Genomic DNA, 110,446 nt, shown 5'->3' with positions numbered 1-110,446 from the left:
ACTCCAGCTCCGGCCGCCCCGGCGAGCCGTAGCGCGGGGCCCGCTCGGCGAGGCCCGAGTCGGCGAGGTGCTCGAGGTAGCGCCGCGCGGTGACCCGCGAGACGTCGAGCCGGGCGGCGAGCTCCCCGGCGGACAGGCCGACCGGGCCGAGCAGCGCGGTCACCGCGTCGAGCGTCTCCGCCGAGAGTCCCTTCGCCAGCCCGGGTGCGTTGGAGGTCCGCAGCGCGGCGAAGGCGCCGTCGACCTCGTGCTGGCTCGCGACGTCGGCGCCGTGCATCCGCTCGCGGTACTGGCGGTAGCTGGCGAGCTTCGCCGCGAAGACGCTGAAGACGAACGGCTTGATCAGGTACTGCACGATCCCGGCGGCGACGGAGGCGCGCACCACGGCCGCGTCGCGCACGGCGGTGATCGCGATCACGTCGACGTCCAGGCCCGCGGTGCGCACGGCGCGGCAGAGGTCGAGCCCGCCCATGTCGGGCAGGTTCATGTCGAGCAGGATCAGCGCGATCGCGGGATCGGCGCGCAGGGCCCGGATCGCCTCCGCGCCGCTGCCGGCGACCGCCGCGACCTCGAAGCCCTCGACGCGCCGGACGTAGTCGGCGTGCGCGCTCGCGGTCAGCGGCTCGTCCTCGACGACGAGGACGCGGATCGGCGCGGCGGTCACCGGGGCGCCCCGGCCGGGTCCCGCAGCGGCAGCTGCACCGTGAACACCGCGCCGACGTGCCGGGTCACCTCGATGCTCCCGCCGAGCCGCTGCACCACCTGCTGCACCAGCGCGAGGCCGATGCCGCGGCCGAACGCGTCGGACTCCTTCGTCGAGTAGCCGCGCGCGAAGACGTCGGCCGCCTCCGCGACGCCGGGTCCGCTGTCGGAGACCTGCAGCACCAGCTCGGCGCCCTCCGCACCGGACGCCTCGGCCAGGCCGAGGTAGACCTCGACCCACGGCTCGCGGTCGGCGGCGGAGGAGGCGGCCGCGTCGAGCGCGTTGTCGATCAGGTTGCCGAGCACGGTCACCAGGTCGCCGGGCTCGAAGCCCTGCGCGCCCGGCTCGAGGTGCGTCTCGAGGTGCAGCTCGACACCGCGCTCGCGGGCCTGAGCGGCCTTGCCGAGCAGCAGCGCGGCGATCACCGGCTCCTGCACCGAGCCGAGCACCCGGTCGGCGAGCCGCTGGCTGAGGTTCAGCTCGCCGGCCGCGAAGGCGAGCGCCTCCTCCGGCCGCCCGAGCTCGATCAGCGAGGCGATGGTGTGCAGGCGGTTGGAGAACTCGTGGGTCTGCGAGCGCAGCGCGTCCGAGAGGGTGCGCATCGACTCCAGCTCGCCGGACACCCGCTGCAGCTCGGTGCGGTCGCGGAGCGTCGTGACGGTGCCGAGCGGCCGGGCACCGGGGGAGGCGGCCGGCCGCTCGTTGACCACGAGGATCCGCTCGTGCGCCACGACCAGGCGGTCGGCGACCGGCTCGTCGGCGAGCAGCACCGTGCGCAGGGCGTCGGGGAGGTCGAGCTCGGCGACGGGCACGGGGATCGACACGCCCTCGAGGCCGAGCAGCTCGAGCGCGTGGTCGTTCGCGAGCACCAGCCGCCCGCGGTCGTCGACGAGGAGCAGCCCCTCGCGCACCGAGTGCAGCACCGACTCGTAGTAGGCGAAGACCTGGCTCATCTGCTCGGGCCCCCGGCCTCCCGTGACACGGCGGAGGTAGCGGGCGAGCAGCCAGGAGCCGATGCCGCCGAGCGCCACCGCGCCGAGGACGCCGCCGGCGACGACCTGCAGGCGGGGGAGGAAGGAGGCGTCGACGCGGCTGAGGGTCACGCCGGCCGAGACCAGCGCGACGACGGTGCCGTCGGCGCTCTCGATCGGCGCGACGGCGCGCACCGAGGGGCCGAGGGTGCCGGTGTAGGTCTCGGTGAAGGTGCGGCCCTCGAGTGCCGGGGCGATGGTGCCGATGAACGGCAGGCCGATCTGCGCGCGGTCGCGGTGGGTGTAGCGGGTGCGGTCGGGGTTCATGATCGTGAGGAAGTCGACGCCGGTGTCGGCCATGATCTCCTCCGCGTAGGGCTGGAGCGAGGCGGACGGGTCCGCGCCCTGCGCCGCGTCGAGGACGAACGGGTTGTCGGCGACCGTGCGCGCGACCACGAGGCTCCGCTGGGCGGCGTCGTCGCCGGCGCGCCCGCGGGCGTCGAACGCGAGGACCAGCACCGCGATCGCGCCGATCACGAGGATGCAGATCAGCTGCACGGCGAACAGCCGCGCGGCGATGCTGCCGCGGGGGCTCGTTCCGGGCATCCGACCTCCTCGTCCGCGACCTGGACCTCGACGTCCGTGAACAGCTCGATGTCCGTGAACAGTATGAACGCAACACCGGCCGGGCGACCCGCGGGGGCGAGCATCGTCTCACCCCCTCCCAGCTCGACGAAGAGACAGGACACGCGCATGGCGAAGACGCCCGGCGGCCCCGACCGGCTCAGCCCCTCCCTCACCCCCGTGAAGACCCGCCGGCGGATCGACCGCAACCACTGGCTCTACATCGCCGTGATCATCGCGGTCGTCGCCGGCGTGATCGTCGGCCTCGTCGCCCCCGCGTTCGCCGCGACGCTCGAGCCCGTCGGCAAGGCGTTCGTGGGACTCATCAAGATGATGATCGCGCCGATCATCTTCTGCACCATCGTGATCGGCATCGGCTCGATCGCCAAGGCCGCGACGGTCGGCAAGGTCGGCGGCCTCGCGCTCGGCTACTTCATCGTGATGTCGACCTTCGCACTGGCCATCGGCCTCGTCGTCGGCAACATCCTGCACCCGGGTGAGGGCCTCGACATCTCGAGCGCCACCTACGACACCAGCGACCTCAAGGCCGAGTCGACCAGCGACTTCATCCTCGGGATCATCCCGGTCTCGCTGTTCTCCTCGCTCGTGGACGGCAGCATCCTGCAGACGCTCTTCGTCGCCCTCCTGGTCGGCTTCGCGCTGCAGAAGATGGGCGCCAAGGGCCAGCCGATCCTCGGCGCGATCAAGCAGCTCCAGGTCCTCGTCTTCCGCATCCTCTCGATGGTGCTCTGGGTCGCCCCGATCGGCGCGTTCGGCGCGATCGCCGCGGTGGTCGGCAAGACCGGCTGGGGCGCGGTCGTCGCCCTCGCCACCCTGATGATCGGCTTCTACCTCACCTGCGCGATCTTCGTGGTCGTCATCCTCGGATTGCTGCTGCGCCTGGTCACCGGCGTCAGCATCTTCTCGCTGATGAAGTACCTGGCCCGCGAATACCTGCTCATCGTCGGCACCTCCTCCTCCGAGGCCGCTCTGCCCCGCCTGATCGCCAAGATGGAGCACCTGGGCGTCTCCAAGCCCGTCGTCGGCATCACCGTCCCGACCGGCTACTCCTTCAACCTCGACGGCACCGCGATCTACCTCACGATGGCCTCGCTCTTCATCGCCTCGGCGACCGGCGCTCCGATGTCGATCCCGGAGCAGATCGGGCTCCTGCTCTTCATGATGGTCGCCTCCAAGGGCGCCGCGGGCGTCACCGGCGCCGGCCTCGCCACGCTGGCCGGCGGTCTGCAGTCCTTCCGCCCCGACCTGGTCAACGGCGTCGGCGTCATCGTCGGCATCGACCGCTTCATGTCGGAGGCCCGCGCAGTCACCAACTTCACCGGCAACGCGGTCGCCACCCTCCTCGTCGGCACCTGGACCAAGCAGATCGACATGGTGCAGGTCCGCGAGGTGCTCGGCGGCCGCGCCCCCTTCGACGAGGCCACCCTCGGCGCGGACGAGCACGAGGCCCCCGCCTCGGGCACCTCGATCACCGAGGGCATCGCCTCCATCCAGGACTCGGACGAGGCCGAGCGCACCCGCGCGGAGCTGAGCGCGAAGCGCTAGCCGGCGCAGCCACATGCTGGTCGAGCAGCCGCGGAGCGGCCCCCTCATGCTGGTCGAGTAGCCCCGCAGGGGCGTATCGAGACCCACCGTCTGCACCACGGTGGATCTCGATACGCCCGCTGTGCGGGCTACTCGATCAGCATGAAGGCGCAGGCCGCGCGCTCAGGAAGCGCCGTCAGCTGCGGCGGACGCCCAGCAGCGGCAGGGTCACCGCGCAGAGGGGGCCGATCAGCAGGGCGAAGGCGAGGGTGCCGAGGCCGACGTCGCCGCCGAGGGCCCAGCCGATCAGGAGCACGGTGAGCTCGACGCCGCCGCGGGCCGCCCAGATCGGGACGCCGAGGCGGTTGTGCAGGCCGGTCATCAGGCCGTCGCGCGGGCCGGCGCCGAGGCGGGCGCCGATGTAGATCCCGCTCGCGACGGCCAGCAGCACCAGCCCGCCGGCGAACAGCAGCGCCTTCCCCCACCACTCGGCGGGGACGGCGAGCAGCTCGATCCCGACGCCGATCGTGGTGCCGACCACCAGCACGTTCAGCACCGTGCCGAGACCGGGTCGCTGCCGCAGCGGGATCCACAGCAGCAGGACGAGCAGTCCGATCACGTTGGTGAGCAGTCCGATCCCCAGTCCGGTCTGGCGGGCGACGCCGAGGGCGAAGACGGTCCACGGGTCCACGCCGATCGAGGCGCGGATCATCATCGCGTCCGCGAAGCCGTAGAGCACGAGCCCGACCAGCAGCCGCGGCACGGGTCGCAGCCGCCACTGGCTCACCGGGGGAGCGGGGACGGCGAGGGGCGCGGTGATCGTCATGCCGAGAATCCCATCGCAGGAGTGGCCTTCTCCGCGCGGTCCAATCCGGCTATCTTGGACGCATGGCTGATGTCCACTTCGGCGTTCGCGCCCTGCAGACCCTCCTCGGCGACTGGCGCGAGCAGCGCGGCACCCGCCCGGCGTACCTCGCCCTCGCCGACCGCATCCGCCTGCTCAGCATCGACGGCCGCATTCCGACGGACAGCCGGCTCCCCGCCGAGCGCGAGCTGTCGGCGCGGCTCGGCGTGAGCCGCACCACCGTGGCCGCCGCCTACCGCGAGCTGCGCGACAGCGGCTACCTCGTCAGCGTCCGCGGCTCCGGCAGCGCGACCCGCCTCCCCGGCGCCGCGGTGCACGCCGTGCCGACCCTCGCGCCCGACTTCGTCGACTTCACCAAGGCGGCGCTGCCCGCGGTGCCCGAGCTCGCCGAGGCCTACGCCCGTGCCGCGCGCCTCGCGCCGGAGTACTTCGAGGACGGCTCCTACGACACCGTCGGCCTGCCGCTGCTGCGCCGCGCGATCGCCGAGCGCTACACCCGCCGCGGGCTGCGCACCGAGCCCGGCCAGATCATGGTGACCATCGGCGCGCAGCACGCGATCGCGCTCGTCGCCCGCACCCTGCTCGCCCGCGGCGACCGCGCCCTGATCGAGGCGCCGACCTACCCGCACGCCTACGAGGCGCTCCGGCTCGCCGGCGCCCGCCTGGTGCCGGTCAACGTGGACGGCGCCGACGGCTGGGACGGCGAGGGCCTGATCGCGGCGATCCGCGGCACCAGCCCGACGCTCGCCTACCTGATGCCCGACTTCCACAACCCGACCGGCCGCTCGATGGCCGTGGATCTGCGCGAGCGCGCGATCGCGGCCGCCGCGCGCCAGGGCACGCTGATCATCGCCGACGAGACCACCGCCGAGCTCGACATCGACCGGCGGATGTCGCCGCTGCCGTTCGCCTCCTACGGTCCCGAGGGCACGGTGATCTCGATCGGCTCGGTCGGCAAGACGCTCTGGGGCGGCATCCGGATCGGCTGGATCCGCGCCGAGCGGAGCGTCATCCGGAAGCTCGTCGCCGCGCGATCGGCGGGCGACCTCGGCAGTCCGATCGTCGAGCAGCTCCTGGTCGCCGACATGCTCGGCCGGATGGACGGCGTGCTGGAGCTGCGCCGCGAGCAGCTGCGCGCCGGCCGCGACCACCTCGAGGCGGCGCTCGCCCGCGCGATCCCGGAGTGGAGCGTGCCGCGGGTCTCCGGCGGCCTCTCCACCTGGGTCGGCCTCGGCCGCCCGGCCAGCTCGCAGCTGGCGCTCGCTGCCCGCACCTCGGGACTGCTGATCACCGCCGGCCCGCGGTTCGGGATCGACGGCGCCTTCGAGCGCTTCCTGCGCATCCCGATCGGCTACTCGCCGGAGATCACCGACCGGGCCGTGGACGCGCTCGCCGTCGCGTGGAGTCAGGTGGCGCGCCACCCGGCGGCCGACACCGGCTACCTCGCCGACGTCGTCTGATCCTCCAGGTCCTCCCGGAGGGGGACGAATACTCAGCCAGCTGATGGAAGACTCACGGCGTGCATCTCCTCGCGGTCCTCAGCATGAAGAACCGGGCGCTCATCGCGCTCGTCACGGTCGTCATCGCCGTCTTCGGCGGCGTCGCCCTCACCGGGCTGAAGCAGGAGCTCGCGCCGTCGATCTCCTTCCCGCAGCTGGCGGTGATCTCGAGCTACCCGGGTGCCGCTCCGGAGGTGGTCAACGACGACGTCTCGACGCCGATCGAGACCGCCATCCAGGGGGTGCCCGGGCTCGAGACGACCAGCGCGACCTCGTCCACGAACTCGTCGCTGATCTCCGCCTCCTTCGCCTACGGCACCGACCTGGCGACCGCCGAGCAGAAGATCCTGCAGGCGATCAACCGGATCAAGAGCACGCTCCCGGACGGCGTCGACCCGCAGGTGGTGACCGGCTCGTTCGACGACCTGCCGGTGCTGCAGCTCGCCGTCTCCAGCGACGGCGACGCGAAGGCGCTCGCCGACCGGCTGCGCACGAGCGTCATCCCGGACCTGGAGAAGGTGGACGGCGTCCGCGAGGTCGCGCTGGTCGGCGAGAGCGCCCAGCGCGTCACGATCACCCCGGACGACACGGCGCTCGCCGCGGCGGGTCTCTCGACCGCCGACATCCGCACCGCGCTGCAGCAGAACGGCGTGCTGGTCGCCGGCGGCGAGATCACCCAGGACGGCAGCACCTTCTCGGTGCAGTCCGGCGTCAAGCTCGACTCGACCGACGCGATCGCGGCGCTGCCGCTGATCCCGTCCGCGAGCGCCGCGGCCCTCGCTCCCACGGCGCCCGCCACCGCCCCCACCCTCGGCTCCGTCGCCACCGTCGCCGTCACCGACGCCCCGATCACCTCGATCTCGCGGGTCAACGGCCAGCCGGCGCTGACCCTCTCGATCACCAAGCTCCCCGCGGCGAACACCGTCGAGGTCTCCACCGGCGTCACGGCGCTGCTGCCGGATCTCGAGGCGTCGCTCGGCGAGAACGCGACCTTCACCTCGGTCTTCGACCAGGCCCCCTACATCCAGGACTCGATCGAGTCGCTCGCGCAGGAGGGGGCGCTCGGCCTCGTCTTCGCAGTGCTCGTGATCCTGCTGTTCCTGCTCTCGGTGCGCTCGACGCTGGTCACGGCGATCTCGATCCCGACCTCGGTCCTGATCACCTTCATCGGCCTGCAGACCGCGGGCTACACGCTGAACATCCTCACCCTGGGCGCGCTGACGATCGCGATCGGCCGCGTGGTCGACGACTCCATCGTCGTGATCGAGAACATCAAGCGGCACCTCGACGCGGGGGAGGAGCGCGCGGCGACCATCGCGGTCGCGGTGCGCGAGGTCGCGGGCGCGATCACCGCCTCGACGATCACCACGGTCGCGGTGTTCCTGCCGATCTCGTTCGTCGGCGGCACGACCGGCGAGCTGTTCCGGCCGTTCGCGCTGACGGTGTCGATCGCGCTGCTGGCCTCGCTGCTCGTCGCGCTGACGATCGTGCCGGTGCTGGCGTACTGGTTCCTCCGGCCCTCGAAGCGCCCCGGCGTCCGCGAGGCGGCGCAGGCGGCCCTCGCCGAGGAGCGCGGCGCGGCGGGCGAGACCGTGGTCCCGGCTCCCGAGTCCGAGCCCGAGCACGCCCGCCACAGCGCCCGCGCGACTCCCCGCCGCGCGGCGGGCCTGCAGCGGGTCTACGGCCCCGTGATCGCCTGGACCCTCCAGCACTCGGTCGCGACCGTCCTGCTCGCGCTGCTGGTGCTCGTGGGCACCGGCGCGCTCTACCCGCTGATGAAGACGAACTTCCTCGGGGCGAGCGGTCAGAACACCTTCACCGTCACCCAGACCGTGCCCGACGGCCAGAGCCTGGACGCGCAGGACGCGACCGCGCAGCAGGCCAGTGCGGCGATCCTCGAGGTCGGCGGCGTGCAGACCGTGCAGCTCTCGATCGGCTCGGCGGGCGGCGGGCTGCAGAGCGCGTTCGGAGGCGGAGGCGGCGGCACCTCGATCCGCTACTCCGTCACCACCGACGAGTCGGCCGACCAGGAGACCGTGCAGGCCGACGTCCGCACGGCGCTCGGCTCGGTCGCCTCGGCCGACGACATCAGCGTCGCCGCGTCCTCCGGCTTCGGCGCCTCCTCGAACATCGAGGTCGACCTCTCCACCGCCTCGCAGAGCGATTTGCAGAGCGCGAACGACGCGCTGCTCACGGCGCTGCGCGGCACCGACGGGATCAGCCAGGCCGAGAGCAACCTCTCCTCCTCGCTGCCCTACATCGCGGTGCGGGTCGACCGCGCCGCGGCCGCCGACGCCGGGCTCACCGAGGTCGCCGTCGGCACGCTGGTCAGCCAGGCGCTGCAGCCGACGCAGACGGGCAGTGTCGTGATCGACGACCGCACCCTCTCCGTCTACCTCGCCGACGCGCAGCCGCCGGCCACCCTCGACGAGCTGTCGGCTCTCGAGATCCCGACGCGCACCGGCACGGTGCCGCTCTCCTCGCTCGCCGTCGTCGAGCGGACCGACGGGCCCGCGAGCATCACCACCGAGCGCGGACAGCGCACCGCCACCATCACGGTGACCCCGGAGGGCGACGATCTCGCCTCGGCGAACGTCGCGGTGCAGAGCGCGATCGACGACACCGAGCTGCCGGCCGGCGTCTCCGCCTCGCTCGGCGGCGTCACGGCCGACCAGAGCGACGCGTTCTCGCAGCTCGGGATCGCGCTGCTGGTGGCGATCCTGATCGTCTACGTCGTGATGGTCGCCACGTTCCGCTCGCTCCTGCAGCCGCTGCTGCTGCTGGTGTCGGTGCCGTTCGCGGCGACCGGCGCGATCCTGCTGCAGGTGCTCACCGGCGTGCCGCTCGGCGTGCCCTCGCTGATCGGCGTGCTGATGCTGATCGGCATCGTGGTCACCAACGCGATCGTGCTGATCGACCTGGTGAACCAGTACCGCGAGCGGGGGATGCCCGTGCGCGAGGCGCTGCTGCACGGCACCGAGCGGCGGCTCCGCCCCATCCTGATGACGGCGCTCGCGACGATCTTCGCGCTGCTGCCGATGGCGCTCGGCATCACCGGTCACGGCGGCTTCATCTCGCAGCCGCTCGCGATCGTCGTGATCGGCGGCCTGGTGTCCTCGACGGTGCTCACCCTGGTCGTGCTACCGGTCGTCTACAACCTGGTCGAGGGGTATCGTGAGCGGCGGCGTGCCGCCCGCGCCGGAGAGGCGTCGGCATGAGCGACACAGGATTCAGCACCCCGGCAGTGAAGACCACGGCAGCGGAGGTCGTCGCGGCGGCCCCCGAGACGATCGGCTCCCGCTGGACGAGCGGCCCGGACCGCGCCGCTCGCGCGATCGCCGAGGTCGGCCCCGAGCGCTTCGTCGCCGCGGACCACCGGCCCGGCACCATCCGGCACATCGTGCTGTTCCGCTTCCGGCCGACGGCGCTCGTCGCGGAGGTGGACGGCGTGATCGCAGCGTTCCTCGCCCTCGGCGAGGAGTGCCTGCGCGACGGCCGCCCGTACATCGTCTCGATCGAGAACGGCCCGCAGCTCAGCACCGAGGGCGCGGGCGAGGGCTTCGACCGCGCGTTCCTGCTGACGTTCGCGTCCGAGGGCGACCTCAACTACTACATCGGCCGCCCGGCGGTCGACGGGCCCGGCCTGTTCGATCCCGCGCACGACGCCTTCAAGGGCCTCGTCGGCCCACTGCTCGACACGGCCGGGGTGGTCGCGTTCGATTTCCGTCCCGAGCCGTTCGACGCCGGCGCGCTCGCGAGCTAGGCGCGGGAGCGCGCGCGATGGCGACCCCCGACTTCGTCCTCCGGCTCCGCGAGCAGGTGGGCACCGAGCTGCTCTGGCTGACCGGCGTCACCGCGGTGATCGTCCGCGAGGAGCCGGTCCGCCAGGTCCTCCTGGTCCGGCGCGCGGACACCGGCGCCTGGACCGCGGTCACCGGCATCATCGACCCCGGAGAGACGGTCGCCGGCACCGCGCGGCGCGAGGCGCTGGAGGAGGCGGGCGTCGAGATCGAGGTCGAGCGCGTCGTCTGGCTGCACACGCTGCCGCCGATGGAGTACTCCAACGGCGACCGCGCGCAGTACCTCGACCACGTGCTGCGCGCCCGCTACCTCTCGGGCGAGGCGCACGTCGCCGACGACGAGTCGACCGAGGTCGGCTGGTTCGCCCCCGACGCGCTGCCGCCGATGAGCGCGGAGCACCGCGAGCGGATCAGCCGCGCGCTGTCCGACGAGACGGCCTGCGCCTTCGACTGAGCGCGAGCGCCTTCTCAGACCTGCTCCGAGACGAGCACGGCGCTCGTCCCGGGCTCGAGGGCGTCGAAGACGTGCGGCTCGTCGCCCGGGTAGGACAGGCAGTCGCCGGGCGCGAGCTCGACCGGGGCGTCGGCCGGACCGACCAGGGCGCGTCCGGTGGCGAGGATCAGGTGCTCGACGGTGCCGCGGGCGTGCGGCTCCGAGTTCCGCGCGGCTCCGGGCTCGGCGGTGAGGCGGTACACGTCGCGGCGGGCTCCCGGCGGGCAGGCGCTGAGCAGGGTGGCGGCGTAATCGGAGGCCGCCGAGGCGATGCGCGGCCCGTCCCCGGCGCGGATCAGCTGCACGGAGCGGCGCGGCGGCTCGACCAGGTGCGAGAACGGCACCCCGAGCGCGCCACCGAGCGCCCAGAGCGTCTCGAGGCTCGGGTTGCCCTCGCCGGCCTCGAGCTGCGAGAGCGTCGACTTGGCTATCCCGGCGCGGCGGGCGATCTCGGAGATGCTCAGGCCGAGGCGCCCGCGCTCGCGGCGCAGGGCGGAGGCGACCAGGTCGCGGGGTGAGAGGGCGTCGGTCATCGCACCGATCGCGCGAAGCAGACGCCCGAGTCGTCGCCCACGTGCGCGCCGAAGCCGTCGATCTCGGTGAAGCCGAGCGAGCGGGCGGCGGCGAGGGCCGCCTGCGCCTGGACCGGCACGCGGAAGCGGAGCGTGCGGATGCGCTGCACGCTCGCGTAGGAGAGCGCGGCGGCGACGAGCCGGCGGGCGACTCCGCTCCGCCGCGACTCCGGGGCCACCTCGAGGGCGAGCAGCTCGGCGAAGTCGTCGGGACCGGGCGTCAGCGCCAGCACGCCGATCGGCTGCTGCGCGTCGCGGTCGCGGGCGACGAGGAGCCGGGCGTGCGGTGGAAGGTCGGCGGTGAGCAGCGAGGCGAGCGCCTCCGTCCCCGGCCGCTCCAGCCGGACGACGACCCCGGCGGTCATGACGACGGCGCCGCGGCCGGCTCGGTCTGCGCGGCGGGCTCGAGCGAGAGCGTCTGCTCGGCCGGCGCGTCGAGCTGCTCGTGCAGGAAGTCGACGACGGTGCGGCGGAGCGAGTCGTCGAGCATCGCGATCGAGTGCCGGGTGCCGGGCACGAGGACGAAGTCGACGCTCGCCCCGGCCGCGTCCAGCGCCTCGGCGAAGTCCTGCGACTGGCTGAGCGCCACGCGCTCGCCGGCCGAGTGGGCGATGAGGAAGGGCGGCTCGGAGCCGTCGACGTGCGTGATCGGCGAGGCCTCCTCGGCGACGGCGCAACCGTCGAGGTCGGCGCAGTCGAGGTAGCCGCGGACCGCCGCGCCGACCCCGACGATGGGGTCGTCGTCCGCCAGACCCGCCGCGGTGAGATCCGCGGGGCCGCTGAGGTCGACGACCGCGGCGAGGCGCGAGGTGCCGGCGTCGTCGGCCGTCAGTGCGTCGTCGGTGCCGAGCAGGGAGACGAGGTTGCCGCCGGCCGAGCCGCCGAACGCGGCGACCCTCGACGTATCGATCCCGAAGCGCTCGGTCTGCGCCGGCTCGAGGATCCAGTCGAGGGCGGCCGAGACGTCCTCGATCTGCGCAGGGAAGACGTCGGCCGGGGCGAGGCGGTAGTTCACCGAGACGGCGACGAAGCCCTCGGACGCGAGCCACTGGCAGAGCGGGCGCCAGTTCGGGTCGGCTTTGTCGCCGCGGGTCCAGCTGCCGCCGTGCACGACGAGCACCGCGGGGAGGGCGGCTCCGGCCGCCGCGTCGACGGGCGAGCAGACGTCGAGCGCCTGGCCGGTCGCCTCGTCGTAGACGAGGTCGGCAGTGACGGGGATGTCGTCGTAGGCGGTGACCGCGGCGACTCCGGCCGCCTGGGCGACCGGCTGCGAGACGGGAGCGCTCGAGCAGCCGGCGAGTGCTCCCGCGAGCAGTGCCAGGGTCGCCGCGAAGAGGGCGATCGGTCGCGTGGGTCGGCTGGGCTCGCGCATGGGTGAGGCGAGCATAAGGGAGAAGGCGGCGCCCGCCTAGAGCGACCCCGCGATCAGGGGGTGGACAGCGGTACCGGAGGCCGGTCGTCGCTCTCCTGCCGCTCCTCGGCCACCGGGCCGGGCGCCTCCGCCTGCAGCCGCACGAGCACCACGCCGACCAGGATCAGCGCCCCGCCGCCGAACTGGATCGGCGCCGGCAGCTCCCCGAGCAGGGCCCAGGCGGCGACGATCGAGAACAGCACCTCGGTCAGCCCGACGAACGAGGCGATCCGGGTGCCGAGCCGCGAGCCGCCTTCGATCCCGAGCAGATAGGCGAGCACCGTGGACATGCCGAGGATGACCGCGGCGGGCAGGAACCAGGGCACGTCGTTCCCGACGAAGACGACGTCGCCGAAGGTCGCCCGCAGCGGGACGAGCCCGGTGACGCCGAGGATCAGCAGGAGCCCGGCGCCGACCGTCATCGCCCCGGCGGTGAGCGCGATCGGCGGCAGCTCGGGGTCGATCCGGCCGGCGATCACGTAGTAGACGCAGAGCCCGAGCGAGGCGGTCAGCGCCCAGGCGACGCCGACGAGCTCGGGAGTGGACTCGCCCGAGAGGTCGAGCACGAGCACCAGGCCGGCCAGCGCCAGCGCCGAGCCGGCGACGGTGAAGCGGCCGGGGTGCCGACGGGTGCGCGCCCAGGCGAAGAGGACGAGGAACACCGGAGCGAGGTACTCGATCAGGAGCGCGACGCCGACCGACATGTGCTCGATCGCACTGTAGAAGCAGAGCTGCGCGGCGATCACGGCGAAGACGCCGTAGAGGCCGACCGTGCCGAGGTTGCGGCGCAGCACGTGCCAGCGGCCGCGCAGCGACAGCGCGGCCGGGATCGCGAGGACCAGCGCCGCACCGCCGGCCCGCCAGAGCACGGCGGCGGAGGGACTCCAGCCCGCCTCGAGCAGCGGCTTCACGAAGGGCCCGCCCAGGCCGAACGCGGCGGCGGCGGCGAGGGCCAGGAGCAGGCCGGAGCCGAGCTGCCGCGGTGGCGCAGTGGGAGTCACGTCAGCCTCTTTCAGGAGTCAAAGTCGTTATGCTCGTGACAGTACTGAGCGAACGTGTCAGGAGTCAACATGGTCTTCGCCTATGACGTGGAAGCGGCCCTCACCTCGACGGCCGTCCTGGTCAACACCCTCCCCGAGCTGTCGCAGTCCGGCGAGGACGAGATGGCGTCGATCGAGCAGCTCGACGAGTTCCTGCTGGAGAACCGCTACACCGGCAGCCGCGACGGCTCGACCGCCGAGCTGGAGGCGGTGCGCTCGGTGCGCGCGCCGCTCCGCTCGCTCTGGCGCAGCCGCGCCGAGGAGGACCTGGTCGCCGTCGTCAACGGGATGCTCGAGGACGGCCGCGCGCTGCCGCAGCTGGTGCGGCACGGCATCTTCGGCTGGCACCTGCACGCGACCCGCGACGAGAGCCCGCTGGCCACCCGCATCGTGGTGGAGGCGGCGATGGGCTTCGTCGACGTGATCCGCGGCGACGAGCGCGACCGGATCCGCATCTGCGCGGCGGACGACTGCGAGGCCGTGCTCGTCGACTTCTCCCGCAACCGCTCGAAGCGCTACTGCGACACCGGCAACTGCGGCAACCGCGCGAACGTCGCGGCGTACCGGGCGCGGCGGGCGTCGAGCTGAGCGGGCTGGGGCCAGGTGGTGCCCTAGCCAGCGCCCGGGGTCGCGTGTAAACTCTCTGGGTCGGCTCTTGACTCCGTGCGTCGCCGCGCGGATGGGTTTGTCAGTCAAGCGGGCCGGATCTCCGACAGTCGTCGCGAGATGAATCACATGTGTGAATCGGCCCCGGTCAGCGTCTCAGAGCAGCGACTCACCCGGGTTCCCGCAGCGCCCTGTCCGTTCGCACCCCACGAGGGTGATCGATCGGCGTGTGCCTGCTCGCGCAAGACCTGAACCCAGGAAGCAGCCATGCCCAAGAACAAGAAGCCCGCCGGCGGACGCCCCGCCAAGAACTTCGAGCCCAACCGCTTCGGCGCCTCGAGCGGCAAGTCGCAGCTCGGCGGTCGCCCGCGCTTCGCGGCGCCGAAGACCGGCTCGCGCAGCGAGGGCCACCGCGGCTACCGCCCCGTCGACGAGAACGCGCCCAAGAAGGCGCGCTGGAACGCCGAGGAGCGCGCCGCCAAGCTGACGGAGCGCGGCGAGACCCGCGGCGAGTCCCGCGGCAACGACCGCGGCGAGTCCCGCCCGGCCCGCAGCTACGACCGCGACGACCGTCCGGCTCGCTCGTACGACCGGACGGACCGTCCCGTGCGCTCGAACGACCGCGACGACCGTCCGGCGCGTTCTTACGACCGGAGCGACCGTCCCGCGCGCAGCTTCGACCGCGACGCGCGTCCGGCCCGCTCCTACGACCGGACCGACCGTCCGGCCCGCTCGAACGACCGCGACGACCGTCCGGCGCGTTCCTTCGACCGGAGCGACCGCCCCGCGCGCAGCTTCGACCGCACGGACCGCCCGGCGCGCTCGTTCGATCGCGATGCGCGTCCGGCCCGCTCGAACGACCGCGACGACCGTCCGGCCCGTTCCTACGACCGCTCCGACCGCCCCGCGCGCAGCTTCGACCGCACGGACCGCCCCGCGCGCTCCTTCGACCGCGACGCCCGCCCGGCCCGCTCGTTCGACCGCGACGCCCGCCCGGCCCGCTCGTTCGACCGCACCGAGCGCCCGGCGCGCGGCTTCGACCGCGGCACCGAGCGCCCCGCCCGCGGCGGCTACGACCGGAACGACCGCGGCCCGCGCCGCGACTCCGGCTCGGACTTCTACCCCAAGCGCGACGGCCGCGCCTCGCACCAGGCCGACGACGTCGTGCTCGAGCGCCTCGAGGCGACCGCCACGCTCGCCGTCGACGTCGAGGGCGTCAGCTTCGGCGACCTCGGTCTCGGCGCGAACATCGTCCGCCAGCTGACCCAGATGGGTGCGGCCTCGCCGTTCCCGATCCAGGCCGCGACGATCCCCGAGGTCCTCGCCGGCAAGGACGTCCTCGGCCGCGGCAAGACGGGCTCGGGCAAGACGATCGCGTTCGGCGCCCCCGTCGTCGAGCGCCTGATGGAGAACGACGGAGCCAAGGGCCGCAAGCCCGGCCGCGCCCCGCGCGCCCTCATCCTCGCGCCGACCCGCGAGCTGGCGATGCAGATCGACCGCACCATCCAGCCGATCGCCCGCTCCGTGGGCCTCTTCACCGCGACGATCTTCGGCGGCGTGCCGCAGTACAAGCAGGTCGGCGCCCTCCAGCGCGGCGTGGACATCATCATCGCCACGCCGGGCCGCCTCGAGGACCTGATCGAGCAGGGTCGCCTCGACCTCTCGACCATCACCGTGACCGTCCTCGACGAGGCCGACCACATGTGCGACCTCGGCTTCCTCGAGCCGGTGCAGCGCATCCTCCGCCAGACCAAGCGCGGCGGCCAGCGCCTGCTCTTCTCGGCCACCCTGGACAAGGGCGTCGCGACGCTCGTCGACGAGTTCCTCGTCGAGCCGAGCGTGCACGAGGTCGCGGGCGAGGACCAGGCGTCCTCGAGCATCGACCACCGCGTCCTGCTGATCGAGCACCGCGACAAGGGCGCGATCATCGAGGAGCTCGCGGCGCGCGCCGGCAAGACGCTGATCTTCGCCCGCACCCGCGCGTTCGCGGAGCAGCTCGCCGAGCAGCTCGAGCACGCCGACATCCCGGCGACCAGCCTGCACGGCGACCTCAACCAGTCCCGCCGCACGCGCAACCTCGCGTTGCTGACCAGCGGCCGGGTCGACGTCCTCGTCGCGACCGACGTCGCCGCGCGCGGCATCCACGTCGACGACATCGACCTGGTGATCCAGGCCGACGCCCCCGACGAGTACAAGACCTACCTGCACCGCTCCGGCCGCACCGGCCGCGCGGGCAAGAAGGGGACGGTCGTCACGCTGATCACGCGCAACCGCCGTCACCGCATGGAGGAGCTGCTCGAGCGCGCCGAGATCCGCGCCGACATGATCCAGGCGTACCCGGGCGACCGGGTGCTGGCGGAGATCAGCGCCGGCGAGTAGAGCTCTCGCGCGAGAGCGCGGAAACGCCGAAGGGCGGACACCCGGTAGGTGCCCGCCCTTCGGCGTTTCTTAGTGCGTGCGGTCTGACGACCGCGTCCGGCTTAGGAGGCCGGGGGAGTCAGAACGGTGTCGATGAGGTACACGGTCGCGTTGGCGGTCTGGACGCCGCCGCAGATGACCTTGGAGTCGTTGACCATGATGTCGTCGCCGGAACCGGTGACGGTGACGTCGCCGCCCTGGACGGTGGCGTGCGTGCCGTCGATGTCGTCAGGGGCGATCTGGCCGGGGACGACGTGGTAGGTCAGGATCGAGGAGAGCGTGGCCGCTCCCTCGGGGGTCTTCAGCGTCTCGAGCGTCGCGGCGTCGAGCTTGGCGAACGCGTCGTCGACGGGGGCGAAGACGGTGAACTCGGCGCTGTTCAGCGTGTCGACGAGGTTGACGTCGGGGTTGAGCTGACCCGAGACCGCAGCGGTCAGGGTGGTGAGCAGCGGGTTGTTCGACGCGGCGGTGGCCACCGGGTCGAGGGCCATTCCGCCGACCGAGCCGGCGCCGTCCGGGACCTGCTCGGCGTACGCGGCGCAGCCGGAGCCGACGAGGTTGGCGGCCGGGTCCATGGTCGCCATGGGGGTGGCGGACTCGGTCATCATCGGGGTCGACATCTCGGAAGCGGTGTCGCTGGCGGCGTCGGTGGTGCCGGCGCCGGACGAGCAGGCGGTGAGACCGAGGGCGGCGGTGCCGAGCAGGGCGAACGCGGCGAGGGTGGTGCGCTTGGTGGATCGCATGGGGATGCTCCTTCGTGATACGGCCCCCACGGGATGCGGAGGACCTGGCTGTGTGTGGACCGTTTCGCGGCCGTTGAACAGTCTTCGGAGCCCTCCCCGAGGGGGTTTGGAATCGATCGAAGCAATCGGGTCACGGGTTCATAACGGCGGAGGCAGGGCGATTACCCTGGATGTCGGTCCGCGCACGCGGTGCGTCACGAGAGACCAGCGACACGAGAGACCAGGAGTCGAGCAGGTGCAGACGCGCAGGGCACGGACGGCACGCGGAGTCGTCGCCGCCGTCGCCGCGACCGCGACCGCCGCCGCCTCGCACACCCTCGCCGGCGCCGAGGCCCCCGCTCCGGCGATCCTCGCGCTCGCCACCGCCTTCGCGGCCGTCGTCTGCGTCCTGCTCGCCGGTCGCACGCTCTCGCTCGCGCGCCTAGCGGTGGCGGTGCTGCTCAGCCAGCTGGCCTACCACTCCCTCTTCCTGGTGACCGGCGGTGGCGGTGACGTCAGCGTCGTGGGCGCCACCGCCGGCGGCCACTTCCACGGCGGCGGAACGGTCGAGCTGATCGCGGGGGCGTCGGGTCACGCCGCGCACACCCCGCTGATGCTCCTCTCGCACCTGGTGGCCGCCGTCGTCACCGTCGCGGCGCTCCGCCACGGCGAGCGCGTCTTCTGGACCCTCGGCACCGCCGTGCTGCGCGTCGTCGTGCGCCTGGTCGCGCGAGCGTCCGCCCTGCTGGCACCGCTCGGCGCCTCGGTGGCCGTCCTCGGCGCCGTCGAGCCGAGCGCGCCCCGCGCCCTCGACGCGGTCCTGCGGGTCCTGCGGCACCGCGGCCCGCCCGCGCGCGCCCTGCTCGCCGTCTGACGTCCCGCCCGCTCGAGTGGGCCATGTCCGCCGGTGAGCCCGCGCGCACCGCGATCCCGCGCTGCGCCCTCACCCTTCTCGGTGCCGCCCTCTCGCGGCTGCGCCGACTCCCGCTAGGACTCCTCACGATCATGACCACCACCCGCACCTCCTCCTCTGCCTCCGCCTTCTCCTCCCGCGTCCGCCTCGTCGGCGGCGGTGCGCTCGTCGCCGCGGGCTCCGTCGCCCTCGCGCTGGCCGCTCCGACGGCCGCGAGCGCGCACGTCACCGCCGCGGCCTCGAGCACGGCCGCCGGCTCGTACACGGTCGTCACCTTCTCGCTCGCCCACGGCTGCGAGGGCTCGCCGACGACCGGCCTCAGCATCACCATCCCCGAGGGGATCAACTCGGTCAGCCCGACCGTGAACCCCAACTGGGACGTCGTGAAGAACGAGGTCGAGATCGCCGACCCGGTGACCGACTCGCACGGGAACACCGCGACCCAGCGCGTCTCCGACGTCGTCTACACCGCGAAGACCGCGCTCGCGGACGGCTACCGCGACACCCTCTCGCTGCAGCTGCAGCTGCCGGTGGACGCGGCCGGCTCGACCCTCGAGTTCCCGGTGCTGCAGACCTGCGAGACCGGCTCGACCGCCTGGGACCAGCCCACCGTCGAGGGCGAGGACGAGCCGGAGCTGCCCGCGCCGACCGTCGCCGTGACCGCGGCGATGGAGGGCTCCGGCCACCACGACGACGACGGCGACGGTGACGACGCGGTCGCGACCACCGCCTCCGCCACCACCGCGGCCGGCCAGAGCGACGACGTGCTCGCGCGCGTCCTCGGCGTCGGCGGACTCGTCCTGGGTGCCGTCGGCGTCGCCTTCGGTCTCGCCTCGCGTCGCCGCAGCCCGAAGGCGTCCGCGTGACGGTCGCCCACCGGAAGGGCGGACGCCTCGTCCTCGCCGCCGCCGCCGCCGCGATCGGGCTGATCGGCTCGGTCGCGGTGGCGGCGCCCGCCAGCGCCCACAACTACCTCGTCTCGACGACGCCCGCCGTCGACTCGACGGTGACCGAGCAGCCCGGCACGCTCGCTCTGACGACCAATGACGACCTGCTGGTCCTCGGCAACGACGGCGCCGCGGCGGCCCTGCGCGTCGTCGGGCCGGACGGCCTCTACTACGGCGACGGCTGCGTCAGCGTCGTCGGACCGGAGGCGTCGATGCCGCTCGAGCTGGGCGCGGCCGGTGCCTACGAGGTGACCTGGCAGGTCGTCTCGACCGACGGGCACCCCGTCTCCGGACAGTACGGCTTCGACTGGCAGCCGGGAGCGGACGTCGCCCTCGCCGAGGGATCGGAGTCGGTCCCCGACTGCAACGGCACCGTCGCGGTGTCCGACGCCTCGGCGCCGTCCGCGGAGGAGGCGGAGGCGGCGACGGGGTCGGACCCGGCGCTGCTGGGCGACGTGCTCTGGATCGGCGGCGCGCTCGTGGCCGTCGTCGCGGCGATCGGGATCACGCTGCTCGTGCTGCGGAGGCGTCCGCAAAGCTGACCTCGGGGCGGGCGTCCTGCTCTCCTCCCGGGGTCAGCGCAGGAGGCTCGCCAGCGGTCCGCCCTCGAGGTCCGCGAGGATCGCCGCGGCGTCCTCGTAGACCGCGACGGCCCCGGCCTCGCGCAGCTCGTGCTCGCCGGTGCCGCCCGACTGCACCGCGACCGTCGCGAGGCCGGCCCGCTCGGCGGCGAGGATGTCCCAGGTCGCGTCGCCGATCATGATCGCGCGATCGATCGAGACGCCGGCGCGCTCGAGCGCGATGCTGATCACATCGGGCGACGGCTTCGCGGTCTCGACGTCCTCGCCGCTCGTCACCGCGTGCACCGCGTCGCCGAGGTCGAGGACGTCGAGCAGGATCTCCAGCTCGTTCTGCGGCGCGGAGGTCGCCAGCACGATGCGGACGCCCTGTCCGGCGAGCGCCCGGATCAGCTCGCGCGCTCCGGGCAGGAGTGCGATCCGAGCGGACGCCTCGGCGTAGTTCTTCGCGTGCAGGCCCTTCACCAGGGTGCGCGCGTCGTCGTCGACGTCGTCCTCGAGGAGCAGGTCGAGCAGCTCCGACGAGTCGGCGCCGATCGCCCGCTGGATCCGCCAGGTCGCGACGTCGAGGTCCGCCTGCCAAAAGGCGCGCGACCACGCCTCCACGTGCAGGAAGTTGGTGTCGGCGAGCGTGCCGTCGATGTCGAAGAGCACGGCGGTCGGTGTCGTGGGCATGTGGTTCGTCCTCTGCTGGTCGTGGAAGCCGAGTGCGGGAGCCGAGTGTCTCACCAGGCCGAAGTGGGAACCCTACGCCTGCGCGCGGGCATCAGCAGGACCCCTTGACTCGTGATCGGCGGGTCCTGACGGGCGACACCGCGGGCGACCTCGTCGGCGAGGACCTCGAGCCGGGCGACGCCCTCGAGATCGCCGGACAGGATCACGCGGTCGTCGCCGAGGTTCACGACGAGGTGCTCGGGCCCGAGTGCCCAGTGCAGTTCGCCGGCGCCCGCGGTGTGCGGGACGATGCTCGCCTTCCTGCCGCGGTCGGCGGACCGGATGCCGATCCGGCCGCGCCACGCGTCGTGGAGGCGGACGAGCAGCGCGTGCAGAGCGGCGACGACCTCCGGGTCCGGCGTCCGAGTGTCGGGGGTGGACTGCGGCGGCTCGCACGGCGGCGGGAGCTCGGCGTCCGCGTCGATCTCGAGGGCGACGCGGAGGGTCGCGCCGCCGGTGGAGCGGTCCCAGGACGCGAGTCGCCGCAGCCTCCGCTGGGAGGGGTCGGGGACGAGGACGCCGCCCTCGCCGATCGCCGGGATCGCGCCGAGCACGGTCTCGTCGACGATCCCGCGCACGACCCCGGTCACCGTGAGTGCGTTGGGCAGAGCCTGGTGGTGCTCCTCCGCGTAGCGAGCCGGACCCGTCGGTCGGGCCGGGTAGCTCAGAAGCGACCACGTGGCACGGTCACCTACCGCGAACGGCGCGCCGCAGCAGTCCATCTCCCAGCCCTCGCGGACGACCTCGATCAGGCGCGTCGAACAAGCGATCACCGATGACCCCCGATTCCGTTCTCTCGCTGAAGACGTCCCCCTTCCGATCCTCGCATCGACACCCTCCCGACCTCAGAACGGCGGTGACTCGTTCTTCACGGCGTCCGGTTCTCTGTCCGGTGCCGCGCGGCCTCTCGGCGGCCCGGTGCGCGCGGGGTGGGTGACGTGCCGCCTGCCGGTCGGGCTCGTCCAGTGCAGGACTCCGGCGGGCCGGTGCTCGACCTGCCAGGTGCTGGTGTGCCGGAGCCTGTGGTGGTGGCGGCAGAGGTGGGCGAGGTTGTCGGCGTCGGTGCGGCCGCCGTGCTGCCACTCGACGCCGTGGTCGACGTCACCCGCGGAGGCCGCGCGCGTGCAGCCGGGGAAGCGGCAGGTCTCGTCGCGGTGCAGCAGGTGGCGCCGCAGATCGGCGGGCACCCGGTACGAGGTGCGTCCCACGGAGAGCACAGCGCCGCTCTCCGGATGGGTGAGGATCCGCGTGAAGGAGGGCGCATCGGCCGCGAGCCGGCGCGCGGTCTCGGGGTTGATCGGCCCGTAGCCCTCGAGGGTGCCGGGCTCGTCGGAGCGGCCGAGGAGCGTGAGGACGGGCACGGTGACGGCGACCCGCGGCCGGATCCCGACGGGGACGGCGGTGCCGGTCGAGCGCCGCTCGGCGCCGTCGGTCTCGCCGTCGATGAGGAGCGCTGCCCCGACGTCCGCCCGCAGCTGCCCGATCGTCCGCTTCTCGCCGGGCAGCTCGCGCAGGGAGCGCGCCGCGCGGTCGATGCGGTCGAAGGCGCCGTGCGCCTCGGGGGCGGGGAGGTGCAGGAGCAGGGTGGCCATGCCGTCGCTCCCGTCGTCGAGCCAGACGTCTCGCCGCGCGGCGCAGCGGCGGTAGCGCTCGGTCGTCGACTCGGGATGCAGTCGCTCCCGCAGAGTCCGGAGGCGACGCTGCAGCTGCGGGGGAGTGCGGTCGGCCGCGACCACGGCGGCCTCCTCGTCGAGGCGCCCGCGCACCTCGGGCGGCAGCTCGGCGGCGGCGCGGAGGATCACCCGCGCGTGCTCGGGCGAGATCAGACCCTCGCGGAGCGCGGCGAGGGTCAGCGGGAGCTCGTTGACGAGCAGCCGGCTCTCCTCGATCAGCCCGGAGACGTGCGCCTCCGACATCCGCAGCGCGGTGGCGAGTTCGGCGACGAGCGCCCGCTGCGCCGCCTCCCGCCGTTCCGCGCGGCTGCGCACCAGCGGATCGACGAGCACCTCGTACGAGGCCGCCGCCGCGAGCCGGGCGCGCTCGACCAGCTCGGCACGCTGCGCCTCCGCTCGCGCCCGGAGCGGATCAGCCGCGCACACCGCATCGACCGCCGAGGCGAGCGCAGCATCCGCGCCCGCGCGCCCTTCGTGGGGTCGCTCCCCGTCCTCGTTCTGAACCATACGAGAACGGTTCCAGAGACCACCGACGCACGGTCGCCTCCTCCGATGGATCGTCGGAGAACTCGCCGAAGTCGTCCCTGTGGAGGAGTGCCCACCCGCTCCTCGCTCTGCCGAGGCGACCTAGGGAGTCACGGCCTCGGAGCGCGAACGTCCTGTCACACCCGCCGCGGCACCGTGAACACCGTCTCCACGCCCGGGGAGTACAGCACCGAGTCCGGTGTCCGCGTCGCCAGCCCCGGGAAGCCCGCGACCTCGAGCAGCCCGTCGTCGAGCGCGAGCAGCTCCGCCCGCTGCAGCGGCCACGGCCGATGCAGGTTGCGGCCGTACCAGGTCGAGCCGAGGTGTCGCTCGTGATAGGCCCAGCGCGAGGTCAGGAAGCCGCCGATCGGGTCCTCGGAGGCGTCGGTGCCGGGGGTCGGCCGCACCACGATCCGCGAGCGCGCGGCGGGATCGCCGATCCGCTCGGTCGTGTAGATGACCGCTCCGTGGCGGTGCTCGATCCCCATCCGCGCCCAGCGGTACGGCAGGCCGAAGACGGCCTGCGCGGTCAGCACCGGGAGCAGGTGCGAGGCCTCGAGCGAGACGAAGACGACCCCGCGTCGCCCGTGCCGGTCGATCGAGTAGAGCCGCACGTTCACCTCGGGGAAGGTCCCCAGCCACGGCACGCGCGGCCCGCCGAGGAACGCCGTCCGCGACAGCCGGAACGGGATGAGGCCCACCCAGGAGGCGCCGTCGTGCTCGTCCGGGCGCACTCCGGGCGGCAGGTGCGGCGCGACCAGCGCCGGGTCGACGCGCCAGTGCAGGAAGGCGGCCTCGGTCCAGCGCTGGCGGAGGATGCGCGGCCCGCCGAGCGCGGGCGCGGAGCGGGTCACGGATTCGACGGAGGTCACGCGGCCATCGTGCTCCCCGCTGCTGCGAACCGGCCTGTGCAGCGCAGTATCGGCGCGCCCCGCGGCATCCGCGGCGCGATTCACCGCCCGGAGCCGGCTCCCGCGAGCTCCACCAGCGCCGCGACCGCGACGCGCACCGGCGCGGACGACGCCACCGACCCGCGCACCACCGCGTGGATCGACCGCAGCGGGCGCGGCCGCACCAGCGGCACCGCCACGAGCCCGGCCGGCAGGGGCTGGGCGGCCAGCGCCGGCAGCACCGTGAGCCCCATCCCCGCCGCCACGAAGGCGACCGCCGTCACGTGATCGTTCGCCTGCACGTGGAAGCGCGGCGTGAACCCCGCCGCCGCGCAGGCGTCGACGAGGGTCCGGCGGCACCAGCCGGTCGGCAGGTCGTTGTCGACCCAGCGGTCGCCTGCGATCTCGGCCAGCTCGATCTCGGCGCGCCCGGCGAGCGGATGCGACCGGTCCAGCACGGCGAGGTACGGGTCGTCGATCAGATGGTGCGCCGTGAACCCGGGGGAGTCCGCCGACCCGCCCGGCTCGGCGACCAGCAGCTGCACGTCCGGCCGCTCCGCCGGGTCCTCCGCCACCTCCTCGCCCAGGCGCAGATCGAGTGCCAGCTGCGGGAAGCCGGCGATCAGCCGCCGCGCGACCTCGGGCATCCATGCGCTGCCGACGGAGGCGAAGTAGGTCATGGAGAGTCGCCCGGCCCGGCCCGCGCGCAGGTCGGCGACGACCGCCTCCGCCTCGCCGAGCCGCTCCAGCACCCGGTCGGCCTGCTCGGCGAGGGTGCGGCCCGCGGCGGTCGGCCGGACCCCGCGACCGACCCGCTCGAGCAGGGTCAGCCCGGTCTCGCGCTGCAGCGCGGCGAGGTGCTGACTGATCGCCGAGGGCGTGTAGCCGAGCGACGACGCGGCGCCGACGATCGAACCGGCCGCGACGACGGCGCGGAGGACGCGGAGGCGCTGGACGTCGAGCATGCGCCGACCCTAGCGACCATGAAGCCGCACTGCACGATCCGGTAGAACCGTGGACTGGTGCTGACGCCCGCCGCCCCGCCACGATGAGTCCATGACGAGCACCGCGCCCTCCCGCACCACCGCCGCCCCGAGCCGCCGCGACGCGGTCCTGCTCTGGTCGGCGATCGCGGTGACGGTGCTGCTCTGGGCCTCGGCCTTCGTCGGGATCCGCTTCGCCGCGGACGACTTCGGCCCAGGCACGCTCACCCTCGGCCGGATCGTCGTCGGCTCGATCGCGCTGACGGTGGTGCGTCTCGTGATCACGGCGCGCCGCCGCGGCGACCGGCCGGAGCGCAGCCGGGTGCCGCGCGGCCGGATCCTCCTGCTCGTGCTCGTCTGGGGCGTCGCCTGGTTCGGCGTCTACAACCTCGCGCTCAACGCGGCCGAGCGGCACGTCGACGCCGGCACCGCGGCGCTCCTGGTCAACATCGCGCCGATGATCACCGCGGTCCTCGCGGGCCTCCTCCTCGGCGAGGGCTTCCCCCGGCGGCTGCTCGGCGGCATGGCGGTGGCGCTCGCCGGAGTCGCGGTGATCGCGTTCTCGACCTCCTCCGGGCAGTTCGACGTGATCGGCGTCGTCCTCGGCCTCGCCGCAGCGGTCCTCTACGGCAGCGCCGCGACGCTGCAGAAGCGCCTGCTCGGGCACGTCGACGCGATGACGATGACCTGGATCGGCTGCCTGGCCGCGACCGTCGCCTGCCTGCCGTTCGCCCCGGAGCTGCTCGCCTCGCTGCAGGCCGCGCCCGCCTCCTCGATCGCCGCCGTCGTCTACCTCGGCGTCTTCCCGACGGCCGTCGCTTTCACCACCTGGGGCTACGTCCTCTCCCGCTCCAGCGCCGGCCGCACCGCCGCCACCACCTACGCGGTCCCGGCCGTCGTGGTGCTGCTGTCCTGGCTCCTGCTCGCCGAGACCCCGCCGGCCGCCGCGCTGATCGGCGGCGCGATCGCGCTGGCCGGAGTCGCGGTCGCCACGCTCCGGCGGCGGCCCGCGGGAGTCTGAGGGAGCGCTCACTCCCCGGCGATATGCTGGGGCCACGTTCGTCCAGTCGGCGCCGAGCGCCGGTCACGGTGCGCGCCCGTTACGGTGAGGATCCCCCGATGACCGAGGCCCTGCAGCCGCCCCAGAACGCCCTCTCGCTCACGCCGCCCGAGCCCGTCGCCGCCGTCGCGACCACCTCGGCGCCGTCGATCGCGCCGAAGGTGCCCGAGCAGGCGCTGCCCGGGCTCGAGGCGAAGGTCGACGGCTACCTCGCGTCGCTGATGTCCGCGGAGGCGCGCAGCCCCGAGTTCGCGGCGAAGGCCAACGACATCCGCACGATGGGCGACGCCGACATCCGCTCGGCCGCCGACTCCTCCAACCGCCTGCTGAAGACGCCCGTCCGGGCGCTGCAGGAGGGCGGGCTCTCCGAGGGCTCGACCATCGGCAAGACGCTGCTGGAGCTGCGCCGCACGGTCGAGGACCTCGACCCCTCCGAGGACAACATCCAGAAGAAGATCCTCGGCTTCATCCCCTTCGGCAACAAGATCACCGACTACTTCCGCCGCTACGAGAGCGCGCAGTCGCACCTCAACGCGATCATCCAGGCGCTCTACGACGGCCAGGACGAGCTCCGGAAGGACAACGCGGCGCTGAACCTGGAGAAGCAGAACCTCTGGGACACGATGACGCGCCTCAACGAGTACATCTACGTCGCCGAGCGCCTCGACGTGAAGCTGTCCGCGAAGATCGCCGAGCTCGACGCGACAGACCCGGACCGCGCCCGGGCGCTGCGCGAGGACGTCCTTTTCTACGCGCGTCAGAAGCACCAGGACCTGCTGACCCAGCTGGCCGTCTCGATCCAGGGCTACCTGGCGATCGACGTGGTGATCAAGAACAACGTCGAGCTGATCAAGGGCGTCGACCGCGCGACCACGACGACCGTGTCGGCGCTGCGCACGGCGGTCATCGTCGCGCAGGCGCTCGCCAACCAGCGGCTCGTGCTCGACCAGATCACGGCGCTCAACACGACGACCTCGAACATGATCGAGGCCACCTCGCGGATGCTCGCCGAGCAGTCCGCGAGCATCCAGTCGCAGGCGGCGTCGGCGACGGTCGGGCTCCCGCAGCTGCAGGCCGCGTTCGCGAACATCTACCAGACCATGGACTCGATCTCGGACTTCAAGATCAAGGCGCTCGACAGCATGGCGCAGACCGTCGGCGTGCTCCAGGTCGAGACCGCGAAGGCCGGCGAGTACGTCGAGCGGGCCCGCCGCAGCAACTCCGACATCGACGCGGCCTCCTCGCTCGATCTCGGCCGCTAGCCGATGGGCTGGCTCTCCCGCCTGTTCGGCGGCACCGAACCGGTGCCGGAGGAGACCGCGCCCGCACTCCCGCGCGTGCCGTCCAGCGACGACATCCTCGCCGCGCTCGACCGGGTCGCCGCGGAGACCGCGGGCAAGGTCCCGGCGATCGTCGCGGCCCGCATCCGCCGGGTCGACGAGACGGTGCGCGAGATGGTGCCGCGCCTGGACCGCCTCGGCGGGATGAGCCGGCAGGGCCACACCGTCGTCGCGACGGCCACCAGCTACCTGCCCGAGGCGGTCGAGGGCTATCTGCGCCTGCCGCGCGACTTCGCCGACCGCCGCGCCGTCTACAAGGGGAAGACCTCGCTGATGATCCTCTGCGACCAGCTCGACCTGCTCGGGGGCACCCTCGACCGGATCTCCGACGCCGTCTCGCGGCAGGACGCCTCGGCGCTGATCGCGCACGGGCAGTTCCTCGCCGAGAAGTTCACGGAGTCGTCGCTGTCGAGCGGGCTCGACGCGCCGCCCGCGTCCTCGAGCCCCACCGCTCCCGGCTCGCTGACCCCGCCGAGCGCCTCGTGAGCACGCTGCCGGCGTCGCTCGACGCGCTCGTCCTGGTCGGATCCGCGGCCGGGCTCGACGGCGCCGCCGTGCGCGCCGAGGGCGCCCGGCTCGCGGCGGCGGTCGCCGAGTCGATCACCGGGGCCGGGCAGGACTGGCTCGCCGAGACCGGGACGACCGGCGGCTTCGAGGCGTTCTTCACCGCGGCGTCGAGCGCGCGGCGCTGGCGCAGCTCGCCGACCGACCTGCTCGCAGGGCTGGTCGCGGCGCGGTCGGAGCAGGCCGGGGCGTACGCGCGGGCGCTGACCGAGGTCGTGTCCGCGGCGAGCGCGCTAGGGGAGCCGGGCATCGGCGGGATCGCGGCGGCGTCGGCGACGGCGGCGGCGCAGCTGGGGGCGGTGCAGGGAGCAGCGGCTTCGCCGGCCGGGTCCTCCGCACCCGACCTCCCACGCGACCTTCCCGCCGGAGTCCCCGGGGTCGACGAGATCCTCGCGCGGCTGCGGCGGACCGAGCACGACGGGCCGCAGGACGAGCCGGGGCCTGCCGCCGCCGCGCCGCCCGCCTCTCCCGAGCCGGAAGCCGAGCCCGAGCCGGTCGAGCCGCCGGAGGCGATCGAGGACCTGCTCGCCGAGCTCGACGCGCTGATCGGCCTCGACCGGGTGAAGAGCGAGATCAAGCGGCAGACCCAGCTGCTCCGGATCGACACCCTGCGCCAGGCCGCGGGGCTGACCACGCCGACGCTCACCCGGCACCTCGTCTTCACCGGCAACCCCGGCACCGGCAAGACCACCGTCGCGCGGCTCGTCTCGCGCATCTACCGCTCGCTCGGCATCCTCTCGAAGGGCGTGCTCGTCGAGGTCGACCGCTCGGAGCTGGTGGCCGGCTACCTCGGCCAGACCTCGATGAAGACCGCCGAGGTGATCGCCTCGGCCCGCGGCGGCGTGCTCTTCATCGACGAGGCCTACGCGCTCGCGCTCGACCAGTACGGCGCGGAGGCGGTGACCACCCTGGTCAAGGACATGGAGGACCACCGCGGCGACCTGGTCGTCATCGTCGCGGGCTACTCCGGGCCGATGCAGGGCTTCCTCGACACCAACCCCGGGCTCGCGAGCCGCTTCTCCACCACCATCGACTTCGCGGACTACAGCGACGAGGAGCTGTCCGCGATCTTCGCGCGCCTCGCCGCCGCCGCCGATTTCACCCCGACGGAGGAGGCGGTCGCCGCCTTCGCCGACGTCGCCGCGGCGCAGGAGCGCACCGAGGCGTTCGGCAACGGGCGCTGGGTGCGCAACGTGCTCGACGCGGCCATCGCGCGTCACGCCTGGCGCCTGCGCGACACCGAGGAGCCGACGCTCGACGAGCTGCGGACCCTGGAGGCGGAGGACGTCGTGGAGGCGGAGCTGCCGGACGCGGAGTCCCCCGCAGCGGAGTCCGAGACCGACGCATCGACCGAGGAGATCGCATGAGCATCGCCACTGCCGCGCCGCCGGCTCCGCCCGCACCCGCGCAGACTGCGCCGGCCGCTCGGCGGCCGAACCTCCTCGCCCGCGCGACCTCGACCACTCCGCGCACCCTCCGCCTGCTGCTGGTGCTCACCGCGCTCGCTGCCGTGCTGTTCGGTGTCTTCGCCCAGCAGGCCGCGTCGCTGCAGGCGCGCGCCGCGCAGGAGGCCCGCGAGCAGGCCGCCCAGCTGATCGGCGTGCAGGACGTGCGGAATCTGCTCGTCGACGCCAACGCGATCGCGGCGAACACCTTCCTGGTCGGCGGACTCGAGCCCGCGGAGCAGCGGCAGACCTACGTGGACAACCTCGCCGGCGCGTCCTCGCGGATCGCCCGGCTCGCCGCGACGCAGCCCGACGACGCCGAGACCCTCGCCAAGGTCGCCACCAAGCTGACCACCTACAGCGGGCTGATCGAGCAGGCCCGCGCCAACAACCGGCAGGGCTTCCCGGTCGGCTCCGCGTACCTCGACCAGGCCTCGGCGCAGCTGACCGATGCCGAGAAGGGGATCCTCACGGATCTCAACGGGCTGGTCACCCGCGGGGCGGACCGCGTCGCCGCCGCCTACGACACCGTGCGCTTCAGCGTGCTGCTGCTGATCGGCTCGCTCGCGATGCTGCTCCTGCTCATCGCGGCGCAGGTCTGGCTGGCGCGCAGGACGCACCGCTACCTCAACCGCCCGCTCGCCACCGCCACCGGGCTGCTGCTGCTGGTCGGGATCGGCGGCGCGCTCGTGCTCGGCTCGATCGCGGGGCGTGCGGCGGCGGTGCGCGCCGAGCCGTACCAGGCGACGCTCGTCGTCTCGCAGGCGCTCACCGCGGCGAGCGACGCGAAGTCGCTGGAGAGCTTCACGCTGATCAAGCGCGGCTCGGGAGCGGCCCTCGAGGCGGAGTTCCAGGCGGCGGCGAAGGACGCGGGGGACCGGCTGCAGGCCGGAGTCGACGACGGCATCGTCGACGGGGCGCTGCTGACGGAGCTGAACGCGTGGCTGGACCTGCATGCGGCGATCCGCGATCAGGACGACGGCGGGAACTGGGACGACGCGGTGGACCTCGCCACCGCCACCGGGGACGGCACCGCCAACGGCGCGTTCACCGCTTTCGCGAACGATGCGCGCACGGCGATCGTCGACGACACGACCACGACCCGGACCGAACTCGACGACGGGAGCGCGACCGCCTCGATCGCCTCCTGGATCCTGCTCGCCGCCGGCCTGGTGGGCGCCCTGCTCGCCTGGCGCGGCGTCGCGCAGCGACTGGAGGAGTACCGATGACCCGCCTCAGCACCCTGCGCACGGGCGCCGTCGCGCTCCTGCTCGGCACCGTGCTCGCCGTCTCCGGCTGCACCAGCGGCGCGAGCGACCTCGGCAGCATCACCGAGGCGGCCACGCCGACCCCCACGGCGTCCGCGCCGTCGACCGCCGCTCCGGCCACCGCGGAGTGCTCGCCGTCCGCGGTCACCTCCTACGCGCCGACCGGCGTCACCGACAGCACCCGGCTCGCCCAGATCCGTGACGCGGGCACCCTCCGCGTCGGCGTCTCGGCCGACACCCTGCTGATGAGCTCGCGGAACCCGCTCACCGGCACGATCGAGGGCTTCGACATCGACATCGCCCACGAGATCGCCCGCGCGATCCTCGGGAACCCCGACGCGATCGAGTTCGTCGTGATCACCTCGGCTCAGCGCCTGCCCGCCCTCAGCGGCGACGCGGCGACGCCGCAGGTCGACCTGGTTGCCCGCACCCTGACGATGACCTGCGATCGCTGGAGCAGCATCGCCTTCTCCTCCGAGTACTACGCCGCGGGGCTGAAGGTGCTCGTCTCGGAGAAGAACAAGGCCAAGAGCATCGACGAGCTGGCCGGCGCGAGGGTCTGCGCGCCGCGGAGCACAACCACGCTCAGCCGGCTGGAGAGCGATTACCCCGACCTGGAGGCGGTCGCCGCCGACACGCACACCCAGTGTCTCGCGCAGTTCCAGGAGGGCTCCGTCGACGCCATCGCGGGCGACGACACGATCCTCGCCGGCTTCGTCGCGCAGGACCCGTACGCCAAGGTCATCGGCGACCAGCTCAGCTCCGAGCCCTACGGCCTCGGGATGCCGGCCGGCGACACCGACTACGTGCGCTTCGTCAACGCGGCGCTCGAGAGCATCCGCGCGGACGGCCGCTGGCAGAGCATCTACCAGCGCTGGCTCGGCGATCTCGGCACGGCGACGCCGCCCGCCGCCGTGTACGGGCGCTGATGGCGGCCGGGACGAGCGCGCAGGGGGTCTCGGGAGCGGGAGTCTCGGAGGGGACGCCCGTCGCTCCGGGGCGCCTGGGCGAGGCGATCCCGCAGCGTGCGCTCTTCGACTACCTCGCTCAGCTCGGCCGCTGGCTGGAGCGGACGACCCGCGAGCTCTCGCGGCTCGACGCCGCCGCGCTCGCCTCGCCGCAGGCCGACAGCTACACCGCCGACGTCGTCCTCGCGCAGTCGCTGCGCGAGTCCGTCACCCGGCGGCTGGCCGAGCTCGAGGTCGTCTGGGACTCCGGCCGCGTCGACGCCGTCGCCCGCGAGCGGATGTCGCAGCTGATCTGGGGACGGCTGGACTCCTCCGGCTCGGGCGGGAGCGCCGCCGTCTCGCTGGTCGAGGCCGTCCGGCTCTGCGACGCCGTCATCGGCCAGCTGAAGTCGCGCCTCGAGCTCGACCCGAGCGGCACCGACGTCGCCGGCCGGATCGTCGGGGTGCGCGCCGAGATCGAGCGCTGCCGCGACCTCACCCGCGACGCGCGCGGCACCGTCGACCAGGCCGCCGCCCAGCGCGTCGCGGTGCTCCGCTCGCGGCTGGACGCCCTCGCCGAGAAGGCCGGCCGCGGCGCCGACGTCTCCGGCCCGCTCGGCCAGCTGGAGAGCGACTCCGCCCGGCTGGAGCGCGACTTGATCATCGCCGCCTCCGAGCGCCGCGGACTCGAGCACGACCGGGTCCGCGCCCGCGAGCTGGCCGCCGCCGCGGAGCTGCGCGAGGCACCGCTGCGCGAGCTCGTCGCCCGCTGCCGCCGCGAGATCGCGGATCCGCCCCGCCTCGCGGTGCCCGACGTCTCGCGCCTCGGCGAGCCGCCGACCGGCCGGGAGGCGCTCGACGCGCACCTCGCCCGCCTCACCGCCGTCGGCCGGGCGTTCGACGCCGTCGAGGCCGCCTACACCTCGCCGCTGCGCGAGCGGGCCGCCCTCGGCTTCCGGCTGCGGGCCCTGCGCGAGCGCGCCGCCGCCAACGGCCGGGCCGCGTCGCCCGTCGGAGTCGCGGCCGACGCCGAGGTCCGCGCCGCGCTCGACGCGGTGCCCTGCTCGGTGCCGCTCGCCCGCCACCTGGTGGAGCAGTACGACGTGGTCACCCGCGACCTGCCCACCGCCCCGTCTCCCTCGCACCACCGGAAGGCCAGCTCATGAACGGCGACCCCTGCACCTCGACCCCGGGCTGCACCGGCGTCATCGAGGACGGCTACTGCAACGTCTGCGGGCTGCCGGCGGAGGCGCCGGCCGTCGCGGTGTCCGCTCCCACCGCGCGCCGCCCCGCTCCCGCGTCCGGCCCCACTCCTACTCCCGCCACCGCCTCCGCCGCCTTCGGCACCGGCTTCGCCGAGGGCGCGCCGAACGCGCAGGCCCCCGTCGGATCGAGCACCGAGGAGGCGGCCACCGCCCGCAGCGGCCGCACCTCCTCCGCCCGCCTCGCGACCGCCGCGCTCGGCTCGGCCCGCACGGCGCAGACCGGCTCGAAGACCACCCGCCGCGTCGGCACCACCTCCACCCGCCTGCGCGGGCCGCGGCTCGGCGCCGGGCTGACGACCGTCCCCTCGCGCCCCGCCGCCGATCCGATGGCCGCGCTGATGAAGGAGGCGGTGCTCCCCGAGCGCAAGCGCTTCTGCTCCAACTGCGGCACCGCGGTCGGCCGCGGCCGCGACGGCAAGCCCGGCCGCACCGAGGGCTTCTGCCCGAACTGCCGCACCCCGTTCAGCTTCACGCCGCAGCTCGCGAAGGGCGACGTCGTCGGCGGCCAGTACGAGGTCGTCGGCTGCCTCGCCTACGGCGGTCTCGGCTGGATCTACCTCGCCCGCGACCGCAACGTCTCCGGCCGCTGGGTCGTGCTCAAGGGCCTGCTGAACTCCGGCGACCCGGACGCGTACGCCGCGGCGGTGACGGAGCGGCAGTACCTCGCCGAGGTCGAGCACCCGCTGATCGTCGAGATCTACAACTTCGTCCTGCACGAGGGCGCCGGCTACATCGTGATGGAGTACGTCGGCGGTCCGAGCCTCAAGCAGATCCTGCAGGAGCGCCGCGACGCGAACGGCGGCTCCGCGGATCCGCTGCCCGTCGACCAGGCGCTCGCCTTCGTCCTCGAGGTGATGCCCGCCTTCGCCTACCTGCACGACCACGGACTGCTCTACTGCGACTTCAAGCCGGACAACATGATCCAGGTCGGCGACCAGGTGAAGCTGATCGACCTGGGCGGCGTGCGCCGCGCCGACGACGAGGAGTCGGCGATCTACGGCACCGTCGGCTACCAGGCGCCCGAGGTGCCCGAGCTCGGGCCGTCGATCGCCTCCGACGTCTACACGATCGGGCGGACGATCGCCTCGCTCGTCCTCGACTTCCGCGGCAACCAGACCACCTACGTCGCGTCGCTGCCGCCGGTGTCCGAGACGCCGCTGTTCCAGAAGTACGACTCGTTCTACCGGCTGGTCGCGAAGGCCTGCGCGCCCGACCCTCAGGACCGGTTCGCCACCGTCGACGAGATGCGCGGGCAGCTGCTCGGCGTGCTGCGCGAGGTCGTCGCGACCGACCGCGGGCCGGGGCACCCCGCGCTGCACTCGACCGAGTCGGCGCTCTTCGAGGCGCCCGTCGCCGACGTGGTCGACCGCCCGCTGCCCTGGGACGCCCTGCCGGGGCTCAAGACCGACGAGTCCGACCCGGCCCGCGCCTGGCTCGCGGGCGTCAACGTCGCCGACCCGATCGTCCGGCTGCGCGCGCTCGCGCTCGCGCCGACCGTGACCGTCGAGGTGCGGCTCGCCCGGGCCCGCGCGGCGATCGAGGCCGAGCGCTGGGAGGACGTCGCCCGCGCGACCGGCGAGATCCTCACCGAGGACCCGTGGGAGTGGCGCGCGGTCTGGATGAGCGGGCTGGCCCAGCTCGCCCGCCATGACGACATCGGCGCCCGCGCCTCGTTCAACACCGTCTACGGTCAGGTGCCGGGCGAGCTCGCCCCCAAGCTCGCGCTCGCCGCGGCCTGCGAGTCGAGCGGCGAGCCCGAGGTGGCGGAGTCGCTCTACGTGATCTGCGCCCGCGCCGACGCCAACTACACCGCGCCCGCCGCCTTCGGCCTCGCCCGGGTCCGGCAGCACCGGGCCGACCTCGACGGCGCGCTCGACGCGCTCGACATCGTCACACCGACCCGCTCCTCCTACGTCGACGCCCGCCGCCGCCGCGCCGAGCTGCTGGCCGGCTCGGGGCGCGGACTGCCGGCGCTGTCCGCGGCGCTCGCCAGTGTCGACACCGTCGCGATCGACGCGCGCACCCGGCTCGAGCTGACGACGGGGGTGCTGGAGTCGGCGCTCGAGCTGGTCCAGCGCGACGGGCCCGCCGAGGGAGCGACCATCGGCGGGATCGACGCCACCGAGCCCGCCCTCCGCGACGGTCTCGAGACCTCCTACCGCTCGCTCGCGGCCGCCACCCGCGAGAAGCAGGAGCGCCTGCGCCTCGTCGACCGGGCGAACGCCGTGCGCCGCTGGACGCTGACGTGAGCGAGGCGAGCGACGTGAGCGGGGAGAGTTCCGTGAGTGCCGCGCTGTCCACGCCCTGCCCGAACTGCGGCGAGCCGGTCTCGACCGGCGACGCCTTCTGCGAGGCCTGCGGGACGACGCTGATCGTCCCGGCCGCCGCGGCCGCCCCGCCCGCCGCCGGATCCGAGGGCCCGACCGCCTGCCTGCACTGCGGGGGAGCGATCGCCGACGACGGCTACTGCGAGCAGTGCGGTCAGCGCGCCCCGACCGAGCGCGAGCACTGGGCGGAGGCGCCGCACCCGCTGGTCGGCGGCGTCTGCGACCGCGGGATCCGCCACGCGGCCAACGAGGACGCGATGGCGATCGGCGCGACCGCCGGCGAGGACGGCGGGCTGCGGACCGCGCTGCTGGTGGTCTGCGACGGCGTCTCCTCGACCCCCGACTCCGACGCCGCCTCGCTCGCCGCGGCCCGCGCCGCACTGAGTGCGCTGCGCAGCGAGGTCGGCGGCGAGGTGCACGGCGCCGAGCGCTGGGGCGCGCTGCTGCAGATGGCGGTCGCGCGCGCCTCCGGAGCGATCGACGCCGCGGTGCCGGAGAAGCGCGACAACCCGCCCTCCTGCACCTTCACCGCGGCGATCCTCGACGGCGCGCTGCTGGTCACCGGCAACGTCGGCGACAGCCGCAGCTACTGGATCCCCGACGCGGGCCCCGCCCGGCAGCTGACCGTCGACGACTCCTGGGCGCAGGAGCAGATCGCCTCGGGCGTGCCCCGCGCCGAGGCCGAGTCCGCGCCCGACGCGCACGCCATCACCAAGTGGCTGGGCGCCGACGCGCACGACGAGTCGCCGACCCTGGGCTCCACGGTGCTCGACGAGCCGGGCTGGGTGCTCGTCTGCTCCGACGGCCTGTGGAACTACGCCTCGCCCGCCGAGGAGCTCGCGGCCGTCCTGCACGACGCGGTCGCCCGCGTCGGCGACGACCCGGTCGCGCTGGCGGAGGCCCTCGTCGCCTGGGCGAACGAGCGCGGCGGCCAGGACAACATCACGGCGGCCCTGGCGCGCTTCGCGCCGGCGGCGGAGGCCGCGCCGCCGCCTTCCCTGCTGATCGAGTAGGCCGCGCAGCGGCCGTATCGAGATCCCCCCGCCGTGCCGCTCCGTCCATCCGAGGTGCCGGTGCCTGGACACATCCGCTCCCCGCGTCCGCGCCGTTCCCGCCTACCCTCGACCCCATGAGCATCGCCGAGTCGCCCGCCACCTCGCTGTCCACCGTCGGCCACTGGATCGACGGCGCAGCCTCACCCTCGTCGTCCGGCCGCACCGCGCCGGTCTACGACCCCGCGCTCGGTGTCGCGACCAAGGAGGTCGCGCTGGCCGACGCCGCCGAGATCGATGCGGCCGTCGCCTCCGCCAAGGCCGCGTTCCCCGCCTGGCGCGACACCTCGCTCGCCAAGCGCCAGCAGATCGTCTTCAGGTTCCGCGAGCTGCTCGAGGCCAAGAAGGGCGAGCTCGCCGAGATCATCACCTCCGAGCACGGCAAGGTCCTCTCCGACGCGATGGGCGAGATCACCCGCGGTCAGGAGGTCGTCGAGTTCGCGACCGGCCTCGCGCACCACCTCAAGGGCGAGTACTCCGAGCAGGTCTCGACCGGCGTCGACGTCTACTCCGTGAAGCAGCCGCTCGGCGTCGTCGGCATCATCAGCCCCTTCAACTTCCCCGCGATGGTGCCGATGTGGTTCTTCCCCATCGCGATCGCCGCCGGCAACACGGTGGTCGTGAAGCCGTCCGAGAAGGACCCGTCGTCGGCGATCTGGCTCGGCGCGCTCTGGAAGGAGGCCGGTCTCCCCGATGGCGTCTTCACCGTCCTGAACGGCGACAAGGTCGCGGTCGACGGGCTCCTCGAGCACCCGGACGTGAAGTCGATCTCCTTCGTCGGCTCCACCCCGATCGCCCAGTACGTCTACGAGACCGGCACCCGCAACGGCAAGCGCGTCCAGGCGCTCGGCGGGGCGAAGAACCACATGCTCGTGCTGCCCGACGCGGACCTCGACCTCGTCGCGGACTCCGCCATCAACGCGGGCTTCGGCTCGGCGGGGGAGCGCTGCATGGCGATCTCGGTCGTCGTCGCCGTCGAGCCGGTCGCGGACGAGCTGATCGCGAAGATCCAGGAGCGCGCCGCGACCCTGCGCATCGGCGACGGGCGTCGCGGCTGCGACATGGGACCCCTGGTCACCGAGGCGCACCGCGACAAGGTCGCCTCCTACATCGCGATCGCGGAGGAGGACGGCGCGAAGGTCGTCGTCGACGGCCGCGGCATCGAGGTCGACGGCGACGAGAACGGCTTCTGGCTCGGCCCGACCCTGCTCGACGACGTCCCGATCACCTCGAAGGCCTACACCGAGGAGATCTTCGGACCGGTCCTCTCCATCGTCCGGGTGCAGTCCTACGAGGAGGGCGTCGCCCTGATCAACAACGGCGCCTTCGGCAACGGGACCGCGATCTTCACCAACGACGGCGGGGCGGCCCGCCGATTCCAGAACGAGGTCGAGGTCGGGATGATCGGCATCAACGTGCCGATCCCGGTGCCGGTGGCGACGTTCTCGTTCGGCGGCTGGAAGTCGTCCCTGTTCGGCGACACGAAGGCCCACGGCGCGGAGGGTGTGCGGTTCTTCACGCAGCAGAAGGCCATCACCTCGCGCTGGCTCGACCCGTCGCACGGCGGCATCAACCTCGGCTTCCCGCAGAACTGAGCCGGGCCGCGAGATGCCACTTATGAGCGACTTCTACGGCGTGTCCTGCTCATAAGTGGCATCTCGCGGGGCCACCGCACACCGACCATCGCAAGGTCGAGCGCAACCGGCGAATCGCGTGTCAGCGATTCGTCGTGGGCGGACGTGCGTCGCTCTGCGGGGCGTCCCCCTCTCGCTCGGCCGACCGCGGCCGATCGACGACGGAGGAGGAGACCGGCGCCGAGAAGCACAGCGCCAGCCACAGCTCGGTGCGCGCATCCACATCGTCCAGGTCGACACCCAGCGCCCGCTCGACAGCCGTGACGCGGTTCCGCAGCGTGTGCCGGTGCACGCCGAGCTCGCGGGCGGCCGGCTCCCAGGCGCCGTTGCAGCGGAGCCAGACGCGGGCGCTCTCGAGCAGCACGCCGCCCTCGGGGCTGAGCAGCGGCGCGAGCAGCCGCCGCGCGAGCGGCTCGGCACCCGCCGCCGTGAGCAGGCCGCGCATCCCCTGCGCCGACACGTCCTCGAAGCGGAGCAGCGGATGCTCCGCCGTCGCCCGGTCGGCTGCGCGCCGCGCCTCCACCAGCCCCCGCTCCAGCTCGGCCCAGGCGATCGGCGCCGAGGACCCCGCCTGTGCAGTGTGCCGCTCCAGCACCCCCGCGATCAGCGCCAGATCCTCCGCACCCGTGATCACCACGAGGGCTCCGTCGCGCTCGGCGAAGAACAGCCGCGCCCCGTTCTCCTCCGCGAACACCTCCAGCTCGTCGAGCAGCGAGTCGCCGCGCACCGGCTCGCTCAGCACGCTCACGCGGACCGGCTCGGCGGGCAGCGTGCCCCAGAGCTGCCGCGCCGTGCGGGCCGCGACGTCGAAGGCCCCGGCGACGAGCAGCTCGAGCAGACCCGAGCGCAGCTGCCGCCGCGAGGTGTCGAGGGCGCGCCGCTGCTCGAGGGCGATGCTCGCGAGCCCGATGACGCTCGCCACCAGGTCGTTGCCGGCCGGATCCAGGGGAGTGCCGGTGCCGACCGCGAGCACCCCGCGCAGGTGGTCGCGCTGCCCGAGAGTCTGCAGGGTGACGCCGCCGCCGTCGTCGAGGCGGAGCCCCGCGCGGCTGCCCCGCGCGAGCGCCTGGCGCACGGCCGCGGCGACCGAGCGCTCCGCCGCCTCCGGCACGTCGAGCCGGGTCGGCAGGTGCACCCGCTGGCCGACCGCGTCGTAGAGCGCGACCCAGCAGTCCAGCTGGCGCTCCAGCTCCGAGAGGATCGCCGCGAGGCCGTCCGGGCGCAGCGCCGCCCGCGCGACCCGGCGCTGCGCCTCCAGCGACCACTCCAGTCGCTCACGCTGCTCGCGCGAGATGACGTCCGCGACGAAGCGGATGATCCCCATGAACGGCGTCAGATCGGCGACCTCGAGCAGCGGCAGCCCCTGCCGCGCGCAGGCCGCGACGAGGGGAGCGGGCACCTCGTCGTGCACGATGCCGGTCGCGAAGCCGAGGGCGCGGATGCCCCGGCCGCGCAGGCGCGCGACGTACGCCTCCGAGAAGTCGGCGCCCTGCGTCCCGGGAGCCTGCTCGAAGTGCACCCCGTCGGTGAGCAGCAGCTGCCCCGACTCGAGCCACGGCGTCGGATCGACGAGGTCGGAGGAGTGCGCCCAGACCAGTGGAGCGTCGAGGGCCGCCTCGTTGTGCACGCCCGCGAGGACGTGGAGGCGGAAGGCCGGCTCGGCGAGCAGATCGCGGACGGTCGCGGGCACGGGCGGCTCCCTCGGGATTCGACGTTCTGTCCATCGTAGGGCGGTGGCTTCGACAAAGCGGGCCGCCCGCGACGGGCCCCCGCGCGGCACGATGGAGGCATGACGCTCTCGGACACGACCTCCTCGGACACGACTCCCACCGGCAGCACCAACGCCTCCGTCACCGCCGCCGACCGCTCACGGGTCTTCCACTCCTGGTCCGCGCAGGGCGCGCTCAACCCGCTGCCGATCGCCGGCGGCCTCGGCGCCGAGGTCTGGGACGTCGACGGCACCCGCTACCTCGACTTCTCCAGCCAGCTCGTGAACGTCAACATCGGCTACCAGCACCCCAAGGTCGTCGCCGCGATCCAGGCGCAGGCGGCGGTGCTCACCACCGTCGGCCCGGCCTTCGCGAACGAGACCCGGGCCGAGGCGGCGCGCCTGATCACCGAGCGCGCGCCCGAGGGCTTCGAGAAGGTCTTCTTCACCAACGGCGGCGCGGACGCCAACGAGAACGCGATCCGGATGGCGCGCCTCTACACCGGTCGCGACAAGATCGTCTCCTTCTACCGCTCGTACCACGGCAACACCGGCGCCGCGATCGTCTCCACCGGAGACTGGCGCCGCATCCCCAACGAGTACGCCCGCGGGCACGTGCACGCCTTCGGCCCCTACCTCTACCGCTCCGAGTTCTGGGCCGAGACGCCCGAGCAGGAGTGCGAGCGCGCGCTGCACCACCTCGAGCGCGTCGTGCAGGCCGAGGGCCCGGAGTCGATCGCGGCGCTGCTGCTCGAGACCATCCCCGGCACGGCCGGCATCCTCACGCCGCCGCCCGGCTACCTCGTCGGCGTGCGGGCGCTCGCCGACCGCTACGGCATCCTGCTGATCCTCGACGAGGTGATGGCCGGCTTCGGCCGCACCGGCGAGTGGTTCGCGTTCGACGCGTTCGACGTCCGGCCCGACCTGATCACCTTCGCCAAGGGCGTCAACTCCGGCTACGTGCCGATCGGCGGCGTCCTCATCGACGACCCGATCGCACACCACTTCGACGAGCGCGTCTTCCCCGGCGGGCTGACCTACTCCGGCCACCCGCTCGCCGCGGCGAGCGTCGTCGCGACCCTCGAGGCCATGGCGGAGGAGGGCATCGTCGACAACGCGAAGACCATCGGCTCCGAGCACCTCGCCCCCGGCCTGGCCGCCCTCGAGGCGAAGCACGACCTGATCGGCGAGGTCCGCGGCTCCGGCGTCTTCTGGGCGCTCGAGCTGGTCACCGACCGCGCCACCCGCGAGCCGCTGCCCGCCGCCGCCGTCGGCCGCCTGAAGGCGGACCTGCTCTCCCGGGGCCTCCTGCCCTTCACCGCTGACAACCGCATCCATGTCGTCCCGCCCGCCGTGGTCACCCCCGCCGAGGTCGCCCGCGGCCTCGCGATCCTCGACGACGCCCTGACCGCCTTCAGCGGCTGACGCGCGGGTCTCGATACGCCGCTGCGCGGCTACTCGACCAGCATGCTGCGACCCGTCGCCGAACCAGCCGGCCACGCACGAGCCGTATCCGGGAATCCGCGTCCCAGCGGATTCCCGTCGGCGCACGCACCGGGGTGCGAAACCCACCCCGCGCAGTGCCGACCGCGAGACGCCGCTCCGCGGCGTCTCAGGAAGCGGAGTGCAGCGCGAACGCCGTCACGAATCCGAGGACGGCGTACAGCCCGGTCAGCACATCGTCCCGGTCGAACGCCTCCGGGATCATCGTGTTCGAGATCATCGCGAGGATCGCGCCGGCCGCGACCGTGGTGACGAACGCCACGACCGCTCCGGGCGCGCTCGCGAAGACGAGGAAGCCGACGAGCGCGGCGATCGCGGACAGCGCCGCGATGCCGCCCCAGACGGTGAAGACGTAGCGGGCGGAGCGCCCGTCGGTCTTCATCCCGACGGTGGAGGAGAGCCCCTCGGGCAGGTTCGAGATCGCCACGGCGGCCACGATCGGCACGCTGATCGCCGCTCCCGCACCGCCCTGCGCCACGGAGAGGCCGAGCACGATCGACTCGGGGATCCCGTCGATCAGCGCGCCCGCGGCGATGGCGGTGCCGCCGCCCGCGGAGCCGGAGCCCTTCGCGCTCTTGCGATTCCCGGCGCCGGCGCGGGTGAGCAGCGCGTCCGCCCCGACGAAGACCACGGCACCGGCGAGCGTGCCGAGGATCGTCGGCAGCAGTCCGCCGTCGTCGGCCGCCTCCTGCACGAGCTCGTAAGCGAGCGCCGAGATGAGCACGCCCGCGCCGAACGCCGAGATCGCGGCGGTCAGCTTGGGCGGGACGCGGACGAACCAGGCGAGCGCCGCTCCGACGAGGAGGGTCGCTCCGCCGATGGCGCCGCTGAGCAGCGCGAGGGACCAGGGAAGCACGGCGCCCAGCCTGCCAGGCGGACGCGGGCCGCGGACCGGGGTTGACGGAGCTCGGGCACGCGCGACTGAGCGCGCTCGTTCTGGTCGAGCGCGCGGCTGAGCGCGCTCATGCTGGTCGAGTAGCCCCGGAGGGGCGTATCGAGACCCACCGTCGCCAGCACGGTGGGTCCAGGGGCTCGTCCTCCGACATGGCCTTCTCAGCACCGCTCCGAGACGTACCCCTCGTCGCCGGGCGTCAGCAGGTCGCGGTCGCGCAGCAGCACGCCGATGCCGTCGCCGCGTGCGCACGCCCGCGCGAACACCGCGTCCGCGTCGTCGACGTCCGTGTACTCCACCTCGTAGACCCGCTCGCCGTAGACGTCCGTGTAGGCGTCGCACTCCGTGAACACCTCGCACTCCTCCGTGATCGCGAAGTCGAAGCCGAGCGCGCGCATCTCCTCCGCGCGCTCGGCCGCGTTCTTCTGCCCGATCGCGAGCCCGGCCCGGTGCGCCGCCTCGACGAGGTCCCGCGCGAAGGCGGCCGTGTCGTCGTCGGTCAGCAGCGCCTCCGAGCGGGTGGCGGAGTCGAGGTTGTCGGCCTCGACGGCGTCGAAGCCGCTCTCGGCGCAGCCCTCGAGCCACGGCCCGACCGCCTCGAGCAGCGCCTCCCGCTTCGCCGCCGTCGACACGTCGAGGAGCGTCTCGTCCGGCCAGTCCGGATCGGTGATCGGCTCGCCGTCCACGTCCCGCAGCAGCAGCTCGGGGCGCGCTGCCCACTCCTCCTCCTCGCCGGGCTGCGTCTGGAAGGCGTTGACGTAGCAGACCGAGTACACGCCGGGCGCGGGCTCGGCCTCGCGGTCGCGGACGACGAGCTCGACGCCGTCGGCCGGCGGGTAGCTGCCGCCGAGCTGATAGTCGAAGCCCGCGCCCGCCGGGGGAGGGGCCGGCTGTCCGACGGTTGCTGCGCATCCGGCGAGGAGAAGGGCGGTCGCGGCCAGGCAGCACAATAAACTGGCCGAATGGCGGAGTTCAGCGCGAGTGTCTTTCAGAACGAGTTCCTCTCGGACGGCGCGACGGATGTGCACGCGATCGTGACGGTGACCGCCTCCGGCACCGGCGCGGCCGGCAGCGACGGAGCGGCCGCCGAGATCATCATCGTCGACTGCTCGGGGTCGATGACCGGCGAGAACATGACCGCGGCCAAGCGCGCCGCCGCCGTGGCGGTCGACCAGATCCTCGACGGCACCTTCTTCGCCGTCGTCGCCGGCTCCGAGCGCGCCGACCGCGCCTTCCCGTACCCGAACGCCTCCGTCTCGATGGTGCGGATGGAGCCGGGCGCCCGGGCGGCCGCGAAGGAGGCCATCGGCTTCCTCCAGGCCGACGGCGGCACCGCGATGGGCACCTGGCTGACCCTCGCCCGCCAGCTCTTCTCCAGCGTCCCCGAGGCGAAGCAGCGGCACGCCATCCTGCTCACCGACGGCAAGAACGAGCACGAGTCGCGGATGCAGCTCGACGCGGCGATCCGCGCGGCCGGCGGCGTCTTCCAGTGCGACGTCCGCGGCGTCGGCTCCCGCTGGGTCGTCGAGGAGGCGCGCACCATCGCCAGCGCGCTGCTCGGCACCGTGGGCCTGATCGCGAACCCGGCCGACATGGCCGCCGACTTCGAGCAGCTGATCCAGGCGTCCATGGGCCGCGGAGTCGCCGACGGCGAGCTGCGCGTCTGGACCCCGCAGGGCTCGCAGCTGCTCTTCGTCCGCCAGGTCGCGCCGAACCTCGAGGACCTCAGCTCCCGTCGCACCTCGGTCAACCCGCTGACCGGCTCCTACCCGACCGGCGCCTGGGGCGACGAGTCGCGGGAGTACCACGTGGCCGTCCGCGTCGCCTCGAAGCCGGTCGGCGCCGAGCAGCTGGCCGCCCGCGTGCAGCTCAGCGTGCGCGACGAGGTCGTCGCCTCCGCGCTGGTCAAGGCCCGATGGACGGACGACTCCGCACTCACCGCCCGGATCGACCCGGCGGTCGCGCACTACACCGGCCAGACCGAGCTCGCCTCGGCGATCCAGGACGGCCTCGCCGCGAAGGCCGTCGGCGACGACGCCACCGCGACCGTGAAGCTCGGCCGTGCCGTGCAGCTCGCCGCCGCGACCGGCAACGACGAGGCGACCGCGAAGCTGCGCAAGGTCGTCGAGATCGACGACCCGAACGAGGGGACGGTGCGGCTGAAGCGCGGCGTCGCCCGCCTGGACGAGATGGCGCTCGACACCGCCTCGACGAAGACCACGCGGGTGCGCAAGTGAGCTACCGCTGCCCCGAGGGGCACACCTCCCAGTCCGGCGACTACTGCGACGTCTGCGGTGCGCCGATCGCGCCCGCAGCGCCGTCCGCCCCCGCGCCCCGCGCCGCCGACCCGACCACGGCGATCCCGACCGGTCCCGCCGTCTGCCCGAACTGCTCGTACCCCAACGAGGCCGGCGCGCTGTTCTGCGAGAACTGCGGCTACGACTTCACCACCGGCTCGCTGCCCGAGGCCGACCCGTTCACCGAGTCCGGCGCCGTCCGTGCACCCGGCGAGGTCGGCGGCTCCGCCACGCCGGCCGGTGATCCGGCCGCCCACCCGGGCGAGGCGCCCGCGCCGGCCGCTCCCGGTGCGCCGCCCGCGCTCGTCCCGGAGGAGGAGGCCGGCTTCGACGTGCCCGTCGCCACCGCGCCGCCGACCGCGCCCGCCACGGAGGTCCTCTCCGAGGTCACCGGGAGCACGCCGACGGCAGCACCCGCCGCCCCCGCGGCTGCGGAGGAGGACGACCCCTGGATCGCCGAGATCTGGGTCGACCCCGACTGGTACGCGGAGCAGCGCGCCGAGGACCCGATGCCCTCCGGCGGCCCGCCGACGATCGTCGTGCTCCGCGAGCGCTCCGTGCTCGTCGGCCGGCCCTCCGTCTCGCGCGGCATCTCGCCGCAGATCGACTGCGGCACCGACTCCGGCGTCTCCCGCCGCCACTGCCAGCTCAACACCGACGGCTACCGCTGGTGGGTCGAAGACCTGCAGTCCGCGAACGGCACCTACCTCGCCGCGGCCGGCGCCCCGCTGCCGCAGACCCCGATCCCCACCGGCCAGCGCCGCGAGATCGAGGAGGGCGACCGCGTCTACGTCGGCGCCTGGACCCGCATCGTCCTCCGCCAGGCCCTCCCGGGCGAGGCCTGACCGGCCGCTTGCATGCTGATCGAGTAGCCCGCGCAGCGGGCGTATCGAGATCCACCGTCACCGAGAGCTGAGCCGTCGGGCCTGCGTTCTGAAGTCGGTGGGTCTCGATACGCCGCTGCGCGGCTACTCGACCAGCATGCAAGGCGGCCGTTGCGCGGCTGCTCCACCAGCATGTGCGGTGGCGGCTGCTCGGCCGGCGGGGGATCCGCTCAGCGGCCGGCGAGCATCCCGAGCATCCAAGAGAGGGCGGCGACGGCGCCGACGCCGACGACGCTCGAGCCGATGATGACGGCGCGGCGGAGGCGGACGGCGCGGCCGTCGGGAGCGGACGCCGCATCCAGCCCGGAGGGGGACGACGCGGTCATGCCGGCGCGCAGCCGGTGCGCGACCTGGTCGGCCGTGGGCCGCTTCGCCGGGTCGCGCTCGGTCATCGAGGTGAGCAGCGCGCGCCAGGATGCGGGCAGCGTCGCCGGGACGACGGGGGAGCGGTTGAGGCGCGCGATGGCCGCCTCGAGGACGGTGCCGGAGTACTCGCGGTGCCCGGTGATCGCCTCGAGCAGCACGAGGCCGAGCGAGAAGACGTCGCTGGCGCCGCTGATCGGCTCGCCGGCGACCTGCTCGGGGCTGACGAAGCTGGCGGTGCCGATCACGATGCCGTCGCTGGTGAGGCGCGAGCCGTCCATGAAGTGGGCGACGCCGAAGTCGGTGAGCTTGGCGGTGCGGGCGTAGCCGCTGGAGGCCACCTCGCTGACCAGGATGTTCGCGGGCTTCACGTCGCGGTGCACGACGCCCCTCTCGTGCAGGTAGGCGAGCGCCTCGGCCAGCTGCGTGCCGATCGCGGCGACCTCGTCCGGCGCCATCGGGCCGGGCTCGAGCCGCGCCTCGAGGGTCGGGTCGGCGACGAGCTCCATCACGACGTAGCGGCGCACCTCGCCGCCGAAGTTGTGCAGGCCGGCGTCGAAGAGGTTGACGATCCCGGGGTGCGCGAAGGAGCTGAGCATCCGCACCTCGCGCTCCTGGCGGGCGACGTCCTCGGGATTGGAGGCCTCGGCGCGGAAGACCTTCACGGCCACTTCGCGCTGCACGGTCTCGTCGCGGGCCCGGTACACCGAGCCCATCCCGCCGGAGCCGATCCGCTCGATCAGGTAGTAGCGACCGGCCACCCGCTGCTGGGCGGCATTGGCGGCGATGGTGCTCACGACGACCCGCCTTCCGCTGGAGCGGAGTGCTCCGTGGCGCTCAGGACGAGCACCTGGGTAGACGGTACCGCGGTGCCGCGACAACGGGGAGCGCAATAGCCGGGATTGACATACGGCCGTGATAGAAGCAGTCGATCCGGCGCCGAGCGGGACCGCTCAGCGCAGCCCGCTGCGGGCGAAGCCCTGCACGAAGTAGCGCTGGAAGATCAGGAAGAGCACGACCATCGGCAGCACGTTCACCAGCGCGAAGGCCATCGTTCCGCCGTAATCGCTGCCGAACTGGCCCTGCAGATAGAGCAGCCCGATCGGGAGGGTGAAGAGGACGTTCTCCTTGAGGGCGATCAGCGGCCAGGCGAAGTCGTTCCAGGAGCCGAGGAGCGACATGAAGAACAGAACGGCGATCAGCGGCTTCGAGAGCGGGAGCACGATCCGGGTGAAGACGCGGAAGTGGCCGGCCCCGTCGATCCGGGCCGCCTCGATCAGGTCGCGAGGGATCGCGAGGATGAACTGCCGCGCGAGGAACAGCCCGAAGGCCGAGGCCGCCGTCGGCAGGATCACCGCCCAGTAGCTGCCGTAGAGGCCGAGATCGGTGACGAGCCGGAAGAGCGACACCATGATCACCTGCACGGGGAGCGTCAGCGTCGACAGGGCCAGCAGGAAGAGCACGCCGGAGCCGCGGAAGCGCAGCTGCGCGAAGGCGTAGCCGCCGAGCAGGTTGATCGCCACGGTGATCAGCGCGGTGGTGAGGCTGATCGCGACCGAGTTGCCGAACCAGGTCGCGACCGGGAACGAGTCGAAGACGCGCTCGAAGTTGGCGAGGGTGAACTCGCGCGGCCAGAGCCGCAGCGTGCCGCCGAGCAGCTCGGCGCGCGAGGAGAACGCGACGACGAGCATCCAGTAGAGCGGGAAGAGGATGACGAGGGAGACGAGGATCGCCAGGACGAGCCGGAGCGCGGTCGTCGAGCGGGAGACGCGGTTCATTCGACGAGGTCCCTCGAGCGGTTCGTGCGCCACTGCACGGCGGTGAAGATCATCGTCAGGATCAGCAGGACGATGCCGATCGCCGCCGCGTAGCCCTGGTCGCGGGTGACGAAGCCGGTGTCGTAGGCGTAGGTCACCAGCACCGAGGTGGAGTTCTGCGGCCCGCCGCCGGTGAGGACGAAGACGATGTCGAAGACCTGGAACGAGTAGATGACGTTGAGGATGAGCAGGAAGAACGTCGACGGGCCGACCAGCGGCACCGTCACGTGCCGGAACTGCTGCCAGCCGTTCGCGCCGTCCAGCCGCGCCGCCTCGTAGAGCGCGGGGTTCACGCCCTGCAGCCCGGCCAGGTAGATCAGCATGTTGAAGCCGACCCGCCACCACAGGGTGACGAGGATCACGGAGGCGAAGGCCGCGGCTCCGCCGGACTGCCAGGCGATGCGCGGCAGTCCGATCGCCTGCAGAAGTCCGTCGAGCACGCCGCTGTTCTCGTCGAAGATCAGCACGCCCATCAGCGCCGTCGCGACGCCCGAGACCGCCATCGGCAGGATCAGGATCGAGCGGAAGACGGGCCGGGCCGGCAGCACCGAGTTCAGCAGCACCGCGGCGCCCAGCCCGAGCGCCATCGAGAGCGGCGTGACGATCAGCGTGAACAGCGCGGTGTTGAGGGTCGAGCGCCAGAACAGCGGGTCGCTGAGCAGCCGCGCGTAGTTGTCCAGGCCGATGAAGACGCCGTCGCCGAAGCCGTTGGTGCGCTGGAAGCTGAGCAGGAACGCGCCGACCAGCGGCACGAAGACGAACAGCGCCAGCATCAGCAGGTTCGGCGCGAGGAACCCGTAGGCGGCGACGGTCTCGCGGGCGGCGGGCGCCCGGGAGGAGCGGCGCGGTCGCGCCGTCACCTCCTCGGGCGCGGGGAGGGTGCGGGTCACCGGATCCTGCCGCTCACTGCACGGCGGTGGCGATGCCGGAGCTGAGCTTCGCGATCGTGTCCTCGGTGCTCTGGCCGCCGACGAACGCCTGCTCCAGCTGGTCCTTCAGCACCGCGATGATCGCGGCCATGTCCGGCGAGGCCACCTGCGCCGCGTCGGACGCCTGCACGGTGCCCGCCTGGCCGAGGAAGACCTCGGCGAGCTCGGGGCGCACCTCGAACTCGATGCCCGACTCGGTCAGGTCGCGGCGGGTGGGCAGGAGCGAGGCGCCGGCGCAGAAGTCGCGCATCGACTCCTCCTCGGTCACGAAGGCGAGGAACGCCGCCGCGAGCTCGGGGTTCGCGGTCGCCTTGGTCGCGACGAGCGCGTTGCCGCCGAAGTCGCCGCCGCCGCGCACGTTCCGCGGCGAGTAGGTCGCGCCCCACTCGAAGTCGAGCGTCGACTCCGCGTCCGGGATGAGGAACGCCCCGCCGAAGGTCATCGCGGTCGTCTGCGAGTACCAGAGGTCGCTCGCGTAGGTCGTCGCCTGGATCGAGCTGCTCGGCGGCACGAGGCCGTCGGTGAAGAAGCTGCGGCTGAAGTCGATCGCCGCGCGACCCGCGTCGGAGTCGATGGCCGGGGCGGACAGGTCCTCGGTGAGGAAGCGGCCGTCGGCCTGGAAGAGCAGGCTCAGCCAGCGGGTGACGCCGTTGCCCTGCCAGTTGTAGGCGAAGGGGTAGCGCTCGGCGGGGAGCGAGGCGCGCAGCGTGCGGCCCACCTCGGTGAACTCCTCCCAGGTCCAGGCCTCCTCCGGCGAGGCCGGGAAGTCGGTGATGCCCGCGGTGGCGAGCGCCTCCGTGTTGTAGAGGATCAGCGAGGTGTCGGTGTGGTGCGGCACGCCGAACGGGCTGCCGTTGCTCTGCACCGCGGCCCAGGCCGGGTCGGTGAAGCGGTCGGCCACGTCCGCCTCGAGGTGCGGGGTGAGGTCGAGCAGCTGGTCTCGACCGGCGTAGCTGCCGAAGGTGTAGTACGGCACCCGGAAGACGTCCGGCGGGTTCCCCGCCTGCAGCTGCGCGTCGATGTTGGTGAACATCTGCTCGTACGGCACCGAGTTCAGCGCCACGGTCGAGCCGGGGTTCGCCTCCTGGAAGCGGTCGATCGCCCGCTGGAAGCCGGCCAGCTCGGCATCCGTGCCCCAGGTGGTGAAGGTCAGCGTGCCGCTGTCGGCGCTCGCCGCCGGGCGGGCCGGCGCGAAGCCGCAGCCCGCGAGCACCGGGACCGAGGCGGCGACGCCCAGGGCGCTGAGGAAGCGGCGGCGGTCCAGCGTCACCCGATCGAAGGCGCTCCTGCGGAGCGAAGTCGTGTCCAGAGCCATCATGGCCTCCCCTCGGGGGCCACCGTCGAGCCCTCCGAGGGGAGGCTAGCTGCGGGCAAAGGCGTGCGCCGCTACTGGACGGATCCGCGCTCCTGTGAGAGAAGCGGTGCTCAGCTCCGGCGGCCGAGCATCCCCTCGAACGAGCCGTCGAGCGCCCACGGGTCCGCCGGAGCGCGCGAGGTGCGCGCCGCCTCGGTCGCGAGCTCGCGGCCCGCCCGCTCGATCCGCGAGGGCAGCGCGCGGCCGTCCTCGTTGGCTCCGCCCCAGTCCTCGGTCGCGGCGAAGACCGTCGTCGACAGGGGAGCGGCGTGCAGGTAGCTGAAGAGCGGGCGCATCGCATAGTCGACCGCGAGCGAGTGGCGGGGCGAGCCACCGGTCGCCGCGAGCAGGACGGGCAGCCCGCGCAGCGCCTCGGTGTCGAGCACGTCGACGAACGACTTGAAGAGCCCGCTGTAGCTCGTCGTGAAGATCGGCGTCACGGCGATCAGGCCGTCCGCGCCGGCCACCGCGTCGAGCGCGGTCTGCAGCGCCGGGCTCGCGAAGCCGGTGAGCAGGTTGTTCGTGACGTCGTGCGCGAGGTCGCGCAGCTCGACGACGCTGCGCTCGACGGCGAAGCCCTGCTCGGTGAGCGAGGCCTCGGCCGCGTCGGCCAGGCGGTCGGCGAGCAGGCGGGTGGAGGACGGCGTGCTGAGGCCGGCCGAGAGGACGGTGATCCTGCGGGTGTCCATGGGCGGGGCCTCCTAGGCGCTGACGGGGACGGTGCTGACGGGGACGGGCTGCTCGGCGCGGGAGGCGACGAGCGAGGAGTGGGTGGGCGCGTCCGGCACGTGTGCCGGGCGGCCCTCGGCGAAGCCGGCGCGCAGAGCGGGCAGGATCTCGCCGAGCATGTCCATCTGCTCGAGGACGGTCTTCAGCGGCAGGCCCGCGTGGTCCATCAGGAACAGCTGGCGCTGGTAGTCGCCGACGTACTCGCGGAAGCCGAGGGTGCGGTCGATGATCTCCTGCGGCGAGCCCACCGTGAGCGGGGTCTGCTCGGTGAAGTCCTCGAGCGAGGGGCCGTGGCCGTAGACCGGGGCGTTGTCGAAGTAGGGGCGGAACTGCGAGACCGCGTCCTGCGAGTTCTTCGCCAGGAAGATCTGGCCGCCGAGTCCGACGATCGCCTGGTCGGCGCTGCCGTGGCCGTAGTGCTCGAAGCGCTGGCGGTAGAGCTGCACCATCTTGGCGGTGTGCGAGGCGGGCCAGAAGATGTGGTTCGCGAAGAAGCCGTCGCCGTAGTACGCGGCCTGCTCGGCGATCTGCGGGGAGCGGATCGAGCCGTGCCAGACGAAGGGGGCGACGCCGTCGAGCGGGCGCGGAGTCGACTGGAAGCCCTGGAGCGGCGTGCGGAACTGGCCCTCCCAGTCGACGAACTCCTCGGTCCACAGCCGGTGCAGCAGGTCGTAGTTCTCGATCGTCAGCTCGATGCCGCGGCGGATGTCCTTGCCGAACCACGGGTAGACCGGGCCGGTGTTGCCGCGGCCGAGCATCAGGTCGACGCGGCCGCCGGCGAGGTGCTGGAGCATCGCGTAGTCCTCGGCGAGCTTCACCGGGTCGTTCGTGGTGATCAGCGCCATCGCGGTGCTGAGCTGGAGCCGCTCGGTCTTGGCGGCGATGTAGGCGAGCGTCGTCGTGGGGGAGGAGGACCAGAACGGCGGGTTGTGGTGCTCGCCGAGCGCGAAGACGTCGAGGCCGATCTCCTCCGCCTTCTGGGCGATCGCGACGGTGGCCGCGATCTTCTCGGACTCGGTCGGGGTGCGGCCGGTCGTGGGGTCGGTCGTGATGTCGCTGACCGTGAAGATGCCGAACTGCATCGGGCGCTCCTTCTCTCCGTGGCCCCGTCCTGGCGAGACCTGATTCATGCGTTCGCATGTACATCCTCATCCAACCACGTGCGGCCGGGGATATTCCCGCAGATTCGGCCGGGGGAGCGGAGGAAGCGCGCTGAACGCTGAACCTGCCATCCAGCGCTAGTCTGCAACCTACAGAGTTCAGGAGTCTTCGCATGGTCGCACGACGATCGCCTCGCCGCTCCCTCCAGCTGGCCGAGATCGGCGCCAACATCCGGCGCTGGCGAGCCGTGAACGGGATGACCGCGTCCTCGCTCGCCGAGCGGGCGGGCGTCACCCGCGAGACGCTGCGCCGCCTCGAAGCCGGAGACGGCTCGGCCCGCCTCGACTCGGTCGTCGCGGTCCTCGGGGCGCTCGGCATCGCGGACTCCCTCGTCCAGGCGACCGACCCCTACCGCAGCGAGACGGCACGGGCCCGCATCGACGCGATCCTCGGCGCGGGCGGCTCCCTGTGACCGCCGGGCCCGTCGAGGTCCACCTCGACGACGAATCGCGGGGACTCGTGCGGGTCGGCACCCTCCACCCGTCGTTCGCGGGGCGCATCCTCGCCTCGTCGTCCTTCCAGTACGACTCCGACTACCTGTCCTCGCACGGCGCCTTCGCGATCTCGCCCGATCTGCCCCTCGTCAGCGGCAGGATCTGGACGCCCGAGTCGCACGCGCTCCCCGGTGCGTTCGAGGACGCCTCGCCGGACGAATGGGGTCGCCGTCTGATCGAGGCGAATCACGGCGCTCTCCGACGGCGGGATCCGGCTGCACCTGCCTTGCGGGGGGCCTGGGATCACCTGCTGGGCGTCTCCGACGCCGCCCGGATGGGCGCGCTCCGCTTCCGGCCACCCGGCGCGGAGGAGTGGTCCTCCTCGGACACCGGGGTGGCGAACGTCCACGAGATCGAGCGGATCCTGCGCGTGGCGGCGCGCTACGAGGCGGACGACGCCTCCGAGGAGGACGTCGCCTACCTCTCCGGGATCGCGACGTCGCCCGGCGGAGCTCGCCCCAAGGCGAACGTCCTCCGCGCCGACGGCCGCCTCGCTCTCGCGAAGCTCCCGCACTCGAAGGACGAGGGGCTCGACGTCGAGCGCTGGGAGGCGGTGGTGCTCGTCCTGGCCGAGCGGATCGGCCTGCGGACTCCCCCGTGGACGCTGCTGCGCGCCTCGGCGGAGAAGAGCGTGCTGCTGCTCGACCGGTTCGACCGCACGGCCGCGGGCGGTCGTCGCGCCTACCTCTCGGCCGCCTCCGCCCTGGAGATCGGCGCGAACGATCTCGGCCGCTACTCGTACGAGCAGTTCTCGGACGTGCTGGCGGACCTCAGCGCCGATCCGCGCACGGATCTGCGGGAGATGTTCACCCGGATCGCTCTGACGGTCCTCGTGAACAACGTCGACGACCACTGGCGCAACCACGGCTTCCTCCGGCAGGACGGAGGCTGGCGTCTCGCCCCGCTCTTCGACGTGAACGCGAGCACGAGCACCGGAGTCGTGCACTCGCGGCCGATCAGCGACCGCGACGACCCCCGCCACCGCGACCTCGGCGAGCTCCTGGCGACGGCCGACGCCTACCGGCTCACCCGCTCCGACGCCGCGCGGATCGTGCGCAAGACCGCCGAGCAGGTGCGGGAGTGGGAGGCCGTCGCGATCGAGCTCGGCCTCCCCGTCGGAGAGCGGCGGAGGATGGCCCGTGCCTTCGACGCCGACCGGATCTCGCGGGCGCTCACGATCGAGTGACGGGCGGTCTCCTCGCCCTCCGGCCGCCCGAAACATCCCCGCAATCTGCCCCGCACTAGAGTCGTGCCATGGGTGACCTCTTCGACGGATACGGGTCCCAGAAGGTCGAGCGGCCCCGCACGGGCGCCCCACCCTGGGACGAGATGTTCGCCGATGTCGCGGCGACGAGCGGCCCCGCCGGCGTCCGCGACTCGTACCGCGACATCTACTCCTCGCTCGCGCGGATGACGCAGGAGGAGCTGCGCGGTCGCACCGATGCGCTCGCCTCCTCCTACCTCGCACAGGGCGTGACCTTCGACTTCGCGGGCGAGGAGCGGCCCTTCCCGCTCGACGCCGTCCCGCGCGTGATCGAGAGCGCCGAATGGAACGAGGTGCAGAGCGGCATCAAGCAGCGCGTCCGCGCGCTCGAGGCCTTCCTCGCCGACGTCTACGGCCCGCAGAACGCGGTGAAGGACGGCGTGATCCCCGCCGCCCTGCTCTCCAGCTCCAGCCACTTCCACCGCCAGGCCGCCGGGATCGAGCCGGCCAACGGCGTGCGGATCCAGGTGTCCGGCATCGACCTGATCCGCGACGAGGTCGGCGACTGGCGGGTCCTCGAGGACAACGTCCGCGTGCCCTCCGGCGTCTCCTACGTCATCTCGAACCGCCGGGTGATGGCGCAGACGCTGCCCGAGCTGTTCGTCTCGATGCGGGTGCGCCCGGTCGGCGACTACCCCAACCGCCTGCTCCAGGCCCTGCGCGCCTCCGCGCCGGAGGGTGTCGACGACCCCACCGTCGTCGTGCTCACGCCGGGCGTCTACAACTCGGCCTACTTCGAGCACACCCTGCTCGCCCGCCTGATGGGCGTCGAGCTGGTCGAGGGCCGCGACCTCTTCTGCACCGGCGGCAAGGTGTTCATGCGCACGACCTCCGGGCCCACCCGCGTCGACGTGATCTACCGCCGCGTCGACGACGAGTTCCTCGATCCGCTGCAGTTCCGCGCCGACTCGATGCTCGGCTCGCCCGGACTGATGCTCGCCGCGCGTCTCGGCAACGTCACGATCGCGAACGCGGTCGGCAACGGCGTCGCCGACGACAAGCTCGTCTACACCTACCTGCCCGACCTGATCCGCTACTACCTCTCGGAGGAGCCGGTGATCAAGAACGTCGACACCTGGCGCCTGGAGGATCCGGGCGCGCTCGAGGAGGTGCTCGACCGCCTCGACGAGCTCGTCGTGAAGCCGGTCGACGGCTCCGGCGGCAAGGGCCTCGTCGTCGGACCGGCCGCCTCGGCGAAGGAGCTGGCCGAGCTGCGCTCCCGGCTGCAGGCCGACCCGCGCGGCTGGATCGCTCAGCCGGTGGTGCAGCTCTCGACGATCCCGACCCTGGTCGACGACGGGATGCGGCCCCGGCACGCGGACCTCCGTCCCTTCGCGGTCAACGACGGCAAGGACATCTGGGTGCTGCCCGGCGGTCTGACCCGGGTCGCGCTGCCCGAGGGCCAGCTCGTCGTCAACTCGTCGCAGGGCGGCGGCTCGAAGGACACCTGGGTCGTCGGCCTCGAGGGCGCGCCGCTCACCGAGGCGGACGCCCACGACATCTCCGGGCTCGTCGAGGACCAGGCGGCCGTGACCAGCTCGATCCCGATCGTCTACCCGCTGAACCACACACCCGACCAGTCGCCGCAGGACGCGGCCAACCACGACCAGGACCAGCAGCAGCAGCAGACGCTCGCCGCGGGGGAGGACGCCTGATGCTCTCCCGGATCGCCGAGTCGCTGTTCTGGATCGGCCGCTACATCGAGCGGTCCGACGGCACCGCCCGCATCCTCGACGTCCACCTGCAGCTCCTGCTCGAGGACCCGTGGATCGACGAGGACACCGCCTGCCGCTCGCTGCTGTCGGTGATGGGGTCCACCGCCCCGGACGACATGAAGGAGGTCACCCGCGCCGACGTGCTGACCATCCTCGCGATCGACCGCACCAACCCCGCCTCGATCGCCTACTCGCTCGGCGCCGCCCGCGAGAACGCCCGCCGCGCCCGCGAGATCGTCTCGACCGAGCTGTGGGAGTGCCTGAACACCACGCGCACCCGGATGCCCCGCCGGGTCACGGGGGAGCGGGTGTCGGAGTTCTTCGGGTGGGTGCGCGAGCGCTCGGCGCTCGCCGTCGGCATCATCGAGTCGGCCACCTCGCGCGACGAGGCCTGGCAGTTCTTCACCCTCGGCCGCTCGATCGAGCGCGCCGACATGACGGCCCGCCTGCTGGCCACGCGGTCGCTGACCGAGGCGAGCGGCCCGTCCTGGACGACGATCCTGCGCTCCTGCGGGGCGTACGAGGCGTACCTCCGCACCTACCGCGGTGTGCCGAGCGCGCGCAACGCAGCGGAGTTCCTGCTGCTCGACCGCCTCTTCCCGCGCTCGATCCTCTTCTCGGTCTCGCGAGCCGAGATGTGCATGCGCGACATCGAGCCGCGCACCGGTCGCGTCGGGCACACCGGCGACGCCCAGCGGGTGCTCGGCCAGATCCGCAGCGAGCTGGAGTACCGGCCGATCGCCGAGATCCTCGAGGACCTGCCCCGGCACATGGACAGCGTGCAGGAGGCGACCTCGTCGGCCTCCGAGGCGATCCGCCAGCGCTACTTCCCCACCAATGTCATGCCGAGCTGGATCGGGGAGGCGCTGTGAGCAGGCTGCGCATCACGCACACGACGGGGTTCACCTACCGGGGCGACGTCGTCGCCTCCTACAACGAGGCGAGGATGCTCCCCGCCTCCTCGGACGGGCAGCTCGTGCTCTCCTCGAACCTCGTCATCCGCCCGGTCACCTCCGCGCACACCTACACCGACTACTGGGGCACCCGGGTCTCGTCGTTCGACGTGCTCGACCCGCACCAGGAGCTCTCGCTCACGGCGACCTCGCTCGTCGAGATCCGGCCGAAGGCGCACCCCGACCACCCGGTCGGCTGGGAGCAGCTCGCGGACCAGGTCGAGACGCTCACCGAGTACGTGGAGCAGCTCAAGCAGACCAACCGCACCGCTCCGCCGGAGGACCTCGTCGAGCTGGCCCGCCGGCTGGCCGACGCCGCGGAGGGCCCGTGCGATGCGGCCCTGTCGATCGCCGAGACGATCGGCCGCGAGATGACCTACCGCCAGGGCGTCACCGGCGTGCACTCGACGGCGACCGAGTCGTGGACCGCCCGCGAGGGCGTCTGCCAGGACATCACCCACATCGTCCTGGGCGCGCTGCGCTCGACGGGCATCCCTGCGCGCTACGTGTCCGGCTACCTGCACCCCAAGCCGAACGCGGCGATCGGCGAGACGGTCGTCGGCGAGTCGCACGCCTGGGTCGAGTGGTTCTGCGGCGGCGCCTGGCGCGGCTACGACCCGACCAACCTGATCGACATCGGCGACCGCCACGTGATCGTCGGCCGCGGCCGCGACTACAACGACATCGCTCCGCTCCGCGGCGTCTACGCCGGCCCGCACTCCTCGAAGCTGTTCGTCCGGGTGGAGATCACGCGCGAGGCGTGAGGGCCGGGGTCGTCACCAGGGCGACCTCTTCCTGGGCGGCGGGCTCGCCGGCGCGGGCGCGGCGGCGGGTGCGCAGGTACCAGCCGAGGCCGACGCCGGCGGCGAGCGCTCCGGAGGCGGCGCCGACCAGCATCGCCCAGCGCGGGCCGTAGGCGTTCGCGACCCAGCCGATCAGCGGGGCGCCGATCGGGGTGCCGCCCATGAAGATCGCCATGTAGAGCGCCATCACCCGGCCGCGCATCTCCGGCGTGGTCGAGAGCTGCACGTAGCCGTTGGCCGAGGTCATCAGTGTCTGCGCGGCGATGCCGACGAAGGGCAGCAGGATCGCGAAGGCCCAGACGGTCGGCATCAGGCCGGCGAGGGCGAGCGCGACACCGAAGGCCGCGGCGGCGCCGACGATCAGGCGCAGTCGCGGGCGGTCGCGACGGGCCGAGAGCAGGGCGCCGACCACCGAGCCGACGGCGATGGCGGAGGAGAGCAGGCCGAACTCGCTCGCGCCCATGTCGAACTCGACCGTCGCCATCGTCGAGGCGAAGATCGGGAAGTTGAGGCCGAAGGTGCCGATCAGGAAGACGATCGAGAGCACGACCAGGATGTCCGGCCGCCGGGAGACGTAGCGGAAGCCCTCGAGCAGCGCGCCGGGGCCGCGGGTCGCGCGCGGGGCGGAGCGCAGCTGCTCCCGGTGCAGGAAGCGCAGCGAGACCAGCACCGCGATGAAGCTCGCCGCATTGAGGAGGAAGACCCAGCCGGAGCCGACGGCCGCGATCAGCACGCCCGCGAGGGCCGGGCCGATCATCCGCGCGGAGTTGAAGGAGGCCGAGTTCAGCGACACCGCGTTGGAGAGGTCGCGCTCCTCGACCAGCGCGGAGACGAAGGTCTGGCGCACCGGAGCATCGATCGCGGCGGCGAAGCCCAGGAGCAGCGCGAAGACGTAGACCATCCAGAGCTGGACGATCCCGGTCACGACGATCAGGCCGAGCGCGAGGCCGAGGACGGCCATCGCGGCCTGCGTCGCCATCAGGAGCTTCCGGCGGTCGAAGCGGTCGGCGATGAAGCCGGAGAAGGGGACCATCAGCAGCTGCGGGCCGAACTGCAGCGCCATCGTCACGCCGAGCGCGGTCGCGTCGTGGTCGGTCAGATCGTTGATGACGATCCAGTCCTGGGCCGTGCGCTGCATCCAGGTGCCGATGTTGGAGACCATCGCACCGGCGAACCAGATGCGGTAGTTCGGCACCGCGAGCGAGCGGAACATCGCGCTCATCGGTCCGCCACCTCGCGCAGGAGCGCGGCGGCGTCGTGCAGCAGCCGGCGCTGGTCGGGGTCGAGCTCGCTGAGGCGGGCGATGAGCCAGGCGTCGCGGCTGCGCCGGACGTCGAGGACCAGCTCGGAGCCGCGTGCGGTCGCGCGGATGCGGGTGACGCGGCCGTCGGCCGGATCGGCGAGGCGCTCGACGAGTCCGTCGTCGGCGAGGCAGCCGACGGTGCGGGTCATCGAGGGCGGACGGACGCGCTCCGCCTCGGCGAGCTCGCCGAGGGTCCGCGGTCCCTCCCGGTGCAGGAGGGCGAGGACGCCGAACTGCGCGTCGCTCAGCTCGTGCTCCGCCTTCTCCTGGCGCAGGCGGCGGCCGAGCCGGCCGACGGCGATGCGCGTCTCGCCGGCGAGGGCGGGGAGATCGATGTCGGCAGGAGTCACATAGTTAGCCTAACAAAAGAGTTGGCCCGCTGCATGCTGAACGAGCAGCCCGCGCAGCGGGCGGCCCCATGCTGATCGAGTAGCCGCGCAGCGGCGTATCGAGACCCCGGGTCCGCCGATCCCCCCCCCGTTGTGGCCACACCGTTCGCGACAGCTTGGCGGGACGGGCGGCGCTCAGTACGGTCGGAGGCAGACCAGGCCGGGGACACGACGCGTACGGTGACCTGGTCCGATCGGCCGCCCGACCCGAAAGGGCGGCTCCCGCGCCCCGGCCTGGCCTCCGCCTCCCGTCGTTCCGCGACGGCAGCGAGACGTGCGGCTCAGGTCCGACGGGCGGTGCGCACCGCGCCGACGCTCGCCGCCACGACGAGGGCGATGCCGACCGCCTCGATCGCAGTCAGCCGCTGGCCCAGCACCAGGAATCCCGAGAGCGCCGCAGCGCCGGGCGCCAGCGCCATCAGGATCGAGAAGGTCGACGAGCGCAGGCGCCGCAGCGCCAGCAGCTCCAGTGCGTAGGGCAGTGCCGACGACAGCACGGCGACCGCGAGTCCGAGCAGCAGCACCGGCGGCAGCACGAGCGCGGGCCCGGCCGTGGCGATGCCGAACGGCAGGGACACGATCGCGCCGGCGGTCAGCGCGAGCGCGAGGCCGTCGAGCCGCGGGAAGCGCCCGCCGGTGCGCCCGGCGAAGACGATGTAGGTGGCCCAGAGCGCCGCCGCGCCGAGCGCGAAGGCGACGCCGACGGGATCGAGCGAGGAGAAGCCGCCCTGCGAGAGCACGACCACGCCGCCGAGGGCGAGGGCCGCCCAGAGCAGGCTGACGAGGCTCCGCCCGGCGATCACCGACAGCACCAGCGGACCGAGCACCTCGAGCGTCACCGCCGCGCCCTGCGGGATCCGGGCGATCGCCTCGTAGTAGCAGGCGTTCATCCCGCCGAGGGCGAGGCCGTAGGCACCGACCGTGGCCCAGTCCGAGCGCGAGTAGCCGCGGATCCGCGGCCGGCAGACGACGAGCAGCACCAGCGCGGAGAAGACCAGGCGGAGGGTCACCGTGCCGATCGGCCCGGCGGCGGGGAAGAGCAGGACGGCGAAGGACGCGCCGAGCTGCACGCTCGCGATCGAGCCGAGCACGAGTCCGATCGACCCCGCGCTCGCCCGGGCGGGCGGGACGGCGTTCAGCTCGAGCGCCGCTGCTTCTGCACGGGAGGGACGTTGTAGCCGAGCAGGCCGACGCCGGTCTCGTCCCAGAGCAGGGTCGTCAGCGAGACGTTGTCGACCGACGGGAAGGTGTGCCGGTAGGTCTCGGGATTGATGCCGAGGTAGGCGCAGAGCAGCAGCCGGATGAGGGTGCCGTGCGCGACGACGAGCACGCGGCCGTCCGGGTGGTCGCGGTGGATGCGGGCGAGCGCCGTGTTGGCGCGGGCGACGGCGTCGAGGCCGGACTCGCCGCCGGGCATCGGCTGGATCGCGGGCGCGGCGACCCAGGCGCGGTACTCGTCGGGGAAGCGCTTCTCCATCTCGGCGTTCGTCAGCCCCTCGCCCTGGCCGAAGTCGACCTCGACGAGGGCCGGGTCGAGCTGGACCTCGAGGTGGGCGGCCCGGGCGGCGGGCACGGCGGTGCGCACGGCGCGGACGAGGGTGGAGGAGTACACCGCGTCGAGCTCGGCGTCGACGGCCCAGGAGGCGAGCGTCGCCGCCTGGTCCTGGCCGAGCGTGGTCAGCGCGATGTCGGAGGAGCCCGCGTAGCGGTTCTCGGCGTGCCAGACGGTCTCTCCGTGCCGGGCGAGGATCAGGGTCGTCACTCGACGAGCCTACCGAGGCGGCCCCTGGGAGCCCGACCGCAGCGGGGAACCCGGCCGCTCATGCGGCGCGCACGTCGTAGTGCGCGTCGACCAGCACCGGGAGGTGGTCGGAGACGCCCTGCGGCAGGGTCGAGACCCGCTCGATCCGCACCGAGTCGCTGATCGCGAAGTCGAAGTGCCCGCTGAAGTAGCGGTAGCGCGCGTAGGTCGGGGAATCACTGCGCGACACGAGGTAGCCGTTCCGCGTCATCTTGCGGTCGAGTCCGCGGAAGAACCAGGGGTAGTTGTAGTCGCCGACCATCAGCGACGGGGTGTCCGGGGCGTAGTCGCGGAGGCGGTCGAGCGCCTCGCCGATCTGCTTCCGGCGCAGCGCGTTGCCGGCCGAGAGCGGAGCTGCGTGGAAGGACGAGACGGCGATCGATCCGCCCTCGCGGTCCTCGAGCCGGACGGCGAGCAGACGCTCGTGAGCGGGGGACATCACCCGGTCGTGCATCGACTTGCTGAGCTCGAACGCGGCGCTGCCGAGGAGCTCGAAGCGGGCGTGCGAGTAGTAGACGGCGAGCCCGAGGCGGTTGCGCGCGGTCACCGAGGCGAGCCGCAGATCGCCGAGCTCCTGGGGGAGCTTCGTGGTGTCGCACTCCTGGAGGCAGAGGACGTCGACGTCGTGCCGGGCGGCGAGAGGGGCGATCTCGCCGTGCGCCCGGTGCTCCCGGAGGTTGTAGGAGATCACGCGGAGAGCGCGTTCGTTCGGCTGCATTGCGCCAGTGTAGGGCCGCCGGCGGGGGCCTCCGGCGACGTTCCGGCGAACACGGAGGGACGGCGCAGGGCCCCCGCGCTTCCCGGCCGGCGCGGTGCCGGAGGGGAGGTGCGAGGGCCCTGCGGAGGGGCGGTCAGTGCCCGGCGGTGCCCGACGCGTCGGTGCCTTCGGCGGTCTCCGCGTCGGTGCCGTGGACGCCGTCGGTGGGTCCCCAGTCGGGCAGGGGCGGGTTCTGCTCCTCGCCCGCGGCGTCGACGCCGTCGGGTCCATCGGGGGACGGGCTGCCAACCTCGTCGAGGCCGGCGGGGTTCCCGGTGCCGGCGCTGCCGGTGGTCTCCTCGGGGTCGACGGGGGTGGTCTCGATGTCGTTCTCGGAGCTGCTCATGGGGCAACGCTAGGACGCCTCCTCCGCGCCCGGAAGCCCCTTGCGTCTCGCCCGGAAGCGGCTGTCGACCGGACGCCGTCCCACTGACGGGGGACAGGCTCCGCGCGCTGGCGCCGTCCTGCGCTTCTCGCGAGCATCGAGCCGGACCACCCGTCACCGTCGCCGGTGTGGCGCCGCAGCCCGCGCACCTCGACCGGAAGGCCACACCGTGACCCACGACTCCTCGCCCCGCCCCGATTCCGACCGCCTGGTCACCCGCCGCTCCGTCACCGCCGCCGCCGCGTGGACCGTGCCGGTCGTCGCCGTCGCCGTCGCCACCCCGTCCGCTGCGGCGTCGATCGTCGATCTCGGCGCGTACGCGCTCCGCGGCACCTGCGGCACCCTCGGTCTGCTCGGCCCCGGCTTCCTGCTGCAGGCGGGCCCCACGGAGCCGCTGCCGACCGGCACGACGATCATCATCACCGGCTCCGGGGTCGCCAACATCGGCGTCTTCTCGGTCACGGGAGGCTCGGCCTCCGTGGCCGTGCTGAGCAACACGTCCCGTCAGATCACCCTGACCGCCCCGCTGGCAGCGGGAGCGACCATCGCCGTTCGCACGACGCTCTCGATCAGTGTCGCCTTCCAGCTGAACGCCGTCTCGACGCTGCCCTCCGGCTACAGCGGGACCGGCTCGAAGACGGCGGCGAACGTGTCGAGCACGCTCATCCTCTGCTCCGCGAACTGACGCGCGGAACGGCGAAGGCCCTCCTCCTCCTTCTCGGAGGGGAGGGCCTTCGTCGTTCCTGCGGTGCGGAGCGGCGGCTCAGCGCCCGTAGGCGCCCGCGGCGGGGCAGTCGAACGGGTCGCCGCCGGCCGAGAGGCCCACGCGGTTGAGGTAGCGGACGACGATGCCGTACGACTCGAGCAGCGAGGTCTCGGTGTAGGGGATCTGGTGCGTCGCGCAGTACTCCTTGGCGATGACCTGGGCCTCGCGCAGGGCGGGGCGGGGCATGTTCGGGAAGAGGTGGTGCTCGACCTGGTAGTTCAGGCCGCCCATGAAGTAGTCGTTGAACCAGTTGCCGCGGATGCTGCGCGAGGTGAGGACCTGGCGGCGCAGGAAGTCGACGCGCGCCTCCTTGGGCAGGATCGGCATGCCCTTGTGGTTCGGGGCGAACGAGGCGCCCATGTAGAGGCCGAAGACGGCCATCTGCACACCGACGAAGGCGAAGGCCATGCCGAGCGGCAGCGCCCAGAAGACGACGGCGAGGTACAGGCCGACGCGGGCGACGAGCATCGAGATCTCGACCCAGCGCTTGTCGACCTTGCCCTTGCCGAACACGGTCCGGAAGCCGTGCAGGTGCAGGTTGATGCCCTCGAGCAGCAGCAGCGGGAAGAAGGCGTAGCCCTGGCGGCGGGTGAGCCAGGCGTAGGCGCCGCGCGAGCGGGCCGCGTCCTCCGGAGTGAACGACACGACATCGCGGACGATGTCCGGGTCCTTGCCGAGCACGTTCGGGTTGGCGTGGTGGCGGCTGTGCTTGTTCATCCACCAGGAGTAGCTGATGCCGACGACGAGGTTCGCGAGCGTGCGGCCGGCGACGTCGTTGGCCTTGCCGGACTCGAACACCTGGCGGTGCGAGGCCTCGTGCGCGAGGAAGGCGAACTGGGTGAGGACGATGCCCAGCGCGGCGGCGAGCAGCAGCTGGAACCAGGAGTCGCCCAGCAGGACGAAGCCGGTGACGATGCCGCCGAGGGCGAGCGTCAGCACGGAGAAGAGGATGTAGTAGAAGCCGCGGCGGCGGCGGAGGAGCCCGGCGTCGCGCACGGTGCTCAGCAGACCGGAGTACTCGGTCGTCGGGTTCGTGTTGCCCTCGCCGCGGGGGCGGGTGCGGATCACGCGGGGGGAGGCCTGGACCCGGGGGGAGGTCTCGACCCGGGGGGCGGTGGGGACGTTTCCGTCGGACAGTGCGGTGGGGGTGCTCATCGGCGCCTCGCTCGTTCGGGGTGGCCGTCCTCGTCGACGGCCGCTCGGTGAGCGATCCCCGGGAGGTCCGGGTCCGCTCATGGTGTTCACCGCGTCGGTAGGGGCCGGACGAGGCTGCGGCCAACCGGGTTCCGGGGCGACCGAGGTCAACACTATGGGGTGCCGCGCGGCCCCGCATCAGGGCGATTGCCAGTCTTCGAGAGGCATGCCGGAGGGGGTATGCGATGAGGAGAACTCCGGGCCGACCAGGCGATCGTCGGCCCGGAGCTCCCCGCGCGGTCAGGAGCCGATCGAGTCCTGCGGACGGCCCGACTTGAGGGCGGCCAGGCGCGCCTCGACCTCGGTCATCTCGCCGAGGTCCTCGAGCGATTCGAACTGCGCGTCGAGGCTCGAGGAGGCGAGCTCCTCGGCGCCCCGGACGCGGGCCTCCTCGCGGCGGATCTTCTGCTCGAAGCGGCTGACCTCGCTGGTCGGGTCCATGATGTCGATGCTCTTGATCGCGTCCTGGACCTGCGACTGGGCCTCGACGGTCTTCGAGCGGGCGATCAGCTCGTCGCGCTTGGAGGAGAGCTGGTTCAGCTTCTCGCGCATCTGGTTGAGGCCCGACTTGAGCTTGTCGACGACCTCGGTCTGCGAGGCGATGGTCGGCTCGGCGTCCTTCGCCTCCTTCTCGGACTGGATCTGGCGGGTCAGGGCGACCTTGGCGAGCGCGTCGAACTTGTCGGCGTCGCCGGCGTTGCCGGAGGTGCGCAGCTCGTCGGCCTTGCGGCTCGCAGCGAGGGCCTTGCCGCCCCACTCGTCGGCGTTCTGGACGTCCTCGCGGTAGTCGTCCTCGAGCAGGCGGAGGTTTCCGATGGTCTGCGCGATGGCGGCCTCGGCGTCGCGGATGCTGTCGGTGTAGTCGCGGACCATCTGATCCAGCATCTTCTGCGGGTCCTCGGCCTGATCGAGGAGCGCGTTGATGTTGGCCTTCGCGAGCTGCGCGATGCGGCCGAAGATCGACTGTTTCTGGGCCATGCTGTCTCTCCTTGGGTGAGGTGCTTGCGGGCGGGGGGCCGAGCGGATGCGGGCCCGGGGTCTGTGAGTGGGGTCGTCGGATCGAGCGGGTGGTCCGGAGCGGATCAGAAGCGTCCGCCGCCGCCGCGACGGCCGCCGCCGCCACCGCCGCCACCGCCGCCGAAGCCGCCGCCGGAGGAGCGACGGGAGCCGCCGCCGCCGAAACCGCCGCCGCCCCCGAAGCCGCCGCCGCCGAAGCCGCCGGAGCGGTAGCCGGAGCGCCGGCCGCCGCCGCCGAGGAGCGATTCGACGAGGATGCCGCCGAGGAAGGCGCCGGTGGTGTTGCCGCCGTAGCCGCCGCCGAGGCCGGGGGCGGAGTAGGCGCTCGCGTCGGAGCGGGCGGCCTGGAGCGCCTGCTGCGCGAGGGCGGAGGCGCGCTGGGCGGAGGCGAGCGCCTCGGCCGGGTCGGTGGCCGCGATCTGCGCGGCGTACTCCGCCGAGCGCGCGGCCTCGGCGACGCGGGTGCGCGCCTGCGAGCCGACGGCCCCGCGCCGGGCGGCGATGAAGTCCTCCGCGGCGGACACACGGCTGCGGGCGGCGCCGATCTCGGCGGCGAGGGCGGCCCGCTGGCGCTCGCGCTGCGCCTGGGCGTCGCGGTAGCCGCCGACCGCGGCGTCGATGGTCGCGTCGGCCGCCGTCAGGCGCTCCAGCAGCGCGAGCGGGTCGCGAGGGCTCGCGGCGGCGTCGCGCTCCACGGCGTCGAGGGCGGCCTCCGTCGTGGCGACCGCGGACTGCACGTTCGCGACGAGGGGTGCGCTCGCGGCGTCGGCGGAGTCGCCCGCCGCCACGATCGTGCGGCCCTGGGCGACGTCGGCGCGGATCTCGGCGACCCGCCCCGCGAGGGTGCGCTCCGCCTCCTGCAGATCGGTGGCGCGGGTGGCGACGGCGTCGAGGAGGCCCGAGGCCTGCTCGGCCGCCTGCTGGCCGGCGCGCAGGAGCACGGCCGCGCGGCCCGAGTCGCCGGCGGTGAGCGCCGTCCGCGCCTCGGTCACCTGGTCGTCGGCGAAGCGGAGGCGGTCCTCGGCCTGGTCGGCGTCGTCCTCCACGTCGTCGATCGCGGTCGGGGCGTAGCGGGTGGAGAGGTCGGCGAGCAGGGCGCGGGTGGGGGAGAGGCGGGCCCGGACCTCCGCGGTGCGCGCGGTCAGGCGGGCGGCCACCTCCGGGGCGTTCTTCTCGAGGGCGCGGAGCTCCTCGAAGGCCTCCGCCTTCTCGTCCAGCACCTGCTCGGCGTCGGCGCAGAGCTGCAGGATCCGGCCGTAGCCGTCGCGGCGCTCCTGGTCGGTCTCCGGCTCCGCGTCGTCGAGCCGCTGCTGGAGGGCGAAGGCCTCGCCGAGGAGCCGCTTCGCGGTCGTGAGCGCCTCGCGGAAGGGGCCGGTCGCGTCCGAGCCGAACTGCGCCTCCGCGAAGCCGACCTCCTGCTCGCTGGTGCGGACGGCGTCGTCCGCGTGCACGAGGGCGGAGCCGGCGCGGGTGGCGAGCTCGTCGATCGACGCCTCGACCGCCTCGGCGGCCTTCCGGCGGCGCGTGCGGCGGACGAGGAGCCGGACGATCACGCCGACGACGACCAGCCCGGCGAGCACGGCGAGGACGACCAGCAGGCCGGAGCCGAGCGACTCGCCCGCGCTCGGGGCGTCGAGGCGGGTGCCGATGCCCTGGGCGGCGGCGACCGCGGCGCCCGCCCAGTCACCGTCGACGAGCTGCGGCTCGATGTCGTCGGTCTCCAGCGCCGAGACCTGGCCTGCGTTGAGGGCGAAGCCGTTGTCGACGGACACCTGGTACTGCCGGGACCCGACCGCGACGGCGAGGAGGACGTCGTTCGTGCCGAGTCCGTTGAGCTCGGCGGTCGCGTCCGACCAGCGCTCGTCGCCGGTCGTGCCGGTGAAGGTGTCGACGTAGGCGACGAAGAGCTGGACGCTGTGCTCCTGGTAGAGCTGGGCGGAGGCGGCCTCGATGTCGCCGATCTCCGCTGAGCTGAGGACTCCGGCCGAGTCGAGGACGACGGAGGAGCCGAGCGTCGCGGGCGGCTCGGCCGCGGCACCGGCGGCCGGCACGACCGCGAGCGCGACGGCGGCGAGCAGGGCGAGGAGCGCTGCGATCGGCGATCGGCGGGCGCCCCGGCGGGCCGCGGCCCTCGTCGGGGATGAATCGTTCGGCATCGCGCACTCCCTCGTCGTTCGCCTCCCGAGTGTAGACAGCCCGGGTGTCACCCGAGCGAGGGCTGTCCGAGAGGAGGGAGCGGGGGAGTGGGAGCCGGAGCGAGCAGCCCCCTGCTGATCGAGTAGCCCGCGCCGCGGGCGTATCGAGATCCACCGGCGTCACAGGGCGAGTCCGCAGACCGCTCTGTCGGTGACGGCGGGTCTCGATATGCCGCTCCGCGGCTACTCGACCAGCATGACTCGCGCGATCACGCGCTTCGAGCGGGGCCGTCCATGCCGGCGGCTCTGACCGCCGCCTCGACGAGCAGGTGACCCTACCGGCCGCGCAGGTCCGGGTCTGGCGAGACGGAGAACGTCCAGGGCAGGTCGCGGAACTCGTTGTTCTCGAGTACCGCGAGCAGAGCGAGACGCATTCTCTCGACGGTCTCGTCATCGGCCAGGATGCCGATCGTGAACTCGGTGAGGTCTGTGGTCATCAGCTCGACTCCTTCATCCGGCGCAGGGAACAGCAGCACTGTAGGCCGGGCGACGAGCGTCCGTCCCGGATGGCGTGAGGTGCTGTCGCGTCGTGCTCCTGACCATGCTGATCGAGTAGCCCGCGCAGCGGGCGTATCGAGATCCACCAGCGTCACAGGGCGAGTCTGCGAACCGCCCTGTCGGTGACGGCAGGTCTCGATACGCCGCTCCGCGGCTACTCGACCAGCATGTTCGCGCCCGTCCCGGCGCACCGTGGGTGGGAGAACGCCGGGAGGCGGAATGCGCGAGCGCTGGGCACCGTTGCCTCCGGGGTGCGTCCCGGGAACGGTGACGTGCCCTCCCCCCGCTCTCCGATCGAAAGGCGATCCGTGGATCCCTTCTCCCCCCTCACCGCCGGCGACCTCGAGCTGCCGAACCGCCTCGTGATGGCGCCGATGACGCGCCTGCGCGCCGACGAGCAGGGCGTCCCCGGCGACCTCATCGCCGAGCACTACGCCCAGCGCGCCTCCCTCGGCCTGATCATCAGCGAGGGCGTCTTCCCGAGCGCCGAGTCGAAGGCGTACCCGGGCCAGCCCGGCATCGTCACCGCCGAGCAGGCCGAGGGCTGGAAGGGCGTCGCCGACGCCGTGCACGCCGCCGGCGGCCGCATCGTGATGCAGGTCATGAACGGCGGGCGCGTCACGCACACCGACGTCACCGGCACCGACCGCATCGTCGCGCCGAGCGCCGTCGCGATCGGCGGCGAGGTCCGCGTCCCGAGCGGCGAGAAGAAGCCGTTCCCGGTGCCGCACGCGCTGACCACCGAGGAGCTCGCCACTGTCCGGGACGAGTTCGTCGCCGGTGCCCGCCGCGCCGTCGACGCCGGCTTCGACGGCGTCGAGGTGCACGGAGCCAACGGCTACCTGCTGCACGAGTTCCTCTCGCCGGTCTCCAACGTCCGCACCGACGCCTACGGCGGAAGCCCCGCCGCCCGCGCCGCGTTCGTGGTCGAGGTCACCCGCGCGGTCGCCGAGGAGATCGGTGCCGGCCGCGTCGGCATCCGCCTCTCGCCCGCGCACAACATCCAGGACGTCGTCGAGACCGACGAGGCCGACGTGCGCGCCACCTACGAGGCGGTCGTCGACGGCCTCGCGCCGCTGGGCCTCGCCTACCTCAGCGTCCTGCACGCCGAGCCGGCCGGCGAGCTGGTCCAGGACCTGCGCACCCGCTTCGGCGGCGTCTTCGTCGCGAACAGCGGCTTCGGCAGCCCGACCTCCCGCGAGGAGGCGACCGCGCTGATCAGCGACGGCCACGCCGACGCCGTCGCGGTGGGCCGTCCGGTCATGGCCAACCCCGACCTCGTCGAGCGCTGGCAGGGCGGCCACCCCGAGAACGAGCTCGTCCAGGAGACCGTCTACGGCGGCGGCGCCGAGGGCTACACCGACTACGAGCGCCTCTCGGCGTAGTCACCCGCCGCTCGCCCGGCACGATCGGAAGGCCCGCTCCCTCACCGGGGAGCGGGCCTTCCTGCGTTCTCGTCGCCGGCGCGCGTCGCGCCCAGCGCGGGGTTCGCCTGGACGGGCCGCGTTTCGCGACAGCACTCGAAGGAACCATACGCAGATGGTATTCCTTTTCGAGCGGGAGCTTTCTCCCGTGGTGGGGGAGGACTCGAACCCGCCGGCTGCTGACCAGGATCGGGCAAAGATGTCATTCCGTTCACCGCTCAAGAAGACCGTCCTCGCCGCGATCATCGCCGTGGCAGTCCCCGTCGGTGCAGGCACACCTGCGGAAGCGGCGCCGTCGGTCTGCAACCGTCAACTTCCGAGGACGTCGACGGAATCCGATGGCGTCCCCGGAACGAACTTCTGGAAGCTCCTCCAGTGCTACGCCGCCGATGGCGGCTACAGCGGCCCGATCGATGGAGACCTCGGGCGCAACAGCTGGGTCGGCGTGGAGAGGCATCTCAAAGGCCAGCTCTTCTACTCCTCCGGGTCCTTCCCCGGCGTCCTGGATCAGGAGACGACCCGGGGGCTCGAGCGTTTCGGCGGTCACTACGGCAGCGGCCGCGCGACGGTCAACGGCTCGCTCGGCCCGGAGGACTACCGGGACATCGCTCAGGCACTCAACAACAAGTACGGAGCATGAGGCAGAGGTACCCGGGCGGCTGGGCCCTCGTTCGAGTTCCGGCTCCTGACGCAGATGCGGTCGAGTGGCGGTCGCGCGGAAGCGCGCGGAAGCGACGGAGTCGCCGCCTGTGAGGCGCTCGAGTGCGGTGCCGGTCCGGCACGGCCGGCTGCGCCGAAGGTCCGCGGCGCGGGATGTGGTGAGGGTCGTGGTCTCCGTGGTCGCCGTGCTCGTCGTGGGCTGCGGGTCCGTGGGCGCCATCGCGGCGGCGAGCATCGGCCGCACCGTCGCGGAGAACGCCGTCGATCTCGACGTCGGAGCGGCACTGTCCGCGTCGGCGACGCCGCGTCCGATCGGCGAGGTGGAGGGCGGCTTCAACCTGCTCGTCGTCGGGGCGGACAACGACGCGGCGCAGGGCAACGAGTACGGCGGCAGGGACGCGACGCTGAACGACGTCAACATCCTCCTGCACGTCGCGCGCGACCACCGGAGCGCGGTCGTCGTCTCGCTGCCCCGCGACCTTCTCGTCAACCGGCCCGACTGCACCGATCCGGAGACGGGGGTCGTCACGGCGGGGGAGGGCGACGTGCCGCTGAACTCCACGTTCTCGGCCGGCGGGCTCGCCTGCGTCAACCGCTCGGTGGAGCAGCTGACCGGACTGGACATCCCCTACGCCGGCTGGATCTCCTTCCAGGGTGTCATCGAGATGAGCGACGCGGTGGGCGGCGTCGACATCTGCCTGACGGAAGCCGTGCGGGACACGGATTCGGGGCTCGATCTCCCCGCCGGGACGAGCACGGTCTCCGGTGCGACAGCGCTCGCGTTCCTGCGGACGCGGCATGGCGTCGGGGACGGCAGCGACCTGGCCCGGATCTCGTCGCAGCAGCAGTTCCTGTCCTCGCTGATGAGGAAGGTGAAGTCGTCCGGCACGCTCTCGGACGCCGGCGCGCCCTGTACGGACTGGCGCATGCGGCGTCGCACGCGATGCACCTGTCGACGTCGATGACCGAGCCCCGGACATTGATCGGGCTCGCCCTCGCACTGAAGGACGTGGAACTCGATCGGCTGGTCTTCGTGCAGTACCCGGGCAGCACCGGCGATTCCGACTTCCCCGGGAAGGTCGTGCCGGACCCGTCGCTCGGCCCTGACCTGATGGCTAAGGTGCGCGACGACGTCCCGTTCACCCCCGCGGCGCCGCAGGGAGTCGAGGGGGCGGAGAGCGGCGCCGAAGAATCGCCCGCGGTGCCGGAAGCAGCCGCGCCCGTCGCGACCGGCGCCGTCGCGCCGGACGCCGATCCGCTCCCTGGCGTCACCGGTCAGAAGGCGTCGGACCGCACGTGCGCTGTACCGGCGGAGTGAGCTTCGTCGTCGGCTCAAAACGCAGGAAGGCCCGTGCCCTGGAGGGGAGCGGGCCTTCTGCGTTCTGCGTTCGGTCAGTCGAGGTCGAGGCCGCCCTTGAGCTCCTGCTCGACCTGCTCGACGGTCTGCGGGTCGCCGTGCTCGACGTCCGACTCGTCGGCGGCGTCGCCGCGGCGGCCCTCGCCGACGGCGCGGATCGAGGCCAGCTCGTCGGCGAGCGCCGGGTCCACGGCTCGGCCGGTGTCGCCGTCGTCGGCGCTCACGACTCGATCTCTCCCGCGGAGACGGCCTCGGCGTACTTGCGGAGGTCCGGGCCGGGCTCGAAGTCGATGAACTGATCTTTCAGTCGTGCGTTGAGCTCGGCGAAGACGTCCTCCCAGGGCTCGCCCTTCTTGGTCTTCGCGAGGTCGAGCACCGCCTCGCGGAGGACCCTGTCCGAGTCCTCGAGGATCTTGTCGCGGGCTTCGTCGTTCCAGCGGATGTCCTGTGCGTCCATGCCTCGACCGTAGGCGCGCGGCCCGCCCCGACGCAGGGACTTGCGGACCGCGCGGGCGAGGCGTAGGCGCGCTGCCGATCCGTCAGGAACGGTCGTCCCGCCCGTGTGGCGAGAGCCGTTCGCGACGGATCGACGGCGCGGGTCAGGACAGGTGCGGGACGACGTCGCGCTCGAAGAGCTCGAGGCCGGAGCGGTCGTAGGCGGCGTCCGGGAAGTACGTGATCGCGTAGTCCATGCCGCGGTCGCGCATGTCGCCGAGGCGGTCGACGATCTGCGCGGGGGTGCCGACCGCGAGGGCGTCGGGGCTGCGGTACTCCGCCACGAACGCCGCGGCCGCCTCGGCGCCGAGGGCGGGGGTGACGCGCTGCTCCAGGCGCTGCAGGCCCTTCTCGACCTCCGCCTCCGTCTCGGCGATCATCACGTTGTAGTTGGAGCTGCGGGTGATCGCGGAGTAGTCGGTGCCGAGCCGCTCGCAGTGGCCGCGGAGGACGGCGCTCTTGTGCTCGAACGCCTCCGGGGCGCCCGCGAAGTTGGTGTACTGCGCGTACTGCGCCGCGATGCGCAGCGTCACCTTCTCGCCGCCGCCGGCGACCCACAGCGGAATCCCGCCGTCCTGCAGGGGGAGCGGGCGGTTCACCGCGCCGTCCACCTGGTAGTAGCGGCCGTCGAGGGTCGAGACGCCCTCGGTCCAGGCCTGGCGCATGATCTGCACGCCCTCGTCGAGGCGGCCGAGGCGCTCGGCGATCGGCGGGAAGCCGTAGCCGTAGGCGCGCCACTCGTGCTCGTACCAGCCGCCGCCGATGCCCATCTCCACCCGGCCGCCGGAGACGATGTCGACGGTGGTGGCGATCTTGGCGAGGTGCGCGGGGTTGCGGTAGCTCATGCAGGTGCACATCTGGCCGAGCCGCACCCGCGAGGTGGCGGCGGCGAACGCGGCCATCAGCGTCCACGCCTCGTGGGTCGCCTCCTCCGTCACCACCGGGACGGTGTGGAAGTGGTCGTAGACCCACACCGACTCCCACGGGCCGGCGTCGGCGTGCTGGGCGAGGTCGCGCATGGTGCGCCACTGGTCGGCGGGATCGATGCCGACGAGGTCGTGGCGCCAGCCCTGGGGGATGAAGAGTCCGAATCGCATGCCGCCGACCCTAGGGTGGCGCGACGCCCGGGTCGAGGGGGTGGCGGCGGCCGGATACGCTTCCGACCGATGCTGACGTTCACCGAGGACCTCGCCCTCCCCGTCATCCTGCTGATGATCCTGGCCGCGTTCGCCGCGGGCTGGATCGACGCGGTGGTGGGTGGCGGCGGCCTGCTCCAACTCCCCGCCCTGCTGCTCGTGCCGGGCATCTCGCCCGTGCAGGCGCTCGCGACCAACAAGCTCGCCTCGATCTTCGGGACGACGACGAGCGCGATCACCTTCTACCGGCGGGCGAGGCCGGACCTGCGGACGGCGCTGCCGATGGCGGCGGTGGCGCTGGCCGGCAGTTACGGGGGAGCGAACCTCGCGGGGCTGCTGCCCGCCTCGGTGTTCAAGCCGATCATCGTCGTCGCGCTGATCGTCGTGGCCGTGGTGACGATCGCACGGCCCGCGATGGGCGCTGTCACCGCGCTCAAGCACGCCGGGCGTCGGCACCTGGTGACCGCGGGGGTGCTCGGGCTCGTCATCGGCTTCTACGACGGGCTGATCGGACCGGGGACCGGGACGTTCCTGATCATCGCGCTGATCACGGCGCTGGGCTACGACTTCCTGCTCGCGAGCGCGAAGGCGAAGATCGTCAACGTCGCGACGAACCTCGGTGCGCTGCTGTACTTCGTGCCGGGCGGCCACGTGATCTGGCTGCTCGGGCTGTTCATGGGGCTCGCGAACGTGGCGGGCGCCTACCTCGGCTCGCGGATGGCGGTGGCGAAGGGCAGCCGGTTCATCCGGATCGCGTTCCTCGTGGTCGTCGGGGCGCTGATCGTGAAGCTCGGCTTCGACGTCTGGACGGAGAACCTGGCGCCGCTGCTGGGCTGACGGCGGGCGGTGGCGACAGGACATCAGCCAGGAAGGGGTGTCATCGCTGATCGCGGATGACGGCCCTTCCTGGCTGATGTCCTGCATTCAGGAGGCGGCGGATCAGCCGAACGGGATCGCTCCGACCAGGACCCCGACCGCGAGCATCACCAGCGACACGATCACCGCGCGCCAGAGGACCTTGCGGTGGTGGTCGCCCAGGTTGACCGCGGCGAGCGAGACCAGCAGCAGGATCGCCGGCACGAGCGGGCTCTGCAGGTGGACGGGCTGGCCGGTGATCGACGCGCGGGCCATCTCGACCGGGTCGATGCCGTACTGCGCGGCGCTCTCGGAGAGCACCGGGAGGATGCCGTAGTAGAAGGCGTCGTTCGACATGAAGAAGGTCATCGGGATGCTCAGCACGCCGGTGATCACAGCGAGGAACGGGCCGAGCGCGGGCGGGATGACGTCGACGACCCACTCGGCCATCGCGTCGACCATGCCGGTGCCGTTGAGGACGCCGATCAGCACGCCGGCCGCGAGGACCATCGAGACGACGCCGACGATGCTCGGCGCGTGCTTGACGATCTCGGACGCCTGGTCCTTCATCTTCGGGAAGTTGATCAGCAGCGCGACCGCGGAGCCGACCATGAAGACGTAGGGGAGCGGGAGGACGTCGGAAACGAGGAGGGTCATCACGGCGAGGGTCAGCACGAGGTTGACCCAGATCAGCTTCGGGCGGAGGGTCTCGCGCTCGGGGTCGAGCATGGTGTCGGCCATCGCGGTGTCCGCGTCGTCGGCCTGGACGCGGGCGGCGACGGCGACCTGGGCGCCGCGCAGCGACTCCGGGCCGCGGAGGAAGGAGAAGCGCTCGCGGGCGACGGTGCGGATGCCGCCGGTGAGGGCGGCGAGGCCGCCGGTGCGCGAGGAGCCGGAGCGGGCCGCGCCGCCGCGGGACGAGCCGGCGCCGACGAGCTCCTGCTCGAGCATCGGCTCGGCGAGAGCGAGCGAGCCGAGGCGGCGGCGCTCGCCGAGTCCGAGGAACCAGGAGAAGACGAGCGTGACGGCGAGGCCGACGGCGAGCGAGGGCAGCATCGGCACGAAGATCTCGCTCGGCGAGACCTGCAGCGCCGCGGCGGCGCGCACCGTGGGGCCGCCCCAGGGGACGATGTTGAGCGTGCCGTTGGCGAGGCCGGCGACGCAGGTGAGGACGACGGGGTTCATCCCGAGGCGGAGGTAGATCGGCAGCATCGCGGCGGTGGTCACGATGAAGGTGGTCGAGCCGTCACCGTCGAGCGAGACCGCGCCGGCGAGCAGCGCGGTGCCGAGGACGACCTTGGCCGGGTCGTCGCCGAGCGCGCGGACGATGAAGCGGATCAGCGGGTCGAAGAGGCCGACGTCGATCATGATGCCGAAGTACATGATCGCGAACATCAGCAGCGCGGCCGTGGGCGCGAGGCTGCCGATCGCCTCGAGCACCATGTCGCCGATGCCGAGACCGGCGCCGGCGAAGAGCCCGAAGATCGTCGGGACGACGATCAGGGCGACCATGGGCGTGAGCCGCTTGGTCATGATCAGGGCCATGAAGGCCAGGATCATCGTGAATCCGAGTACTACCAACACTGCTGACTCCTTCGTCGTCGTGCGTCCGGGATCCCGCGGCGGGCTCTCCAGGTCGTGGACACACTAGGCAGCCCCCGGCGCCCGGCCCGGGTATCGCTCATTAGCGCGCGATCTGCGCATAGTGTGGGTTCTGCGCATTCTGCGCATCCCGACCGGACCGAAGGTGCTCGACCGGCCCGACCGTCTCGACGACGAGGAGTTCGATGCGCTTCGCGACCCACGTGCTCGTGCTGCAGCTCGCAACGGTCACGGCGGCCGTCCTGGTCTGCGCGGGGCTCGTCACGGCGCTGAGCGTGCAGCAGCTGCAGGGCGAGGCGGAGGAGACGGCGCTCGCCATCGCCCGCACCGTCGCCGAGGACGCCGACGTGCGCAACGCGGTCGCCGCGTCCTCCGCCGACCCGGCCGTGCCCTCCCGGGCCGAGCTGGAGGGCGGGACGCTCGAGACCGCCGCCGAGGCGGTGGAGGAGCGCACCGGCGCGCTCTTCGTCGTGATCACCGACGACCGCGGCATCCGGCTGGCCCACCCCGACCCCGAGCGGCTCGGCGAGGTGGTCTCGACGAGTGCGGAGGAGGCGCTCGCCGGCCGGGAGTCGGTGTCCTGGGGCACCGGCACGCTCGGCGAGTCCGCGCGGGCGAAGGTGCCGGTCTACGGGCCGGACGGCGCGCGCGTGGTCGGCGAGGTGAGCATCGGCTTCGCCCGCTCCAGCGTCTTCGACGACCTGCCGACCGCGCTGCTTGGCGTGCTGGCGGCGGCGCTCGCCGGGCTCGTGCTCGCGGCCGTCGCCTCCGTCTTCATCCGGCGCCGGCTGCTGCGGCTGACGCTCGGCCTCGCGCCGGAGGAGCTCACCGCGCTGGTGCAGGACCAGGCCGCGGTGCTCGACGGGGTCGACGAGGGGGTGCTCGCCCTCGACCGCGACGGGCGGGTCGGCGTCTGCAACGCGCGCGCCGCCGCGATCCTCGGCTCGGAGGACCCGACCGGGCGGGCGCTGCACGGCCGCGCGCTGGGCGACCTCGGGCTGCCGCAGCCGCTGGCCGACGCGATCGCCGCGGCCCTCGCCTCGACGGAGCCCTCCCGCGGGACCGGCGAGGAGGGCTTCGTCGTGCGCTCCCGCATCGTCTACGTCGACATCCGGCGGGTGACCCGGGGCGACCGCGATCTCGGCGTCGTCGTGGTGCTGCGCGATCGGACGGCGCTCGCCGCGCTCAGCCGGCGCCTCGACGCCGTCGGCGCGATGACCAACGCGCTGCGGGTGCAGCGGCACGAGTTCGCGAACCGGCTGCACGTGGTCGCCGGGCTGCTCGACGCCGGTCGGACCGGCTCGGCGCGCGAGTACCTCGACGAGGTGCTGACCCGCGGGCCGCTGAAGTACCCGGTGCAGCACGCCGACCGGCTGCAGGAGCCGTACCTCCAGGCGCTGGTCGGCGCGAAGGGGATCGAGGCGGCCGAGCGCGGCGTGCTGCTGACCCTCGGCGAGGAGACGCTGGTGCGCGGGACGGTGATCGAGCCGGAGGACGTCGCGACGGTGGTCGGCAACCTCGTCGACAACGCGGTGCGCGCGGCGGTCGAGGGGAGCCGGGACGTCCGCTTCGTCGAGGTCGAGCTGCTCGACGACGGGGACGCGCTGTTCGTGACGGTCGCCGACTCGGGGGACGGCGTCGCGGACCCGGAGTCGCTCTTCGCCCGCGGGCCGGGAGCGGTGGGGGAGGACGACGACCGCGTGCACGGCCGCGGCTTCGGGCTGCCGCTCTGCCGCGAGGTCGCGGCGCGGCGCGGCGGCGAGGTGTGGCTGGCGGACGCCGGTGGCGAGTCCTCCGGGGCGGTGCTCTGCGCGCGGCTGCCGGGCGCGGTGCTGCCGCCCGACGAGGAGCTGCTGAATGACGAACTGCCCGACGAGGAGGAGGACCGATGACCCCGGATCAGCAGGAGCGCAGCGTGCTCGTCGTCGACGACGACTTCCGGGTGGCGCAGCTGCACGCCGATCTGGTCGACACCCGGCAGGGCCTGCGGGCGCTGCCGCCGGTGCACACCGCCCGGGCGGCGCGGGCGGCGGTGCTCGAGCACGCGCCGGACCTGCTGCTGCTCGACGTGCACCTGCCGGACCAGAGCGGGATCGCGCTGCTGCGCGAGCTGGAGACGGACGCGTTCGTGGTGAGCGCGGCCTCCGACGGAGCGACGGTGCGGAGGGCCCTGCACGCGGGGGCCCTCGGCTACCTGATCAAGCCGTTCGACGCGCGTCTGCTCGGCGAGCGCCTCGACGCCTACGTGCGCTTCCGCAACGTGCTGCGCGAGGACCGGGTCGCCGACCAGGAGGCGGTGGAGCGGGCACTGCGCATCTTGCACTCGGGCGATGCGGCGGCGACCCAGCCGTCTCGCTCCGCGACGGAGCAGCTGGTGCTGGCGCGCCTGTCCGAGTCGGGCGCGGAGCTCTCGGCGCTCGACGTCGCGGAGCGCGCCGGCATCTCCCGCGCGACCGCGCAGCGCTACCTCTCGGGGCTCGCCGGCCGCGGCCTGGTGGAGATGACCCTCAGCTACGGGACGACGGGCCGCCCCGAGCACCGGTACCGAGCGAAGTAGCGGCACAACGAAGGCCGGGACGCACGATCCGGGGGATTCCTCCCCGGATCGGCGTCCCAGCCTCAGTTCTGCAGGTCAGTGCCCGGCTTCGACATCCGCGCCCGCTGCTGCGGCCACGCGCTTGCGCTCCGCGGCCTCGGCGGCCATGCGGCGGCCCTTCGGGCTGACCAGCGAGGCGATGACCGTGACGGCCAGGACTCCGATGATCACGGTGAGCGAGAGGCCGGTGCCGATCTCGAAGACCTCGACGTGCTCGCCGCCGTTGATGAACGGCAGGTTGTTCTCGTGCAGCGCGTGCAGGATCAGCTTCACGCCGATGAAGGCGAGGATCGCGGCGAGGCCGTAGCTGAGGTAGACGAGGCGGTCGAGCAGGCCGTCGATCAGGAAGTAGAGCTGACGCAGGCCGAGCAGCGAGAACGCCGTGGCGGTGAAGACCAGGAAGACGTCGCTGGTGAGGCCGAAGATCGCGGGGACGCTGTCGAGGGCGAACAGGATGTCCGTGCCGCCGATCGCCGCCATCACCAGGATCATCGGCGTGAGGACCTTCTTGCCGTCGATGTGGGTGTAGAACTTGTCGCCGTCGTACTGGTCGCTCGTCTTGAAGACGCGCTTGGCGAGGCGGACCATCACGTTGTCGCCGGCGTGCTCGTCGCCGGGCTTCACCAGGTTGAACGCCGTCAGCAGCAGGATCAGGCCGAAGAGGTAGAAGATCCAGGCGAAGGAGTTGATCAGCGCGGCGCCGAGGAAGATGAAGCCGGTGCGGGCGATCAGCGCGAAGACGATGCCGAAGAGCAGCACCTTCTGCTGGTCGGCGCGCGGCACCTTGAAGCTCGCCATGATGATGAGGAAGACGAAGAGGTTGTCGACCGACAGCGCCTTCTCCGTGATGTAGCCGGCGAAGTACTCGGAGCCCGGGGTCGGTCCGCCGAAGACGAGGACGCCGACGCCGAAGAGCACGGCGATGCCGACGTAGAGGGCCGACCAGAGCGCCGACTCCTTGAGGGTCGGCTCGTGCGCCTTGCGCACGTGGAAGAAGAAGTCGAAGAGCAGGAGCAGGACGATGAAGACGATCGTCAGGGTCCAGATCAGGGGCGACACGGTCATGTGGGGGCTGGCCTCGCTCGAGATGGGGGATGGGGACGGACGTGGGGGCTCCGCACGGCGGTAGAACGCTAGCGATCGGGCGGGCGGGCGGGACCGTTGTCCGACGGATCGTGAGTATCTTCTCAGTTCCTCCGCTCGTCTTCGCGCTCAGCGGCCGGAGGGCCACACTGGTCCCATGCCCGGCACCGCGGTCGACAGGACCTTCCAGGACGCCTACGGCGTGACGATCCACTGGCGCTGGTGGTCGCACCCGCGCCCGAGGGCGATCGTGCAGATCGCGCACGGCGTCGGCGAGCACTCCGGCCGCTACGTCGAGCTCGCCGAGGCGCTGGTCGCCGCGGGCTACGCCGTCGCCGCCGACGACCACCGCGGGCACGGGCGGACCGGCCTCGAGCAGCACGGCGGCGACGTCGCCGAGCTCGGCCGGCTCGGGCCGGGCGGTCTGCGCGCGGCGGAGGAGGCGATCAACCGGCTCACCCGCGAGCTCGCCGGGGAGAACTGCGGCGTCCCGATCGTCCTGCTCGGCCACTCCTGGGGCTCGCTGATGGCGCAGCGGATCGTCGACCACCGCTCCGCCGACTACACGGCCCTGATCCTCAGCGGCACGGCCTACCGGCTGCCCGGCTACATGAATGCCGGCGATCTGGCCCGCCGGCACCGGGTGCCCGGCGGGCTCGGGCTCGAGTGGCTCTCGCGCGACCCGGCGGTCTGGCAGCTCTTCCACGACGACCCGCTGACCTTCACCACTCCGCTCGCGAAGCGGATCGGGCTGCGCGAGACGCTCCGGCTGATCGGCCGGCCCGCGCGGCGGCCCGAGCATCCCCTGCCGCTGCTGCTCGTGGTCGGCGCCGACGACACGCTCGGCGGCGAGCGCTCGGTGCGGGCGCTGGCGCAGGCCTACCGGCGCCGCGCGGGCTACAGAGACGTCAGCGTGCGGGTGTACCCGGAGGCGCGGCACGAGCTGTTCCAGGAGCTCAACCGCGTCGAGGTCACGGCCGACCTGGTCGGCTGGCTCGACGAGCGGTTCCCGGCGGCAGGGGAGGACGTCGCTCCTCCGGCCTAGGCTGACGTCATGCATGGCGAGTACAAGGTCCCCGGTGGAAAGCTCGTGGTCGTCGACCTCGACGTCGTCGACGGGAGGTTCGCCGGCTTCCGGCTGGCGGGCGACTTCTTCCTCGAGCCCGACACGGCGCTCGACGACATCGACCGCGCGGTCGTGGGGCTCCCCGCCGAGAGCGACGCGAAGACGATCGCCGCCGCGATCCGGCAGGCGCTGCCGGCCGACGCGGTGCTGCTCGGCTTCACGCCCGAGGCCGTCGCGGTCGCGATCCGGCGCTCGCTGCAGAAGGCGACCAGCTGGCGCGACTACGACTGGCGCATCGTGCACGCGAAGGCGGTCTCGCCGTCGATGCACCTCGCGCTCGACGAAGTGCTCACCGCCGCCGTCGGCGAGGGGCGCCGCGAGCCGACCCTGCGGATCTGGGAGTGGGACCAGCCCGCCGTGGTCATCGGCAGCTTCCAGTCGCTGCGCAACGAGGTCGACCTCGAGAACGCCGAGAAGTTCGGCGTCGAGGTCGTCCGCCGCATCTCCGGCGGCGGCGCGATGTTCATGGAGGCGGGCAGCGTCGTCACCTACTCCCTCTACGTGCCCGGCGACCTGGTGCAGGGCCTCACCTTCGCCGACTCCTACGCCTTCCTCGACGAGTGGGCCGTCAGCGCGCTGCAGTCGCTCGGCATCGACGCGGTCTACCAGCCGCTCAACGACATCACCTCGCCCTCGGGCAAGATCGGCGGAGCGGCGCAGAAGCGGCTCGGCTCCGGCGCCGTCCTGCACCACGTGACGATGAGCTACGACATCGACGCCGAGAAGATGGTGCAGGTGCTGCGGATCGGACGCGAGAAGCTCTCCGACAAGGGCATCGCCTCCGCGGTCAAGCGCGTCGACCCGCTGCGCAGCCAGACCGGGCTCAGCCGCGCCGAGATCATCGAGCGGATGAAGGCGACGTTCGTCCAGCTGCACGGCGGGACCGCGGGCGACCTGACGGCCGAGGAGTACGCGGAGGCCGAGGAGCTCGTGACGTCGAAGTACTCGACGCCGGAGTGGCTGCGCCGGGTGCCGTGAGGCGGGGCGCCCTCCGGGGCGCGGGCTCCGCTCCGCTCAGCTCGCGAGGAGCTCCTGGTAGTCCGGGTGCTCGGCGATGAAGTCGGCGACGAAGGGGCAGAGCGGGACGACGTGCGCCCCGCGCTCGTGCGCGTCGTCCAGGGCCGCCTCGACCAGGCGGTCGCCGAGGCCCTCGTGCCGGTGCTCGGGCGCGATCTCGGTGTGCAGGAAGACCACGTCCGCGCCGCGGACCGCGTAGTCGGCGAGGCCGACGTTCTCGCCGTCGACCCACAGCGTGTACTGGGACCGGTCCTCGTCGTGGCGCACCTCGGAGATCATCGCGTCACTCTACGCCGGGGCCCGCGGCGGCCCGGGCACCCGCCCGCCGAGGCGTGTCGGAGGGGCCGGCGCCGTGTCGGAGGGGCCGCCGCCCCCGTGACACCATTGCGGAGTGCCCAGGACGATCCAGATCGCGGACGGCGTCCCGGAGACCCGGAGCGCGGTGATCCACGCCGAGAACCTCGAGGTCCTGCCGCTGCTCGCGGACGGGTCCTTCACCGTGGTGTACCTCGATCCGCCGTTCAACACCGGCCGCGCGCAGGTGAGGACGTCGACCACCTCCGTCCGCTCGGCGACCGGGACCATCTCCGGCTTCAAGGGCCGCAGCTACGAGCGCATCCGCGGCGACCTCCTCCGCTACGACGACCGCTTCGACGACTACTGGTCCTTCCTCGAGCCGCGCCTCGCCGAGGCCTGGCGCCTGCTCGCCGACGACGGCACCCTCTACCTGCACCTCGATTACCGCGAGGCGCACTACGCCAAGGTGCTGCTCGACGCCCTGTTCGGCCGCGAGTGCTTCCTCAACGAGATCATCTGGGCCTACGACTACGGCGCCAAGGCCACCAAGCGCTGGCCGACCAAGCACGACACGATCCTCGTCTACGTGAAGGACCCCCGCGGCTACCACTTCGACTCCGCCGCCGTGGACCGCGAGCCGTACATGGCGCCCGGCCTCGTCACCCCCGAGAAGGCCGAGCGCGGCAAGCGCCCCACCGACGTCTGGTGGCACACCATCGTCTCGCCCACCGGCCGGGAGAAGACCGGCTACCCCACCCAGAAGCCCGAGGGCGTGCTCCGTCGCATCGTCCAGGCCTCCAGCCGCGAGGGCGACGCCGTCCTCGACTTCTTCGCCGGCTCCGGCACCACCGGCGCCGTCGCCCACGCCCTCGGCCGCCGCTTCGTCCTCGTCGACGAGCACGCCGACGCCATCGCCGTCATGCGCCGCCGCTTCGCCGCCCACGACCCGGAGCCGCTGTACCTCTGAGGCCCGCCTCGCCACGTGGCACGGGCCCGAGCTCCCCCTCCCATAACTCAAAAGTTGCGGTAGTGGCGCGCGACTACCGCAACTTTCGAGGAGTGGGCGGCGGATCCGGCGCGGGAGGCTCCTCCACAGGGGAGTCGCGGGGGAGCGGGGCTGTGGAGAACCGGTGGGGGTGCGGAGGGCCGTGCACCATCGGGGGATGAGCGAAGCAGTCGGTCCCCTCGGAGCCTTCACCCGCGGTGCCGCGATCAAGGCCGGCTGGACGGAGGACCGGGTCCGGAGCCGCGCTCTCGCCCGCCCCTTCCACGGGGTGCGGACGCTCGTCGAGCCGAGGACACACCTCCAGCGGGCGCAGGCCTACGTGCCGAGGCTGCGTGCCGGGCAGTTCTACTCGCATCTCACCGCGGCTGTCGTCTTCGGGATCCCCCTGCCTGCTCGCGCCGCCGAGGACGATCCGGTGCACGTGTCCGTCTTCGACCCGGCTCGTCCGCCCCGGTGCCGCGGGGTGATCGGGCACGTGATCTCGGCGACCAGGGTGAGCGTGGTCGAGCGACTCGGGCTCCCCGTCACCGATGCCGCCTCGACCTGGCTGCTCCTCGGAGCGGAGCTGCCGCACAAGGAGCTGGTCACGGCGACCGACCACCTCCTGTTCGTCCCGCGGGCAGCCTCGGTCGATCGTCCTTTCGCGACGAAGGAGCAGCTCGCGCTCGCGCTCGACGCCTACCACGGGCGAGGGTCACGGGCACTTCGAGCGGCGCTGGCCGTCGCGTCGGACGCCGCCGCCTCGCGACCTGAGACCGATCTGCGTCTCGCCGTCGTCGAAGCAGGTCTCCCCGCGCCGCGGGCGAACGCCCCGATCAGGGCGGGCGGTCGCCTCATCGCGATCGGCGACCTCGTCTTCGAGGAGTGGAAGGTGCTGGCCGAGTACGACGGAGCTCATCACCGCACCGGAGACGCCCAGTTCGCCCGCGACCGGCAGCGCCTGCTCGACCTCCAGCTCGCGGGCTGGATCACCGTCCCCGTCCGCGCCGAGGGCCTGGCCCGCGGACGCGCGCGCACGATCGCCGAGATCCGCGCCGCCCTCCGCGCCCACGGCTGGGTCGGCTGACGCCGCGCCCACCCTCCAGAAGTTGCGGTAGTCACGCGTCGCCACTACCGCAACTACTGAGGAGTCGGGGAGGGCTCAGCCCTCCGTGCCGCACGCCCCGCACCGATTCGGCCGGTCGCGCTCCCGTCCCGGTCACTCTCCAAAAGTTGCGGTAGTCGCACGCCACTACCGCAACTTTTGAGGAGTGGGAGAGGGGCCGCCTTCGCGCTCCCGGCTGGGGGTCGGCCGGACGCCGCTGCCGACGCGGCGACTCCTCGAAAGTTGCGGTACTCGCGTGCGACTACCGCAACTTTTGAGGAATGGGCGGGGAGGACGGGCGGGGAGGACGGGCGGGGAGGACGGGCGGGGGAGGGCAGGCGGGGGCTCGCGGGGAGGGGAGGTGCGGCGGGCGCGGTCAGGAGCTGGCGCGGACGATCAGCTCGGTGGGCATCAGGGTGCGGTGCTCGACGTCGGCGCCCTCGATGCGGGCGGTCAGCAGCTCGGCCATGCGGGCGCCGAGCTCGACGGGGACCTGGCGGACGGTGCTGAGGGCGGGCACCGCGGAGCGGGCGAAGATGTCGTCGTCGAAGCCGACGACGGCGACGTCCTCGGGGACGCGCCGGCCGGCCTCGCGGAGCGCGGCGTAGGCGCCGACGGCCATCTGGTCGTTGGCGGCGAAGAGCCCGTCGATGGCGGGGTCGCGCTCGAGGAGGCGGCGCATCGCCTCCGTGCCGCTCTCGGGCGAGAAGTCGCCCCACTCGACGAGCGAGTCGTCGAGGCCCGCGTCGGTGAGGGCGCTGCGCCAGCCGATCAGGCGGTCGACGCCGGGGGGCATGTCGGCCGGGCCGGCGATGGTCGCGATGCGGCGGCGGCCGCCCGCGATCAGGTGCGCGGTCGCGACGGCGGCCCCGTCGGCGTTGTCGACGTCGACGAAGTAGGAGTCGCGCTCGTCCGGCGAGAGCGGCCGGCCGCCGAAGACGATCGGCAGCGAGTTCGACAGCGCGGCATAGGAGTGGTCGCCGGAGTGGTGCGAGACGACCAGGGCGCCGTCGACGTTGCCGCCGAGGAGGTAGCGGCGGGTCTTCTCGCCGCTGGTCTCCGACGCGATCAGCATCGAGAGCGTGTAGTCGGTGTCGGCGAGGCGCATGGCGGCGCCCTGCACGATCGCGGCGAAGAACGGGTCGGCGAAGACGCGCGCGGTCGACTCCGGCACGATCAGCGCGATGGACTGAGTGCGGCGGGAGGCGAGCATCCGCGCGGCCCGGTTGGGCACGTAGTCGAGCTCGGCGATGGCCTTCTGCACGGCGGCGACGATCTCGGCGGCGACCTGCGGCGCGTTGTTGACGACCCGCGAGACCGTGGCGCGGGAGACGCCTGCCCGCGCGGCGACGGCCTCGAGCGTCGGCGAGCGCCCGCCTCCCCTGATCCCCTCGGACACGGTCTAGTCCAGCGCCTCGGCCGCGGCGCCGCCGAGGAGGCGCGAGTAGACGAGTCCCGAGTCCTTGATCAGCCGCTCCTGGCTGGAGTAGTCGACGCGGACGATGCCGAAGCGCTTCTCGTAGCCCCAGGCCCACTCGTAGTTGTCGAGCAGCGACCAGACGAAGTAGCCGCGGACGTCGGCGCCCTGGTCGATCGCGTCGGCGACCTTCTCGACGTGGTCGAGCACGTACTGCGTGCGGTCGACGTCGTGCACGCGGCCGTCCTCGACGACGTCGTCGTACGCGGCGCCGTTCTCGGTGACGTAGAGCGGCGGCAGGTTCTCGTACTCCAGGCCCAGCCGGGTGAGCAGGTAGCGCAGCCCGTCGGGGTGCACCTCCCAGTCCATCGCGGTCCGGGGGAGGCTGCGCGAGGGGAAGGTGATCGACTCCGAGCCGACCCACGGCGAGCCGACCTCGCGCTCGGTCGCCTGGGCGAAGTCCTCCGCGCCGGCCGGCAGCGGGTGCCCGGAGACGTTGTCGTCGTGGTAGTGGTTCACGCCGAGGAAGTCGAGCGGCTGCGCGATCGTCGCCAGGTCGCCGTCCTGGATCAGCTCGTCCAGGCCCAGGCCCGCGACGTCCTCGAGCAGGTCCTCGGGGTACTCGCCGAGCAGCAGCGGGTCGAGGAAGATGCGGTTCTGCAGCGCGTCGAAGCGGCGGGCGGCGTCGAGGTCGACCTCGTCCTCCGGGTCGTCGGGGACGGCGTTGGAGAGGTTGAGCGTGATGCCGAGGTTCTGCGCGCCGAGCTCGCGCAGGGCCGAGACGGCGAGCCCGTGCGCGAGGTGGGTGTGGTGCACGGCGGCGAGGGCGGCCTGCTGGGAGATGACACCCGGCGCGTGGATCCCGGCGCCGTAGGAGAGCAGGGTCGAGCAGAACGGCTCGTTGAAGGTGGTCCAGTGCGCCACCCGGTCGCCGAGGCGCGCGTGGACGGCCTCCGCGTAGTCCCGGAAGCGCTCGGCGGTGTCGCGGTTCGTCCAGCCGCCCGTCTCCTCGAGGGCCTGCGGCAGGTCCCAGTGGTAGAGGGTCAGCCAGGGCAGGACGCCGGCGCCGAGCAGCTCGTCGACGAGGCGCGAGTAGAAGTCGAGTCCCTCGTCGTTGACGGCGCGGTCGCCGGGCTTCACCCGCGACCAGCTGACCGAGAAGCGGTAGGAGTCGAGGCCGAGGCGCTTCATCAGCTGCACGTCGGCGGGCATGCGGTGGTAGTGGTCGACGGCGACCTCGGGGGTGTCGCCGTTCGCGACGGCACCGGGGACGCGGGAGAAGGCGTCCCAGATGCTGTCCTCCTTGCCGCCCTCGTGGCCGGCACCCTCGATCTGCGCGGCGGCGGTGGCGGAGCCCCAGAGGAATCCGGCGGGCCAGTCGCGTGCGGCGAGGCGCTCGGCCCGGGCGATCTGCTCCGGCAGGGTCGGCGAGGCGGGGGAGGGGGGAACGGTCACTGCGGACTCCTTCGGCGGCTGTCCCGTCATCCTACGACCATCCCGGTGGAGCGCTCTCTCACCGCGCTGGCGGGGTGGGCGGTGGGCAAGGCGGCATGGCGGGCGGAGGCACGGCTCCGGGAACGCCGACGGCCCGGCACGCCGAGGCGTCCGGGCCGTCGAGGGTCGCGGGGAGTCGACCGGGCGGAGCGCTCAGCCGCGCCGGTCGCCGTCCTCCGTGCGCCGGGTCGCCGTGGCGACGGAGTCGGTCCGCACGTCGGGCTCGATGCTCCCGGCGGCGAGATCGGCACCGGCGCGGGCGGCCATCTGCGGGTCGGTGCGGCGCAGCTCGGCCGCGGCGTCCTCGTTCGCGAGGTCGTGAGCCTCCTGCATGGCCGACTTCGCCCGCAGCGGCGGGGTCTTCAGGAACCAGGAGAGCACGAAGGCGAGCAGGACCACGCCGAGCGCGACCTGGAACACGGTCACCGTCGCGTCGTTGAAGCCGGTGAGGAACGGCGCCGAGAGCGCGTCGTTCGCCGTGTTCAGGAACGAGGTGTCGCCGTCGAGTGCGGAGCCGATCGCCGACGAGTCCTGCGACTGCAGCAGCTTCAGGATGCCGGCGTTGGCCGGGTCGGCCGCGATGGTCGGGTCCGAGGCGGCGGCCTGCAGGTTCGCAGCGATCGTCGGGTTCTTGAACGCCGCGGCGATCGTCTCCGGGATGCGGCTGAACAGCACCGAGAAGATGACCGCGGTGCCCAGCGTGCCGCCGATCTGGCGGAAGAACGTCGAGGCGCTGGTCGCGACGCCCATGTTCGCCGTGTCGACCGAGTTCTGCGAGGCGAGGGTCAGCGTCTGCATCATCTGGCCGAGGCCGAGGCCGAGCAGCAGCATGCCGCCCATCACGAAGATCACCGGCTTGTCGATCGAGACGAAGGACAGGTAGAAGAACGCCGCCGACATCAGGAAGGTGCCGAGGATGGGGAAGGCGCGGTAGCGGCCGGTGCGGGAGATGATCTGGCCCGAGACGATCGAGGCGATCATCAGGCCGAGGATCATCGGCAGCATCAGGAAGCCGGACTCGGTCGGCGTCGCGCCGTTGACGAGCTGCAGGTAGAGCGGGAGCGCCATCATCCCGCCGAACATGCCGAAGCCGACGAGCACGCCCAGGACGGTCGCCATCGAGAAGGTCGGCGAGCGGAAGAGCTTGAGCGGGATCAGCGCGTCGTCGCCCATCATCCGCTCCGCGGCGATGAAGCCGACGATGCCGAGCACGCCGACGACGTAGCAGACCCAGGCGATCGGCGAGCCCCAGCCCCACTCGCGGCCCTGCTCGGCGACGAGCAGGAGCGGCACGGCGGCGACGATGACGAGCGCGGCGCCCCACCAGTCGATCCGCACGGAGCGGCGGGCGGCGGGCTTGGGCAGGTGCAGGAAGCGCACGACGATGAAGAGCGCGACGGCGCCGATCGGCAGGTTGATCAGGAAGACCCAGCGCCAGCCGGTGATGAAGAGGATCTCGGGGGTGCCGGCGAGGAGCCCGCCGATCAGCGGACCGACGACGCTCGAGATGCCGAAGACGGCGAGGAAGTAGCCCTGGTACTTGGCGCGCTCGCGCGGCGGGAGGATGTCGCCCATCACCGTGAGGGCGAGCGACATCAGTCCGCCGGCGCCGAGGCCCTGCACCGCGCGGAAGCCGGCGAGGCCGAGCATCGAGGTCGCGAAGCCCGCCAGGAGCGAGCCGATCAGGAACAGGACGATGGCGATCAGGTAGAGCGGGCGGCGGCCGAAGATGTCGGAGAGCTTGCCGTAGATCGGCGTCGCGATCGTCGAGACGATCAGGTACGCGGTGGTGACCCAGGCCTGCTGCGAGAGGCCGTCGAGGTCGTCGGCGATGGTGCGCATCGACGTGCCGACGATGGTCTGGTCGAGCGAGGACAGGAACATCCCCGCCATCAGGCCGAAGATCACGAAGAGGATCTGGCGGTGCGTCATGATCGCGCCCGACGGGGAGGCGGCGGTCGCGGGCGGGCGGGCGGAATCGGTCACGGGGGTCCCCTTGTCTGGCGGACGCCGCCAGGGCACGGCGGACCGCCGCAAACGTTGCGTGCTGCGCAAAGTTACACCGCGTGCGAGCTCACCGGCACTGCTTCCGGCGAGCCTGTGGAGGATCTCAGAGGGGACCGCCCGATCCGGGGTCCGAGGTCGTCGATCCGGGCCCGGGAGCTCCCCCGATCAAGCGCCCGAAGCGCCGGCGATCGAGGGCCCGGAGCGCCGGCGATCAGCTGTGCGCCGGCACCCCCGCCTCGGCCCAGCCGGCCTCGCTGAGCGCCGCCCGCGCCTCCGCTCGTGCCGAGTACGGCGTCCGCACGCCCTCGATGTCGCGGTAGTTCTGGTGCCCGGGTCCCGCCCAGAGGATCGAGTCGCCCTCGTGCGCCAGCGACACCGCGACGCGGATCGCCCGCTTGGGGTCGTCGACCTCGTGGATCTCGCCGTCGGGACGCGCCGCCCGAGCCGCCGCCAGCAGCGTGGCGCGGATCGACGCCGGATCCTCGAAGCGCGGGTGGTGGTCGGTGATCACCAGCACGTCGCTGCCCGAGACGGCCGCCTCGGCCATCGCGGGCCGCTTGAGGGCGTCGCGGTCGCCGTCGGCGCCGAAGACCATGATCACGCGGCCCGTGGTGACCTCGCGGACCGCCTCGAGCGTGCGGGCGAAGGCGTCGGCGCTGTGACCGAAGTCGACGTAGACGGTGGGGCCGCGATCGCCCGAGACGCGCTCGGTGCGGCCGGGGAGCGAGACGTCGAGGCCTCCGTCGCGGTGCAGGGCGGCGCGGATCTCGCCGATCGGGCGGCCCGCCTCGATCAGCATCACGATCGCCAGGGCGGCGTTGGCCGCCATGTGCGAGCCGATGATCGGGACGGAGGTGGTGATCGCCCGGTTCTCCCGGTTCTCGACGCGGAAGTGGGTGCGGCCGAACTCCTGCTCGAGGATGCTCACCCGCCAGTCGGCGTCGACGTCGGGGAGCGAGGTGATCGTGGTGACGGGCACGCCCGCCTCCGCCACGACCCGCTGCCCGGCGGGCGAGTCGAGCGAGACGACCGCGCGGCGGGAGCGGTCGGGCTGGAACAGCTGCACCTTCTGGGCGAAGTAGGTGTCCATGTCGCCGTAGTCGTCGAGGTGGTCGTGGCTCAGGTTCGTGAACGCCGCGACGTCGAAGACGACGCCGTCGACGCGGTGCCGGGTGAGGGCCTGCGCGCTGACCTCGATCGCCGCGGCGCCGACGCCCTCCTCCTGCATCCGGGCGATGAGAGCGTGCAGCTCGGTGGCCTCGGGAGTGGTCAGCCCGCTCGTCACCGAGGTGTCGCCGATGTGGCGCTCGGCTGTGGAGCTGAGGCCGGGCACGACGCCGAGCTGGCGCAGCATCCCCTCGAGCATGTGCACCGTCGAGGTCTTGCCGTTGGTGCCGGTGACGCCGAGGAGCAGGGGGGCGCGCTCGGTGGTCGCGTAGACGACGGCGGCGACGGCGCCGAGGCGGGCCCGCGGGTCGTCGACGACCAGCACGGGCAGACCGGTGGCGCGTGAGGCGGACTCGCCGGCCGGATCGGTGAGGACGCCGACGGCGCCGCGCTCGGCGGCCTCGGCGACGAAGTCGGAGCCGTGGCGGTGGACGCCGGCGAGAGCGACGAAGAGGTCGCCCGGCTCGACGTCCGAGGCGGTGAGCGTGATCCCGGTCACCTCGACGGGCGGGACGTCGCCGTCGGGCAGCTCGATCGCGCGGGCGAGGGCGGGGAGGGGGACTGCTCGGACGTGCAGGGGGCGCAGCATGGGGTCCTCTCGTCATCGGGACCGGTGGGCGGCTCATCCGAGGGGGCGGATGCGCGCGGTCGCCGAGGCTGTCACTCAAGCTAGGGGGTCTGCTTATGTGAATCCTTTGAGGATATTCGACACCCCCATGGAGGAGCAGTGCTGAACGGAGACACCCCTCAGTGCTTGACAGGGCTCTCCGCGGGCGCGAACGGGGCCCCGCGTAGGCTCGGAGCATGACCTCGGACGAGAACCCGGCCCCCGACGGGCGCCCCGTACCGCGCCGAGCCCTGGTGATCGGGGGAGTCGCCGTGGCCGCCGGGATCGCCGCCGTGGGCGTGAACGCGGCCCTCGGCGCCGGCCGCGCGAACGCTCCGACCGCGTCCGCGACTCCGAGTGCCACCCCGGGCGCGTCGGCCGGCGCCTCCGCCACGGCGAGCGCCGCTCCGGTCGAGACCCCGACCGAGACGCCCACGCCGACGCCGACTGCGACGCCCGGGATCGACCTCTCCGCCCACTCGAACGACGACCCGGCCAGCATCTGGGTGGTCGTCAACAAGCTCCGCACCCTGAACCCGGTCGACTACGTGCCGGCCGACCTCGTCTACCCCGACGTCCGCTACGTCAACCGCCAGCCGATGCGCCAGGCGACCGCGGACGCGCTGGTGCCGATGTTCGCGGCGGCCTCGAGCGAGGCCGGGCTGACGCTCGCGGTGCAGAGCGCCTACCGCTCCTACGACACCCAGGTCAGCGTCTATGCCGGCTGGGTGTCCTCGCGCGGCCAGGCCGGAGCGGACGCGACCAGCGCGCGCCCGGGGCACAGCGAGCACCAGACCGGCTGGGCCGTCGACGTCGTCGGCTCCTCGGGGACCTGCGCCCTCGAGATCTGCTGGGGCGACACCCCCGAGGGCCAGTGGGTCGGCGCGAACGCGCACCGCTTCGGCTTCCTCGTCCGCTACAAGCCCGACACCACGCCGATCACCGGCTACGAGTCCGAGCCGTACCACCTCCGCTACATCGGCGTGGAGCTCGCGCAGCACCTGCACGACGCCGGCATTCCGACGCTGGAGCGCCTGTTCGGGCTGCCGGACGCCCCCGACTACGCGCCGGGCACGGTCTCGTAGCGGCGTCCCCGGACGGTTGATCGGCGGCTCGAGATCACCCCCTCGCGCCTCCTGGCGCGCCCTGTCGGGCGTCCCACGCCACGCCTTCCGTTCGAACGAGCGCGTCCCTAACCTCTCCTTCAAAGCGAGGCAGGCTCGCTTTCGATCGAAGGAGATCTCATGACATTCCCGCTGCTCGCCTCCTCGAGGCGCTCGTCCGCACTGTCCTTCACAGCCCTCGTGGCCGTCTCCGCACTCCTCGCCCCGGCGGCCATCGCCGCCGAGGATCCGGGCCCGCCGACGCTCGCGCCGGCGACGGTCGCCGAGGCCCTCGAGAACGTCGAGAGGGTCGATCCGACTCTCCTCCACGACGCTGTTCTCGAGGGTGCCAGAACGGCCGCCCTGGGCTCCGGCTCGGTCGTCGTGCCGTCCGATCCGTCCGCCGGTGTTCGGATCGGCGACGGTGCTCGGACCGTGATCGTCGATCTCCCTGACGCGGAGAGCGCCGGTCCGGCTGCCGCCCTCGCGGGCGGCGGAGTCGTGTACCCCGGAGCTCACAGTGCGACCTCCGTCGTGGTCGGCGATCGAGGCGTGCAGATGCTGACGACGATCGCGGATGCTCAGGCTCCGGCCGACTACTCCTACGACGTGACCCTCGCCGAGGGCCAGCGGCTCGAGCTGCTCGGCGAGGGAGCGGCGGTCGTCGACGCCGACGGCGGCATCGCGCTGCTCATCGGCGGAGCGTGGGCGATCGACGCGGACGGGGACCGGATCCCGACGCACTACTCGGTGTCCGGCTCGACCCTCACTCAGACCGTCGATCACACGGCGCCCGGAGTGGCGTACCCGGTCGTTGCCGATCCGGCGTGGCTGGCGCCCTTCGTGTTCAAGTGCCTCCTCGGACTTGGAATCAACGGACCGCAGATCGTGTCGATCATGGCGTCGGGCGGGCCGGGATCGATCGGTGGAGGGCTGGCCGTGTCGATCATGGTCTGCCTCCGGGGAAAGTAGGGCCGGAGCGTGTTCTGCCGACGCTCACCTGAGCGCTTATCGCGTGAGCTCCGCTCGATCGATGACGCCATTGAAGCCCATCCCTTCAGGTCCGAGCCGATCACGCGCGCCTTCGCCGTCATCGAGGACGGCGACGGGGACAAGGAGCTGATCAGCGCGCGACTCCGTGAGCAGGGCCTGCCGGAACTTCAGACGATCGGAGCTTCCACGCTGCGGTACTCGCTCAGCTGGTGGTGGCTGCACAACCGGCGGCGCGCGGCCGTGCGGAGGATCGAGCGGCATCGGGGTTGAACCCGCTCGTCGTCCGTGGGTGAGCCTGCCCTGGGCTCGAACGGGCTGGGGAGCTGTCGGCGCACCCGTCGGAGGCTGACGAGCCTGTTGAGACGCGGGCGGGAGGGGTTCCCGCCCGCGTGGCCGAAAGGCGGAAGGAAAGCATGGTGCTCCGGAGACCGACGCGGGAGAAGCTGCAGCGCGAGCTGGAGGTGATCGACGCTGCGATCGCCGGACATCCGTTCTCCTCCGACGTGCTCGTTCGCCTCCAATCGGTCTTCGCCGAGAGCGACGGCAGTGGGAAGGACGGGCAGCGGATCAACGCGCGCCTGGCGGAGGAGGGTCTGCCGACCATCCCGGGACTCTGGATCTTCTACGCCCGGAACTTCTCCAGCTGGGGGTGGCTGCGCAATCGGCGGCGCGCGGCCGTGCGGAGGATCGAGCGGCTCGAGGGCTGACGGCGTGTCCGTTCGGACATCCGGATGTGTCCGGAAACCGGTGCGCAAGGGCTTGCGGAGACGGCCGCGATCAGAAGCGGACGTGACAGACGGGCGTTGTTACCGTACCGTTACTCGGAGTGCTTTCGGAGGTCACCCTTAGGGGACTCCGACTCCCGCGTGGTGACATGGCCGCTTCCCCCTGAAATTCCGCACGCCCCCGCCCCCGTGCGCACCGACCCGTGAGTTCCCCTGTGCCCCACAGTTCCACCCGTTCCACCGTGCCCGCTGCCGCCGAGGTCGCCCCCGCCGACGCTCAGCTCGCACCGCCGCTCACCCGCCGTGAGGCGCGCGAGCGCGAGGGCCGCGTCCGCGCGACTCCGGTCGCCGCTCCTGCCGCTGCCGCCGCTCCCGCGGTCGAGGCACCGGCCCCGGCCGTCCTCGCTCCCGCCGCGCTCGCGCCGGCCGCCGAGGGCATCCGCCCCTCCGCCGGAGCCCCGCTGCACCCCGCCAGCGGCGACGTCTTCCCCTCCCGCCGCGACCGTCGCGCCGCTGAGGGGCACCGCCAGCGCGTCGAGCCCGCTCGTCGCGGCTCCTCCTTCTTCCGCCCCTCGCGCCGGCACCTCGTGCTGGCCATGTCGGGCGGGCTCGTCCTCGTGGCCGCCGCCTCCGGTGTGAGCCTCACCGTCGGCGCCTCCGCCGACGCCGAGTCGGCGACCGCCTCCACCGCCTCCCCGACCGCGACGGCCGCTCCCGTCACCGTGCTGCCGGCCACCACGGCCGACGCCCGCGTGGTGCTCAGCAGCGTCTCGACCACCACCGGCACCGTCGCCGGCGGCACGAGCGTCACCATCGCCGGCTCGAACCTCGACTCCGTCGCCACGGTCCGCTTCGGCGACGCCGAGGGCAGCGTCACCGTCGACAACCCCGACCAGATCACCGTCACGGCGCCGCCCGCGGACGGCGAGACCGAGGGTGTCGTCCCCGTCGCCTTCTTCGACGCCGGTGGCGCGCCGATCACCTTCGACGCCGTCACGGACTCCGTCGCCGCCGCGACCGTGGACGGCACGCCGGTCGAGACGGTGCAGCCCGCCGTGGACACCACGACTCCGACCGAGGAGCCGCTGACCGCGACCACGGTCACTCCGGCCGCCACTCCGACGGCCGCCGACGCTACCGCCACTCCGACCGCGACGCCGGCCGCCGCCACGGCCGAGGCGCAGCCCGCTGAGCTCGTCGCCCCCACCGCGACCGCCTCGCCCAGCCCGACCGCCACCGGCGTCCTCGCGACCACCAAGGTCGTCGCCTCCGCGATCACCTTCGCCTACACGCCCGACCCGGCGATCGAGGCCGCGAAGGCCGCCGCCGCGCTCGAGGCCAGCCGCCTCGCCTCGCAGCTCGACTACCTGCAGACCTACTGGTCCGACTACAACTCCGCGCAGTACGGCGTCATCGGCGGCAACGACTGCGTCAACTTCACCTCGCAGTCGCTGATCGCCCGCGGCTGGGAGATGGACGACGAGTGGAGCTACTCGCGCACCGGCGGCTACAGCTCGGCCTGGGCCTCCTCGACCGCCTTCAACTCCTACCTGGCCGCGCACCCGGAGCGGGCGACGCCCCTGACGAACGCGCAGCGCGCGGACGTGAAGCCCGGCGACGTCGTGCAGTTCGACTGGGACGGCTCGGGCGACTGGGACCACACCGGCGTCGTCACGAGCGTGAAGGGGAGCACGATCCTCTACTCCTCGCACACCGCCGACAACCTCGACCAGAGCATCGACTCGGCCTCGGCCGGGCGCATCATGTTCTGGAGCGTCTGAGCCGGAACCCCGGAGCCGCGAGCTCAGGACTCCGCAGGGAGCCCGGACACAGCGAAGGAGGCCGCCGTCGCATCAGCGACAGGCGGCCTCTTCGTCGTTCGACGCGGGCGTCAGTTCTTGAAGACGTCCTTGACGTCCTCGCCGACCTTCTTGGTGTGCGCCTTGGTCTGGTCGGCCTGGCCCTCGGCCTCGAGCTTCTCGTTGTCGGTCAGCTTGCCGGCCGCTTCCTTGGCCTTGCCGAGCAGGTTCTCGGCCGCGTTGCGGATCTTGTCGTCAGCACCCATGAGGGGCTCCTTCCGTTCGATTCGGTTCGTCCTCCGGCGACGGCCGCCGGAGGAAGTGGTGGGTGAGCGCGGGTGCTCGCGGGTCAGGCGACCCGGTCCTCCTTGGAGAACCCGGCCCGGGCGCTCGAGGCGACCTCGAGCACGACGGGCAGTCGCGCGCCGAGCAGGCGATCGAGCTCCAGGACCTCCTGGTGCACCGCGTCCACGACCGTGCGGGGCGAGACCCCGCCGCGGGGCAGGACCCGGACCTTGAGCGCCGTCGACGAGCCGTGGCGGTAGGCCGAGACCGTGACGTCGATCAGGTCGGTGCGGCCTGCCAGCGCGTTCTCGAGCACGTCCTCGGCGAAGCCGGTGGCGATCTCGACCTCTCCGGCGACCCCGCTGGACGAGCCCGCGTCGGTGAGGACGGTGCTCGTGCGGCCGTGGCCGTGCGCGGAGATCAGGACGATCGCGAGCACGATGCCCAGCAGGCAGATCCCGACGATCGCGTAGAGCGGCCACAGCACGGCCGCGTCGCTCCAGGCGGTGCCGTCCTCCGGCGAGATGCGGGAGACGAGGGCCGCGCCCTGGCCGTCCGCGAAGTCGGCGACCGCGTCGCGGACCGGCTGGGAGACGGCGATCAGGACCAGGCCTGCCGTGACGGCGGCGAGGACGAGGCCGACCAGGAAGAGGATCAGGCGGTTCACGAACCGGTTGCTCGTGGTCATCAGATCCTCCCGGACTCGGAGATGCGGACGGTGGCGCGGGTGGCGGGCGTCGCCGCGATGCGGCTCAGCTCGTCGTCGACGGCGGACTGCACGGAGTCGCGGTCGACGGTGATCCCCGAGGAGGGGGTCACCTCGATCACGGCGGTGCGGCGGCCGATCGAGGCGCGGGTGTCCTCGCGACGCGACCGGGCGGCAGAGCGGGCCGAGCGGGCGAGCGAGGAGGCGATGACGCCGTCGTCGATCACCACGGCGAGGCGATCGTCCGCGACGGTGTGGCGGGCGCGGGCCCCGGGGGCGAGGGCGAGGACCAGCAGGATCAGCGCCAGCACCGCGGTGCCGACGGCGATGCCGATGATCGCGGCGGAGGCGAGACCGGTCACGCCGACGATCGCGCCGAGGAGCGCGGACGGTGCGAGCAGCAGCGGAGCGGACCCGAAGATCGCGAGCACCGCCTCCGTTCCGACGTACGCGGCGATCAGGATGATCAGCACGAGCACGACGATCTGGGCGGCCGAGCGCGAGCTGTGCGTCTCGCGGCGCAGGTAGCGGCGGTAGCGCGCGTCCGGCGCCGCGTCGCGCGGTGTGGCTGCGGGGCTCATGCGACTCTCCTCGTGGCTCGGGTCGGGGTGCGGGTGCCGGTCACGCGGATGTCCACGCGGCTGACGGTGCGGCCGGTGAGCGCGCCCATCCGGGAGGCGATGGCCGCCCGGTCGCGGTGGAGGCGATCGAGCAGGCTCCCCTCGGCGGTGGAAGCGCCCTCGGTCAGGACCGGGGCGGAGACGGCGAGCGCGAGGCCGCCGCTGTCGTCCGACAGCCGGACGCGGATCGCGGAGACCTCGACGCCCAGCTCCTCGTGGACGACCGCCACGGCCATCCGCTCGAGGGAGCGGACGGAGATGGTGACGGTGCCCGGCTCCGACGGAGCGGTCCGCTCGCCGGGACGCTGGTCGAGTGCGGTCACGGCGACTCCTAGCGGGAGGTGGTGCGGCCGCGGAACACGTCCACGAGGCTGCGCACGTCGAGCGAGCCATCCAGCATCCGCGCGATCAGGACGCCGAGCGCCATGAAGACGGCGGTGAGGACGAAGCCCCAGAAGCCGAAGAGCAGGGCGGCGAAGGCGAGGACCGCGCCGACGACGAGGCCCAGCGTGGTGCTGCGGCCGGCCGGGGCGGGGGCGGGAGTGCGGGGGTCGCTCATCGGACGCGGCTCTCGGTCTCGGTGTCGCCCTTGTCCTCGCCGGGGATGTGCACGTCGACGATGGCGACGTTGATCTCGGCGACGGACATGCCGACGAGCTCGGTGATGGCCTCGGAGACCGCGGCGCGGACCTGGTCGGCGACCGACTGCATCGGCACCGGGTACTCGACGACGAGGGTGACGTCGGCGGCGACCTGGGTCTCGCCGACCTCGACGCTGACGCCCTGGGCGTGGTCGTTGCCGCCGACGGCCGAGCGGATCGCGCCGAAGGCACGGGCGGCGTTGTTGCCGAGGGCGAAGACGCCGGGCACCTGGCGCGCGGCGATGCCGGCGACCTTGGCGATCACGGCGTCGTCGATGACGGTGCGGCCCTGAGCCGTGCCCGATGCGGCGCTGTTGCCGAGGCTGGTGACGGTGTCGACCGAGGCCCTGTCGACGCGGGGGGCGGTGGGAGTGGCGGGGGTGGCGGGGGTGCGCGTGCTGTCGCTCATGGTGACTCCTGTGCGTGTCGTCGGCCGCTGGTGGTTCGCGGCCGGGGTCGGGGAGTCCGGCGGATTTCCCGTCGGGCTGTGCTTTCATGAGTGAGACGGAGCCCGACGGGGATTCGTCACGGTGCGATCCGGAGTTTTTCCTGACAGTCACCTGATGGTCGATGCCGGCTCGAGCCGGTGCCCGCTGGAGGAGTCCCATGCCCGGTCTGGAGACGGCGAGCGACGCGCTCCTCGCCGAGCGCTCCGCCGAGGGCGACGTCCGCGCGTTCGAGGTGCTGGTCAAGCGGCACCAGTCGATCCTCCGCGCCTACGCCTGGCGGCTGACCGGCTCGCAGGCGGACGCCTCCGACGCGGTGCAGAACGCGCTGATCACCGTCTGGGCCCAGCTCCCGCAGCTCCAGGAGCCGGCGAGCGTGCGGAGCTGGATGATGCGGATCGTCAGCCGCTCCAGCGTCGACCTGCTCCGCCAGCGCAAGCCGGTCGACGACGTCGACGCCGTCGAGCACCCGCCGGCGCGCGAGCCCGGGCCGTTCGAATCGGTCGAGCAGAGCGACGCGATGCGCGCTCTCGCCCAGGCGCTGGCCGAGCTGCCCGAGACCCAGCGGCAGTGCTGGCTGCTCCGCGAGGTCGGCGGCGAGTCGTACAGTGAGATCGCCGAGCACCTCGGCATCACCGCCACCGCCGTCCGCGGCAAGCTCGCCCGAGCACGGGAGTCGCTGGTCGTGGCGATGGAGGACTGGCGATGAGGGCCCGCGGAGAAGGAGTCGGCGCGATGAAGGAGTCGGCGCGATGACCCCGGACGAGACGCCCGGCGGGACGCCCGGCCTGCCCGGCACCGGCGAGGACGCCGTGCTGCCGCTGCCCGTTCCGCTGGTCGCGGACGACGCCGACGCCGAGCCGGACGACGGCTCCGCCGACGCGATCGGCATCGACGAGCTCGGCGACTACCTGGACCGGGGCCGCCTGCCCTACGACCCCGCCATCGAGGAGTCGCCGGAGCACCGGCGCACGCTGCGCGCCCTCGAGCGCGTCCGCGCGCTCTCCGGTGCGCTGATCGACGACGACGCGGCGCACCTGCCCGCGCCCACCGAGAGCTGGTTCGGCTCGATCCTCACCCAGGTGCGGCGCGAGGCGCGGGCCGGACGCGACATCCCGCTCGCGAGCACCGACCCCGACGTCGAGCTGACGATCACCGAGGGCGCCGTCCGCGGCATCGTCCGCGAGGCGGGCGACAGCGTCTCCGGAGTCCTCGTCGGCCGCTGCCGGCTGCAGGGCGACGTCGCCGATCCGGGTGCCGACATCGCGGTCGAGGTGACGATCTCGGTGTTCTGGGGCGTGCCGATCGCCGACGCGGCCCAGCAGGTGCGCGAGCGCATCCACTCGCGGCTGCTCACCCAGACCGAGCTGCGCGTCTCGACGATCGACGTGCGCGTCGAGGACGTCTACGTGCCGGGAGGGGAGGAGTCGTGAGCGGGTCCGAGCCGATCCCCGTCGCCCCGGCCGTGCTGGTCCCCGCGGTCGCCCCCGCTGGATCCGCGCCGAGCGCGGCCGCCGTGCTCACCGCCGAGATCCGCGCCCTCGCGGGAGTGGCGATGCTCGTCCCGGCGCGCGGCCAGGTGCGCGACGTCCTCGCCCACGCGGCCGGCGCGCTGACGCCCGCCACCGTCGATCCCGCGGACGGCCCGCTCGGCGCGGTCTCCGGCGGCACCTTCGCCGAGCCGGTGCTCGTGCGCGTCCTCGGCGACGAGGTGTCGGTGTCCGCGGAGGTCTGCGTCGCCGCCGAGTCGTCGGCGCCCGACATCGCCCGCGCGGTCGGCTCCGCGGTGCGCGAGTGGTGCCGGCGCGAGCACCCCGGGCGTCGCGCGCGCATCGCGGTCCGGATCGCCTCCGTCGACTGACGCGGAAGCGCGCCGTCCTCGAGGGTGCCGTCGCTAGGCGCCGTGCTCGGCGAGGAACGCCTCCGTCTCGGCCGCCGTCGGCGTCGAGACCGCCGCTCCCGCCCGGGTGACCGAGATCGCCGCGGCGGCGGTCGCCCAGCGGACGAGCTCGACCAGCGCGGCCGGGTCGTCGAGCCTCTCGCCGCCGCTCGCGAGCCGTGCCGCGAAGACGCCGCAGAAGGTGTCGCCCGCGCCGGTCGTGTCGACGACGGAGACGCGGAAGGCGGGTGCGCGCACCGACTCGCGGTCGCGGACGGCGACCACGACGCCGTCCGCACCGAGGGTGACCAGCACCACCGGCACGAGCGCGGTGAGGGCGACGGCGAGGGCCGTGTCGTCCGCCGCCGCGATGCCGCGCTCGGCGCCGAGCTCGCGCGCCTCGTGCTCGTTGACGATCAGCACGTCCAGCTCGGCGAGCAGCTCCTCGGGCAGCGGGCCGATCGGCGCCGCGTTGAGGATCGTGGTGGTCCCCGCCGCGCGGCCGGCGCGCGCCGCCGCCAGCACGGTCGGGACCGGGATCTCGAGCTGCAGCAGGAGCGCCGAGGCGCCGGCGATCAGCGCCTCCTCCTGCGCGGTCAGGTCGGTGAAGGCGGCGTTCGCCCCGGAGTCGACGACGATCGCGTTCTCGCCGGAGTCGTCGACCGTGATCTGCGCGGTGCCCGTGCGCTCGTCGCCGCGGCGCGCGTGCAGCTCGAGCGGCTCCTCCGCCAGCAGCCCCGCGAGCTCGTCGCCCGCGGCGTCGCGGCCGAGGCTCGTGACGAAGCTGCTGCCCGCGACTGTGCGGGCGGCGGCGACCGCCTGGTTGAGCCCCTTGCCGCCGGGGAAGGTGCGGGAGTCGAGGGCGAGGACGGTCTCGCCGGGGGCGGGGATGCGGGCGACCCGGTGGACGTGATCGAGATTGGCGCTTCCGAGGACGACGAGGCTCATGCTCCGACGGTAGGGCACGCGCAAGGGGCTGCTCGCATCCTCCGGCCGCACCTACGGTGGAGGAATGGAAACTCGAATCTTCGGCCGCACCGGTGCGCCCGTCTCCGTCGTCGGCCTCGGAACCTGGCAGCTCGGTGCCGATTGGGGTGACGTCGCGGAGAGCGACGCCCTCGCGATCCTCGACGCCGCGGCGGAGTCCGGCGTCACCCTCTTCGACACCGCCGACGTCTACGGCGACGGCCGCAGCGAGCGGACCATCGGCGCCTGGCGCGCCGCGCACCCCGACGCGGGCGTCTTCGTCGCGACGAAGATGGGCCGCCGCGTCGAGCAGGTCCCCGCGAACTACGTGCTGGACAACTTCCGCGCCTGGACCGACCGCTCGCGCTCGAACCTCGGCGTCGACACGCTCGATCTCGTGCAGCTGCACTGCCCGCCGACCTCCGTCTACTCCGACGACGCCGTCTTCGACGCGCTGGACACCCTGGTCGACGAGGGCGCCATCGCGCACTACGGCGTCTCGGTCGAGCGCACGGAGGAGGCGCTCACCGCCATCGCGCGGCCGAACGTCGCGAGCGTCCAGATCATCCTGAACGCGTTCCGCCTCAAGCCGCTCGACGCGGTGCTGCCGGCGGCCCGCGAGGCCGGCGTCGGGATCCTGGCGCGCGTCCCGCTCGCGTCCGGCCTCCTCAGCGGCCGCTACACGACGGAGACGACCTTCGCACCCGACGACCACCGCAACTACAACCGCGACGGCTCCGCCTTCGACGTCGGCGAGACCTTCTCGGGCGTCGACTTCGCGACCGGCGTCGAGGCCGCGCAGGAGTTCTCCCGCCTGGCCGCCGACCACGGCCTGGCCCCCGCCGCCGCCGCGCTGGCCTGGATCATCCAGCAGGACGGCGTCACCGCCGTCATCCCCGGCGCCCGCTCCGTCGAGCAGGCGAAGGCGAACGCCACCGCCGCGGACGCCGCCCCCCTCGGCCCCGCCTTCATGGAGGCCGTCAACGCCCTCTACGACACCCACTTCCGCCCCACGGTCCACCCCCGCTGGTAGCCGACACCCGCTGAGTCGCCCGAGAAGGCTCGTTCTCCACCCCGAGAACTCGCCTTCTCGGGCGAGTCAGTGGTGTAGCGCCGCGCGCACCTGGGCGACGACGGAGGCGAGGTCGGCGAGGTCGTCGCCGGTGAGCTCGATCACGGTCCAGCCGGCCGCGCGGAGGCGGCGGGCGCGGGCGACGTCCCTCCGCCACTGCCCGGGCTCGGAGCGGTGGTAGTCGCCGTGGTACTCGATGACCACACGGGCCCGAGCGATGCAGAGATCGACCCGGCCGAGGAAGGCGCCCGCCTCGTCACGGATCTCGACGTTCGCCTCGAGACCCGAGATCCCCGCGAGCACCAGAGCCACACGGACCTGCGACTCGGGACGGGACTCCGCCCGGCCGTCGAGCAGCCCGAGGGCTCGACGCAGGCGTGCGATCCCGCGTCGACCCGGATACCGGTCGAGCGCGGCACACAAAGACTCCTCGGTGAGGAGACGTCGGTGGAGGAGGTCGTCGCCGACCGCGACGAGGTCCGCGAGCTCGAGGACGGCGCCGAGGTCGCACCAGGTACGGGCCGGAGTCGTCAGCGCGCCTCGCCTGCCGACGACGAGGTCGACGTCACGATCTACGGAGAGGCTGCGTCCTGCAAGACCGCGCGCATGCGGCGCCCGAGCCGGTGCGACGACGGCGACGTCCAGGACGAGCCGCTGCTCCCAGCGCCGGTCGAGCGGCGCACCCCAGAGGAGAGCCGCGGTCGGCCCGCAGACGAAGACGTGGTCGCCGAGCCGGTGCAGCATCGCCGCACAGCGATCCGCGAGCGTGACGGCCGGAGCCGTCGATCTGACTCCGTAGGCCGGCGACGCGTACTCCGCTGACCGCATCCGCGCACGCGACAGCCCCGCGGCGCTCCCCGCCGCCACGCTGAAGACGCCCTCCGGCTCGTCGCCACTCACCGCGCCATGCTGGCGCCTCTGGCCCTCCCGTGCGCGGAGTTGTCCACAGGCCCCACTGACTCGCCCGAGAAGGCTCGTTCCCGGGGTGGAGAACGAGCCTTCTCGGGCGACTCGGCGGGGGCGGCGCGGGCTAGGAGCCCAGGGCGGCGTCGACGATGGTGCGGGCCTCGGCCTGCACCTCGTGCAGGTGGTCGAGGCCGCGGAAGGACTCGGCGTAGATCTTGTAGACGTCCTCGGTGCCGGAGGGGCGCGCAGCGAACCACGCGTTCTCGGTGACGACCTTGACGCCGCCGACCGCCGCGTCGTTGCCGGGGGCCTTCGAGAGCTTGGCGACGATCTCCTCGCCGGCGAGGGTGGTCGCCGAGATCGCGTCGCCGTCGAGCTTGCCCAGCGCCGCCTTCTGCGCCTTCGTGGCCACCGCGTCGACGCGCTCGTAGACCGGGTCGCCGAAGCGCTCGGTCAGCTCGCGGTACAGCGCCGAGGGGCTCTTGCCCGTGACGGCGACGATCTCGGAGGCGAGCAGCGCCAGCAGGATGCCGTCCTTGTCGGTGGTCCAGACGGTCCCGTCGAAGCGGAGGAACGACGCTCCCGCCGACTCCTCGCCGCCGAAGCCGACCGAGCCGTCGACCAGCCCGGGCACGAACCACTTGAAGCCGACCGGCACCTCCCAGAGGCGGCGGCCGAGCGACTCCGCGACCCGGTCGATGATCGAGGAGGAGACCAGCGTCTTGCCGATCGCCGCGTCCTCGCGCCAGCCGGAGCGGTGGCGGTACAGGTAGTCGATCGCGACCGCGAGGTAGTGGTTCGGGTTCATCAGGCCGCCGTCGGGCGTGACGATACCGTGGCGGTCGGCGTCGGCGTCGTTGCCGGTGAGGATGTCGTAGTCGCCGGCCCGGGCGACGACCGAGGCCATCGCGCTGGGGGAGGACGGGTCCATCCGGATCTTCTCGTCCCAGTCCAGGGTCATGAAGCCCCAGGCCGGGTCGACCTCGCCGTTGACGACCGTCAGGTCGAGTTCGTACATCTCGGCGATCAGCTGCCAGTAGTGCACCGAGGCGCCGCCCAGCGGGTCGGCTCCGATCTTCACCCCGGCCTTCTTGATCGCGTCGATGTCGATGATGTTCTTCAGGTCCGCGACGTAGTGCGTGCGGTAGTCGTAGGTCTCGACGGCGCTCGGCTCGGCCGACTTCACGTCGCGGTTGCCGTCGGCGATCAGCTCGTTGGCGCGGTTCGCGATCCAGGAGGTGGCGTCGGAGTCGGCGGGGCCGCCGTGCGGCGGGTTGTACTTGAAGCCGCCGTCGCGGGGCGGGTTGTGCGAGGGGGTGACCACGATGCCGTCGGCCCGGTCGGTGTGCGACGGGTCGTTGTTGTAGCGGAGGATCGCGTGGCTGAGCGCCGGGGTCGGCACGTAGTCGTCGAACTCGTCGACGAGCACGCGCACCTCGTTGGCGACCAGCACCTCGAGCGCGGTCGTCAGCGCCGGGCGCGAGAGGCCGTGGGTGTCGGCGCCGATGAAGAGCGGCCCGGTGATGCCCTCGTTCGTCCGGTACTCGACGATGGCCTGGGTCACCGCCGCGATGTGGTCCTCGTTGAAGGCGGTGTCGAACGACGAGCCGCGATGCCCGGAGGTGCCGAAGACCACCTTCTGCAAGGGGTCGGACACGTCCGGCTTCTTCTCGTAGTACGCCCTCACGAGGGCCTCGACGTCGATGAGATCGGAGGCCTCTGCCGGCTTCCCTGCGCGATCGGTCATGGGGTCCATAGTGGCAGTCGCGCCGGGGCCGCGATACCGGCTGGACAGGCGCTGGCTAGGCTGTCCGCCATGCCCGACCGCGCCTCCGACGGTGTCCCCGACACCGCCCCCGCTCCCCGCACCTACAGCTATCTCGGGCCCTCCGGCACGTTCACGGAGGCGGCGCTCGCGCAGGTCCCCGAGGCGCGCGGGCACGTCTGGCGGAGCGTCGGGAACGTCGGCGAGGCGCTCGACGACCTGGTCTCGGGGCGCAGCGACGGCGCGGTGATCGCGATCGAGAACTCGGTCGAGGGCGGGGTGACGGCCGCGCAGGACGCGCTGGCGCGGATCCCGGGCGTGCGGATCGTGGGCGAGTACCTCGTGCCGGTGTCCTTCATCCTGGTCGGCCGCCCGGGCGCGCGGCTCGAGGACGTGCGGATCGTCGCCGCGCACCCGGTCGCCTACGGGCAGTGCCGCGAGTGGCTCGACCGGACGATTCCGAGCCACGAGCACCTGCCCGCGTCGAGCAACGTGCAGGCCACGATCGACCTGCTCGCGGGCTCGCCCGCCCAGGCCGCGATCGCACCGCCGGGCATCGTCCGCCACCACGACGTCGAGGTGCTCGCGGAGCGGATCGGCGACAACCCGAACGCGGTCACCCGCTTCGTGCACGTCTCGCGCTCGCGGGTGCTGCCCGAGCCGACGGGCGCCGACAAGACCAGCCTGATCGTCGAGCTGCCCTCCGACGCCCCCGGCGCGCTGCTCGACATGCTCGAGCAGTTCGCGACCCGCGGAGTGAACCTGAGCATGATCCAGTCGCGGCCCATCGGCGACGCCCTCGGCCGCTACCGCTTCGTCATCGACCTCGACGGCCACGCGCACGACGAGCGGGTCGCCGACGCCCTGCTGGGCCTCCGCCGCTTCAGTCCGCGGGTGATCTTCCTGGGCTCGTATCCCCGCGCGGATCGCCGTCCGGTCTCGTACGTGCGACGCTACGACGACGAGGTGTTCATCGAGGCGCGTGACTGGCTGCGCGGGATCCTCGGCAGCGAACCGGAGGTCGACGATGACTGAACGAGGCGGAGCCGAGCGCGAGCGCGTCGATCCGCGGTACGACGCCGCCTTCCAGCGGGGCTTCACCGGGGGAGTGGACCGGGTGCGCGGCGACGAGCGCGCCTTCGCCCGGCCGGTGACGGCACCGGAGGGGATCGCGCGTCGGCGGCCGCCCGCGCTCGCCGACATCGCGACCACGGCCGACAGCCGGCGCTCGCGGCGGGCGGCCGAGAGCGGCACTCCGATCAGCGCACCCGCCCGGCTGCCCTCGGATGTGGCACTGTCCCGGGAGCCGTTCGCCGATCCCGCGCCCGAGGAGACGTCCGTCCGCCGCGTCGAGGTCGCCGTGGAGCCGTCGGCGCCGCTCTGGCGGAATCCCTGGCTGCTCGCCCTGCTGCTCGCGGGGCTGGCCGGCAGCGTGCTCGGCGTCGCGCTGCTCTACAGCGGCTACTCCTCGCCGCCCGCGTCGTACTACGGCGACTCCGACACCCCGTCACCGGAGTGGATCCAGCGCCAGATCACCTACTACGCCTCGATCCCGCTGCTGGGCAGCCTGCCGTTCGCGCTGCTGCTCGCGATGGGCGTCGCGGCCCTGCGCTGGCGGTCCCGGCCGGTCGAGCAGGCGCCCTCCGACGACGTCGAGACCGAGTCCGAGGCGACGACCCTCTGACGCCGCACCTCCGGCGGAGAGGGGATCTCCTTGGAAGAGACGGCCGCAGCCATGCTGGTCGAGTAGCCCCGCAGGGGCGTATCGAGACCCACTGTCGCCAGCACGGCCGGCGGAAGGGGATCTCGATACGCGCGCGGCGCGCGCTACTCGATCAGCATGGGGGAGGCCGTTGCGCTGGCTTACCGAGCAGCGTGTCCTCTACACCCCCGACGCGCCGAACAGCAGCCCGAGCAGGTAGGTGACGAGCGCCGCGCCGTAGCCGATGCCGAGCTGGCGCAGGGCGCGCGCGAGGGGCGGCGCGCCGGAGAGCAGGCCGACGATCGCGCCGGTCGCGAGCAGCGCCAGGCCGACGAGGACGGACGCGAGGACCACCGCGGCCAGCCCGGACATCCCGAGCAAGTAGGGCAGCACCGGGATGATCGCGCCCGAGGCGAAGAAGCAGAAGCTCGACAGCGCCGCGCCCATGCCCGTGCCGATCGACTCGTACTCGTCGACCGACGGGTCGGCCTTCACACCGCCGATGGTGATCGGCGAGGTCGGCGCCGCGCCGCCGCGCAGTCCCGCGAAGACCCGGGCCGCGCGGGCGTCCGCGTCCTCCTGCGAGAGCCCGCGGGCGCGGTAGACGAGCGACAGCTCGTTGGCGTCGACGTCGAGGTCGGGGACGACGTGGTTGGTGTCGAGGTCGGGGGAGGAGGCGGAGAGCAGCTCGCGCTGCGAGCGCACCGAGACGAACTCGCCGGCGCCCATCGAGAGCGCGCCCGCGAGCAGCCCGGCGATGCCGGTGAAGAGGACGACCCCGGTGCCGACTCCGCTCGCACCGACGCCGAGGACGAGCGCCAGGTTCGAGACCAGGCCGTCGTTGGCGCCGAACACCGCGGCGCGGAAGGTGCCCGAGAGCCGGTTGCGACCGCGCTCGGCGAGCCCGCGGACGACCTCGCCGTGGATCCGCTCGTCGGCGGCCATCGCCTCCGTCGCGTCGTCGTCGTCGGCGTAGGGCGAGCGGGCCTCCGCGCGCTGGATCAGCGCGAGGACGAAGACCGAGCCGAACTGCCGGGTCAGGAAGCCGAGCAGCCGCGTGCGCAGATCGGGTCGGGGCTGCGGCTCGGCCGCCGGCCCGAGCAGCTCGCGCCAGTGCTCCTCGTGCCGGCCCTCGGCGGCGGCCAGGGCGAGCAGGATCTCGCGCTCCTCGCCGGAGCGGCGCTCGGCGAGATCGCGGTAGCTCGCGGCCTCGGCCAGCTCGTCGGCGAGGTAGCGCCGCCAGCGGCGGATCTGCACCGGCGTGGGGGAGGAAGGGGTGTCTCGGGCGATGGTCGCCATGGGATCTCCTGGGCTTCGGCACCCCGGCCGACCCGCGCGAGAGGACCGGCCAGGACACGTGTCGACTGGCCGAAGGTCTCGTTCGCCCGATTCCGCGAGGATCCGGGTGGCGCGCCGGGTCCGGGACTCTCCGGACCAGCATGTCGACGCGCCTCGTCGTCCGCTCGGCGGACGGTGGGAACTACTCCCCTTCGCAGGGACCACCGTAGCCGAGAAGGCAGCGCGGCGCCCCTCCGATCGCAGGGCGGCGCCCGCGGGTACAGTCGAGCCGCGGCGGAGCCTCCCGGCCCCGCCCCCGCGCCGCACCGGCGCCCTCGAAGGGGAGGCCGCCCATGACAGCCGACAGCGCACCGACCCGCCGACTCGTCGCCGAGCTGGAGGAGCGCGCCCGCGAGGTGCTGCCCTGGTTCGTCGCCGACTACTACGGTGCCGTCGCGGGCGGCCGCTCGGAGCGCGACGCCGATCTCGCGGCCTGGGACGCGATCCGCTTCCGGCCGGCGGCGCTGCGCGGCGAGCTCGACGGCGACACCACGACCTCGGTCCTCGGCACCGAGGTGCGGGGCCCCGTGCTGATCGCGCCGATGGCGCAGCAGAACGCGGCGGATCCGCGCGGCGAGATCGCGATGGCGGAGGCGGCCGCGCGCGCCGGCACCCTGCTCGGCGTCTCGACGAACACGGCGCTGCCCTTCGAGCGGATCGCTGCGGCGGGCGCGCCGTGGTGGTTCCAGGTCTACCTGCTCGCGGACCGCGACGTGACCCACGCGTTGATCGAGCGGGCCGCTGAGCACGGCGCCCGCGCGCTGATGCTCACGGTCGAGATGCCGCTGCTGCGCGGCGAGCGCCCCGGCATCGAGCCGCTGACCTGGCCGGAGATCCCCGGGAAGGCGAGGCTCGGCAATCTGACCGAGCAGGAGCGCGCCCTGGTCCTCGGCCGTCCCGTGCCGAACCCGGGACTCGACGACATCGGCCGACTCCGCTCGGTCAGCGGTCTGCCGGTCCTGGTGAAGGGCGTGCTGCGCGGCGAGGACGCCCGTCGCGCGGTCGACGCGGGCGCCTCCGGGGTCGTCGTCTCGACGCACGGCGGCCGGCGGATGGACGGCTCGATCACCGCGGTCGGGGCGCTCGCCGAGGTGGTCGACGCGGTCGGCGCCGACGCCGAGGTCTACATCGACAGCGGGGTGCGCACGGGCCGGCACGTGCTCGCGGCGCTCGCGCTCGGGGCTCGCGCGGTCTTCGTCGGGCGGCCGCTGATGTGGGCGCTCGCCGTGGGCGGCGCCGACGAGGTCGCCGGACTGCTCGGACTCCTCGACCGCGAGTTCCGGGTCATGCTGCAGCAGTCGGGGGCGGCGTCGATCCGCGATCTCGGCGGGCTCGTCGCCCGGTCCTGACGGAGGTCGCCGGTCAGGCCGCGATGCTGCTGCGGGCGCGGCGGCGCTGCTGCCGCTCGTGCTGGGCTTGGAGCAGCGCGCGGGTGCGCTCGGTCGCGAGCAGCTCGACCAGGGTGTCGGTCTCCTCCTCGATCCGCTCGCGCAGGTCGAGCGGCTCGGTGGTCAGCAGTCGCTTGGCGGCGGCGGCCACCAGCGGCGGGCGGGCGGCGAGCGCCCGGACGCGCTCGTCGACGCGGGCCGCGAGCTCGGCGCGGGGGACGACCTCGGTGACGAGCTGCCACTCGAGCGCCTCGGCGGCCCGGACGGAGCGGCCGGAGAGCACGAAGTCCAGGGCGCGGCGGCGCCCGATCGTCGCGGGCAGGGTCGCCGTGACGCCGCAGTCCGGCACGAGCCCGACGTCGCCGTAGGCGCTGACGAAGGTGGCGGCGGGCGTCGCGACGACGATGTCGGCGGCGAGCGCGAAGGCGATCCCGGCTCCCGCGGTGATGCCGTCGATCGCGCAGACGACGACGGCGCTGCTCTCGCCGAGCAGGCGGAAGGCCTCGCCCGCGGTCGTCGCCAGATCGCGGAGGTACTGGTCGGGCCGGTCGGCGTCCACGATCGCCGAGACGTCGCCGCCGGTGCAGAACGCGCGACCCGCGGACTCGACGACGAGGACGGTGCAGCCCGCGTCGGCGTTCAGCGTGATCAGGGCGCGCACCAGCTGCAGAGCCGTGTCGAGGTCGAGCGCGTTGAGAGCGTCCGGCCGGTCGAGGATCAGGCGGGCGACGGGGCCGGAGCGCTCGACGCGCACGGTCGGGGGTCGGGGAGTCATGGCGGGGCCTCTCGGGGTGAGGTCGGGGAGCTGTGGTCGGAGCGCTGCGGCCCGCTCGCGGGGGAACGGAGGGGGGCCGGCGCCGTCCGTCGGGGGAGGTGGCGCAGAAGTGGTTCGCAGCCCCGGCCCCGCCGGTTCGGTCCGCCCGGCCGATCCTCAGGCGCGCCTCCCGGCCCCTCTAAACTGCTGGGGTGATTGATCCCGTACTTCTCCGCGAGAACCCGGACGTCCTGAAGCGCTCGCAGGAGGCGCGCGGCGACTCCGTCGAGCTCGTCGACGACGCCCTCGAGGCCGACCGCGCACGCCGGGCCGCGATCACCGAGGCCGAGCGCCTCCGCGCCGAGCAGAACGCCTTCGGCAAGACCGTCGCGAAGGCGCCGAAGGACGAGAAGGCGGCCCTGGTCGCCGAGGCGCAGCGCCTCGCCGCCGCCGCGAAGCAGGCGCAGCAGGAGGCCGCCGAGGCCGACGAGCGCTTCGGCTCGCTCGTGAAGCGGCTGGCCAACCCGATCATCGACGGCGTTCCCGCCGGTGGCGAGGACAAGTTCGAGCTCGTGCGCACCGTCGGCGAGCGCCCGGTCTTCGACTTCGCGCCCCGCGACCACCTCGAGATCGGCGAGCTGCTCGACGGCATCGACATGCAGCGCGGCGCGAAGGTCAGCGGCGCGCGCTTCTACTTCCTCAAGGGCCTCGTCGCCCGGCTCGAGATCGCGCTGATGAACCTCGGCCTGGAGCGCGCCCTCGAGGCCGGCTTCACCCCGCTGATCACGCCGACGCTGGTGCGCCCCGAGATCATGGACGGCACCGGCTTCCTCGGTGAGCACGACGACGAGGTGTACCGCCTCCGCGACGACGAGCTCTACCTCACCGGCACCAGCGAGGTGGCGCTCGCCGGCTACCACGCCGACGAGATCCTGGATCTCGCGGGCGGCCCGAAGCGCTACGCCGGCTGGAGCACCTGCTACCGCCGCGAGGCCGGCTCGGGCGGGCGCGACACCCGCGGCATCATCCGCGTGCACCAGTTCAACAAGCTCGAGATGTTCGTCTACACGCTGCCCGAGGAGGCGGAGGCGGAGCACGCGCGCCTGCTCGCCCACCAGGAGGGAGTGCTGCAGAGCCTCGGCCTGCACTACCGCGTCATCGACGTCGCCGCGGGCGACCTCGGCCAGAGCGCCGCGCGCAAGTTCGACGTCGAGGCCTGGGTGCCCACCCAGGACGCCTACCGCGAGCTGACGTCGACCTCGAACTGCACCACCTTCCAGGCCCGCCGCCTCGACACCCGCTACCGCACCGAGTCGGGGAAGACGGCGCCCGTCGCCACCCTGAACGGCACGCTGGCGACCACCCGCTGGATCGTCGCCCTGCTCGAGACGCACCAGCAGGCCGACGGCTCGGTGCTCGTCCCCGAGGCGCTGCGCCCGCACCTGGGCGGCCTCGAGGTCCTCGAGCCGGTCCGCACCGCATGAGCGCCGGTCGCCGCCTCATCGCCCTCGACATCGACGGCACCGTCATGCACGAGGACGGCACCATCACCGACGCGGTCGTCGACGCGATCACGCGGGTGGTCGCCCAGGGCGACGAGGTCATGCTCGCGACCGGCCGCTCGCCGTCGACCACGCTGCCCGTGGTCGCGCGCCTGGGCATCGCTCCGGAGTTCGTCATCTGCTGCAACGGCGCCGTCACCCTGCGCCGCGACCCCGAGGCGGAGGGCGGCTACCGCCCCGACGTCGTCGAGACCTTCGACCCCACCGAGGTCCTCGAGACCATCCGCCGGCACCTGCCCGACGCGCACTACGCCGTCGAGGACGCCGACGGCGCCTTCTCCTACACCGAGGCCTTCCCCGGCGGAGCGGTCATGGGCGCCGAGACGGTGCACGTGCCCTTCGAGGAGCTGCTGGGCGTGCAGTCCACCCGCGTGGTCGTCATCTCGCCCGGCACCGGCATCGAGGAGTTCACCGAGCTCGTCGAGCGGATGGGCCTGCACCAGGTCAGCTACGCCATCGGCTGGACCGCCTGGCTCGACATCGCCCCGCACGGCGTCAACAAGTCGACCGCGCTCGAGCTGGTCCGGAACCGCCTCGGCATCGAGCGGAGCGACGTGGTCGCGCTCGGCGACGGCCGCAACGACATCGAGATGCTCACCTGGGCCGCCGAGCACGGCGCCGGCCTGGCGATGGGGCAGGCGCCCGCCGAGGTCCTCGCCGTCGCCTCCGCGATCCTCCCCGGCGTGCACGAGGACGGCGTCGCCGTCGCCCTCGCCGACCTGCGCTGACCCGACGCGGCGCCCGCCGCTCCCGCGTCGCGCGGGCCGTCGGTTACCATCGACTGTCTCTCCCCGCGGGGCG

At 73.0% G+C, this 110,446-nt stretch carries 107 protein-coding genes (1 of these 107 cut by a window edge); 54 read left to right on the top strand and 53 right to left on the bottom strand.

Features of this window, described 5'->3' with window-relative positions; all coding sequences use genetic code 11:
• Together MT353_RS04570 and MT353_RS04565 are read right to left on the bottom strand one after the other, a co-directional pair.
• On the bottom strand, nt 1–664 hold the 5' portion of the coding sequence (locus tag MT353_RS04570; protein ID WP_243600462.1) for a response regulator. Its footprint begins 14 nt before the window's first position; 664 of the gene's 678 nt are visible here — the first part of the coding sequence; it begins with the start codon at nt 662–664; its stop codon lies beyond the left edge, outside the window.
• On the bottom strand, nt 661–2,280 hold the full coding sequence (locus tag MT353_RS04565) for a sensor histidine kinase (RefSeq protein ID WP_243623698.1): 1,620 nt from the start codon (nt 2,278–2,280) through the stop codon (nt 661–663). The genes MT353_RS04570 and MT353_RS04565 overlap by 4 nt, the downstream gene beginning before the upstream one ends.
• A gap of 147 nt (nt 2,281–2,427) precedes the next feature.
• Between MT353_RS04565 and MT353_RS04560 the strand changes: the two genes are divergently transcribed.
• Complete coding sequence (locus MT353_RS04560) at nt 2,428–3,864, top strand: cation:dicarboxylate symporter family transporter (RefSeq protein WP_243600464.1); 1,437 nt, start codon at nt 2,428–2,430, stop codon at nt 3,862–3,864.
• Nucleotides 3,865–4,039: 175 nt separating this feature from the next.
• Here MT353_RS04560 and MT353_RS04555 read toward each other — a convergent pair whose 3' ends face one another.
• Nucleotides 4,040–4,669 (bottom strand): hypothetical protein, encoded by a 630-nt coding sequence (locus tag MT353_RS04555; RefSeq protein ID WP_308197506.1) that lies wholly within the window; start codon nt 4,667–4,669, stop codon nt 4,040–4,042.
• Nucleotides 4,670–4,731: 62 nt separating this feature from the next.
• On the opposite strand from MT353_RS04555, the gene MT353_RS04550 reads away from it, so the two are divergent.
• The 4 genes from MT353_RS04550 to MT353_RS04535 are packed head-to-tail and all read left to right on the top strand — an operon-like array spanning nt 4,732 to nt 10,461.
• The gene (locus MT353_RS04550) at nt 4,732–6,168 is read left to right on the top strand and encodes a PLP-dependent aminotransferase family protein (RefSeq protein ID WP_123734923.1); all 1,437 of its coding nucleotides are present in this window, start codon (nt 4,732–4,734) and stop codon (nt 6,166–6,168) included.
• 59 nt (nt 6,169–6,227) lie between these two features.
• Nucleotides 6,228–9,425: an efflux RND transporter permease subunit gene (locus MT353_RS04545; protein WP_243623697.1), complete on the top strand. Its 3,198-nt coding sequence runs from the start codon at nt 6,228–6,230 to the stop codon at nt 9,423–9,425.
• The gene (locus MT353_RS04540; RefSeq protein WP_243600466.1) at nt 9,422–9,970 is read left to right on the top strand and encodes a Dabb family protein; all 549 of its coding nucleotides are present in this window, start codon (nt 9,422–9,424) and stop codon (nt 9,968–9,970) included. The genes MT353_RS04545 and MT353_RS04540 overlap by 4 nt, the downstream gene beginning before the upstream one ends.
• Before the next feature lie 17 nt (nt 9,971–9,987).
• The gene (locus MT353_RS04535) at nt 9,988–10,461 is read left to right on the top strand and encodes an NUDIX domain-containing protein (protein ID WP_243600467.1); all 474 of its coding nucleotides are present in this window, start codon (nt 9,988–9,990) and stop codon (nt 10,459–10,461) included.
• Between the two features lie 14 nt (nt 10,462–10,475).
• Here MT353_RS04535 and MT353_RS04530 read toward each other — a convergent pair whose 3' ends face one another.
• Genes MT353_RS04530 through MT353_RS04515 form a run of 4 tightly spaced genes read right to left on the bottom strand, consistent with a single transcriptional unit; the run spans nt 10,476 to nt 13,484 of the window.
• Complete coding sequence (locus MT353_RS04530; protein ID WP_243600468.1) at nt 10,476–11,033, bottom strand: helix-turn-helix domain-containing protein; 558 nt, start codon at nt 11,031–11,033, stop codon at nt 10,476–10,478.
• Nucleotides 11,030–11,437, bottom strand: a complete 408-nt coding sequence (locus MT353_RS04525; RefSeq protein WP_243623696.1) for a GNAT family N-acetyltransferase — start codon at nt 11,435–11,437, stop codon at nt 11,030–11,032. Before MT353_RS04525 ends, MT353_RS04530 begins: the two co-directional genes overlap by 4 nt.
• Nucleotides 11,434–12,444 carry an alpha/beta hydrolase gene (locus MT353_RS04520; RefSeq protein ID WP_243623695.1) on the bottom strand — a complete coding sequence of 337 codons (1,011 nt, stop codon included), beginning with the start codon at nt 12,442–12,444 and terminating at the stop codon, nt 11,434–11,436. The genes MT353_RS04525 and MT353_RS04520 overlap by 4 nt, the downstream gene beginning before the upstream one ends.
• Before the next feature lie 53 nt (nt 12,445–12,497).
• Nucleotides 12,498–13,484, bottom strand: a complete 987-nt coding sequence (locus tag MT353_RS04515; RefSeq protein WP_243623694.1) for a DMT family transporter — start codon at nt 13,482–13,484, stop codon at nt 12,498–12,500.
• A gap of 69 nt (nt 13,485–13,553) precedes the next feature.
• On the opposite strand from MT353_RS04515, the gene MT353_RS04510 reads away from it, so the two are divergent.
• Complete coding sequence (locus tag MT353_RS04510) at nt 13,554–14,111, top strand: CGNR zinc finger domain-containing protein (protein ID WP_123444915.1); 558 nt, start codon at nt 13,554–13,556, stop codon at nt 14,109–14,111.
• Between the two features lie 285 nt (nt 14,112–14,396).
• The gene (locus MT353_RS04505) at nt 14,397–16,508 is read left to right on the top strand and encodes a DEAD/DEAH box helicase (protein ID WP_243623693.1); all 2,112 of its coding nucleotides are present in this window, start codon (nt 14,397–14,399) and stop codon (nt 16,506–16,508) included.
• Between the two features lie 101 nt (nt 16,509–16,609).
• Here MT353_RS04505 and MT353_RS04500 read toward each other — a convergent pair whose 3' ends face one another.
• Complete coding sequence (locus MT353_RS04500; RefSeq protein WP_123444917.1) at nt 16,610–17,290, bottom strand: fasciclin domain-containing protein; 681 nt, start codon at nt 17,288–17,290, stop codon at nt 16,610–16,612.
• 235 nt (nt 17,291–17,525) lie between these two features.
• On the opposite strand from MT353_RS04500, the gene MT353_RS04495 reads away from it, so the two are divergent.
• From MT353_RS04495 to MT353_RS04485, 3 genes are read left to right on the top strand one after another with little or no spacing between them, the layout of a single operon-like run.
• Nucleotides 17,526–18,143: a hypothetical protein gene (locus MT353_RS04495; protein ID WP_123444918.1), complete on the top strand. Its 618-nt coding sequence runs from the start codon at nt 17,526–17,528 to the stop codon at nt 18,141–18,143.
• A gap of 23 nt (nt 18,144–18,166) precedes the next feature.
• Nucleotides 18,167–19,048 carry a YcnI family protein gene (locus MT353_RS04490; RefSeq protein ID WP_243623692.1) on the top strand — a complete coding sequence of 294 codons (882 nt, stop codon included), beginning with the start codon at nt 18,167–18,169 and terminating at the stop codon, nt 19,046–19,048.
• Entirely contained in the window at nt 19,045–19,671 is a 627-nt protein-coding gene (locus tag MT353_RS04485) for a copper resistance CopC family protein (protein WP_243623691.1), read from the top strand. Before MT353_RS04490 ends, MT353_RS04485 begins: the two co-directional genes overlap by 4 nt.
• A gap of 33 nt (nt 19,672–19,704) precedes the next feature.
• Here MT353_RS04485 and MT353_RS04480 read toward each other — a convergent pair whose 3' ends face one another.
• The 5 genes from MT353_RS04480 to MT353_RS04460 all read right to left on the bottom strand — a co-directional run bounded on the left by MT353_RS04480 (nt 19,705) and on the right by MT353_RS04460 (nt 24,474).
• On the bottom strand, nt 19,705–20,382 hold the full coding sequence (locus tag MT353_RS04480; RefSeq protein ID WP_243600475.1) for an HAD family hydrolase: 678 nt from the start codon (nt 20,380–20,382) through the stop codon (nt 19,705–19,707).
• A gap of 50 nt (nt 20,383–20,432) precedes the next feature.
• Nucleotides 20,433–21,194, bottom strand: coding sequence for a DUF6578 domain-containing protein (locus MT353_RS04475; RefSeq protein ID WP_308197505.1), 762 nt, complete (start codon nt 21,192–21,194; stop codon nt 20,433–20,435).
• A 72-nt stretch (nt 21,195–21,266) separates the two neighbouring features.
• Nucleotides 21,267–22,601, bottom strand: coding sequence for an HNH endonuclease signature motif containing protein (locus MT353_RS04470; protein WP_243623689.1), 1,335 nt, complete (start codon nt 22,599–22,601; stop codon nt 21,267–21,269).
• Between the two features lie 155 nt (nt 22,602–22,756).
• Nucleotides 22,757–23,491, bottom strand: a complete 735-nt coding sequence (locus MT353_RS04465) for a YqjF family protein (protein ID WP_243600478.1) — start codon at nt 23,489–23,491, stop codon at nt 22,757–22,759.
• A gap of 80 nt (nt 23,492–23,571) precedes the next feature.
• The gene (locus tag MT353_RS04460; protein WP_243600479.1) at nt 23,572–24,474 is read right to left on the bottom strand and encodes a LysR family transcriptional regulator; all 903 of its coding nucleotides are present in this window, start codon (nt 24,472–24,474) and stop codon (nt 23,572–23,574) included.
• Nucleotides 24,475–24,565: 91 nt separating this feature from the next.
• On the opposite strand from MT353_RS04460, the gene MT353_RS04455 reads away from it, so the two are divergent.
• The 10 genes from MT353_RS04455 to MT353_RS04410 all read left to right on the top strand — a co-directional run bounded on the left by MT353_RS04455 (nt 24,566) and on the right by MT353_RS04410 (nt 37,355).
• Nucleotides 24,566–25,513 carry a DMT family transporter gene (locus MT353_RS04455; RefSeq protein ID WP_243623688.1) on the top strand — a complete coding sequence of 316 codons (948 nt, stop codon included), beginning with the start codon at nt 24,566–24,568 and terminating at the stop codon, nt 25,511–25,513.
• Between the two features lie 98 nt (nt 25,514–25,611).
• Nucleotides 25,612–26,814, top strand: coding sequence for a toxic anion resistance protein (locus MT353_RS04450; RefSeq protein WP_123444926.1), 1,203 nt, complete (start codon nt 25,612–25,614; stop codon nt 26,812–26,814).
• A 3-nt stretch (nt 26,815–26,817) separates the two neighbouring features.
• On the top strand, nt 26,818–27,378 hold the full coding sequence (locus MT353_RS04445) for a hypothetical protein (protein WP_243623687.1): 561 nt from the start codon (nt 26,818–26,820) through the stop codon (nt 27,376–27,378).
• The gene (locus MT353_RS04440; protein ID WP_243623686.1) at nt 27,375–28,823 is read left to right on the top strand and encodes an AAA family ATPase; all 1,449 of its coding nucleotides are present in this window, start codon (nt 27,375–27,377) and stop codon (nt 28,821–28,823) included. The genes MT353_RS04445 and MT353_RS04440 overlap by 4 nt, the downstream gene beginning before the upstream one ends.
• On the top strand, nt 28,820–30,130 hold the full coding sequence (locus tag MT353_RS04435; protein ID WP_243623685.1) for a hypothetical protein: 1,311 nt from the start codon (nt 28,820–28,822) through the stop codon (nt 30,128–30,130). The genes MT353_RS04440 and MT353_RS04435 overlap by 4 nt, the downstream gene beginning before the upstream one ends.
• Nucleotides 30,127–31,098 (top strand): glutamate ABC transporter substrate-binding protein, encoded by a 972-nt coding sequence (locus tag MT353_RS04430; RefSeq protein WP_243623684.1) that lies wholly within the window; start codon nt 30,127–30,129, stop codon nt 31,096–31,098. The genes MT353_RS04435 and MT353_RS04430 overlap by 4 nt, the downstream gene beginning before the upstream one ends.
• On the top strand, nt 31,098–32,282 hold the full coding sequence (locus MT353_RS04425) for a hypothetical protein (protein ID WP_243623683.1): 1,185 nt from the start codon (nt 31,098–31,100) through the stop codon (nt 32,280–32,282). The genes MT353_RS04430 and MT353_RS04425 overlap by 1 nt, the downstream gene beginning before the upstream one ends.
• Nucleotides 32,279–34,630, top strand: a complete 2,352-nt coding sequence (locus MT353_RS04420) for a serine/threonine-protein kinase (RefSeq protein ID WP_243623682.1) — start codon at nt 32,279–32,281, stop codon at nt 34,628–34,630. Before MT353_RS04425 ends, MT353_RS04420 begins: the two co-directional genes overlap by 4 nt.
• Nucleotides 34,631–34,662: 32 nt before the next feature.
• Nucleotides 34,663–35,721: a PP2C family serine/threonine-protein phosphatase gene (locus MT353_RS04415; protein WP_243623681.1), complete on the top strand. Its 1,059-nt coding sequence runs from the start codon at nt 34,663–34,665 to the stop codon at nt 35,719–35,721.
• Nucleotides 35,722–35,837: 116 nt separating this feature from the next.
• Nucleotides 35,838–37,355: a CoA-acylating methylmalonate-semialdehyde dehydrogenase gene (locus MT353_RS04410; protein ID WP_243623680.1), complete on the top strand. Its 1,518-nt coding sequence runs from the start codon at nt 35,838–35,840 to the stop codon at nt 37,353–37,355.
• Nucleotides 37,356–37,476: 121 nt separating this feature from the next.
• Here the strand turns inward: MT353_RS04410 and MT353_RS04405 are convergent, their stop codons facing one another.
• Complete coding sequence (locus tag MT353_RS04405) at nt 37,477–39,084, bottom strand: PucR family transcriptional regulator (protein WP_243623679.1); 1,608 nt, start codon at nt 39,082–39,084, stop codon at nt 37,477–37,479.
• A gap of 99 nt (nt 39,085–39,183) precedes the next feature.
• Here MT353_RS04405 and MT353_RS04400 point away from each other — a divergent pair, with 99 nt between their 5' ends.
• Entirely contained in the window at nt 39,184–40,527 is a 1,344-nt protein-coding gene (locus MT353_RS04400; RefSeq protein ID WP_243623678.1) for an aspartate aminotransferase family protein, read from the top strand.
• A 187-nt stretch (nt 40,528–40,714) separates the two neighbouring features.
• On the opposite strand, the gene MT353_RS04395 is transcribed toward MT353_RS04400, so the two are convergent.
• Together MT353_RS04395 and MT353_RS04390 are read right to left on the bottom strand one after the other, a co-directional pair.
• Entirely contained in the window at nt 40,715–41,461 is a 747-nt protein-coding gene (locus tag MT353_RS04395; RefSeq protein ID WP_243623677.1) for a ZIP family metal transporter, read from the bottom strand.
• A gap of 197 nt (nt 41,462–41,658) precedes the next feature.
• The gene (locus MT353_RS04390; protein ID WP_243623676.1) at nt 41,659–42,447 is read right to left on the bottom strand and encodes an endo alpha-1,4 polygalactosaminidase; all 789 of its coding nucleotides are present in this window, start codon (nt 42,445–42,447) and stop codon (nt 41,659–41,661) included.
• A gap of 12 nt (nt 42,448–42,459) precedes the next feature.
• On the opposite strand from MT353_RS04390, the gene MT353_RS04385 reads away from it, so the two are divergent.
• Together MT353_RS04385 and MT353_RS21870 are read left to right on the top strand one after the other, a co-directional pair.
• Nucleotides 42,460–43,734, top strand: a complete 1,275-nt coding sequence (locus MT353_RS04385) for a VWA domain-containing protein (RefSeq protein ID WP_127885848.1) — start codon at nt 42,460–42,462, stop codon at nt 43,732–43,734.
• Nucleotides 43,731–44,639, top strand: coding sequence for an FHA domain-containing protein (locus MT353_RS21870; RefSeq protein WP_243623675.1), 909 nt, complete (start codon nt 43,731–43,733; stop codon nt 44,637–44,639). The genes MT353_RS04385 and MT353_RS21870 overlap by 4 nt, the downstream gene beginning before the upstream one ends.
• A gap of 209 nt (nt 44,640–44,848) precedes the next feature.
• On the opposite strand, the gene MT353_RS04375 is transcribed toward MT353_RS21870, so the two are convergent.
• From MT353_RS04375 to MT353_RS04350, 6 genes are all read right to left on the bottom strand, one after another.
• Nucleotides 44,849–45,838, bottom strand: a complete 990-nt coding sequence (locus tag MT353_RS04375; RefSeq protein WP_243600492.1) for a serine/threonine-protein kinase — start codon at nt 45,836–45,838, stop codon at nt 44,849–44,851.
• 156 nt (nt 45,839–45,994) lie between these two features.
• Complete coding sequence (locus tag MT353_RS04370; protein ID WP_123444945.1) at nt 45,995–46,819, bottom strand: carbohydrate ABC transporter permease; 825 nt, start codon at nt 46,817–46,819, stop codon at nt 45,995–45,997.
• Nucleotides 46,816–47,748, bottom strand: coding sequence for a carbohydrate ABC transporter permease (locus tag MT353_RS04365; RefSeq protein ID WP_243623674.1), 933 nt, complete (start codon nt 47,746–47,748; stop codon nt 46,816–46,818). The genes MT353_RS04370 and MT353_RS04365 overlap by 4 nt, the downstream gene beginning before the upstream one ends.
• A 13-nt stretch (nt 47,749–47,761) precedes the next feature.
• The gene (locus MT353_RS04360; RefSeq protein ID WP_243600494.1) at nt 47,762–49,105 is read right to left on the bottom strand and encodes a sugar ABC transporter substrate-binding protein; all 1,344 of its coding nucleotides are present in this window, start codon (nt 49,103–49,105) and stop codon (nt 47,762–47,764) included.
• 107 nt (nt 49,106–49,212) lie between these two features.
• Complete coding sequence (locus MT353_RS04355) at nt 49,213–49,830, bottom strand: FMN reductase (protein ID WP_243623673.1); 618 nt, start codon at nt 49,828–49,830, stop codon at nt 49,213–49,215.
• A gap of 12 nt (nt 49,831–49,842) precedes the next feature.
• A complete protein-coding gene (locus MT353_RS04350; RefSeq protein WP_243623672.1) occupies nt 49,843–50,952 on the bottom strand; it encodes an LLM class flavin-dependent oxidoreductase in 1,110 nt (369 codons plus the stop codon).
• 191 nt (nt 50,953–51,143) lie between these two features.
• Between MT353_RS04350 and MT353_RS04345 the strand changes: the two genes are divergently transcribed.
• From MT353_RS04345 to MT353_RS04325, 5 genes are all read left to right on the top strand, one after another.
• Complete coding sequence (locus tag MT353_RS04345; RefSeq protein WP_123444948.1) at nt 51,144–51,443, top strand: helix-turn-helix domain-containing protein; 300 nt, start codon at nt 51,144–51,146, stop codon at nt 51,441–51,443.
• Complete coding sequence (locus MT353_RS04340; RefSeq protein WP_243623671.1) at nt 51,440–52,711, top strand: type II toxin-antitoxin system HipA family toxin; 1,272 nt, start codon at nt 51,440–51,442, stop codon at nt 52,709–52,711. The genes MT353_RS04345 and MT353_RS04340 overlap by 4 nt, the downstream gene beginning before the upstream one ends.
• 68 nt (nt 52,712–52,779) lie before the next feature.
• On the top strand, nt 52,780–54,444 hold the full coding sequence (locus tag MT353_RS04335) for a circularly permuted type 2 ATP-grasp protein (RefSeq protein ID WP_243623670.1): 1,665 nt from the start codon (nt 52,780–52,782) through the stop codon (nt 54,442–54,444).
• Nucleotides 54,444–55,376: an alpha-E domain-containing protein gene (locus MT353_RS04330; protein ID WP_123444951.1), complete on the top strand. Its 933-nt coding sequence runs from the start codon at nt 54,444–54,446 to the stop codon at nt 55,374–55,376. The genes MT353_RS04335 and MT353_RS04330 overlap by 1 nt, the downstream gene beginning before the upstream one ends.
• Nucleotides 55,373–56,221 (top strand): transglutaminase family protein, encoded by an 849-nt coding sequence (locus tag MT353_RS04325; protein ID WP_123734958.1) that lies wholly within the window; start codon nt 55,373–55,375, stop codon nt 56,219–56,221. The genes MT353_RS04330 and MT353_RS04325 overlap by 4 nt, the downstream gene beginning before the upstream one ends.
• Here the strand turns inward: MT353_RS04325 and MT353_RS04320 are convergent.
• From MT353_RS04320 to MT353_RS04295, 6 genes are all read right to left on the bottom strand, one after another.
• Nucleotides 56,205–57,482 (bottom strand): MFS transporter, encoded by a 1,278-nt coding sequence (locus MT353_RS04320; protein ID WP_123701957.1) that lies wholly within the window; start codon nt 57,480–57,482, stop codon nt 56,205–56,207. The genes MT353_RS04325 and MT353_RS04320 overlap by 17 nt on opposite strands.
• Complete coding sequence (locus MT353_RS04315) at nt 57,479–57,913, bottom strand: MarR family winged helix-turn-helix transcriptional regulator (RefSeq protein WP_243623669.1); 435 nt, start codon at nt 57,911–57,913, stop codon at nt 57,479–57,481. Before MT353_RS04315 ends, MT353_RS04320 begins: the two co-directional genes overlap by 4 nt.
• Nucleotides 57,914–58,233: 320 nt before the next feature.
• Nucleotides 58,234–59,043, bottom strand: coding sequence for a DMT family transporter (locus tag MT353_RS04310; RefSeq protein WP_243580972.1), 810 nt, complete (start codon nt 59,041–59,043; stop codon nt 58,234–58,236).
• 44 nt (nt 59,044–59,087) lie between these two features.
• The gene (locus MT353_RS04305; protein ID WP_243623668.1) at nt 59,088–59,714 is read right to left on the bottom strand and encodes a histidine phosphatase family protein; all 627 of its coding nucleotides are present in this window, start codon (nt 59,712–59,714) and stop codon (nt 59,088–59,090) included.
• Between the two features lie 58 nt (nt 59,715–59,772).
• Nucleotides 59,773–60,471 carry an endonuclease/exonuclease/phosphatase family protein gene (locus MT353_RS04300; RefSeq protein ID WP_123444958.1) on the bottom strand — a complete coding sequence of 233 codons (699 nt, stop codon included), beginning with the start codon at nt 60,469–60,471 and terminating at the stop codon, nt 59,773–59,775.
• Nucleotides 60,472–60,604: 133 nt separating this feature from the next.
• Nucleotides 60,605–60,856, bottom strand: coding sequence for a hypothetical protein (locus tag MT353_RS04295; RefSeq protein ID WP_243600499.1), 252 nt, complete (start codon nt 60,854–60,856; stop codon nt 60,605–60,607).
• A 208-nt stretch (nt 60,857–61,064) separates the two neighbouring features.
• Between MT353_RS04295 and MT353_RS04290 the strand changes: the two genes are divergently transcribed.
• Complete coding sequence (locus MT353_RS04290; protein WP_243600500.1) at nt 61,065–61,580, top strand: hypothetical protein; 516 nt, start codon at nt 61,065–61,067, stop codon at nt 61,578–61,580.
• A 78-nt stretch (nt 61,581–61,658) separates the two neighbouring features.
• On the opposite strand, the gene MT353_RS04285 is transcribed toward MT353_RS04290, so the two are convergent.
• The 4 genes from MT353_RS04285 to MT353_RS04270 all read right to left on the bottom strand — a co-directional run bounded on the left by MT353_RS04285 (nt 61,659) and on the right by MT353_RS04270 (nt 66,504).
• Nucleotides 61,659–62,816 (bottom strand): acyl-CoA desaturase, encoded by a 1,158-nt coding sequence (locus MT353_RS04285; RefSeq protein ID WP_123734962.1) that lies wholly within the window; start codon nt 62,814–62,816, stop codon nt 61,659–61,661.
• A 279-nt stretch (nt 62,817–63,095) separates the two neighbouring features.
• Nucleotides 63,096–63,833: a PspA/IM30 family protein gene (locus tag MT353_RS04280; protein ID WP_123444961.1), complete on the bottom strand. Its 738-nt coding sequence runs from the start codon at nt 63,831–63,833 to the stop codon at nt 63,096–63,098.
• A 104-nt stretch (nt 63,834–63,937) separates the two neighbouring features.
• Nucleotides 63,938–66,028, bottom strand: a complete 2,091-nt coding sequence (locus MT353_RS04275; protein WP_243623667.1) for a TPM domain-containing protein — start codon at nt 66,026–66,028, stop codon at nt 63,938–63,940.
• A 314-nt stretch (nt 66,029–66,342) separates the two neighbouring features.
• Nucleotides 66,343–66,504, bottom strand: coding sequence for a hypothetical protein (locus tag MT353_RS04270; protein ID WP_243600502.1), 162 nt, complete (start codon nt 66,502–66,504; stop codon nt 66,343–66,345).
• A 369-nt stretch (nt 66,505–66,873) separates the two neighbouring features.
• Between MT353_RS04270 and MT353_RS04265 the strand changes: the two genes are divergently transcribed.
• The 4 genes from MT353_RS04265 to MT353_RS04250 all read left to right on the top strand — a co-directional run bounded on the left by MT353_RS04265 (nt 66,874) and on the right by MT353_RS04250 (nt 69,967).
• Complete coding sequence (locus MT353_RS04265; protein WP_243623666.1) at nt 66,874–67,950, top strand: alkene reductase; 1,077 nt, start codon at nt 66,874–66,876, stop codon at nt 67,948–67,950.
• 154 nt (nt 67,951–68,104) lie between these two features.
• Entirely contained in the window at nt 68,105–68,629 is a 525-nt protein-coding gene (locus tag MT353_RS04260) for a hypothetical protein (protein ID WP_123444964.1), read from the top strand.
• Nucleotides 68,630–68,816: 187 nt separating this feature from the next.
• Nucleotides 68,817–69,614, top strand: coding sequence for an LCP family protein (locus MT353_RS04255; protein ID WP_243623665.1), 798 nt, complete (start codon nt 68,817–68,819; stop codon nt 69,612–69,614).
• Nucleotides 69,611–69,967 carry a hypothetical protein gene (locus MT353_RS04250; RefSeq protein ID WP_243623664.1) on the top strand — a complete coding sequence of 119 codons (357 nt, stop codon included), beginning with the start codon at nt 69,611–69,613 and terminating at the stop codon, nt 69,965–69,967. The genes MT353_RS04255 and MT353_RS04250 overlap by 4 nt, the downstream gene beginning before the upstream one ends.
• Nucleotides 69,968–70,041: 74 nt before the next feature.
• Here MT353_RS04250 and MT353_RS04245 read toward each other — a convergent pair whose 3' ends face one another.
• From MT353_RS04245 to MT353_RS04235, 3 genes are all read right to left on the bottom strand, one after another.
• The gene (locus MT353_RS04245; protein WP_123444966.1) at nt 70,042–70,230 is read right to left on the bottom strand and encodes a hypothetical protein; all 189 of its coding nucleotides are present in this window, start codon (nt 70,228–70,230) and stop codon (nt 70,042–70,044) included.
• On the bottom strand, nt 70,227–70,463 hold the full coding sequence (locus MT353_RS04240) for a hypothetical protein (protein WP_123444967.1): 237 nt from the start codon (nt 70,461–70,463) through the stop codon (nt 70,227–70,229). The genes MT353_RS04245 and MT353_RS04240 overlap by 4 nt, the downstream gene beginning before the upstream one ends.
• 142 nt (nt 70,464–70,605) lie before the next feature.
• On the bottom strand, nt 70,606–71,598 hold the full coding sequence (locus tag MT353_RS04235) for an LLM class F420-dependent oxidoreductase (protein WP_243600505.1): 993 nt from the start codon (nt 71,596–71,598) through the stop codon (nt 70,606–70,608).
• A 69-nt stretch (nt 71,599–71,667) separates the two neighbouring features.
• Between MT353_RS04235 and MT353_RS04230 the strand changes: the two genes are divergently transcribed.
• Nucleotides 71,668–72,474 carry a TSUP family transporter gene (locus tag MT353_RS04230; RefSeq protein WP_243623663.1) on the top strand — a complete coding sequence of 269 codons (807 nt, stop codon included), beginning with the start codon at nt 71,668–71,670 and terminating at the stop codon, nt 72,472–72,474.
• 102 nt (nt 72,475–72,576) lie between these two features.
• On the opposite strand, the gene MT353_RS04225 is transcribed toward MT353_RS04230, so the two are convergent.
• Nucleotides 72,577–74,052, bottom strand: coding sequence for a CitMHS family transporter (locus tag MT353_RS04225; RefSeq protein ID WP_243623781.1), 1,476 nt, complete (start codon nt 74,050–74,052; stop codon nt 72,577–72,579).
• A gap of 227 nt (nt 74,053–74,279) precedes the next feature.
• Between MT353_RS04225 and MT353_RS04220 the strand changes: the two genes are divergently transcribed.
• Nucleotides 74,280–75,986 carry a sensor histidine kinase gene (locus MT353_RS04220; protein WP_243623662.1) on the top strand — a complete coding sequence of 569 codons (1,707 nt, stop codon included), beginning with the start codon at nt 74,280–74,282 and terminating at the stop codon, nt 75,984–75,986.
• A complete protein-coding gene (locus MT353_RS04215; protein ID WP_243615297.1) occupies nt 75,983–76,651 on the top strand; it encodes a response regulator in 669 nt (222 codons plus the stop codon). The genes MT353_RS04220 and MT353_RS04215 overlap by 4 nt, the downstream gene beginning before the upstream one ends.
• A gap of 75 nt (nt 76,652–76,726) precedes the next feature.
• Here MT353_RS04215 and MT353_RS04210 read toward each other — a convergent pair whose 3' ends face one another.
• Nucleotides 76,727–77,755, bottom strand: coding sequence for a TerC family protein (locus tag MT353_RS04210; protein WP_123734970.1), 1,029 nt, complete (start codon nt 77,753–77,755; stop codon nt 76,727–76,729).
• A 175-nt stretch (nt 77,756–77,930) separates the two neighbouring features.
• Between MT353_RS04210 and MT353_RS04205 the strand changes: the two genes are divergently transcribed.
• On the top strand, nt 77,931–78,818 hold the full coding sequence (locus MT353_RS04205) for an alpha/beta fold hydrolase (protein WP_243623661.1): 888 nt from the start codon (nt 77,931–77,933) through the stop codon (nt 78,816–78,818).
• 9 nt (nt 78,819–78,827) lie between these two features.
• On the top strand, nt 78,828–79,877 hold the full coding sequence (locus tag MT353_RS04200) for a biotin/lipoate A/B protein ligase family protein (protein WP_243623660.1): 1,050 nt from the start codon (nt 78,828–78,830) through the stop codon (nt 79,875–79,877).
• Nucleotides 79,878–79,913: 36 nt separating this feature from the next.
• Here MT353_RS04200 and MT353_RS04195 read toward each other — a convergent pair whose 3' ends face one another.
• Nucleotides 79,914–80,195 carry a GNAT family N-acetyltransferase gene (locus tag MT353_RS04195; RefSeq protein WP_123701984.1) on the bottom strand — a complete coding sequence of 94 codons (282 nt, stop codon included), beginning with the start codon at nt 80,193–80,195 and terminating at the stop codon, nt 79,914–79,916.
• A 112-nt stretch (nt 80,196–80,307) separates the two neighbouring features.
• Between MT353_RS04195 and MT353_RS04190 the strand changes: the two genes are divergently transcribed.
• Together MT353_RS04190 and MT353_RS04185 are read left to right on the top strand one after the other, a co-directional pair.
• Nucleotides 80,308–81,180 carry a site-specific DNA-methyltransferase gene (locus MT353_RS04190; protein WP_123444978.1) on the top strand — a complete coding sequence of 291 codons (873 nt, stop codon included), beginning with the start codon at nt 80,308–80,310 and terminating at the stop codon, nt 81,178–81,180.
• 196 nt (nt 81,181–81,376) lie between these two features.
• Nucleotides 81,377–82,285 (top strand): hypothetical protein, encoded by a 909-nt coding sequence (locus MT353_RS04185; protein WP_243600511.1) that lies wholly within the window; start codon nt 81,377–81,379, stop codon nt 82,283–82,285.
• 394 nt (nt 82,286–82,679) lie between these two features.
• Here the strand turns inward: MT353_RS04185 and MT353_RS04180 are convergent, their stop codons facing one another.
• The 4 genes from MT353_RS04180 to MT353_RS04165 all read right to left on the bottom strand — a co-directional run bounded on the left by MT353_RS04180 (nt 82,680) and on the right by MT353_RS04165 (nt 88,977).
• Nucleotides 82,680–83,702, bottom strand: coding sequence for a LacI family DNA-binding transcriptional regulator (locus MT353_RS04180; RefSeq protein WP_123701991.1), 1,023 nt, complete (start codon nt 83,700–83,702; stop codon nt 82,680–82,682).
• A 3-nt stretch (nt 83,703–83,705) separates the two neighbouring features.
• Nucleotides 83,706–85,205 (bottom strand): GH1 family beta-glucosidase, encoded by a 1,500-nt coding sequence (locus tag MT353_RS04175; RefSeq protein WP_374204685.1) that lies wholly within the window; start codon nt 85,203–85,205, stop codon nt 83,706–83,708.
• A gap of 162 nt (nt 85,206–85,367) precedes the next feature.
• On the bottom strand, nt 85,368–87,146 hold the full coding sequence (locus MT353_RS04170; protein WP_243623779.1) for an MDR family MFS transporter: 1,779 nt from the start codon (nt 87,144–87,146) through the stop codon (nt 85,368–85,370).
• A gap of 286 nt (nt 87,147–87,432) precedes the next feature.
• Nucleotides 87,433–88,977: a Mur ligase family protein gene (locus tag MT353_RS04165; RefSeq protein ID WP_243623659.1), complete on the bottom strand. Its 1,545-nt coding sequence runs from the start codon at nt 88,975–88,977 to the stop codon at nt 87,433–87,435.
• A 215-nt stretch (nt 88,978–89,192) separates the two neighbouring features.
• On the opposite strand from MT353_RS04165, the gene MT353_RS04160 reads away from it, so the two are divergent.
• The 5 genes from MT353_RS04160 to MT353_RS04140 all read left to right on the top strand — a co-directional run bounded on the left by MT353_RS04160 (nt 89,193) and on the right by MT353_RS04140 (nt 93,597).
• Nucleotides 89,193–90,080 carry a M15 family metallopeptidase gene (locus tag MT353_RS04160; protein WP_243623658.1) on the top strand — a complete coding sequence of 296 codons (888 nt, stop codon included), beginning with the start codon at nt 89,193–89,195 and terminating at the stop codon, nt 90,078–90,080.
• Nucleotides 90,081–90,239: 159 nt separating this feature from the next.
• A complete protein-coding gene (locus MT353_RS04155; RefSeq protein WP_243623657.1) occupies nt 90,240–91,070 on the top strand; it encodes a hypothetical protein in 831 nt (276 codons plus the stop codon).
• Nucleotides 91,071–91,079: 9 nt separating this feature from the next.
• Entirely contained in the window at nt 91,080–91,361 is a 282-nt protein-coding gene (locus MT353_RS04150; protein ID WP_243623656.1) for a hypothetical protein, read from the top strand.
• Between the two features lie 143 nt (nt 91,362–91,504).
• A complete protein-coding gene (locus MT353_RS04145) occupies nt 91,505–91,798 on the top strand; it encodes a hypothetical protein (protein WP_243623655.1) in 294 nt (97 codons plus the stop codon).
• A gap of 260 nt (nt 91,799–92,058) precedes the next feature.
• Nucleotides 92,059–93,597, top strand: a complete 1,539-nt coding sequence (locus tag MT353_RS04140) for an amidase domain-containing protein (protein ID WP_243623654.1) — start codon at nt 92,059–92,061, stop codon at nt 93,595–93,597.
• A gap of 110 nt (nt 93,598–93,707) precedes the next feature.
• Here the strand turns inward: MT353_RS04140 and MT353_RS04135 are convergent, their stop codons facing one another.
• The 6 genes from MT353_RS04135 to MT353_RS04110 form a co-directional block, all read right to left on the bottom strand.
• Nucleotides 93,708–93,881, bottom strand: a complete 174-nt coding sequence (locus MT353_RS04135; protein ID WP_123444986.1) for a CsbD family protein — start codon at nt 93,879–93,881, stop codon at nt 93,708–93,710.
• Nucleotides 93,882–93,964: 83 nt separating this feature from the next.
• Nucleotides 93,965–94,588, bottom strand: coding sequence for an alkaline shock response membrane anchor protein AmaP (locus MT353_RS04130; protein ID WP_243600518.1), 624 nt, complete (start codon nt 94,586–94,588; stop codon nt 93,965–93,967).
• Nucleotides 94,588–95,187: a DNA/RNA endonuclease G gene (locus tag MT353_RS04125; RefSeq protein WP_243623653.1), complete on the bottom strand. Its 600-nt coding sequence runs from the start codon at nt 95,185–95,187 to the stop codon at nt 94,588–94,590. The genes MT353_RS04130 and MT353_RS04125 overlap by 1 nt, the downstream gene beginning before the upstream one ends.
• Entirely contained in the window at nt 95,184–95,549 is a 366-nt protein-coding gene (locus MT353_RS04120; protein WP_123734984.1) for a hypothetical protein, read from the bottom strand. The genes MT353_RS04125 and MT353_RS04120 overlap by 4 nt, the downstream gene beginning before the upstream one ends.
• Nucleotides 95,550–95,557: 8 nt before the next feature.
• Nucleotides 95,558–95,785 carry a DUF2273 domain-containing protein gene (locus tag MT353_RS04115; protein ID WP_123444990.1) on the bottom strand — a complete coding sequence of 76 codons (228 nt, stop codon included), beginning with the start codon at nt 95,783–95,785 and terminating at the stop codon, nt 95,558–95,560.
• Nucleotides 95,782–96,276 (bottom strand): Asp23/Gls24 family envelope stress response protein, encoded by a 495-nt coding sequence (locus MT353_RS04110; protein ID WP_243623652.1) that lies wholly within the window; start codon nt 96,274–96,276, stop codon nt 95,782–95,784. Before MT353_RS04110 ends, MT353_RS04115 begins: the two co-directional genes overlap by 4 nt.
• A gap of 197 nt (nt 96,277–96,473) precedes the next feature.
• Here MT353_RS04110 and MT353_RS04105 point away from each other — a divergent pair, with 197 nt between their 5' ends.
• The 3 genes from MT353_RS04105 to MT353_RS04095 are packed head-to-tail and all read left to right on the top strand — an operon-like array spanning nt 96,474 to nt 98,174.
• Nucleotides 96,474–97,022 (top strand): RNA polymerase sigma factor, encoded by a 549-nt coding sequence (locus MT353_RS04105; protein WP_123444992.1) that lies wholly within the window; start codon nt 96,474–96,476, stop codon nt 97,020–97,022.
• Between the two features lie 43 nt (nt 97,023–97,065).
• Nucleotides 97,066–97,746, top strand: a complete 681-nt coding sequence (locus MT353_RS04100; RefSeq protein ID WP_123734987.1) for an Asp23/Gls24 family envelope stress response protein — start codon at nt 97,066–97,068, stop codon at nt 97,744–97,746.
• On the top strand, nt 97,743–98,174 hold the full coding sequence (locus tag MT353_RS04095) for a hypothetical protein (protein WP_243600520.1): 432 nt from the start codon (nt 97,743–97,745) through the stop codon (nt 98,172–98,174). The genes MT353_RS04100 and MT353_RS04095 overlap by 4 nt, the downstream gene beginning before the upstream one ends.
• A gap of 33 nt (nt 98,175–98,207) precedes the next feature.
• On the opposite strand, the gene MT353_RS04090 is transcribed toward MT353_RS04095, so the two are convergent.
• Entirely contained in the window at nt 98,208–99,140 is a 933-nt protein-coding gene (locus MT353_RS04090) for a ribokinase (protein WP_243623651.1), read from the bottom strand.
• Between the two features lie 64 nt (nt 99,141–99,204).
• Here MT353_RS04090 and MT353_RS04085 point away from each other — a divergent pair, with 64 nt between their 5' ends.
• A complete protein-coding gene (locus tag MT353_RS04085) occupies nt 99,205–100,191 on the top strand; it encodes an aldo/keto reductase (RefSeq protein WP_243623650.1) in 987 nt (328 codons plus the stop codon).
• A 66-nt stretch (nt 100,192–100,257) separates the two neighbouring features.
• Here the strand turns inward: MT353_RS04085 and MT353_RS04080 are convergent, their stop codons facing one another.
• Both MT353_RS04080 and pgm read right to left on the bottom strand, forming a co-directional pair.
• Nucleotides 100,258–101,130: a DUF559 domain-containing protein gene (locus MT353_RS04080; RefSeq protein WP_243600523.1), complete on the bottom strand. Its 873-nt coding sequence runs from the start codon at nt 101,128–101,130 to the stop codon at nt 100,258–100,260.
• A gap of 130 nt (nt 101,131–101,260) precedes the next feature.
• On the bottom strand, nt 101,261–102,883 hold the full coding sequence (gene pgm, locus MT353_RS04075) for a phosphoglucomutase (alpha-D-glucose-1,6-bisphosphate-dependent) (protein ID WP_123734992.1): 1,623 nt from the start codon (nt 102,881–102,883) through the stop codon (nt 101,261–101,263).
• Between the two features lie 69 nt (nt 102,884–102,952).
• Here pgm and pheA point away from each other — a divergent pair, with 69 nt between their 5' ends.
• Nucleotides 102,953–103,936: a prephenate dehydratase gene (pheA, locus tag MT353_RS04070; RefSeq protein WP_123734993.1), complete on the top strand. Its 984-nt coding sequence runs from the start codon at nt 102,953–102,955 to the stop codon at nt 103,934–103,936.
• Nucleotides 103,929–104,585: a hypothetical protein gene (locus MT353_RS04065; protein ID WP_243600524.1), complete on the top strand. Its 657-nt coding sequence runs from the start codon at nt 103,929–103,931 to the stop codon at nt 104,583–104,585. Before pheA ends, MT353_RS04065 begins: the two co-directional genes overlap by 8 nt.
• A gap of 198 nt (nt 104,586–104,783) precedes the next feature.
• Here MT353_RS04065 and MT353_RS04060 read toward each other — a convergent pair whose 3' ends face one another.
• A complete protein-coding gene (locus MT353_RS04060; RefSeq protein WP_243615306.1) occupies nt 104,784–105,902 on the bottom strand; it encodes a VIT1/CCC1 transporter family protein in 1,119 nt (372 codons plus the stop codon).
• Between the two features lie 332 nt (nt 105,903–106,234).
• Between MT353_RS04060 and MT353_RS04055 the strand changes: the two genes are divergently transcribed.
• Nucleotides 106,235–107,290: an alpha-hydroxy-acid oxidizing protein gene (locus MT353_RS04055; RefSeq protein ID WP_243623649.1), complete on the top strand. Its 1,056-nt coding sequence runs from the start codon at nt 106,235–106,237 to the stop codon at nt 107,288–107,290.
• Nucleotides 107,291–107,303: 13 nt separating this feature from the next.
• On the opposite strand, the gene MT353_RS04050 is transcribed toward MT353_RS04055, so the two are convergent.
• Complete coding sequence (locus MT353_RS04050; protein ID WP_243623648.1) at nt 107,304–108,104, bottom strand: enoyl-CoA hydratase/isomerase family protein; 801 nt, start codon at nt 108,102–108,104, stop codon at nt 107,304–107,306.
• A 191-nt stretch (nt 108,105–108,295) separates the two neighbouring features.
• Here MT353_RS04050 and serS point away from each other — a divergent pair, with 191 nt between their 5' ends.
• The gene (gene serS, locus MT353_RS04045) at nt 108,296–109,567 is read left to right on the top strand and encodes a serine--tRNA ligase (RefSeq protein WP_243623647.1); all 1,272 of its coding nucleotides are present in this window, start codon (nt 108,296–108,298) and stop codon (nt 109,565–109,567) included.
• Nucleotides 109,564–110,373 carry an HAD family hydrolase gene (locus tag MT353_RS04040; RefSeq protein ID WP_123734998.1) on the top strand — a complete coding sequence of 270 codons (810 nt, stop codon included), beginning with the start codon at nt 109,564–109,566 and terminating at the stop codon, nt 110,371–110,373. Before serS ends, MT353_RS04040 begins: the two co-directional genes overlap by 4 nt.
• Nucleotides 110,374–110,446: the final 73 nt, after the last annotated feature.

The organism is Rathayibacter sp. VKM Ac-2927 (assembly GCF_022815525.1).
Taxonomy (GTDB): Bacteria; Actinomycetota; Actinomycetes; order Actinomycetales; family Microbacteriaceae; genus Rathayibacter; species Rathayibacter festucae.
This window is presented reverse-complemented; position numbering and strand designations above follow the sequence as displayed.

What these genes read in the sequence shown, in the direction of transcription:
- MT353_RS04560 (WP_243600464.1), top strand. Translation starts at nt 2,428, where the DNA reads ATGGCGAAGACGCCCGGCGGCCCCGACCGGCTCAGCCCCTCCCTCACC.
- MT353_RS04165 (WP_243623659.1), bottom strand. Translation starts at nt 88,977, where the DNA reads ATGCTGCGCCCCCTGCACGTCCGAGCAGTCCCCCTCCCCGCCCTCGCC.
- MT353_RS04195 (WP_123701984.1), bottom strand. Translation starts at nt 80,195, where the DNA reads ATGATCTCCGAGGTGCGCCACGACGAGGACCGGTCCCAGTACACGCTG.
- MT353_RS04065 (WP_243600524.1), top strand. Translation starts at nt 103,929, where the DNA reads ATGACTGAACGAGGCGGAGCCGAGCGCGAGCGCGTCGATCCGCGGTAC.
- MT353_RS04480 (WP_243600475.1), bottom strand. Translation starts at nt 20,382, where the DNA reads ATGCCCACGACACCGACCGCCGTGCTCTTCGACATCGACGGCACGCTC.
- MT353_RS04085 (WP_243623650.1), top strand. Translation starts at nt 99,205, where the DNA reads ATGGAAACTCGAATCTTCGGCCGCACCGGTGCGCCCGTCTCCGTCGTC.
- MT353_RS04145 (WP_243623655.1), top strand. Translation starts at nt 91,505, where the DNA reads ATGGTGCTCCGGAGACCGACGCGGGAGAAGCTGCAGCGCGAGCTGGAG.
- MT353_RS04435 (WP_243623685.1), top strand. Translation starts at nt 28,820, where the DNA reads ATGAGCATCGCCACTGCCGCGCCGCCGGCTCCGCCCGCACCCGCGCAG.
- MT353_RS04240 (WP_123444967.1), bottom strand. Translation starts at nt 70,463, where the DNA reads ATGGACGCACAGGACATCCGCTGGAACGACGAAGCCCGCGACAAGATC.
- MT353_RS04555 (WP_308197506.1), bottom strand. Translation starts at nt 4,669, where the DNA reads ATGACGATCACCGCGCCCCTCGCCGTCCCCGCTCCCCCGGTGAGCCAG.
- MT353_RS04155 (WP_243623657.1), top strand. Translation starts at nt 90,240, where the DNA reads ATGACATTCCCGCTGCTCGCCTCCTCGAGGCGCTCGTCCGCACTGTCC.
- MT353_RS04285 (WP_123734962.1), bottom strand. Translation starts at nt 62,816, where the DNA reads ATGAGCACCCCCACCGCACTGTCCGACGGAAACGTCCCCACCGCCCCC.
- MT353_RS04350 (WP_243623672.1), bottom strand. Translation starts at nt 50,952, where the DNA reads ATGCAGTTCGGCATCTTCACGGTCAGCGACATCACGACCGACCCCACG.
- MT353_RS04430 (WP_243623684.1), top strand. Translation starts at nt 30,127, where the DNA reads ATGACCCGCCTCAGCACCCTGCGCACGGGCGCCGTCGCGCTCCTGCTC.
- MT353_RS04100 (WP_123734987.1), top strand. Translation starts at nt 97,066, where the DNA reads ATGACCCCGGACGAGACGCCCGGCGGGACGCCCGGCCTGCCCGGCACC.
- MT353_RS04115 (WP_123444990.1), bottom strand. Translation starts at nt 95,785, where the DNA reads ATGAGCGACCCCCGCACTCCCGCCCCCGCCCCGGCCGGCCGCAGCACC.
- MT353_RS04355 (WP_243623673.1), bottom strand. Translation starts at nt 49,830, where the DNA reads ATGGACACCCGCAGGATCACCGTCCTCTCGGCCGGCCTCAGCACGCCG.
- MT353_RS04535 (WP_243600467.1), top strand. Translation starts at nt 9,988, where the DNA reads ATGGCGACCCCCGACTTCGTCCTCCGGCTCCGCGAGCAGGTGGGCACC.
- MT353_RS04210 (WP_123734970.1), bottom strand. Translation starts at nt 77,755, where the DNA reads ATGACCGTGTCGCCCCTGATCTGGACCCTGACGATCGTCTTCATCGTC.
- MT353_RS04125 (WP_243623653.1), bottom strand. Translation starts at nt 95,187, where the DNA reads ATGAGCCCCGCAGCCACACCGCGCGACGCGGCGCCGGACGCGCGCTAC.
- MT353_RS04520 (WP_243623695.1), bottom strand. Translation starts at nt 12,444, where the DNA reads ATGCGCGAGCCCAGCCGACCCACGCGACCGATCGCCCTCTTCGCGGCG.
- MT353_RS04160 (WP_243623658.1), top strand. Translation starts at nt 89,193, where the DNA reads ATGACCTCGGACGAGAACCCGGCCCCCGACGGGCGCCCCGTACCGCGC.
- MT353_RS04490 (WP_243623692.1), top strand. Translation starts at nt 18,167, where the DNA reads ATGTCCGCCGGTGAGCCCGCGCGCACCGCGATCCCGCGCTGCGCCCTC.
- MT353_RS04175 (WP_374204685.1), bottom strand. Translation starts at nt 85,205, where the DNA reads ATGACGGGACAGCCGCCGAAGGAGTCCGCAGTGACCGTTCCCCCCTCC.
- MT353_RS04275 (WP_243623667.1), bottom strand. Translation starts at nt 66,028, where the DNA reads ATGCCGAACGATTCATCCCCGACGAGGGCCGCGGCCCGCCGGGGCGCC.
- MT353_RS04345 (WP_123444948.1), top strand. Translation starts at nt 51,144, where the DNA reads ATGGTCGCACGACGATCGCCTCGCCGCTCCCTCCAGCTGGCCGAGATC.
- MT353_RS04055 (WP_243623649.1), top strand. Translation starts at nt 106,235, where the DNA reads ATGACAGCCGACAGCGCACCGACCCGCCGACTCGTCGCCGAGCTGGAG.
- MT353_RS04215 (WP_243615297.1), top strand. Translation starts at nt 75,983, where the DNA reads ATGACCCCGGATCAGCAGGAGCGCAGCGTGCTCGTCGTCGACGACGAC.
- MT353_RS04320 (WP_123701957.1), bottom strand. Translation starts at nt 57,482, where the DNA reads ATGAGCGCGATGTTCCGCTCGCTCGCGGTGCCGAACTACCGCATCTGG.
- MT353_RS04525 (WP_243623696.1), bottom strand. Translation starts at nt 11,437, where the DNA reads ATGACCGCCGGGGTCGTCGTCCGGCTGGAGCGGCCGGGGACGGAGGCG.
- MT353_RS04385 (WP_127885848.1), top strand. Translation starts at nt 42,460, where the DNA reads ATGGCGGAGTTCAGCGCGAGTGTCTTTCAGAACGAGTTCCTCTCGGAC.
- MT353_RS04230 (WP_243623663.1), top strand. Translation starts at nt 71,668, where the DNA reads ATGCTGACGTTCACCGAGGACCTCGCCCTCCCCGTCATCCTGCTGATG.
- MT353_RS04470 (WP_243623689.1), bottom strand. Translation starts at nt 22,601, where the DNA reads ATGGTTCAGAACGAGGACGGGGAGCGACCCCACGAAGGGCGCGCGGGC.
- MT353_RS04335 (WP_243623670.1), top strand. Translation starts at nt 52,780, where the DNA reads ATGGGTGACCTCTTCGACGGATACGGGTCCCAGAAGGTCGAGCGGCCC.
- MT353_RS04110 (WP_243623652.1), bottom strand. Translation starts at nt 96,276, where the DNA reads ATGAGCGACAGCACGCGCACCCCCGCCACCCCCGCCACTCCCACCGCC.
- MT353_RS04330 (WP_123444951.1), top strand. Translation starts at nt 54,444, where the DNA reads ATGCTCTCCCGGATCGCCGAGTCGCTGTTCTGGATCGGCCGCTACATC.
- MT353_RS04280 (WP_123444961.1), bottom strand. Translation starts at nt 63,833, where the DNA reads ATGGCCCAGAAACAGTCGATCTTCGGCCGCATCGCGCAGCTCGCGAAG.
- pgm (WP_123734992.1), bottom strand. Translation starts at nt 102,883, where the DNA reads ATGACCGATCGCGCAGGGAAGCCGGCAGAGGCCTCCGATCTCATCGAC.
- MT353_RS04550 (WP_123734923.1), top strand. Translation starts at nt 4,732, where the DNA reads ATGGCTGATGTCCACTTCGGCGTTCGCGCCCTGCAGACCCTCCTCGGC.
- MT353_RS04235 (WP_243600505.1), bottom strand. Translation starts at nt 71,598, where the DNA reads ATGCGATTCGGACTCTTCATCCCCCAGGGCTGGCGCCACGACCTCGTC.
- MT353_RS04530 (WP_243600468.1), bottom strand. Translation starts at nt 11,033, where the DNA reads ATGACCGACGCCCTCTCACCCCGCGACCTGGTCGCCTCCGCCCTGCGC.
- MT353_RS04205 (WP_243623661.1), top strand. Translation starts at nt 77,931, where the DNA reads ATGCCCGGCACCGCGGTCGACAGGACCTTCCAGGACGCCTACGGCGTG.
- MT353_RS04270 (WP_243600502.1), bottom strand. Translation starts at nt 66,504, where the DNA reads ATGACCACAGACCTCACCGAGTTCACGATCGGCATCCTGGCCGATGAC.
- pheA (WP_123734993.1), top strand. Translation starts at nt 102,953, where the DNA reads ATGCCCGACCGCGCCTCCGACGGTGTCCCCGACACCGCCCCCGCTCCC.
- MT353_RS04400 (WP_243623678.1), top strand. Translation starts at nt 39,184, where the DNA reads ATGACGCTCTCGGACACGACCTCCTCGGACACGACTCCCACCGGCAGC.
- MT353_RS04565 (WP_243623698.1), bottom strand. Translation starts at nt 2,280, where the DNA reads ATGCCCGGAACGAGCCCCCGCGGCAGCATCGCCGCGCGGCTGTTCGCC.
- MT353_RS04425 (WP_243623683.1), top strand. Translation starts at nt 31,098, where the DNA reads ATGGCGGCCGGGACGAGCGCGCAGGGGGTCTCGGGAGCGGGAGTCTCG.
- MT353_RS04170 (WP_243623779.1), bottom strand. Translation starts at nt 87,146, where the DNA reads ATGACGCACCGCCAGATCCTCTTCGTGATCTTCGGCCTGATGGCGGGG.
- MT353_RS04445 (WP_243623687.1), top strand. Translation starts at nt 26,818, where the DNA reads ATGGGCTGGCTCTCCCGCCTGTTCGGCGGCACCGAACCGGTGCCGGAG.
- MT353_RS04420 (WP_243623682.1), top strand. Translation starts at nt 32,279, where the DNA reads ATGAACGGCGACCCCTGCACCTCGACCCCGGGCTGCACCGGCGTCATC.
- MT353_RS04225 (WP_243623781.1), bottom strand. Translation starts at nt 74,052, where the DNA reads ATGATCCTGGCCTTCATGGCCCTGATCATGACCAAGCGGCTCACGCCC.
- MT353_RS04460 (WP_243600479.1), bottom strand. Translation starts at nt 24,474, where the DNA reads ATGCTCGACGTCCAGCGCCTCCGCGTCCTCCGCGCCGTCGTCGCGGCC.
- MT353_RS04300 (WP_123444958.1), bottom strand. Translation starts at nt 60,471, where the DNA reads ATGCAGCCGAACGAACGCGCTCTCCGCGTGATCTCCTACAACCTCCGG.
- MT353_RS04200 (WP_243623660.1), top strand. Translation starts at nt 78,828, where the DNA reads ATGCATGGCGAGTACAAGGTCCCCGGTGGAAAGCTCGTGGTCGTCGAC.
- MT353_RS04540 (WP_243600466.1), top strand. Translation starts at nt 9,422, where the DNA reads ATGAGCGACACAGGATTCAGCACCCCGGCAGTGAAGACCACGGCAGCG.
- MT353_RS04105 (WP_123444992.1), top strand. Translation starts at nt 96,474, where the DNA reads ATGCCCGGTCTGGAGACGGCGAGCGACGCGCTCCTCGCCGAGCGCTCC.
- MT353_RS04295 (WP_243600499.1), bottom strand. Translation starts at nt 60,856, where the DNA reads ATGAGCAGCTCCGAGAACGACATCGAGACCACCCCCGTCGACCCCGAG.
- MT353_RS04185 (WP_243600511.1), top strand. Translation starts at nt 81,377, where the DNA reads ATGAGCGAAGCAGTCGGTCCCCTCGGAGCCTTCACCCGCGGTGCCGCG.
- MT353_RS04505 (WP_243623693.1), top strand. Translation starts at nt 14,397, where the DNA reads ATGCCCAAGAACAAGAAGCCCGCCGGCGGACGCCCCGCCAAGAACTTC.
- MT353_RS04135 (WP_123444986.1), bottom strand. Translation starts at nt 93,881, where the DNA reads ATGGGTGCTGACGACAAGATCCGCAACGCGGCCGAGAACCTGCTCGGC.
- MT353_RS04450 (WP_123444926.1), top strand. Translation starts at nt 25,612, where the DNA reads ATGACCGAGGCCCTGCAGCCGCCCCAGAACGCCCTCTCGCTCACGCCG.
- MT353_RS04455 (WP_243623688.1), top strand. Translation starts at nt 24,566, where the DNA reads ATGACGAGCACCGCGCCCTCCCGCACCACCGCCGCCCCGAGCCGCCGC.
- MT353_RS04050 (WP_243623648.1), bottom strand. Translation starts at nt 108,104, where the DNA reads ATGACTCCCCGACCCCCGACCGTGCGCGTCGAGCGCTCCGGCCCCGTC.
- MT353_RS04040 (WP_123734998.1), top strand. Translation starts at nt 109,564, where the DNA reads ATGAGCGCCGGTCGCCGCCTCATCGCCCTCGACATCGACGGCACCGTC.
- MT353_RS04500 (WP_123444917.1), bottom strand. Translation starts at nt 17,290, where the DNA reads ATGCGATCCACCAAGCGCACCACCCTCGCCGCGTTCGCCCTGCTCGGC.
- MT353_RS04260 (WP_123444964.1), top strand. Translation starts at nt 68,105, where the DNA reads ATGGTATTCCTTTTCGAGCGGGAGCTTTCTCCCGTGGTGGGGGAGGAC.
- MT353_RS04360 (WP_243600494.1), bottom strand. Translation starts at nt 49,105, where the DNA reads ATGATGGCTCTGGACACGACTTCGCTCCGCAGGAGCGCCTTCGATCGG.
- MT353_RS04510 (WP_123444915.1), top strand. Translation starts at nt 13,554, where the DNA reads ATGGTCTTCGCCTATGACGTGGAAGCGGCCCTCACCTCGACGGCCGTC.
- MT353_RS04130 (WP_243600518.1), bottom strand. Translation starts at nt 94,588, where the DNA reads ATGACCACGAGCAACCGGTTCGTGAACCGCCTGATCCTCTTCCTGGTC.
- MT353_RS04060 (WP_243615306.1), bottom strand. Translation starts at nt 105,902, where the DNA reads ATGGCGACCATCGCCCGAGACACCCCTTCCTCCCCCACGCCGGTGCAG.
- MT353_RS04220 (WP_243623662.1), top strand. Translation starts at nt 74,280, where the DNA reads ATGCGCTTCGCGACCCACGTGCTCGTGCTGCAGCTCGCAACGGTCACG.
- MT353_RS04090 (WP_243623651.1), bottom strand. Translation starts at nt 99,140, where the DNA reads ATGAGCCTCGTCGTCCTCGGAAGCGCCAATCTCGATCACGTCCACCGG.
- MT353_RS04250 (WP_243623664.1), top strand. Translation starts at nt 69,611, where the DNA reads ATGACCGAGCCCCGGACATTGATCGGGCTCGCCCTCGCACTGAAGGAC.
- MT353_RS04410 (WP_243623680.1), top strand. Translation starts at nt 35,838, where the DNA reads ATGAGCATCGCCGAGTCGCCCGCCACCTCGCTGTCCACCGTCGGCCAC.
- MT353_RS04370 (WP_123444945.1), bottom strand. Translation starts at nt 46,819, where the DNA reads ATGAACCGCGTCTCCCGCTCGACGACCGCGCTCCGGCTCGTCCTGGCG.